Below are 115343 nucleotides of genomic sequence, written 5' to 3'. Positions count from 1 at the left end.
CGATCGAGCTCGATGTCTTTGATGCGCCGTATGAAGGCCTTTACCTCGCAGAGGTGGAGTTTCCGGACGAAGCATCCGCAAACGCCTTTGTTCCTCCGGTATGGTTTGGAAAGGATGTAACCTATTCTTCCGATTATCACAACAGTACGCTCAGTAAAGGAAAAAAACTATAAATTACCAGAAAAAATCCCGGTGCCTTTTCCACGGCTGCCGGGATTTTTCCGCTCGTTTGTTTTTTTACTCTTTTTTGTGCTTGCTTTTTGCTTGTTTTGGTTTGTTTTTTTGTGCATACATTCTTTATTTTGCTGCTTTCACATTAGCGTCATTCTGTCAAAGCGGCGGTGCTGCTCCTTCTAATCCACTCCCTTTGATTTCCGGATGCAGGCTCGTGTTGCATCAATAACAGCACTTCTCAGTTTCTCCCGCTCCAGTACGGCAACCGCTTCGATGGTGGTTCCGCCTGGCGAGCAGACCATGTCTTTTAATTCTCCCGGATGCATTCCTGTCTCGAGAAGCATTTTGGCGCTTCCAAGGACAGACTGTGCAGCAAATTCATATGCCTGTTTTCTCGGCATTCCTTCGGCTACGGCCGCATCTGCAAGAGCCTCCAGGAAAAGAAATACGTACGCCGGCGAGCTTCCGCTGACACCTGTGACGGTATCCATCAGATACTCCGGAACAACTTCTGCGCGGCCAAAGCTTTTCAGGAGGGTTAAAACGAGCTGCAGCTCTTCCTCCGTCACGAGATCATTGGCACAGACGCCGGTCATTCCTTCTCCGACGAGTGCTGGTGTGTTTGGCATGGTGCGAATTAACTTTGTTGGTTTTCCGATTTCTGTACCCAGCCATTGTAAAGACTTACCGGGAAGAATCGATACGATAATCTTCTCGGGTGAGATGAAGTTTTTGACGAGGTTTATTATATTTTTTATTTGGTTTGGCTTTACTGCCAGGAATACAAGATCGGATCCGGCTACGACCGCTTCGTTCTCCGTAGTCGCCTGGACTCCAAACTGGTTGGTCAAGCGTTCCACACTTTTCTCCGTGCGGACCGATACCAGAATGTCATCTGCAGATACAACTCCTTTTTGAATCATTCCGCCAATCATGGCACTCGCCATGTTGCCGCCGCCGATAAAACCTACTTTCATGTCTGTTCGCCTCCGTATGCCTGTGTTGTAAAAAATATATGCGACATCCATAGTATGCAACAAAATTTACTTTTTTGCAATACTTTTTCTCTATTTTTCTTCTTTTCTTTTGCAATTTTCTTTATTTTTTTCGAATGAAATGTCGCTGTTTGTCGACGAATGTCGAAAAGTGTCTTTTTCTGTCTTTTTTCGCTTTTCTATTCCGCCGGAATCAGCCTTTGGCGGCGGCCTCTTCGGCGTATTTTGTTGTCACGAGTGTCTTGTACGGTGCCTTTTTCTCCAGCTCTCCCGCCTGCTCCAGAATCTCCTGCAGAAGATCAAAACTTTCTTCCTCAAAGATCAGATTTTCTTTCCACGTATCCTGCTCATAGTAGCGGCGCACGATCGCGGTGATGGTTTCCAGCTCGGTTTCTGCAAACTGCGGCGCAATCACTTCTGCAATCTCCTCCGGTGTGTGCGTCTGCACGAAGTCCATTCCCTTCTGCAGTGCCTTCGTGAATTTTTCTACGGTTGCGCCGTGCGTTTTCAGATAACTCTGTTTGACGCTGTACGACGTATACGGCACATACCCGGATTCCGTTCCGACCGATGCCACGACATAGCCGTCGCCCTTCTGCTCGAGCAGTGTCGCGGACGGTTCAAATTCAATCGTATAATCCCCCTGCCCGCCGGAGAACGCGGCAGCTGTGGAACCAAAATCGATGCTCTGGTTAATGTTTACGTCTTTTTTATCAATCCCTTTCTGCGCCAGAACATACTCAAAGACCATTTCCGGCATACCGCCTTTTCTTCCCCCTAATACCTCTTTGTTTTTCAATTTCTCCCAGGTAAACGAATTGTCTTTCTCTCTTCCCACAACAAAGTTTCCCGCCCGCTGCGTCAGCTGCGCGAAGTTCACAACCGGGTCTGCGGTTCCCTCGAGGTACGCGTAGACGGTTGCCTCCGCCCCCATAAACCCGATATCCGCCTCGCCGGAAATCATCGCCGTCAGCACTTTATCTGCACCAAATCCTGTTATCAGCGTCAGATCAATGCCCTCGTCCGCAAAATACCCCTCCTCAATTGCCACGTACTGCGGGGCGTAAAAAATGGAGTGGGCAACCTCATTTAATGTCACCTGCTCCACTTTTTCTTTTGTCTCATCTTTTGCCCCGCATCCCGCCAGCGTCACTGCCGCCATTGCCAGTACAAGCGCACCTGTCAGCCATTTTCCTTTCATCAACAGATTCTCCTGTTTTTTCATTCTAACCTTAGAATATGATTTCCCGGTAAAAATGCGCGCAAAAAACAAAGGAGAAATGTTCGAATTTCGTTTCTCCTTCGTTTCTTATTTCTTCTCTTGTTTTTCTTTTGCCTTCTGTTCTTCTTTCGTCCGGATTTTGTCTTCGTACATTTTCAGATCTGCCTCGTGCAGCAGGTCGGAGGCGGAACGACCTTCCGCAGGAGCTTTGCAAAGTTCAGGATCATGATGTCGCCCATCTCGTGGCCCAGCGTATCGTTGACCTTTTTCAGATCGTCTGTCACCATCCAGTTATTCTGCTCCGCGGTCCAATAGCTTCCGTCAACACATTTAGGCTTCCTTTTCCGAAATTTTCTATTTTGAAAAACAAATTGAGGATCTCCGCAAAATTTGTTATAGTAAGGGTAATTCAAATAGTTACAAAGGAGGCTATTATGATAATAAAATCAGTTGCTGTTCTGGGCGCCGGAGCGGTTGGGTCTTATGTAATCTGGGGGCTTTCGGAGAAAAAGGACATCCGGCTTGGCGTTATCGCGTCCGGGGAACGGGCGAAGCGTCTGAAAAACAAAGGATGCAAAATTAACGATACGGTTTATCACCCGGAGGTATGGACACCGGAAGAGGCACACGGCGTGGATTTTCTGATCGTCTCGCTCAAATACGGCGCACTGCCGGGGGCTCTTGACAATATTACTGCCGTTACCGGCGAGAATACTGTGATCATGAGTCTGATGAACGGCGTGGACAGTGAGGAGATCATCGCGGAAAAAGTCGGTGCGGAGCATCTGCTTCATGCTGTTATCAAAGTAGCTTCTCATAAAGAGAATGACGGCTACGTTTTCAACCCTGAGGCGACGCTCGGCATCATTTTCGGCGAAGTTTCGGCGCCGTACGACAGTGAGCGTGTGCAGGCTGTTCTGGATCTGTTCTCCGGCACAGGGCTGCATTACCGGGCAACCGATTGTATTTTAGAGGAACTATGGAGCAAATTCCGGCTGAATGTCTGCAATAACCTGCCGCAGGCTATTCTCGGTGCCGGGGTCGGCTGCTACCGCGACAGTGTACATATGAAGGCGATCAGCGACGGACTCCGCGCAGAACTGATGGCGATTGCGGAGGCAAAGGGAATTAATATCAGCAAGGCGGATGTCTCCTCGGGACGCGGAAGTGCGGTTCCGCCGACGGCGCGCTACTCGACGCTCCAGGATCTCGATGCGGGACGCCATACGGAAATTGATATGTTCTCGGGTGCGCTGATCCGCATGGGAAAAGAGCTTGGAATTCCAACGCCTTACAATGAATTTACGTACCATATGATCAAAGCACTGGAAGAGAAAAACGACGGACGGTTTGACTACAGCGGAAGCGAAGAACCGCTCTGGGCGAAATAGATACGATAGGAGAATCTCACGATGAAAGAAATCAAATGGGCTGTACTCGGATGCGGTGTGATTGCAAATGAAATGGCGGTCGCACTGCAGAAAAACGGAAAGAATATTTACGCAGTCGGCAACCGGACCCATGAGAAGGCGGCTGCTTTTGCGGAGAAATATGGAATTGGAAAAGTTTACGATGATTTCCATGAGATGTTTACCGATCCGGAGGTCGATGTCATTTATATCACGACGCCGCACAACACGCATCTTGGCTTTATGAAAGAGGCGATTGCCAATGGAAAACACATTCTCGTTGAGAAATCGATTACGCTGAACAGCGACGAGCTCGACGAGGCCATAGCGCTTGCAAAAGAAAAAGGTGTCATCATCGGAGAGGCAATGACGATTTACCATATGCCGATCTACAAAGAGCTGAAAAAACTTCTCGACTCCGGCAGTCTCGGCAGAGTCAATCTGATCACGATGAACTTCGGCAGTTTCAAAGAGTACAACATGAAGAACCGCTTCTTCAACCGGAATCTCGCAGGCGGCGCGATGCTTGATATCGGCGTATACGCACTCTCCTTCATCCGCTGGTTCTTCGACTCTAAGCCGGATCAGCTCCTTTCCCAGGTAAAGCCCGCTCCGACCGGTGTGGACGAGCAGGCCGGCCTCCTTCTCACCAATCAGGAAGGACAGATGGCAAGTGTGATGCTCTCTCTCCACTCCAAACAGCCGAAACGCGGCATGGTTTCCTGTGAGAACGGATTTATCGAGATCATGGAGTACCCGCGTGCCTGGGAAGCAAAAATCACAGACGCTTCCACCGGCGAATCCGAAATCATCAAAGCCGGTGACAACGCCGATGCACTCGCCTATGAGCTCGCCGACATGGAACGCGCCATCAATGGAGATGCATCTGCCATGCACCTCGACTACACGAAGGACGTCATGGATCTGATGACCTCCTTCCGCAGAACCTGGGGCTATACGTACCCGGAGGAAGAAAAATAAGATTCGCACATCAAAAGCCCCTGCCCGGCACACATCAGATGCCGGGCAGGGGCACTTCTTTTCACCTGCAATACTCTGCAATTTTCTTTTTCAGTAATTCCGCATCAATCGGCTTTGCGATATGTACGTCCACGAGGATCAGGTCGAAGGTGTATTCCGGGCTGTCCTGGTAGAGTTCAAGCTTCTTTGTTCTTCCATCGTTTCACCCGTCTTCCACGCATATTTTATACTTCATTTTACGCTGATATTATTTTCTCTGTCAACCCAAATAACATTACATTTCCAATATTTTGCATGTCTTTTTTATTTTTCTGAAATTTTTTTAAATCTTCCGTTTTTCTCTTGCACAATTGTTTTTATGCGTATATAATTGTCTGCAGAAAGCAAAGGGGAGCTCGCGTGCGAAGCGGGCTGAGAGTAGGATGCATCTCCTAGACCCTGAACCTGATTTGGGTAATGCCAACGTAGGGAGATACGATATGCACATTTTCTGCAGATATACCTCCACGTATATCTGCTTTTTTAATCTCTATGAACACATCATCAACAGGTTCTTCCAGTACCACAAGGGAATTTGCTTCTGCAAAAATACTCACACAGGAGGAACAAAAAATTATGTTAGGCACTTGTCTTGACAATGTCAGAAAAACAACCCCTCTCGTACACAACATCACAAATTACGTTACAGTAAACGATGTCGCCAATATTCTGCTGGCATGCGGCGCAAGCCCGATCATGTCCGATGAACCGGAGGATGTCGAGGATATCACCTCCATCTGCGGCGGTCTGAACATCAACATCGGAACGCTGCACAGAACGAGCATCGACGGCATGTACCGTGCCGGTGCAAAAGCAGCTTCGCTCGGTCACAAAATCCTGCTCGATCCAGTCGGCGCAGGCGCAAGCCACTTACGTACTTCGACCGCAGTCGGACTGATGGAAAAAATCCCGTTCACCGTCATCCGCGGAAATATTTCCGAAATCAAAACACTGGCACTCGGAAGTGGAACGACAAAGGGTGTTGATGCAGACGTTGCCGATAAAGTAACAGACGAAAACCTCGACAGCGCCGTTGCTTTTGCAAAAAACTTTGCGAAAGACCACAACTGTGTTGTCGCCATCACAGGAGCGATCGACCTCGTTGCCGATGCTGACACCTGCTACGTGATCCGCAACGGACGCGCCGAGATGGGAAGCATCACCGGAACAGGCTGCCAGCTCTCCGGCATGATGACCGCTTACCTCGTTGCCAACCCGGACGAGCCGTTAAAAGCCGCTGCTGCCGCTGTCTGCGCGATGGGACTTGCCGGCGAGATCGGCTGGAGCCATATGAAACCGGAAGACGGCAACTCCACCTACCGGAACCGCATCATCGACGCCATCTACCACATGGACGGCGAGACGCTGGAGAAAGGTGCAAAGTATGAAGTGCGATAAAAAAGGCCTGCTTTTATATGCTGTGACAGACCGCAGCTGGCTGAACGGCGAGACACTGTACAGCCAGGTGGAAAAGGCTCTGCAGGGCGGCGCAACGTTTATCCAGCTCCGCGAAAAAAATCTTGACCAGGATCACTTTATGGAAGAGGCACTGGAACTGAAAAAACTCTGTGCCGCATACCATGTTCCTTTCGTCATCAACGATAACGTGGAAATCGCAGCTAAGATGGATGCGGACGGCGTTCATGTCGGCCAGAGCGATATGGAGGCCGGCGATGTCCGTGCTAAGCTTGGCCCGGACAAGATCATCGGCGTTTCGGCGCAGACCGTGGAACAGGCCATTCTCGCCGAGCAGCGCGGGGCAGATTACCTCGGCGTCGGCGCGGTCTTCCACACCGGTTCCAAGGCGGATGCGGAGGATGTCAGCCACGAAACGCTGACTGCTATCTGCAATGCCGTTAAAATCCCTGTCATCGCCATCGGCGGCATCACACGCGATAACGTGACGGAGCTTTCCGGCAGCGGCATCTGCGGCATCGCCGTCATCAGTGCCATTTTTGCACAGAAAGACATTGTTTCCGCAACGAAGGATCTGAAAGAACAGACTCTGCGCATGCTGGAAAACAAATAATTTTACGTAACCATTCATCCTCACACCAGGCGGCAGACTGGGGGCACCACTTTCTTTGTCGCCTGTCCAAAAAGAAAAGTAATGCAAAGGAGTAATTCTCATGGACGCGAAAAACATGAAAACAGCATTAACAATCGCGGGAAGTGATTCCAGCGGAGGCGCCGGCATTCAGGCAGACATCAAAACCATGATCACAAACGGAGTTTACGCCATGTCGGCAATTACCGCACTCACCGCCCAGAACACCACCGGAGTTTCCGGTATTTTCGATGTAACACCGGAGTTTCTGGCCGCACAGCTTGACGCCGTCTTTACGGACATCTTCCCGGACGCCGTCAAAATCGGTATGGTATCCTCCCCGGCACTGATCGAAGTCATCTCCGAACGGCTTCGCTTCTACCAGGCCAAACACATCGTTGTGGACCCGGTCCTCGTCGCTACAAGCGGTTCCGCGCTCGCTTCGGGCGGCGTGCCTGACCTGATGAAAAAACTGCTCTTTCCTCTGGCCGAAGTCATCACACCGAATATTCCAGAGGGAGAAGTTCTCTCCGGCATCAAAATCCAGTCGGAAAGCGATATGGAACGCGCCGCAAAAGAGATCGGGGATTCCTGCGGCTGTGCCGTTCTATTAAAGGGCGGCCACAGTATCAATGATGCCAACGATCTTTTATATCACAACGGCACATTTACCTGGTTCACCGGAAAACGCATCGACAATCCGAACACACACGGCACCGGCTGTACACTCTCCAGCGCCATCGCATCGGGGCTCGCAAAGGGGCTTTCCCTTCCGGATGCCATTTCCGCCGCAAAAGAGTATATTTCGGGCGCACTCGCGAGCATGATGGATCTCGGCCACGGCTCGGGACCGCTGAACCACGCTTACCGGATCTGATTTTGAAAATAAAGGAGAACAACAGATGGAACGCAATTACGCAACACAGATGGACGCCGCACGCCGCGGCATTGTAACACCGGAGCTGAAAAAAGTCGCAGAAAAAGAGTATATGGCCGTGGAAGACCTGATGCCGCTCGTTGCCAGCGGAAAGGTTGCCATTCCGGCCAATAAACTGCACACCTGCATCGATCCGGAGGGCATCGGCTCGATGCTGCGCACGAAAATCAATGTAAATCTCGGTGTTTCGAAAGACTGTAAAGATTACGATGTGGAGATGCAGAAGGTACTCTCCGCGGTCAATATGGGCGCAGAAGCCATCATGGACCTGTCGAGCCACGGCAATACGCAGCCGTTCCGGCGGAAACTGACCTCCGAATGTCCGGCCATGATCGGCACCGTGCCGGTATATGACAGTGTGATCCATTACCAGAGAGACCTGGATACGCTGACCGCCAAAGATTTTATTGACGTCATCCGCCTCCATGCCGAGGACGGTGTCGATTTCGTCACCCTGCACTGCGGCATCACCAGAAAAACCATCGATCAGATCCGCAAACACAAACGGAAAATGAATATTGTTTCCCGCGGCGGCTCCCTCGTGTTCGCCTGGATGTGCATGACCGGCGAGGAGAATCCGTTCTACGAGTATTACGATGAGATTCTCGATATCTGCCGTGAATACGATGTGACCATTTCTCTCGGCGACGCCTGCCGTCCTGGCTGCCTTGCCGACGCAACGGATGTCTGCCAGATTGAGGAGCTGGTGCGCCTCGGCGAACTCACCAAACGTGCCTGGGAAAAAGACGTTCAGGTTATGGTTGAGGGACCGGGCCACGTTCCGATGGATCAGATTGCGGCCAACATGAAAGTACAGCAGACCATCTGCATGGGCGCTCCGTTCTATGTCCTCGGCCCTCTTGTGACCGATATTGCACCGGGCTACGACCACATCACCGCTGCCATCGGAGGCGCGATTGCCGCTATGAACGGCGCTGCTTTCCTCTGCTACGTAACGCCGGCAGAGCATCTGGCTCTTCCGAACCTGGATGATGTAAAACAGGGCATCATCGCAAGCAAAATCGCCGCACACGCTGCCGACATCGCCAAAGGTGTTCCGCATGCGCGTGATATTGACGACAAGATGGGCGATGCCCGCCGCGTGCTCGACTGGGAAGCACAGTGGGACTGCGCACTGGACCCGGAGACTGCAAAAGCCATCCGTGCTGACCGCTCGCCGGAACAGGAAGATACCTGCTCGATGTGCGGTAAATTCTGTGCCGTGCGAAGCATGAACAAAGCTTTAAACGGCGAACACATCGACATTCTTTAACATCAGTACATACCTTACGCGAAAAGGAACGGTTTTCATTACGAAGCCGTTCCTTTTCTGCATTTCCAAAATCTTTTTCTATTTCGCCCATCCTTCGGCGTAACGGACTGCTTTGTGCCATCCGTTCATCTTCTCATCGCGCTCCTCTTTCGAGAGCTCCGGCTCAAACGTACGGTCAATGGCTCCGTTCTGTTTTACTGTCTCCTGATCCGGCCAGTAGCCGACGGCGAGTCCCGCAAGATAAGCTGCTCCCATCGCGGTCGTCTCGATGCAGCATGGCCGCTCCACCGGCGCCTGGCTGATGTCCGCCTGGCACTGCATCAGGAAATTGTTGGCGCTTGCTCCGCCGTCCACACGCAGTGCAGAGAGCTTCATGCCGGAATCTGCCTCCATCGCTTTTAAGACATCATCCACCTGATACGTGATCGACTCCAGTGTTGCGCGGATCACATGGTATTTGTTGACGCCGCGGGTCAGGCCGAGAATGGTTCCTCTCGCATACTGATCCCAGTACGGTGCGCCAAGGCCGGTAAACGCCGGCACGACGTAGCAGCCGTTCGTGTCGTTCACCTTCTGCGCCATGTACTCGGAATCCGCCGAGGACTCGATCAGCTTCATCTCATCGCGCAGCCACTGGATTGCGGCTCCGCCGACGAAAATGGATCCCTCGAGCGCATACGTAATCTTGTCCCCGATGCCCCATGCAATCGTGGTAACAAGACCGTGTGTCGAAGAAACCGGCTTTTCTCCCGTGTTCATCAGCAGGAAGCAGCCTGTTCCGTATGTATTTTTCGCTTCGCCCGGCGCATAGCAGGTCTGGCCGAACAGCGCCGCCTGCTGGTCTCCCGCTGCTCCCGCAATCGGAATCGGGCCGCCGAAATATGTGGATGCCGTCTCCCCGTAGACACAGCTCGACGGGCGGACTTCCGGCAGCATACAGAGCGGAATGTTCAGCTCTTTTAAGATATCCTCATCCCATTTCAGGGTATGGATATTGAACAGCATTGTACGGGACGCGTTGGTGTAATCGGTGACATGTACCTTTCCCTTTGTCATCTTCCAGATCAGCCACGTCTCCACCGTTCCGAAATAGAGATCGCCTCGCTCCGCCCGCTCGCGCACGCCCGGAACTTCATCTAGAATCCATTTCAGCTTCGTGGCTGAAAAATACGCATCGATCACAAGACCTGTTTTCTCCCGGAAACGGTCAACCAGTCCGCGCTCCATCAGGGAATCGCAGTATTCCGATGTTCTGCGGCACTGCCATACAATTGCATTGTAGACCGGCTCTCCCGTCTTTTTGTCCCAGACGATCGTCGTCTCTCTCTGGTTTGTGATGCCGATTGCCGCAATATCCTCGTAGGACGCGCCCGCTTTCTGCATTGCCTCCACGGCTACACCGAGCATCGTGGACCAGATTTCATTGGCATCGTGCTCCACCCAGCCCGGTTTCGGGAAACGCTGGGTAAACTCCTTCTGCGCAAGGCTTACGATCTGTCCTTTCTGATCAAACAGAATACAGCGGTTGCTCGTTGTGCCGGCATCAAGTGCCATGATGTATTTTCCCACGTTTAAAAATCCTCCTGTCTCACATTTCAAGAAGAGAGCCTGACAGAATCCACTGCCACGCTCTCTTCCTTTTCTTTGTATGTATCGTATCACAGAATTCTTTTTCTGTAAATCAAATCGTGTTTTTCTGCAGCAATTTATGCCGTAATGATCTCCAGCAACGCACCGCGCAGATCATTTGAAAGTTCCATGCTCTGCAGCTCTGCAGCCAGAATTGCTACCTTTCCGTCTGCTTTGTGAAGAAGATTTGCGATCTGCTCTTTGGTGATGTAGCTGATTTCGGCGTGCAGCAGCAGATCCATCGCACGTGTCATGACATCGTTCTTTGCAATCTCCGTATCTTCCGGCAGACAGATTGTCACAGTATCCTGCGGTTTTACATCTGTTACCGCGATCGTAAGAAGTCCGTCTTTCTCTTTGACTTCTGCATCCGCTTCCACGCCGTTTACAAAGACCTTCGCCTCTTTTGCCGTACTTCCGCCGAATTCTACGCAGTACATTCTGCTTTCCGGAACGAGGCTCTGATTGCCCTCAACCGGTGCAATCGTAAATTTCCGCGCACCCCAGTCGAGCGTCATCGATGTTTTTGCACAGTCATCCTTCTCATATGCCATGGTAGTATTGTCATCCTCGTACAGGGCAAATGTATTGTCCGCGCCCGCATAAACGCGTACCGTCAGCTCATCCGGGTTGGATTCTACATCCAGCGCACTGATCTTCTCTGTCATCGGGATAATCGCACCTGCTTTCGCAAGAACCGGGATCTCCTCGAGCGTACGGTACAGATCCATACTTCTGCCACCCTCGTAAATCATTCCGTTGAAGAAATCAAACCACGTACCTTCCGGCAGCCACACCTTTGTTTTTGCACGCTTCAGCTCCGGAATGCATTTCGTTGTCACCGGTGTTACCATCAGCTCGCTTCCGAAGAAGTACTGATTCGGTGCCTGATTTTTGCCCCAGAAAACCGTCTCCGGGTAATCATAATACATCGGAACAACGATCGGTGTGTCTTCTTTCCATGCACGGTAGTTCATCGTGTACAGATACGGTACGAGTTTATGACGCAGACGAAGGAAATCATCCATTGTGCTGCGCACTTCCATACTGAAGTTCCAAGGCTCTTTTCCACTGAAGGCACTGTTAGAACTGTGCAGACGGTTGATCGGAGAAAAGACTCCGTACTGATACCATCTTGCTTCAAGCTCATCGTCACGGTAGCCGAGCATATGGCCGCCGATATCATGACTCCACCATCCGTAGCCGATGTTGGAGGCTGTGCTGGTAAAGTATGGCTGGAAATCCAGGGATTCCCAGGTGATATGGGTGTCTCCGGAAAATCCGACCGGATAGCGGTGGGAGCCCGGTCCTGCATAGCGGGAGAAGGTCATCGGACGTTTTCCGTCTCTTCCACTGTCAAGAAAATGATAGTGATTCAGCATCCACAGCGGATCAAGACCCTCGATCTTGGTACTTTGTCCCTGCTGCCAGTCAATCCACCAGAAATCGACGCCCTCTTTTTCCATCGGATGATGAACTTTGTCGAAATATACATCAACAAATTTCGGATCCGCAATGTCAAAATTGACCGGCTCTTCTTTTTTTGCATCCACTCCCATAGCCTCTGCTACTTCCGGATAGCAGTCCTCATACGCACGAATTCCGTCTGCCGGATGGACGTTCAGTGTTGTCTTCATGCCGCGTGCATGGAGTTTTCCAAGAAAACGCTCCGGATCCGGGAAGAGTTTTTTATTCCAGCTATAGCCGGTCCAGCCGCTGCCGTATTTTGGATCCACATCGTCTACACGGTGCCAGTCCATATCGATAACAGCAACCGAGAATGGAACGTTCTCTTTGTCGAAGTCTTCCATCAGTTTCATATAAGATGCTTCACTGTAACGCCAGTAACGGCTCCACCAGTTTCCAAGTGCAAATCTCGGAAGCATCGGAGTTTTGCCGCAAAGGTGGTAGAAATCCTTTAATGCCAGGCGGAAATTCCAGCCATAGCCGAAGAAGTACAGATCCTGCACTCCTTTCTTTCTCGGGGTCACCCAACCGTCCTCTGTCATCAGAAGCGACTTCGAATCATCCAGAACAGCGGAACCAAACCAGGACATGATACCAGGTTCCAGTTCGCATGCTCCGTTGACCTGATCAAGCGTACGGGCCGTTCCTCCAAGATCCTGTGTCGGATCTCCGTAATGCCATGCCGGTACAGAACTGATGCCGACTGCCGTTGTTTTGCAGGAAAGTCCGTTTGCAGAGAATGCCTTTTTGTTGTAATTCAGCTGCAGATACTTTGTGCGTAGCTCCAGCTCATCGCCTGTGTCTTTGACGGAAAATTCCACTGCTGGAAAATCACGGTTTACGACCGTCTGGGATGCTGCATCGATAAATTCACCGTCCTCACTGTATTCCAGCCGAAGAAGATGCTCCGTCAGCACCGTGATACGATATTTATCGCCCTTTACTACATTCTTCGGATCTGCAAGCGGATGTGTCTCCATTTTCAGATATGATTTCATGTTTTGTTTTCCCCTTTCTTACTCTTACCGGTTTTTGCCGTATTTTGAGAACGGGAACCTGTGGCAAAAATCCGTTCTGCCACAGGTTCCTCTGCATTTTTTATTTGGTTTCCAGAACAACTGCCTCATACGCACGCAGTTTTCGTGTCCCTGCTGCCGCGCCGTCCTGCGGATAGTTGCTGATCAGTACCTCTGCTCCTGCAAAGGTTTCCGGAACCGTGTACTCCTGCTCCTCTTTTGTAAAATTGCACATCACGAGGAGTTTCTGATCGCCTAAGGTTCTGGTATATACATACAGTGCCTCGTCCTCCGGATCGAGCAGCTCGTACGTTCCGTAAACCATGATATCCTTCTCTTTCCGGAGATGAATCAGTTTCTTGTAATAATTGTATACAGAATCCGGATCCGCCATCTCATTTTTTGCATTGACGGTCTCGTAATCCGGTCCGACTTTGATCCACGGGGTTCCTGTGGTAAATCCTGCCGAAGCGGTATCATCCCACTGCATCGGAGTTCTTGCATTGTCTCTTCCGCGCAGGTTCAGGTAGCGCATCATATCGTCCGGCGCTACTTTTCCGGCTCCGGTCAGCTCGTGAAACGCGTTGATGCTCTCAATATCGCGGAATTCGGACAGATCGTGGAACGGAACGTTCTTCATGCCGAGCTCATCGCCCTGGTATACGTACGGGGTACCCTGCATCATATGAAGGCAGGTTGCCAGCATTTTGGCACTGACTACGCGATATTCCGGTGAATCATCGCCGAAACGGGACAGGCAGCGCGGCTGGTCGTGGTTTCCAAGGAAGAGGCTGTTCCATGCCTTGCCCTCAAGCTCCGTCTGCCATGCTGTCATGACGCGTTTGAAATCTTTGAGCGGTACGCGTTTGTCCGTCCATTTGCCGTATTTTCCGCTTGCCAGCTCAACCAGCTCGAACTGGAATACCATGCTGAGCTCTTTGCCGTCTGCGGATGCATATTTTTCTGCCTCCTCGATCGTGACACCGGCACACTCACCGACCGTCATCAGATCATATTTGGAAAGGACTTCCTTGTTCATCTCCTGCAGATACTCATGAACATGCGGTCCGTTTACGCAGCCGGAGTCACCGTAGAGTCCGCCTTCCGGAATCTTTCCATCCGGCAGTCCTTCCGGTTTGGAGATCATGCTGATGACATCCATACGGAAGCCGTCGATGCCTTTCTCGCACCACCAGTTCATCATATCGAAAACTTCTTTTCTTACGGTCGGGTTTTCCCAGTTCAGGTCAGGCTGCTTCGTGGAAAACAGATGCAGGTAATACATCTCGGTCTGCGGATCGTATTTCCATGCGGAGCCGGAGAAGCAGCTTCCCCAGTTGTTTGGCTCTTTTCCCTCTTTTGCATCACGCCAGATGTAATAGTCGCGGTACGGGTTTTCTTTCGATTTGCGGCTCTCCACGAACCATTTGTGTTCGTCTGAGGTATGATTGACAACAAGGTCCATGACCAGCTTGATGCCTCTTTTATGCATCTCCGAAAGCATGCGGTCAAAATCCTCCATTGTTCCGAACTCCTGCATGATTGCCCGGTAATCGCTGATATCGTATCCATTGTCATCGTTTGGTGACTGGTACACCGGTGACAGCCAGATAACATCCACGCCAAGATCCTTCAGATAATCCAGACGGGATGTGATACCATTTAAATCGCCGATACCGTCTCCGTTGCTGTCCATGAAGCTGCGCGGATAAATCTGATACACTACGGCTTCTTTCCACCATTTTTTGTCCATTTTTTTACCTCCTTTATTTCATCCCCAGAACGTGTCTGGTTCTTTGATTCTGTCGTTTTCAAACACAGTTTACCATACCTCACGGTGATTTTTCAATAGTTTTGCGCAAAACCAGCAGTTTTTACAAGAGTTTTTCTGCAAATTTGGTAACTATTTACTTCATCAGATCTCTTACCGACTCCCGTTCCACCAGTGTTGTCGGCAATGGCGGAATATCTTTTTGTACCGGCTCATCCTGGATCAGGTGCATCAGGACTTCTACGGCACGGCGTGCTTTTCCATCCACCATCTGATGTACGGTAGTCAGCTTCGGACGCGCAAGTGTCGCATAGGTAACATCATCAAAGCCCGCAATTGAAATTTCCTCCGGAACCTTTATTCCCCTGTTCTGCAGAAAGTTGGATGCTTCAAGTGCATAGTAATCCGATGAAAAAAAGAGCGCTGTCTGTTTTTTGAAGAGCGGAAGCATCTCCTCATATGCCTTCTCCCTCTGCTCCGGATCCCATGGTATCACAATATGGCGACTCTCGAAGTCCTCAATTCCCGCCTCCTCCATCGCCTGACGCACACCGAGCCACCGATAGTGGTCAACACCGAGATCGCAGTCAGATAGAAAGAGAAATTTTTTATGCCCCTTTCCAATCAGGTACTGGCTCATCTGGTACGCACCGCCGCGGTCATCCATCGTAATGGAGCGGACGCCAAGTTCCGGCGGGAGATACTGATCAATGGTTACCAGTGGTTTCCCGAGACGTTCCGAAAGCTCTGCTATCTCCTTTTCACTCAGGGCCATCGCAATCATGCCGTCAAAATTCCAGCCGAGCGCCTGCTGCATAAGATCGTCCTTCTCATGGCGCGCAACCAGCATCATATAGTAGCCGTGTTCCCGGATCTGATACTCCAGGTTTCCAAGCATTGCCGACACAAAGGGATCCTCAAAGGAAGAAGCATTTCCTTTCTTCATGAAACCAAGCGCCACACCAATGAGACCGGAGCTGTTGTTCGCCAGTATACGCGCGCTGATACTCGGCACGTACTCCATCTCCTTTAAAATCCGGTTGATTTTCTCGACCGTTGCCTTCGAGACGCGCCCTGTCTTTCCGTGTATTACATTCGAAACCGTCGTCGGGCTGACCCCTGCGCGGTCTGCTATATCTTTGATTCTAATCATCGGTTCTCTGCCTTTCCTTTTTCTTCACAATTTTCTGAATTCTGTTATGTTTATTTTACCAAGACGGCAAAATGTTTACAACTACTTTGCATCGGCAAACACTACAAAATTATTACATTTTCTTAAACGATATGTAAGAAAATCTCCATCCCTCCTTCATTTACTTTCCGCCGGTTCCGTGGTAAGATAGGATGACAGAAAAAGTTCACCTTTTTTCTGTAAGAAAGGACCTACACATCATATGCGGCTTGCATTTACAAATTTTTCGATAAAATCTCCCACTGGCAAGAAATCCGGCCGTTTTTTTCTTGCCCTTTTTCTGGGTATTTTTCTCTTCCTCGCTCATCCCATACTCTGTCAGGCTGGTTTTGCCTCCAGTACGCCGTTTACCGGTGCCTCCTGGGAACTGGTCGGGGAATATCCGATTCTCGGCAGCAACGGCGCGGTGCAGTCCGTCTGTGCGACGGAAGATTATATCATCTGCATCGAAAATTTTAATGATCTGACGACAGAGCCGGACGTAGTCTCTGCCTACTATAAAAATGATACAGACGCAGACGGAAATCCCGTTACGCAGTATTCCCTCGCGCATCAGGTAAGGGACGCAGACTTTGCTCACGCAAACGGTATGGCATACAATCCCGTCACACATGAAATCCTCGTGAGCGGCTACAGCAGCCCGGATGCTTCCAATTACGGATGTATCTTCCGCCTCGACCCGGATACTCTCGAGCAGAAAGAGCGGATCCAGCTCTCGACAAGCTACAATATTCTCGGTATTGATTATCTTCCCTCCACCGGCGGCTATCTGATCCAGACCGATGCGGACGGCGGCTACGGCTTTAAACTCCTCGATGCCTCACTTCAGGTGGTGGATGACTGGGGCACGTATCCCTTCGATTTTTACATGGAAAACTTTCAGGATCTCTGTGTTTCCGGCGATCTCTTTTTTCTTTTTCCGCTGACGATGCATCTCGGAATCGGAAACTTTATCCAGACATACTCGCTCTCGCAGAAAACACTGCTTGCGGACGACACGGTTGATTTTGGCTTTTCCGACGATATCACCATCAATGAACCAGAGGGCCTCTGTGAGACAAATCCTGGGGAATTTATTGCGATTGTAAACGTAACAAAGGCAGATGGTGGACGGTACGTGCAGTTCTACCGCACCCGGGTGCCGTATCTGTTCACGGTTTCCACTTCCGCGGCGGAGCATGGCTCGGTGTCCGAGGGCGGGGAAGTTTCCCGCGGAGAGGAAAAAACCGTTTCCTACACGGCAGACGAAGGCTTCCGGCTCGCGAAGCTCTCGGTGGACGGCTTGTATCTGCCGGTGACGGAATATCCGGACAGCTACACATTTTCCGATATCCAGAAGGATCATACCCTTGCCGTAACGTTTGAACCGGTTCCGACGGCGACACCGACGCCGACTGCCACTGCGACGCCGACCGAAACACCGGCCATAACCCAGACACCGGAACCGGCCGTTTCCAAAGCACCGGCATCATCCACGGTTTCCTTCTCATCTGTGGCTTCCCATTTCGCAGCGTTCTGGAAAGGCACTGTGCATGCCGCTTCCTGGTTCCGCCATCTTGCCTCGGCCGGTGCATCCCTTTTTGCCCGTATCCGGAAGGCAGATCCTGTTTTTCTGGCGATGCCGTTTGTCCTTCTCGTTCTGATTCTGCTCTTTGTCCTCCGCCTGCGGTATGTCCGCCGCATCCGGCGGGAGCGGTCGCGGAAAGCGCTGGAACACAGAAGAAGAACGTACGAAGAACTGGTCAGAGAATTTACGGAAGATCCGAAGGACGAAGAGGTTTCCATCGATGAGCTGCTGCTTACAATTGACGAACTGCAGAAGGAAGAACAGAAAAACACTTAAATGAAACGTATTCACCAGATCAGGAATTGATCTTCTCGGCACAAAAAAAGTATCCCGTTCCTTTTGGGGAAGCGGGATACTTTTTTATTTACACGGGCAACGAGCTAAAGTCCGTGCTTGTTTTTACTCTTCGTAATCGAGTGCCGCACGCTCCGTTGTGTACGGACGTACATAGGTGTCTGCTACTTTTACGTGCTCTGGATGTTTTGCATATACAGCTACATCCTCTGCTTTTTCCAGGGTTGTGACAAGTGCCATATCATGGGTGGAAGATGCAAGCGGTGCTTCTACAAAGTCAACCGTCAACAATCCCGGCACTTTGCCGACCAGGCTTTTCAGGTTCTCTGCCATCGCTTTTTTCAGCTCCGGTTTCTTTGCATCCTCTACTTCCGGTTTGAATTTCCACATAACAATATGATGTACCATTGTATTTTTCTCCTTTGCTTTTGTTTTATTGCCAATTCACACAGTTTCTGTGCAAATACCAGCCTTTTGTTACGGCTCTTCGCCTGCAATCCGCAGAATATCCTCAATCTCTTCCACGGACATGTCAAGATACGCGGAAAGCTCTGCCACACTGAAATCCATGTCATCGCCGTCGGAGAGTTCCTCGATGGCGTCTTTTAAGCGGTTTACTTTATTGACTACAGTATTGTCCTTGTGTTTCTGAACTCTGTGTTCTTCCATGAAATCGCTGATCGTCTCACGCACAGCCGCATCAATCGCCTGCTCCGCCGTCTCAGCTTTTACAACGGACTCCAGCGCTACTAAAAGTCCGACATTTCCCTCCTGCACCAGATCCATCAGGAAGAAATCGCGGGTGTGCATTTCTTTTGCGGTCTCAATAACTTTCGGAAGCCAGAGCTGCACGAGCATGCTCTTTGCAAGGGAATCGCCCTCTGCCGCTTTCCGGTAAAGCTCTGCCGTTTCTTCCTCCGACGGTGTTTCTGTCTCCGGCAGTTCGTCAAGATACTGCTGTAAGGCACGCAGCTCCTCCTCGGAAAACTCCGGTTTTTTCTTTTCTTTTTCGGTCTCCTCCGGCACGACGCCCGGCTCATAATCTGCCACATCGACCTGCTCCATCGTCAGATATTCGCAGACAAAGGTGACTTTCTGCTCATCCAGTGCAAAGTCTTCAAAAAAGTCTCTGACTTCTTTCATCGTTACTTTATTTTCATGGTCTCTGGCGTATGACAGCAATTCGGAGAGCTTCTCCTGGAACTTTTTCTGTTCGTCCTGCATCTTTTTTACCCTCTCTTTCTTCCGTTTCACGATTCCATTTCTTCGTACATTTTTTTCAATTTGTCCATTGCTTTTTCTGCTTTGAAAAGCTACTATAAAAGCAAACGAAAAACCACATTCAAGTGGAAAGGAGAATCCTTATGAAACAATTTTTTCAGGATGTGAAAAACAGTTTCCTGCTTTCAGCCGCTGTCTCTATTATACTAGGTATCGTGCTGATCGTCTACCCCGTAAAAACGAGTTTGCTGATCTGTTATATCGCCGGAGCACTGCTCCTGTTTGGCGGCGTTGTTGCGTTGATCCGCTACATTGCAAGCCGCGGCGAGCCGTTTTTCTTCCGCTACGATCTGTTCGTTGCCCTGGTACTGATTCTGTTCGGCTGCTTCGTTATCTTTGAAAGTGACCTTGTAATCGCATTCATCCCGGTTGTCATCGGTATCATCCTTCTGGCAAACGGACTGCTCAGCATTCAGAAGGCGTTCAACCTCAAAAAAACAGGGCTGGAAAAATGGTGGCTTGAGTTCCTGCTGGCTCTTTTAACCAGCGTTCTCGGCATCATCATCTGTACCAATCCGTTTGATGCCGTTGCAACCACAAACATTTTCATCGGTATCTGCCTTGTCTACAGCGGCATTTCCGATCTTGTCACCACCTACTACATGGGCCGCGCAAAACGCCGGATCAAAAACGTCATCCAGACCGAGATCAACCAGCAGAAAATCCTGCACGATGACAATGTGATTGATGTGGATGAGGACGAGCTTCACTAAAAAACAGCTTCTTCCATAAAAATCTTCTTTCATACGAAAAACCGGAACCCGGCACCGCTTTCAAACAGCGGCTCCCGGGTTCCGGTTTTTCTCTGTATTTCTTTTTTTATTTATTCCTCGTGTTTGCTCAGTACTTCCATGCCTTCTCTTAACTTCAGGCGGATCTTTCCAAGCTCCAGACCATTTGCGCCGAAGTACAGCTTCAGGTAGTGGTTCGGGCCGAAGAAGAAACCAAGGTCTCTCGTCTCTTTGATCCACTCACCTTTTGTTCCGCGGATGCTGATCACAGTTTTTACGATATTGTCGATGTACACGGTTACCGGCAGCTGTGCGAGGTCTTCCAGATCGGATTTCATCTCGATTTCGATATCGTACGTTCCCATCTTGTCATCCAGAATCGTAACACCGCATACTTCACTGTTTCCTTTTTTCGTGTTCCATGCGGATGCGTCGATCACAACATCTCCCGTTGCCGGATCTGCCTCGTATGTTACAAGATCTGCTGCAACGAAATCGTTGTCGCCTATCTGCTCCTGTGCTTCTTTCTCTTCCTCGCTGATGCGGTCCAGGAACCGTAAGATGCTTGGAGTTCCAAGGATGAAATGCAGAACATTCATCACATTTCTCTGCAGGTCGCCTCTTGTGATCTCGCCGTTTTCCAGTGCCTCTTTCACATCGTCCTGTCCCATATCGGAGCAGTCGGTGCATACCATGAAGACATCGTTTCCGGCAGATACCATCGGTGCATGGGTTGTTCTGGTTGCTTCATATCCCTCACGGTTCGACATTGCCCACCAGTCAGTCATAACGAAGCCGTCATAGTTCCACTCGCCGCGCAGAATCGTGGTCAGAAGATCGTAATTTCCTGCAGTCCAGATGCCGTTGACCGGTCCGTAAGTGCTCATGATGGATCTTGCGCCGCCTTCTTTGACTGCGATTTCATATCCCTTCAGATAGATTTCACGCAGGGCACGCTCGGAAACAACGGCGTCCACATGATGTCGGTTGGACTCCTGGTTATTTGCACAGAAGTGTTTGATGGTTCCGGTTACATCGGATTTTTCCATACCAAGAATCTGTACGGCACTGATCCATCCGGTCAGGTACGGATCCTCGGAGATATACTCAAAGTTACGGCCGTTCAGCGGGTTTCTGTGAATATTCATACCAGGTCCGAGCAAGGCATCGACACGGTTCTGTCTCATCTCGCGTCCTGCCATCTCGTACAGATCTTCTACCAGCGGAAGGTCAAACGTACAGCCAAGCAGGGTTCCGTTCGGCATGGAGAAGGCTCTCGTTCCGCAGTCAAAGCGGAGTCCGGACGGGCCGTCGGTACAGCAGGCTGCCGGAATACCGAATTCCTGCAGTTCCGGTGTCAGGCCGCCGAATGCTGCTGCGGTTCCCGGAGTAACCTTCGGGCTGCACATGCCCTCGCCGCGGAAGATGCAGATCAGATCTTCATCGGAAAGCTGTGCCACGAACTCTTCCATCGTTACTTTCTTATCCAGGACATCACCGAGCTTGTAGCCTTTGTCACCGGTATAGGTGATCGGCTCCATGCGGTTTTCTTTCATGCGCTCGATCGGATCTACGGTGCGCAGAGGAGCTGCCTCATATCCCGGTTTTAACGTTCCGTCTTCGCCCGGAACAGCTTTCATGCGCTCAAATGCTTCTACCGGAGCCATAGCCTCGGTCAGGATCTCAACCACTTTGAACGGCTGCTCGTATGCACCGGCAAAGGCTGCGCTTCTGACATCGCTTCCGACGTAGAACTCATAACTGCCCTCTTCGAGTACGTAGCAGGATTTGTGGCCGGTTGCACCGCTGTCATCGTAGGATGCAAAGCTCTCTTTGGTCACATCGATCGTCAGCGTCTCTTTTGCGCCTGGTGCAAGAACACCGGTCTTTGCAAAACCGACGAGTGCGCGGGATGGTTTTCCAAGAACACCCTGCGGAGCTTTTACATAAACCTGAACAACCTCTTTACCATCCGTTTTGCCGGTATTTTCAACGGTTGCCGTCACGGTTACATTGTCAACATCTTTCTCTTCTGCCTCTGCGGTCACGGCAAATGTCGTATAGGAAAGACCAAAACCGAACGGATACAATACTTTCTCTTTTGCAAAGGTCTCAAAGTAGCGGTATCCGACGTAGATATCCTCTTTGTACTCATTGCGGGTCAGATCGCCGAAGCAGCTTTGGGACGGATAGTCCTCGATATTCTCTGCAATCGTGTCGGTCAGCTTACCGCACGGATTGACTCTTCCCATCAGTACATCGGCAACACCGTTTCCGCCTTCCTGACCACCCTGCCATACATAGAGAACAGCTGCCGGATTGCACTCTTTCACCCATTTCATGTCGATAATGTTTCCGACGTTCAGCACAACGATTGTTCTTGCAAACGCTTTGCTGACTTTTTCTACCATCTCTTTTTCAGTATCGGTTAAGAGATAGCTGCCTGCCTCATTTTTGTTGTCCTGATCCTCACCTGCGGTACGGCCTACAACAACGATGGCTGCATCGGCGCCTTTTGCACTCTCCACGATCTCGTCGGTCAGCTCCATCTCTTTTTGGGACCACGGCACCTTGCCCCAGCCCTGTCCTTCGTCGTACGGATTTTTCTCGATCCATTTTTCGTATGTTCCAAGAAGATTCTCGTCGAGTGTAATGTCTTTTTCTTCTTTTAAGGCATCCAGAATACCGACAACGTATTTCGTATTGACAAGACCGCCGGAGCCAAGTCCGCTCTTATAATAGTGGAATGCAATTCTTCCGAAAACAGCCACTTTGTCTCCTTTTCGAAGCGGGAGTGCCTCATTTTCGTTTTTCAGAAGTACACAGCCTTCTGCCGCTGCCTGACGGGCCAGTGCTGCATATTTGTTGAAATCCAGTGGTGTAAATTTTCCCATTTTGTTCCCCTTTCTCCTGTATCCTTTCTGATCCGACAAGTGCCGGGACACCTGATACTTCCGGGTCCCGGCACCTGTTCTGGTCTCTTGTCTTTTATTATCTCGTATTCCTGGCTTTTTTTCCAGTTCTTTTCTTATCTTTTTTTCGTCTGATATTGACCTTTTTGTTCCTGTCTTATCCGATCAGTCCCTGGACAATTAATACCAGAAGCAGCAACGGCAGAATATAAGAAAGATAAACCCGTACCCAGTCCGGCACTTTCAGGCCCCCGCCCTTATTTGCCTCTGCCTGGTAGTTTTTGAAGCCCCAGCCCCATTTTGAAGTACAGAACAGAAGGTAAATCAGAGAGCCGACCGGCAGCAGAAGGTTGCTGACGATAAAGTCCTCAAGATCAAGAACGGTGCTTCCTGCGCCGAGCGGCTGGAATCCGGACCACACATTGTAGCCGAGTGCACACGGCAGGGATCCTAAGATCACCAGAATGCAGTTGATGATGGCTGACTGTTTTCTGGAAACGCCGAAAATCTCAGAAAAACAGCACATGATATTCTCAAATACAGCGATGATGGTAGACAGCGCCGCAAAGAACAGGAACAGGAAGAAGAAGCTTCCGAAAATCCGTCCGCCCTTCATCGAGGTGAAAATGTGCGGCAGCGTCATAAAGATCAGCTTCGGGCCGCTGTCCGGCTGTACGTTGTAGGAGAAGCACGCCGGGAAAATGATGAGGCCTGCGGTAATCGCTACAAACGTATCGAGCGCTGCAATGCTGACTGCCTCGCCGAGCAGGGATTTTCCGCCGTTTAAGTAGCTGCCGAAAATCAGCATCGCGCCGATACCAAGGCTCAGCGTAAAAAATGCCTGGCTCATCGCGTTTGTGATAATGTGGAACAGTCCCACCTGTTCTATCTGCTGCATATCCGGCACCAGATAGAATTTCAGTCCCTCTTTGGCACCCGGCATCGTAAAGCTGTAAACCGCAAGGAAAATCATGATGACCATCAACACGATCATCATCACCTTTGTAACACGCTCCACGCCGTTCTGCAGACCCACCGAACAGATCAGAAAGCCTGCAATTGTAATAATCAGCATGGTAATGACAAGAATCGACGGAGATGAAAGCATCTCGTTGAATTTTCCGGTTACGGCGTCGCCTGTCAGGCCGCTGAATTTTCCGATTAAAAAGCTGTAGAAATAGTACAGCATCCAGCCTGCAACGACGGTGTAGAACATCATCAGCAGATAGTTTCCGATGAGGGCAACGTATCCGTGGATATGCCACTTCTGCCCTTTCTTTTCCAGTTCCCCATACGCGCGCACGGTACTCTTTTTGCTTCCTCTTCCGATGGCAAGCTCCATCGACAGAATCGGAACTCCCATGATGGCAAGGAACAGCAGGTAAAACAGCACGAAAATGCCGCCTCCGTTGTTTCCTACCATATACGGAAATTTCCATACATTTCCGATGCCGATGGCACATCCTGCCGAAAGCAGAAGAAAGCCAAGGCGCGATTGGAATGTTTCTCGTTCCATTTATTTTTGTTCCTCCCTTTTTTCTTCCATACTCCCGGAATTTCTCCGCAAGTACATCTTCGTACAAAACCAAGACTTCAGACAGCACCGTTCTGCCGTTCTTTCCGGTATGCCGACGGCGAGATTCCCATATGGTGACGGAATACTTTTCCAAAATAGTTTCCACTGGAAAATCCGGTTTCTGCTGCAATCTCTTCCACACTCTTTCCGGTATTCAAGAGCAGCGTCATCGCTTTGCGAATTCTCGCTTCCTGAAGATACTGCATGGGAGAAACGCCTGTTTCCTCCCGGAAGCATCTCGTAAAATGGGCAAAGGAAACCCGGCTCTGTTCTGCCAGCTGTTCAATCCCCTGCACAGATGCGCAGTCGGTATCCATCTGCCGTATCGCTTCCCGAACAAAAAAATGTGTCTGCTTCCGCTCCGGACGCTGTACCTCCCGCAGAAGAGAACAAAAAAACTGATACAAAAACACACCGCATTCATACGGTTCCGACCGGTAACCGTTTTTCAGTTTTCGATGCATCTGCAGTGCAGTCCGAATTGGCTCGCTATCTGCATCCGCATAAAAAACATCTCCTGTTTTTTCAAACAGTCGTTCTGCCGCATAGGACACTGCACTTCCACGAAAATGAAAATACAGAAAAATCCATGGTTCTTCGGATTCCGGATGCAGATAATATCTGCTATTCTCCGGAATCTGACACAAAAATCCTCTCCCGGGACGCATTTCATACGTTTTTCCGTTTTTTTCAAACCATCCTGTTCCCGAAAGCGTATACTGCATCAGCCATCCGGAATATGTTCCGCGGTCTGTATTATGAAATGCATACGGTTCCTTCCATCTCTTTTCCACCCCGCCGTCCAGCAGCAAAAACGGAGCGTTCGGCCAGTGATCCAGATCCAGGATTCCATATACTCCGATCAGATCTTCCATCAAAAAATTACCTCTTTTATCCGGTTTGTCTTCTTGTTTTGCACTATGTCCTTTATTATACTTTTCTTATCAGAAAAAAACAAGCATTGCTTTAGAAAGGAGTTTTTTCTTATGCATCTGACAAACAAAAATACATGTGCACCAACCCCACCGATGGGCTGGAACAGCTACGATTACTATGATACAACCGTGGACGAGGCTGCGGTAAAGGCAAATGCCGACTATATGGCAAAGCACTTAAAAGCATATGGCTGGGAGTATATTGTAGTGGATATCCAGTGGTATGCAAAAAAGGCCGGTTCCATGCGCGACCGGTATCAGTATATTCCATTCTCTGAACTGGAAATGGACGAATACTCCCGTCTGCTGCCGGATCCCGAACGTTTTCCATCTTCTGCAGACGGTTCCGGCTTTAAACCACTTGCCGACTATGTACACAGTCTGGGGCTGAAATTCGGAATTCACATCATGCGCGGTATTCCGCGAATCGCTGCACATCATCACGGAAAGATCAAGAACAGTTCTCTTGGTGCTGAACACGTTGCCGATCCTACGGTCATCTGCGGCTGGAATCCGGATATGTACGGTGTACGCGATCTTCCGGAAGGACAGCTTTACTATGATTCCCTGCTGGAGCTCTACGCTTCCTGGGGTGTTGATTACATTAAATGCGATGATATCTGTAATACCAACATGCACAAAAATCCGTTTGCAGCTGCGCATGAGATCGAGATGCTCTCGAATGCCATCCAAAAATGCGGACGGCCGATCGTCCTCTCTCTGTCTCCGGGACCTGCGCTCATAGAGAAAGCATGGTTCTATGAAAAGCACGCGAATCTCTGGCGCATCACCGATGATTTCTGGGACAACTGGGCACAGTTAAAGGATATGTTCCAGCGTTGCGAGCTCTGGCAGAGCCACGTCTCTGCCGGCTGTTATCCGGACTGTGATATGCTGCCGCTTGGCGAACTCGGAAAAGGTTTTGCTACAGAACATCATACGTATTTTACCCCGGATGAGCAGAAAACGATGATGACACTCTGGTGTCTCTTCGGCTCTCCACTGATGCTCGGTGCCGAAATGACGCTTCTCGATGACGATACACTGGCACTTCTTACGAACACGGATATTCTCGCGATGCTGCCTCCGTCCGTTCGTCCGCATCAGATCACGCGTACAGACAATGAAGCTGTGTGGTATGCAAAGGATGACACAACCGGAACAACCTACGTTGCACTTTTTAATCTTTCGGATGCACCGCAGACGGTTTCTTCCACACTTGCCGATGCAGACTGCCCACTGGAGTCTGTTGCGGCGAAAGAACTCTGGAGCGGTAAAGCACTTTCTTTAAACGGCGGTTTTTCTGCTTCTCTTGCTCCGCACGCCTGCAGCGTATGCCGTTTTGAAACACGATAAAACGATCATTTCTTAAAACAAGCAGCAAATCATGTCCTGCCCGGGACCAAAACAATGGTTTTTCCTCCGGGCAGGGCATTTTTATGCTCTATTCATACCGCGCAATCTCTTTCCGCAGCCGCTTCATAATCCGTTTTTCCAGCCGCGAGATATACGACTGGGAAATCCCGAGAAGATCCGCGACTTCTTTCTGCGTTTTCTCCCGCCCCTCTGGCATATTGATGCCAAACCGGAGTTTCACGATCACCCGCTCCCGCTCAGAGAGCTTGCTGATTGCGCTTCCCAGCACGCGATGTTCCGCCTCCTGCTCGAGCCCCTGATAGATCACATCCTCCTCCGTTCCGAGGATATCCGACAAAAGAAGCTCATTTCCATCCCAGTCTACATTGAGCGGCTCATCGATCGAGACCTCCATCCGTGTCTTGTTATTTCTCCGCAGATACATCAGAATCTCGTTCTCAATGCACCGGGACGCGTACGTGGCAAGCTTGATCTTTTTTTCCGGATTGAACGTGTTAATTGCCTTGATGAGGCCGATGGTTCCAATCGAAATCAGATCCTCCACACCAACTCCTGTATTATCAAATTTCTGTGCAATGTAGACGACGAGACGCAGGTTGTGTTCGATCAGCTCGCTCCTTGCCGTCTCGTTTTCCGGATCGGAAAGCCCCGCAATCGCATCGGCCTCCTCCTGTCCTTCCAAAGGCGCCGGGAGAACATCTGTGCCCCCGATATAAAAAATTTCCCCTGTCTGACGAAATACAGCCGGCACGGACCGCGGCAGCATACGAAGCCGGAATCCGTTTGGCAGTGCAGCCTGCAGCATACTTCATTCCTCCTGTCCTTCCATGAGATCTGGATGCAAAATTATTTCATAGCCCCTGGGAGATGAACTATTTTCTCCGCCAAGCGCAATCAGCGGTCCGCTTATGTGCCTGGCTGTATGTTCTGTCACAAGAATCATTTCCGAGATCCGGATCACCGGCAGAAAGCCCCGGCCTTCCAGTCCGCGAAACGGTATGTAACGGGGCTGCAGCGCAAGAAGCCGTTCCGGCTCCGGCACCGTCTCGTGCCTTGCAAGCGCCGCAATCCCTGTCCGCATTTCGTCCGGGAACAATTCGAGTATCACAGTGTACGGTACGACCGAGACCGGCTTTTTGGTTGTGGCATCCCGCAAAGTATTGCCCGTGTCGTACAGTCCTTTTACTTTTTTCCATTTCCCATTCTGCACAAGCTGTACCGTAACCTGCCTGGCGTGTTCCAGGAGCATCTCCTTTCGGATCTTCAGCAGGAGGAGTGTTCCCGCATATGCGGCACTCCCGGAAAGAAGAAAAAGAAAAATTCCCCTTCCCGGCATCAGCTCCCGGAACAGGCGGTATGCACTGCCGATCAGAAAACCGGACAGTATATAGCCTGCCATTCCCACCACAAGATCCCGTACTGTCGTGATTCTGCAGCCAGATTTCACCATCCCTGTTGTAATTCCGATTCCGACCAGGGCGAGCAGCGCACCCGGCAGATACCGTGCAAACACGGCATACAGCACCGCATAACCGGCGCCGAGCGCGGCTGCCGCAAAACTCCTTCTTCGCGTGGCAGATCGTTTCAGAAGAAAGGAGGAAAGGCGCAGAATAGTATAATTCAGCAGAAGATTCTCTGCAAAGAGAAGATCCAGAAAGATCTCATAGTGCAAAAAAACACCCCCTGCGCCTTTTGCATGGTCTGAATTTCTAACAGACCCTATTATAGACGGAAGGGGGTGAATTTTTTGTCGTTTTCGGAAGAATGACCTTCTTTTTTGATCAACAAACTTCGACACGCCGCAACATTTTCGGTCTGCGGCGTGTCGAGGTAAATTCGTTATTTGCTTATTATTCTTTGCTTATCTGCGGTTTCTTAAGAAATCCGGGATCTGGATGTCCTTTTTCGGAACATTGCTTGTCATGGTCTGCTGAGCCTGTACCTGCGGCTGCACCTGAACCTGTGGCTGCGGCTGTACCGGAGCGGAAGCTTTCGGAGCAGTGTGTACCGGAGCGGCTGCCTGTGCAGAGAAGCTGCTGCTGGAAAATGCGCTCTTTCTTGCATCTGCCGGCTCTTTGCGGGATACGCTTGCCTGTTTCGCCGTTGCATCGTTGAGACCTGTTGCGATAACGGTGATCTTCGCTGTATCGGTAACAGAATCATCATACATAGCACCGAAGATGATGTTTGCATCCTCTCCAGCCAGATTCTGTACGTAACTTGCAGCATCGTTTGCATCCATAAGGGAGATATCTCCGGAAATGTTGATGATAACGTGGCTTGCACCCTCGATGGTGGTCTCAAGCAGCGGACTGGAAACAGCCTGCTGTACAGCCTCGAGCGCTTTGTCGTCGCCCTTTGCCTCGCCGATACCGATGTGGGCGATACCCTTGTCGGTCATAACGGTCTGAACATCTGCGAAGTCGAGGTTGATGAGTGCCGGCAGGTTGATCAGGTCTGTGATGCCCTGTACGGCCTGCTGCAGAACCTCGTCTGCTTTCTTTAATGCCTCCGGCATGGTTGTCCGGCGGTCTACGATTTCAAGAAGTTTGTCGTTCGGGATCACGATCAGGGTATCTACGTTTTCCTCGAGTTTTTCGATTCCCATCAGCGCATTGCTCATACGGGTTCTTGCCTCGAATTTGAACGGTTTTGTTACAACGCCGACAGTCAGAATGCCCATTTCTTTTGCAACGCCTGCTACAACCGGTGCTGCACCTGTTCCGGTTCCGCCGCCCATACCGCAGGTGACGAATACCATATCAGCGCCTTCCATGATCTGTTTGAGCTCTTCGATGCTCTCCTCGGCTGCTTTCTCTCCAACCTCAGGTTTTGCTCCTGCGCCCAGTCCCTTGGTCAGCTTCTCGCCGATCTGGAGAATGGTAGGTGCCTTACAGAGGGTCAGCGCCTGTTTATCGGTGTTGATTCCAACGAATTCAACGCCGCCGATGGATTCCTCCACCATTCTATTTACAGCATTATTTCCTGCACCACCTACACCGATTACGATAATCTTTGCAGATGATTCTGCCTCATTTGTCATGATCTCTAACAATTTCAACTTCCTCCTTTTGATTATGAACTGCTGTCTATCTCAAAATAGTCTGATATTCTGATGGTCATACATAAAGATATAATATAATTTCTTCGGAAAATAATCAACTGTTTTTTTCGTATTTCATAAAAAATTCAGGATTATTGCGTTTTTTTGACGGCTTTCCTTTCCTCTTATACATCTTTCGAGAAGACAAAGCTGCTGTCGCCGTCCTTGTAATCCTCCATATGGAGTTCTCCGGAAAGACCGGAAAGGCTCGGCAGGATTGCTGCTACGCGCGTCATCTTTTCTTCTAACGCCGTATCGGTTCCAAGCAGAATCCGCACGGTATCATAGTAATGCAGAATAATTTCGCTGTTCTCATTAAATTCCACACTGTCCGGCGTGATATTGTATTTCTCCGTCATTCTCGTAAGTGCGAGCATGGTGCGGAAAACTGCCGGTTTTTCAACCGGGAGCTGCTTGTTCACGGTCACATAGTCAAACGTAAGTCCTGTTACAAGCGGAACATCGGAAAGGGTCGGCTGAAAGTCTGTCGTTGTCACACGTGCACTTTTAATCGTATCCGCCGAGAGCGCACCGTCGGACGTACTGCTTTCGGATGCTGTGCCATCGGATGATACGCTTTCGGATGCAAGCGACTCACTCGTAAGAGATCCATCCGCACTCGTTCCATCGGAGGCGGTTCCGTCGGAAGGCTCACCCTCCGCAGGTGTTTCCTGCTCCTCGTCCACGCACTCCAGCACGATGCCGTTCTTGTCAAAATAGACCTTCTGGCCTTCGTACTCGACATAACCGACCACTTTTTTCTCATTTACCTGGATGCAGATGGTGTCATAGCTTACAAACGTAAACTCCACGGAGTTCATAAAAGGAATATCGCTCATATCAACCTTCGAATGAAACGTCGTAAGAAGCACCGTGTTTTTCATCCACTTGTCGTCCGCGACCATCTCTTTGATTTCATCTTTTGTATACCGGGTGTTCCCCGCCACCTGGATATTGCGGATTTTGAACACATTAAAAAACAAGGCACCTGCAAGGCCGACGCCAAGCACCACCCCGGTCAGAATCCGTATTTTTCTGTTTTTCTTCTTTTTTCTGTTTTTTTTCTGTCTCATATTTCTTTTTCTACGATAATCTTGGCTCCGAGTTCCCGGAGCGTTTCTGGAAACCGTTCATACCCCCGCTCAATCAGTTCTGTCTGCCGGATTGTGGAAAATCCTTCTGCGGCAAGCGCCGCCGATACGAGTGCCGCGCCGCCCCGAAGATCCTGGGAAACAACTTCTGCACCGTGCAGACGGCTTTTTTCGGCCGTCAGCCATTTTCCGCAGATCTGCAGCGTACCGCCCATTTTCTGCAGCTCCTCTGCCGTCCGGAGGCGGTCCTCAAATACATTTTCACAGATACAGCTCTTTCCTTCCAGCGTCATCGCTGCCGCCAGATACAGCGACTGCAGATCCGTCGGAAAACCGGGATATTCCTCTGTCTCCACGTACGGAACAGCATGCTGCACGTTTTTGCTGTCTGCTACCAGTGTACCACTCTTCCTTGTATATTGTCCACCTATTTTCTGATAGAGGGACAGAACCGCCCCCATTTCGTCCAGCGGCGCGCCGGAAAGCGTCAGGTGCCCCCGCGTCGCCGCGCCCATCAGAAGATACGTCCCTGCCGCGATCCGGTCACCCGGAACACGATACCGGCAGCCGGACAGCAGTCTCTTTCCCCGCCTTCCGTAAACGGTAATCTGCTCCGTCCCCTCGCCGGTAATCTCCGCTCCCATGGCCTTAAGAAACCGGCAGAGATGAACCACTTCCGGCTCCCGCGCACAGTGCTCCAGCTTTGTTGCACCTTCCGCTCCGACAGCAAAAAGAACCGCATTTTCCGTCGCCCCGACGCTCTTTTTCGGAAAGCAGAGCACGGCTCCTTTCGGATGATCTGCCTTTGCCCGAATGGTGCCGTCCTCCTCGAAGACCTCGGCTCCCAGAAGCTCCATTGCCCTCTGATGCAGGTCCGTCGGCCGCTTTCCGATCCGGCAGCCGCCGGCCCCTGCAAGGTATGCCTCCCCTGTCCTTGCAAGAAGACTTCCCAGAAACAAAAGAGAGGCGCGCAGTCTCTTCGAAAGCGCTCCCTCCACACGGCTTTTTTCGATCTTTTCACAGTTCAGGTGGAGCGCATTCCTCTCCCACCAGACTGTTCCGCCAAGGCTTCTTACAATCTCCGCCATATCCTCCACATCGGAAATCTTCGGGCAGCCTTCCAGCACGACCTCCTCTTTTGTCAGAACCGCCGCCGCGATCATGGGAAGAACGGCATTTTTGGAACCCTGGACTGTTACCGTTCCGCAAAGCCGCCTTCCGCCGAGAATCTGATATACTCCCACCTGTTCTCTCCCATCCGGCCTCTCTTTTTACGGTATGCATTACACTCCCGTTTTGTTCCCGTTCTGCAGCGCTTTTCCGCCTTTTTAATCGGTGTCCCTCGAGACCGACAGGGCAAGCCCCATCTCGCCGAGCAGAAACAACACGGAGGTGCCGCCGTAACTGATAAAAGGCAGCGTAATGCCGGTATTCGGAATCGTATTTGTCACAACCGCGATGTTCAGAATCACCTGAAGCGCAATATGCCCCATAATTCCGCCCGCAATCAGTGCTCCGCCAAGATCCCGCGCATGGATCGAAATAACCATCAAGCGCCAGATCAGCACCGCAAACACGGCGATCACCAGGCAGGCGCCGAACAGTCCGCCCTCCTCACAGATAATCGAAAAGATCATATCATTCTGCGCTTCCGGCACAAAGCCAAGCTTCTGCAGGCCTTTTCCAAGCCCGCAGCCAAAGATTCTCCCGCTGCCGATCGCATAGAGTCCCTGAATGGTCTGGAACCCCTTCTCGTACGCCTCCGGGTTGCGCCAGATGGCAAGGCGTTCGAGGCGGTAGCTCTCCATCATCAGAAAAACGGCAATAAACCCGATGCCGGCGCCTCCGATTCCGAGAAACGGCAGGTAGCCCGGATGTGAAATAAAAATCAGAAATGCACAGATTCCGAGCAAAATAATCGCCGTACTTAAGTTATTGCTTCCGACAAGCGCTGCAATCGGCAGGGTGCACAGCACCGCCTTTGTCATAAACCAGAGACTGTCGGACCGGCCTTTCGTGTGCTCCATCACCCAGGGCAGGAAGAGAATCACCGCCATCTTGGCAAATTCCGAGGGCTGGAACGATAAGGGGCCAAGCTTTAACCACCGCTTCGAGCCGTTGTACTCACTTCCGAAAAAGAGCACCGCCGTCGAGAGCGCAAGGGAAGCCGCATAAAACCACGGTGCCAGTGCAAACAGCCGCCGGTAATCTATTTTTGCAACCGCATACATACCGATCACACCGAGCGCACTTGCAAAGAGCTGCTTCTTGAAATAATAAGCCGGGTCATGGAATCTGACCCGGCCGTTATACGCGCTGGCGCTGTACAGAATCACAAGGCCAAGGCCAAGCAGAATCCATACCGTCACCAGCAGCGTCCCATCTATTTTTTTCTCTTTTTCCTTCCGCATCCGCGCCACACCCGCCGTTCGCTCTTTTTCAGCTTATGCGGGATAGTTTCCTGATATGACGTTTTTACAGTGCTCTTACGTACTCCTTAAACAGCTCACCGCGCTGCTCATAGCTCTTAAACTGATCCCAGCTTGCGCAGGCCGGGGAAAGAAGAACCGCATCCCCTGCATTTGCCTTGTCGTGGCAGATCTGTACGGCTTCTTTTAAGTTGTCTGCCATGATAATGTCGTTGAATCCGACGTTTCTTGCCGCTTTTGCGATCTTCTCTTTCGTATCTCCGATCAAAACCAGGAAACGTACCTTTCCATCGAATGCCTGAATCCACTCTTCGTAGGTGGACTGCTTGTCGTAGCCGCCGCCGATCAGCAGAGTCGGGCGGTTCATCGCCTGGATGCCTTTGATGGCCGCATCCGGATTCGTTCCCTTGGAATCGTTGTAATATGCCACGCCGTCCTTCTCGCAGACATACTCGATGCGGTGCTCTACCCCTGCAAACTCCTGAATGACTTTGCGGACAGTTTCCATCGGCACGCCTGCATGAAGTGCCATCGCAGAAGCAACCATGACGTTTTCAAAATTATGTAGGCCGAGCAGTTTTAAGTCGTCGGTTCTGGTCAGAAGCTCCGTCTCGCCGTTCTTTGCAATGCGGATTTCGCCGTCCTGATAATAGATGCCGTCCTTTAACGCACGCAGACTCGAGAAGTACATCACCTGTACTTTCTTCTCTGCCATCAGTTTCTCGCCGAACGGGCGCAGGATTTCGTCCTCATAATTCAGCACACAGAGATCATCCATCGTCTGATTTTCGGTGATACACTCTTTCACGCGGATATACTCTTCCATCGTGTGATGGCGGTTCAGATGATCCTCGGTAATGTTTGTGATCGCACTTGCCGCCGGATGGAACTCTTTGATGGTTTCCAGCTGGAAGCTGCTGATCTCGGCAACCGTTACGGTATCATCTGTCGTGTCGAGTGCCGCGGATGTGTACGGGGTTCCGATGTTTCCGACCACTTTTACTTCCGGCTGATATGCTTTCATGATCTCGCCGAGCAGCGATGTTGTGGTGGTCTTTCCGTTAGTACCGGTAATCGCAAGCACTTTTCCGCGGCTTACCTGATACGCCAGCTCCACTTCACCGATGACCGGGATCTCTTTTTCTTTCATTTTAAGGACAACCGGCAGATCCGTCGGAACGCCCGGGCTTAAAACGACAAGATCAAGGCTGTCGAGCATCTCCTCCGGGAGCTCGCCTAAGACAACTTCCACGCTGTCACGGCTCTCTAATTTTTTTAAGATTTCTTCTTTTTCGAGTTTGTCATTTCCATCGTAAAGAACGACAGAAGCACCTTTCTTGTGCAGCAGCTCCTCCGCTGCAATTCCACTCTTTCCGGTTCCGAAAACCAGTACTTTTTTTCCTGCGAAAATCATGTTTGATTACCTCCATATTTTAAAGCCCCATCAATGCGATCAGGCATAGTATCGCTGTGATTGTAGCAAACACCGTCACAATCTGTGTCTCCGACCAGCCCATCAGCTCGAAATGGTGATGGATCGGCGTCATCTTGAAGATCCGTTTTCCCTTCGTCAGTTTGAAGAATGACACCTGCAGGATCACAGAGAGAATCTCCATCATATAAATGAATCCCACAAGCGGCAGAAATAAGGGGAGACGTAAGAAACACGCCATTCCCGAGACGAAACCGCCGAGTGCCAGACTTCCGGTATCGCCCATAAAGACGCGGGCAGGAAATACATTGAATACCAGAAACCCCAGCAGACTCCCGATAACCGCAAGCGGGGACGGGGAAACACCGTTTCCGAGGCCGATCGATGCCACGGAAAAGAAAACAGCATTTAAAATCGTCACACTCGCCGCCAGTCCGTCAAGGCCGTCGGTAAAGTTGACACCGTTGACCGTTCCAAGAATCACAAAGGCGAGAAACGGAATCGTAAAAATCCCTGCGTCCAGCTCTTTGCCTGGAAGGAACGGAATGCGCATCCGGAGGGAAATTCCGGAAAAACGCGCCAAATACCACAGAAAGACTGCTGTAATCACTGCCTGCAGTGCCATTTTCTGCTTCGGGTACAGCCCGTCGCTGCGGTGCAGCACGACTTTCAGATAGTCATCGAGAAAGCCGATCAGGCCAAAACCAAGCGTCAGAAACAGCACCGGAACCACTTCCGCTCCCTCTTTCCGGAAAAGGAGGGAAACTGCGGTAAACGCCGCCAGAAACATCACGCCGCCCATCGTCGGGGTTCCCGCTTTTTTCTGGTGGCTCGGCACACCCTCTTCCCGCTCCTTCTGCCCCGCTTTGACTTTTCGCAGAAACGGGATCAGAACCGGCCCCAGCGCCAGGCTGATGCCAAAGGAAAGAAGAACCGGCAGGATCATTTCTCTTTTCATAGACGCACCTCTTCCTTTTTGTACGGATTGTGTACGGAACAGGCATGTCAAAATATTTTCTCCAGCCTATTCAGTATATAGCTTTTTGTTCTGTTTCGCAACCTTCTTTTATAATCCAAGTTACGGTTCGCTCAGCAGTGAAACACTTGCTGTTTCGCTGCGTAAGAAAGTGATTCAGGTGTGAGCAGCCCTCCTTTTGCGAAGCAAAACTTTAAATGAGGGCTGCGAAGGACACAATTCTCAGGTTTCCTAAGAATTGTGTCCAATACCGAGATACGGAAGTACATTGGAAAAGATATCGCGGATCACCGGCGCGCAGATCGTTCCGCCGTAGTAGACGCCCTGCGGATTGCGGATAATGCAAAGCCCCAGCACCGTCGGATGCTCCGCCGGGGTGAAGCCGAGGAATGAGGAAATATAGCGGTTGGCGCTCCGCGGAAGTGTCTGCGAGGTTGCCGTCTTTCCGCCGATGGAATATCCCTCGAGGTACGCATTCTTTCCAGACCCTTCTGAAACGACGCTTTCCAGAATTTCGCGCACCGTCCTGGAAGTTTCTTCCGAAAGAACCCCTTCTTTTTCCGGAAAATTCAGATGCTTTACAACATTTCCTTCTTCATCGAGCACATCCGTTGCGACATGCGGTGTCACCATTTTTCCACCGTTGACGAGCGCAGAGACCGTCGCCGCCAGGCGGATCGGCGTGATCTGGAAGGACTGGCCGAATGCCATCGTCGCAAGCTCAACCTCTCCGATGTTTTCCTCCTTGTGCATAATCGTCGATGCCTCGCCCGGCAGATCGATCCCCGTCTTTTCCATCAGACCGAAATTCCGGAAGTAATCACAGAACTTTTCCACACCGAGCCGCAGCCCCACTTCAATGAACACCGGGTTGCACGAGTTCTGCGCGCCCTGCACGAAGTTTTCGGCTCCGTGTCCCGTCCGCTTGTGGCAGTGGATCCGGCGGTCCTCCACGATTTTGTAGCCGGGACAGAAAAACGAATCGTTCGGCGACACAACGCCCTCCGAAAGTCCCGCCGACATCGTGATGATCTTAAAGGTAGATCCCGGCTCGTACGTATCGTTGATGCAGGCATTCCGCCACATCTGGTTCAGCAGATCCTGAATTTCTTTTTCCGAAAGTCCCGTTGTATCCTGCTGCAGCGTGAACGGATCGTTGAGGTCGAACTCCGGCACATTGACACAGGCATAGATTTCTCCGTTCTGCGGATTCATAAGAAGAATCGAGACGCTGTCCGCCTGTTTTTCTGCCATCGCCTTTTCCGCTGCCTGCTGGCAGTACGCCTGGATATTGACATCCAGGCTGACCTTTAAGTCCCTTCCCGCCACCGGCTCCTGGCGGCTCTCCCCGATGCCGTTCTGCTCAATCCCGCGCGCATCCGTTGTCGTCAGGATTTTTCCGTTGATTCCTTTTAAAATTTCCTCATATTCCACCTCCAGTCCGATGATGCCCTGATTATCGCCTCCGGTGAAGCCGATAACGCGCGACGCCAGCTTCCCTTTGGGGTAATACCGCTTGAAATCCTCATCCACTTTTACCCCCGCGTATCCGTACGACCGGATGGTATCACCCGTCTCCTTGTCCACATTCGTCTTGACACGCTCGATTGAAGACCGCTTCTCCACGCGTTTCCGCGCCGTCTCCTCCGAAATTCCAAGCTCTTTTACCAGCATCGCAATCACCGCCTCCGGCTCCTCGATCTGGCTGTGGATCACGGAAATCGTACAGACCGTGCGGTTTGCCGCGAGAACTTCCCCGTTTGCATCAAGAATCCGGCCGCGCGCCGCCTTGATCCCGCGCTCCCGCTCGTGCAGATCATCCGCCTTCTCGGAATAATAGACGGACCGGAACACACACAGATACACCAGCCGCCCGGCAAGTCCGACCATCATTCCCATGCAGAGTACCCACAGAAGAACCGTCTTTTTCCGGTGATACGTTTTGTTTTTACGCATAGAATACCCCATAGCCGAATCCATTATGATAACACTATATGGAAACTGCTATGGGGTTATGTCTTTTGTTTTTTATGTTTTTTTACTCTTCATTGATGAGATCCAGCTCGGCGTTTGTCAGACCGCCGTTCTCGATATTGCTGTTTTCAGCACTGTTTTCCGTATCGTCTTCCTGTACCGGTGCCGCTACGTTTGGATCATCCGTTCCGGTCTCGGAGCCTTCGCCCGTCACACCGTCCGTATCATCCGGGAATACGTTCAAATACGGCAGCAGTTCTGTGTAGATCTCTTTTACGATCTCCTGTGCCAGCACACTGTTCGCCTGATTTTCTACATCCGGCTCGTCCACAATCGCGTAAACAACAGCTTTCGGGTTTTCTACCGGTGCAAATCCGATAAAGGAAACGAGATATTTTCCATTGCCTCGCGGATACTTCTGTGCAGTACCTGTTTTTCCTCCCATCGTGTAACCGGCAACCTTTGCACTCTGGCCGCTTCCATCAGTCACGACTCCCTGGAGGAAACTTCTCATTTTATCGCTGATTTCCGCGGAAACCGTCTGACGCACCAGATTCGGCTCATTGCTCTCAACAACAGCTCCTGTGCTGTCCGTGATCGTCTTCATCACATGCGGCTGGTAATAATTGCCTCCGTTGATCAGAGAGGAAAACGCAGCTGCCTGCTGTACCATCGTCACGGTATAGCCCTGTCCGAATGTACTCGTTGCAAGCTCGGTCGGTCCCATGGTATCCTCCGTGTGAACCAGGCCGTACGCCTCACCCGGCAGGTCAATTCCTGTCAGACTGCCGAAACCGAAAATATCCTGATAGCGGAGAAATTCCGCTGCTCCCATCTTCTGTCCGATCTGCATCATACCAGCGTTGCAGGAGTTTTTCAGTACATCGGCCGGTGTCTGTACGCCATGTGTTCCCGGATAAGCTCCGCAGCGGATCATCTGCCCTGCAATCGTCTCAAACCCCTCACAGTCAAACAGGGTATCATCATCGATTACATCGAGGGAATATGCCGCCGCCACGTTCATCGGTTTTGCCGTGGAACCTGGCTCGTATGCATCGGAAATACAGTAGTTTTTCCAGATGGCACTCAAAGCCTCCATTGTCTCGTTATCGTTCATCGCATCAATTTCTTCCTGCGAATAGAACGGTGTCAGATCTCTTGGATTGTTCAGGTCATACCAGTCGGAAGAATCCATACCAAGAATCTCTCCATTGTTCGGATCCATCACGACAACGCCGATATTCTTTGCTGCTTTTGTCTGACGGTTCGTCTCAGTGTCCGATTCGTCCGCGCCGTTCTGGACATGAATCCGCTCATTGTAATTCTCGATCGCCGTGCGGATGATCTTCTGAATATTTACATCAATCGTCGTAACCACGTTTTTGCCCGGCTGCGCCTCGATGATCGTCTGTTCCATATCCGCATCTTCGTTGTAATAGCCGAACTGGCGGCCATTCACGCCATTTAAGATACTGGAATAATACCCTTCGATTCCCCAGTCTGCCGTGTCTCCTGAATACGTAAAGCCGATCAGATCGCAGGCAAGTGAATTTAACGGATACGTTCTGTGGTAGGATTCCTCGAACCAGACGCCGCGGATGTTGGCACGGTATGCTTTTTCCGCCTGCTCATTCTCATCGAGCTCCTTGTTCTTTTTGTCCGCGTACTCGTCCACATAGGCCTCAAACGCTTTTTTCGCGTCCATCGAGACCTCTCTGGCGAGAACCTGGTACTGGCTTTCTTTTGTCGTTTCGCCGGTCAGACGATCCCGGATATCCGTCTCGTCGAGTCCGAAGTATTCAACCAGTGCTGCTACGGTCGGATCGACGTACGGATGGGTATCGTTCTTTTCTTCATCTTTTACCGTCGTATTGGCAAGTTTACAGTCGAGAATAACGTTGTAAACCTTCTCACTCGTTGCCAGAATCGTTCCGTTCCGGTCGGTGATACTTCCCCGCTGGAATGGAATTGTCCTGCTGTCGTAGGACTGCTGCGTCTGGCTTAAAACCTGTCTTTCGTATTTTTCTCCCTTTGTGGCATTCACATACGTAATGTCAATCGCTAAAGCAACAAAAACCAGCATCACTCCCAAAAAGAGTGCTACCAGTTTTCTGCTCATACGCCCACTTGTCTTCCGTCTCCGGAATGCCCCGCTTCGTTTTTTATTTTTTTTCTGTTTACTCACGTTTTCACCTATTTCGCATCCGGAACATCCTGATACTGTCTCACATAGCTGTTTTCTGAATCATCGAAATAAATTACCTGGGACTCATCTGCATATTTCATGCCGAGCCGGTTCTGTGCTGCTTCTTTGACTGCCTCAAGATCTTCGGAGGCAACCGTTGTATTGTAATAGGCGTCATTGTCCGCCTTCAGATCGCTCAATTCTTTTTCTTTGCTGGTAATGTCTTCCGCCTGCGTGGTAACCACGGTCTGCAACTTGACATACGCAACACACGCCGCGATACACAGTGTGCAGACAATGGCAAGAAAAACAGCGTAGCCCGCGCTGATCTGTGTCGCCCGTGCCCGGTTTCTTCTTGTCTGGCTGCTCACACCCGATTTCAGAGGCCGTGCTTCTTTTGGTGCTTCCTGCGGCTGTGCTGCAAGACGCCGTACCGCACTTCCGTCCTCAAACGTATCTGGCGTATAACGTTTCGTTCTATCTGTCGAATTTACCCTTCCATCTGCCCGTCTGGCCATAACTTCTCTGTCTCCTTCGTGCCGAGCCGTCACACTTTTCGTTCAAAGACGCGCAGTTTTGCGCTCTTGGAACGGGGATTTGTTTCCATTTCCTCTTCTCCCGGCAAGATCGGTTTCCGAGTTACTACGGTTCCCTTGGACTTCTTTCCGCATACACAGACCGGAAATTCCGGCGGACACGTACATGGATGCTCGTTTTTTCTGAAAATGTTTTTTACGATACGGTCTTCCAGAGAATGAAAGGTGATGACACAAAGTCTTCCACCGTCATTTAAGAGATCAATCATGCCGTCCAGTGACTCCGACAGAACGGTAAGTTCCTGGTTCACTTCGATACGGATTGCCTGAAAGGTTCTCTTGGCCGGATGGCCGCCCGTCGCCCTTATTTTTGCCGGAATCGAGCGCTTGATGATTTCGATTAACTCCCCAGTTGTTCGAATCGGCGCCTGCTGCCGGCTTACGCATATATTGTGTGCAATTTTTCTTGCAAAACGCTCTTCTCCATATTCATGGAGAATACGCGAAAGATTCTCTTCACTGTAATCGTTCACGACTTCGTACGCGGAAAGAGCATTTCTCTGATCCATCCGCATGTCCAGCGGAACATCCTCACGGTATGTGAATCCACGCTCTGCATTATCCAGCTGATAGGATGAAACTCCAAGATCCAGCAGGATTCCGTCTACCCCGGTGACTCCGATTTCGGCAAGACGCGGAACCATATCGCAATAATTGCTGCGGATAATCGTGACCTGGTTCTGAAATGGTTCCAGGCGTTTACCCGCAGCAGCTATCGCAGCTTCGTCCTGATCTATGCCTATTAATCTCCCCGTGGCAGATAAGCGCTCACATATATGACTGGAATGTCCAGCGCCTCCCAACGTCCCGTCCACGTAGATTCCGTCCGGTTTTATCTTAAGGTTTTCAATGGTTTCATTCAGTAATACTGATGTATGCGAAAATTCCATGGTCATCTCCTGTATCCCAACGAAACAGATCAGATCACAATGCCCATCTCTTCCATTGATTCGGCGATGGCATCCATATCATCATAATTGCTGTTTTCGTTCCATTTTTCCTTGCTCCAGATTTCAATCCGGTTGATATTTCCGGTAAGGACTACATCTTTTTCCAGACCAGCAAATTCCCGCAGCGTTGCCGGTACGAGAATCCTCCCCTGCTTGTCCAGTTCACATGACGTAGCACCTGCTACAAAGAAACGGGAAAAAGTTCTGGCGTTTTTGTTTGTAAGTGGTAAGGCTCTCAGCTTCTCTTCAAAGGCAGCCCATTCGTCGTTTGGGTAAATGGAAAGGCATCCGTCCAATCCCTTCGTCAGTACAAACTCTTCTCCCAGCTGTTCTCTGAACTTGGACGGTATGATCAATCTTCCCTTCGCGTCAATCGTATGACTGTACTCTCCCATGAACATAATGAAAACCCTCTTATCACCTGAAATGGCGGTCTCCCCACGCACCACTTCATGTATCGCGCCGCAGCCAGACTGCCACATCCGCTCCACAACGCACCACTTTTCACCACTTTCTACCACTTATATTTTTATTCTATATCAACTCAGGGAAAATAGCAAGGTCTTTTTTCTATTTCATTTTTAAGATTTTCCCCAAAATGCAACATTTTTATGCGCATTTTCCGCCTTTTTTATACCAATTTTGTATCAAAAAAGAGAAAACCTTTTTTGCCGGTTTTCCCCTTTTCTGTATTTTTATTCTGTTTTTTTCACTGGTTTTATCCTTAAGAATGGGCTGTCTCCCCACCGGATGATAATTTTTTTCGTTTCCATACCACCAAGATGGTACATCCCACCACAAGGCACCCCGAAAGGAGCTGGGAAACCGGAAGTCCCACCACCGGAAGCAGAAGCTGGTCGGTGCGGAGTCCCTCGATCCAGATTCTTCCAAGGCCATATCCTATCAGATACATCAGGAACACTTCGCCGTTAAATTTTTTTCTTTTCCGAAACCAGAAAAGAAAAAGCAGGACACCCACATTCCATAAACTTTCATATAAAAAGGTGGGATGCACCTGAATATACTCGACGCCGTTTACCGTCACCACATGATCCCACATTTTCTGTGTGATTTCATTGGCACGGACCGCGGAAACCGGAAGCTGCATCGCAAACAGGTTGTTAGTGTAGTCACCGAATGCCTCACGGTTAAAGAAGTTTCCCCACCGTCCCATAATCTGACCGAACACGATGCTCATGCTCGCGGTATCCATCAGAAGGCTGAAGTTCTGTTTCTTCTTTCTGCTGTAAATCACCACCGCAATGCAGGCACCGATGATGCCGCCGTAGATGGCAAGTCCGCCTTGGCGGATGTTGAAAATACTCAAAAGATCATCCTTATAATAGTCCCAGGCAAATATAACGTAGTAAATCCGCGCCCCGAGAATACCGGCTGCGATGCCGATCATCGCAAGATCGAGGTACTGCTCCGGGTTCTGCCCTGTCCGCTTTGCCTCTCTTTGGGCAATCCAGATCGCAATCATCATACCGGTTACGATCACGATGCCGTAATAGGCGATGGAAAATCCGAAAATACTGATGTTTTTTCCCACATGGTCGAGATAGATCCCGAGATTGGGAAAATTAATTTCCATATCCATAACTTATATTCTCTCTTATTATTACTTATCAAACGTTGAAACGGAACAGGATGACATCGCCGTCGCGGACAATGTAATCTTTTCCTTCCATACGCACAAGGCCTTTCTCTCTTGCTCCTGCGTAGGAACCGCAGTCGAGCAGATCCTGATAATTGACAACCTCGGCTTTGATGAATCCGCGCTCGAAATCGGTGTGGATTTTTCCGGCTGCCTGCGGTGCTTTTGTTCCGACTTTGATGGTCCATGCACGGGTCTCATCCTCTCCTGCTGTAAGGAAGCTCATGAGGCCGAGCAGACGGTAGCTTGCTGCGATCAGTTTTTCCAGGCCGGACTCGGTAAGACCAAGATCCTCGAGGAACATTTTTTTCTCATCCTCTTCGAGTTCGGAGATTTCTGCCTCGATCTCGGCGCAGATGACGAATACTTCGCTGTTGTGCTCTTTTGCATATTCGCGGACGGACTGTACATAGGAGTTGTTTGCGCCATCGTCAGCGAGATCATCCTCTGCTACGTTTGCTGCGTAGATGACCGGTTTGCTGGTCAGCAGGTTGTACTCTGCGATCCATTTCTCCTCGTCCTCGTTCTGCAGCTCCATCAGGATGGCATCTTTTCCGTCCTCGAGCAGTTTTTTCAGACGCTCCTGGAATTCGAGCTCTTTTGCTGCCTCTTTGTCCATTCTTGCAGATTTTGCAGTTTTGGAAATACGGCGCTCGAGTACCTCAAGGTCGGCGAAGATCAGCTCAAGGTCGATGGTCTCGATATCACGGAGCGGATCAATGCTGCCATCTACGTGGATAACGTTTGGATCCTCGAAGCATCTGACAACGTGAACGATAGCATCTACCTCACGGATATTGGCAAGGAACTGGTTTCCAAGTCCCTCTCCTTTGGATGCACCTTTTACAAGACCTGCGATGTCAACGAACTCGATGACAGCCGGTGTTACTTTCTTGGACTGATAGAAATCTCCGAGCTGCTGCAGACGCTTGTCCGGAACCGGCACGATGCCGACATTCGGGTCAATGGTACAGAACGGATAGTTTGCGCTCTCTGCTCCTGCTTTGGTCAGGGAATTGAAAAGTGTACTTTTTCCGACGTTCGGAAGGCCCACGATACCTAATTTCATAGTAATCTATATCTCCTTTGTTTTTATTTTTCGCTTCTTTTTCTGTTCGGGTTCTTTTTATGCACAAAAAGAGCCCAATGCAACTATAAATTATAGCACACGGGCTCTTTGATTTCAATGGATTTTAATCTCTTGACTGTACCATCAGAAGAATGCCGCCCTCGTACGATACATGCGCGGTCTCCTCGACGATCTCATTGCTCACGCACAGACCACCCGAACTATTCGGCAGATAGTGATGGTCGAGCGGGTAGGCGAAGCCCTCCAGGGTGATGGATGCGACTTCCTTTTCCAGCGGGAAGAACGAAACGTACTTTCCGAACTGCTCTTCTTTCCGGATTTCAAACGAAGTTTCCACCGGAATCGTAATCAGATTGCGGCTGTCCACGATGTAAGCCGGAATTTTCTTCTCCCATGCCGTTTTCAGGTTCTGCACAATACTTAAGAAATGGTCAAGTCTTCCTCCTGTTGCTCCGAGGATCGTGATTTCACTGCTTCCCAGAACAATCGCCTGCTGAAATGCGATGTCCGTGTCCGTATTGTCCTTCATGGGATTAAATTCCCGGATCGGTGCGACATGGTTCTCCTTGTAATAATTTAAAATCTCCGGAGATAAACTGTCAAAATCTCCCAGAATATACGTCGGCATAATCTGGTAATGGTAGCAGAACTCCAGTCCCCGGTCTGCTGCCAGGATAATATCAAACTGCTGTTTCTGAAGATATGGGAAGGCAAAATCCGGTTCGATCATCCCTCCCGAAATAATACATGTTCTCACGTTTCCCTGCCTCTTTTTTCTGTCTTTTTGTATCTTATTCTGCCTTTTTGCTGTATGAAGAAATTTTTTCCTGCAGCTCGCGCACGTTCTGCTCGATGTTGCTGCCAAATACAGCAGAGCCTGCCACGATGATGTTGGCACCTGCCGCAAGGACTTCATCGATGGTCGCGCGGTTGATGCCGCCATCGACCTGAATGTGCACATGCTCCAGTCCCTTTTCATCCAGCATTCTGCGGAGCGTACGGATTCTCTCCGTCGACTCCGGGATATACTTCTGGCCGCCGAAGCCAGGATAAACGCTCATAATCAGAATCATTTCTACCTGATCCATCACGTCCGTAACCGCAGAAAGCGGCGTATCCGGATTTACGGCAACTCCGGCATCTGCGCCTGTTTCATGAATCTTTTTCACGGTTTCTGCCAGATCGCGGCATGCCTCCGCGTGAACCGTGATCATATCCGCCCCGCAGCTTTGAAATTCTTCTACGTACCGCTCCGGGTCCTTTACCATCATATGAACATCAAAATACAGACTGCTTTCTTTTCGGATCGACTTTACCACCGGCATTCCAAACGAAATGGATGGTACAAACATTCCATCCATAATATCGATATGAAGCCACCGGCACTCTGCTTTCTCTACCCTTTGGATCTGTTCTCCGAGACGGTTGAAGTCTGCGGATAAAATAGAAGGTGCCAACTGATATACTCGGCTCATGCTAGTATCTCCTCTTTTCCTGTTCTTTCAGTTCTTCATAGAACATGGTATAGTTTTCAAATCTTTCTTTGCTGATATTTCCCTGTTCCAGTGCCTCTTTGACGGCACAGCCCGGCTCTTTTCCGTGGATGCAGCCGAGGAAACGGCATTTTCCTTCGTACGGATGAAATTCCGGGAAAAAGTTTTTCAGCTCCTCTTTTTCCATATCGGTTGTATAAAGCGAGCTGAACCCCGGCGTATCGCACAGATACGTCTCATGGTCGATCGGGATCATCTGGGAATGGCGCGTCGTGTGTTTTCCTTTTTTCAGCTTTTTGCTGATCTCTCCGGTCTCCATCTGGATTTCTTTCTGCATCCGGTTTGTGATCGAAGATTTTCCGACGCCGGACGGACCGGCTACCACCGTTGTTTTCCCTTTCAGGTATGCTTCCACTTCCTGCATGCCCTGCTCTTTCGCTGCACTCACCGTAAAGACACGGTAACCGCAGTTCTCATAGACGCTTCGCAGATGGTCTGTGTAATCTTCCCCCGCAAGATCTCTTTTATTGAAACAGATTGCCGTCGGAACGTTCTGCTGTTCCATCATCACAAGAAAACGGTCCAGAAGCGTCAGGTTCGGGGTCGGATTTTCCAGCGCAAAAATCACAAGCGCCTGATCGATATTGGCCACTGCCGGACGGATCAGTTCATTCTTTCGCGGCAGAATCCGGGTCATATTTCCTGTTTTTTCCGCTTCATCCAGAATCTCGATTTCCACAAGATCTCCGACGAGCGGTTTCTGGCCTTCCTTTCGGAAAATTCCTTTTGCTTTGCACTCATAAATGCCGGATTCTTCTACGTCTACGTAGTAGAATCCGGCAATTCCTTTCATAATCTTTCCTGTCATACTCACCCTTCACTCAACGGAACCGATGGGTACTGTGCAATTGCCTGATAACTTCCGCTCGAATCCATCTCATAGAAGACGATTCTTCCGGTAGAAGAAGCAGACGATGAAGCACTCCAGTTGGTGTTGACAGAATACGGCCAGCTCGTAATGGCCTGTCCGTCCATGATGGTGATGGAGGTCTCGTTTCCGTTTCCATCATCCTGGATCAGCTCAATTTTTGCAATACCACCCTGATACTGATCCGGCGCACTTAAGGTCTGGCTGCAGGACCAGGTAACATCCGTAGCGGTATTTGCGCCCGGCTCGGCCGGTGTCGGGGTCGGTGTATTTTCATCCGGCGTTGTTGGCTGTGCACTTGGGCTGTTGACATAAATCGTAACGTCCGAACCTTTCTTCACTTTGGTTCCGATTGCCGGGTCAACCTCCATGACTTCACCCTCGGCCACCTTGCTGCTGGTTCCTGTTTTTACAATAATATTGAAATCGCTCAGGATTGATTTTGCAGTTTCCTCATCCAGACCGATAACATCACGGATTGCAATCTCTTCCGCATCCTGTGATCCCTTGCTGACAACGAGGGTAACGGTGGATTCCGGTGCAACCTGGCTTCCTTCGGCCGGATCAACGGAAATTACATATCCTTCGGCAACCGTATCGCTGAAATCCTCCGTGGTAGAAACCTGAAGTCCAAGCTGGGTCAGAGCAGCGCTTGCAGCGTCTTTCTGTGTTCCCACAATACCGGTCGGAATCGTTACGGTTTCTTTTCCGGAGCTTACATAATACGTAATCGTTGCATTTTTATCAACTTTCGTTCCCGGTGTCAGATCCTGACGGCAGATCTTTCCTGCCTCAATGACATCCGATGCCTCGGTTCCGCCATTGACTACGCCAAGCTTCAGGCTGTTTGCCAGTGTGGCTGCATCTGCCTCTGTTTTGTTTCTCAGATCCGGAACGGTTACTTTTTCCTCTTCTTTGCTGCTGGAAGAAACAACTTCCGTGCTGCTCGATGATGATGCAGAACCAGAAGAAGCTGCGGTCGGTCCTTTTCCGCCGACAATGCCGGCTGCCTGTGCGATGAAGTAGATCAGCATGCAGATGATGATGGCTGCAATCGCAAAACCGCCGATCGTAATGATCTTCTCAAGTTTGTTTCCGGCTTTGTCATCGTCATCCTCATCGTCGTAATAGGAATCGTCGTCATCCTCATCGTAGGAATCGCGGTCATCCTCGTCTTCGTCCTCATCCTCTTCTTCTTCGTCCTCGTAGCTGTAATCTTCGTTCTCGTCCTCATCCTCGATCTTGCTGTAGCGCTTGCGGGCCGGCTCCTCTGCCGTCTGCGCATTTGCTTTTGCTGCTGCGCCGGAACGGATCTGGCTTAATTCCTCTGCGGATACCATAACGGTCTCGGCGTGGGAGCTTAACGGAGTTACTTTTACGAAGTTGCCCTGCGGCTCCATCAGCGAATGCTTCAGGTCATCGATCAGCTCCGCCATGTTGTTGTAACGGCGGTCCGGGCTCTTCTGGGTACATTTTAAGATGATCTGCTCCAGTGCGAACGGAAGGTTCGGGGTATATTTGGATGGAGATTCAATCTCCTCCTGTAGATGCTTGATTGCGATGGCAACGGTGGTGTCGCCGTCAAACGGCACTCTTCCGGTTACCATCTCGTACATGGTGATACCAAGGGAATAGATATCACTCTTATAGTCCGAATATCCGCCGCGCACCTGCTCCGGAGAGCTGTAATGTACGCTTCCCATAACGTTCGAACTGATCGTATTGGAAGAAGTTGCCTTTGCAATACCAAAGTCGGAAAGTTTTACTTTTCCGTCTGTGGAAATGATGATGTTCTGCGGTTTGACATCGCGGTGTACAATATTGCGGTTGTGTGCTGCTTCAAGACCAAGGGAAACCTGAATGGCGATGCTGGTCGCCTCTTTTACGCTCAGTTTTCCTTTGCGGTCAATGTAATCCTTCAGAGTAATTCCCTCGACAAGCTCCATGACGATATAGTAAACGCCGCGGTCCTCCCCGACATCGTACACGTTTACAATATTCGGATGGGACAGTCCTGCTGCGGCCTGTGCCTCCGTGCGGAACTTGCGGATAAAGGTTTTATCCTCCCGGAATTCCGGTTTTAAAACCTTGACGGCCACCATGCGGTTCAGCTTGTGGTCTTTTGCTTTGTAGACATCAGCCATACCGCCGGAACCGATCCGGCTTATGATCTCATATCGTTCTCCTAAAATAACGCCCTCTTTTAACATTCTTTCACCTCGTTTGTAAATGGTTCAACGACAATGACTGCGATATTGTCTCTGCCGCCATTTGCATTTGCTTTATCAATTAAACGTTTCGCCTTGTCCTCACCGTCTTCTCGGCAGATGAGTTCGAAAATCTCCTCATCCGTTACCATGTTGGAAAGGCCGTCCGAGCACATCACCAATTGATTGCCCTCTTCAAGCTGAATGTCAAAGAAATCAATCTTTACGGTATCCTGTGTGCCTACTGCTCTGGTAATAATGTTTTTGTCCGGGTGATTCCGCGCCTGCTCGGGAGTGAGTTCTCCAAGGCGCACCATCTCTGCGATCAGGGAATGGTCCTGCGTCACCTGGTCAAACGTGCCATCTGCTGCCAGATACAGCCTGCTGTCTCCTACGTTTGCAACGTAGGCATAGTTGCCGACAACCGTAGCTACTACCATCGTCGTACCCATGCCTTCCATGGATATATCTCGTTTTGCCTGCTCAAAAATCTGGCTGTTTGCTGCTTCAATTCCATGCCGAATGATCCGCACCGGGTTGAAATTCGTATCCCTTTTTACAGATTCCACCAGTACAGAAACACCGTAACGCGAAGCAAAATCGCCCGCGTTATGGCCTCCCATGCCGTCTGCAACGACAAAGAGGTTCGGAAGGTTTCCGACCGGAGAGGCGGAGGCAAACACAAAATCCTGGTTCATCGTCCGTTTCTGTCCGATATCGGTTGCAGAAAATACCTTCATGCTTTTTTCTCCTGTATTGACAGCCGCTTTTTACGGCTGTTCGTTTGATTTATCGATAAAACTTTTTCTTAACTGTCCACAGGCTCCGTCAATATCGGCGCCCATTTCCCTTCTAATAGTAACATTAATTCCGTATTTTTCAAGTTTATTTTTGAAATTCTCTACGACTTTTTTCGTTGATTTCACGTAATCGCGCTCTTTGATCGGGTTGACCGGGATCAGATTTACATGACAGTTGATATCCGAAATCCGCGCGGAAAGCTCTTTTGCATCGGCTTCGCTGTCATTTTTCCCGCCAACGAGAGAGTACTCAAATGTAATCCGACGGCCTGTTTTTGCAAAGTAATTGCGGCATGCATCGAGAATTTCATCAATGGAATATTTATTGGCAATCGGCATCAGCTCGCGGCGCTTTTCATCGTTCGGCGCATGAAGGGAAAGTGCCAGGGTGATCTGGAGTCCCTCATCTGCCAATTTGTACATATTCGGCACGATTCCGCAGGTGGAAACGGTGATGTTTCTCTGGCTGATGTTGAGTCCTTCCTGGCTCGAAAGCAGCCGCACGAAGCGCACCAGATTGTCGTAGTTGTCCATCGGCTCACCCGTTCCCATGACAACCAGATTGGAGACCCGCTCCCCGGTGTCCTCCCAAATCCGGTAAATCTGGTCGAGCATCTCCGACGGAGTCAGGCACCGCACGAGTCCGCCGATTGTGGACGCGCAGAAGCGGCAGCCCATCCGGCAGCCGACCTGGGATGAGATGCAGACGGAATTTCCGTGGTGGTACTTCATCCAGACGCTCTCGATCACGTTGCCGTCGCTAAGGCGGAACAGGTATTTTCTCGTTCCGTCGATTTTGGACTCCTGCACCTGCACTTTTTCGAGACAGGTAAGCGGATACTGTTCCTTTAATTTTTCCCGGAAGGCAAGCGAGAGATTCGTCATCTCATCGTAGCTGCCCGCCAGACGATGATGCATCCAGTCGTATAACTGTTTGGCACGGAACGGCTTTTCTCCCATCTGCTGGCAGGCGTCCTTTAATTCGTCTAAGGTCATTGATTTAATATCCATCTGTTACGCCCGTCCTTCCTCTGTTTTCCGGAATTTTGCAAGGAAAAATCCGTCTGTCTTGTGTACCCCCGGGATCAGCTGCAGCTGTCCTTTGGCCGTTTCTCCGCTTTTCAGCTCATCCGGCAGCAGTTCATCCAGACTGACTGCTTCAAACGGGAACTGTTCCAGAAACCATGCGGCATTCTCGCTGTTTTCTTTTCTGTTGACGGTACATGTGCTGTACAGCAGTGTGCCGCCCGGCTTTACGTACGATGCGGCATTTGCAAGGATTGCCCGCTGAATCCGTACCAGCTCCTCTTCTTTTTCTTTTGAAGCGTAATATTTGATATCCGGCTTTCTGCCGATGACGCCGTATCCGGTGCACGGCAGGTCCGCAATCACAACGTCCGCTTTTCCGATCCATTCCGCATCGAGCTGTTCCGCATCTTTTACCTTCGGCACGACGCAGGAAACACCTGCTCTCTGCACATTTTCCCGGATCAGATCGACCTTGTATTCAGTGAGATCACGCGCTTCCACGCATCCCTGATTTCTCATTTTATCTGCTGCATGGAGGCTCTTTCCGCCCGGTGCCGCGCAGAGATCCAGCACCTGGTCACCCGGCTTTGGATCCGCCAGATGCGCCGCCATCATGGAGCTCACATCCTGAATCTGGAACCGGCCTTCCTGGAAGGCATTCAGTGATGCGATCGTCTCAAAGTTTTTCAGATAGAACGCCTCGCCAAGATACGGCGCTTTTTCCAGCTCTGCCCCCTGGCTTTCCAGGCTTTTCTTCGTCTCCTCGATCGTATTGTTCCAGCGGTTGATACGGATCGTCACCTGTTTTTCTTTCAGGAAATCCGCCATCATCGTTTCTGCCGTTTCTTTTCCGTACTGGGATACGAACTCCTCAACCAGAAATTCCGGCATGGAGTATTTCACGGAAAGATACTGCGTAGTATTGTTCTCCTTCGGCATCGGCAGATGATCTTTTTCCCGCACGATCGTGCGCAGAACGCCGTTGACAAAGCCCTTTAAGTTGTAAAAATGCTTCTTTTCCGCCAGTTTCACCGCCTCATTGACGACTGCCGAATCCGGTACTGCGTCAAGAAAACGGATCTGGTACACCGACATCCGTAAGATCGCACGAATCACCGGCTTGCATTTGTTGATCTTGATTTTGGAATACTGATTGATGATGTAGTCATTCTGGATGCCGTATTCCACGGTTCCCTCGCAGACCCGCTTGATAAACGCACGGTCCTGCCGCGGCAGGAACTGGTATTTATCGAGGGCGTCCCTTACAGCAAGATGGCAGGGCGTTTTCTCCCTGTCCATCTCAAGCAGAATGTTCATAATCAGCTCTCTTGTATTGATTGTATCAGTCATCATTTCTCCTAAATGCTCCGGATAAAATCAGCAGCCGGAGCAGCTGCAGCAGAGAACCGATCACCGCTGCCACGTATGTCATGGCTGCAGCCCAGAGTACTTTCTTGACTCCGTCGTGTTCCGTCTCTGTCACCATACCGCCCTCACTGAGCATTTTTAATGCTCTTCTCGACGCATCGAACTCGACCGGAAGTGTTACCACCTGGAATGCCAGTGCCAGCACAAACAGCCAGATCCCGGCTTTCACAAGCATCGGAAGGCTGAAAATCAGTCCGATCAGGAACAGCGGCCAGAAAAGCTGGGATCCAAGGTTCGCTGCCGGAACAATGGCGCTTCTTACTTTCAGCGGCACGTAATCCGTATTGTGCTGTACGGCATGGCCGCACTCATGCGCTGCGACGCCGATCGCTGCGACCGAGGTTGAATCGTAAACCGCATCCGATAAATTCACGGTTTTTGTCCGCGGATCATAGTGGTCGGTCAGTTTACCAGATACGTGGCGGACGGTCACATCGTAGATGCCGTCCTGATGCAGAATGCGCATCGCCGCCTCGCGTCCCGTCATGCCGCTGTACGAGCGGACGGTCTGATATTTGCTGAAAATCGTGTTCATGCGGGCGGATACCGCCATGGAAATCAGTGCGGCAAGAATCACCAGCAGATACGTACTGTCATAAAAAAGTCCCATATCGTTTTTCTCCTTTTTTCTCAGGCACAGCAGCCATCACACCGCTGTGCCGTTCCCCGCCTCAACTTCAGGTTGCTTTTTCTCTTTTATTCGCCAAGTCTGGTACCCGGCTCGATCGCATAGCCGCGCAGGAAATCGGCGGCTTTCATCCGTTTCTTTCCTTCGAGCTGCAGCTCCTCGATCACCAGAATGCCGTCTCCCGTCTTTACATGGAGGCCTGTCTCATCTGCCACCCAGACTTTTCCGGCACTTTTCGTCGGATTCTGTCCCGGAATTTTCGAGAACAGATCGCCGCCGAACATTGCAATGACTTTGGCATCCCAGATTTTCAGGTTCTTTCCGTTTACTTTTGTAAAAGCACTCGGCCACGGGCTCATCGCACGGATCTGACGTTCGATCTCAACGGCACTCTTCGTCCAGTCGATCTTTCCGTCTTCTTTTTTGATCATCCGCGCATACTCTGTGGTGCTTATCTCCGGCTGTTTTTCCGGTGTCACTTCGCCTTTTTCAAGTTTTGGAAGTGTCTCCACCAGAAGTTTTGCTCCGGCTGCGGCGAGCTTGTCAAAGAGACTGCCGCCGGTCTCATCTGCTGCAAGCGGAACTTCCACTTTCGTCAGCATATCGCCTGTGTCGAGGCCTTCATCCATCTTCATAATGGTTACGCCGCTCACTTCATCGCCGTTCATGACAGCCCACTGGATCGGCGCTGCTCCGCGGTAAGCCGGAAGCAGGGATGCATGAACGTTGATGCATCCGTATTTCGGCATATCCAAAATCTCTTTTGGAATAATCTGGCCGAATGCAACGACAACGATCACATCCGGCTCCATTTTCCGGATTTCCTCGATCGCCTCTGCATCCCGCACGCGGCGCGGCTGATAGACCGGAAGGCCGTGTTTTTCGGCTGCCTCTTTCACCGGTGTCGGCATCATCTGTTTTCCGCGGCCCTTCGGTTTGTCCGGCTGGGTCACAACGCCTGTGATCTCATAACCGGCCTCCACGAGTGCCTCAAGTGTTCCCACGGAGAAATCCGGGGTTCCCATAAATACCACTTTCATCTGAAGTCATCTCCTTTATTTTAAGACTTACTCTTCGTCCTCGTACTCCTCATACTCATCGTACGTGTTGTCCCAGAGTTCGCCTTCTACTTTTTCTGTATACATATGTCCGTCGAGGTGATCACACTCGTGGCAGATGCAGCGGGCAAGAAGTTCTGTTCCCTCCAGTTCAAACGGCTGCATGTCGCGGTCCAGTGCTCTTACCTTTACGTAATTCGGACGGGTTACTGTACCGGATTTTCCCGGAAGGCTTAAGCATCCTTCTGCTCCTGTCTGGCTTCCAGAAGTCTCCAGGATTTCCGGATTGATCAGAAGATGTGGGGTTCCATCCACATCCATGACTACGATTCTCTTTAAGATGCCGACCTGCGGTGCGGCAAGGCCGACACCGTTTGCCTCATACATGGTGTCAAACATGTCGTCGATCAGCTCGCTGATTCTTGGTGTCATCTTCTCCACCGGTCTGCATTTTTTCGTTAATACGCGGTCGCCTACGACTCTGATTTCTCTGATTGCCATAATTCTTTTCCTTTCTTTTGCTCTTCTATTATAAATAATCTATGTGTAAACAGTATGAAAAAACTAATACTTTCTGCTGAAGTCAAACTGTAAATAAACGGTACGGAAGCCTTTGTTAATCTCGATATACCGCTCCAGTTTTTCCCGCAGCCCTGCCAGCACCTCTTCCTGCGGCGCGCGTACATACACGGCCATGCGGTACAGGTCATTGATTTTCGACACTGCCTCACTTGCCGGGCCGATGATCTGGACTTCGCGGTTTCCCCGGATGCGGATGAGATATCTGCGAATGTATTCCATCGCCTGCGTCAGATGCGCTTCATCCTCCCCGGCTCCGTGGATCGCCAGAAGCTCCGCCGCCGGGGGATATCCCATCAGACGGCGGTAGTCCATTTCTTTCTCGTAAAATGTCCCGTAATCCTGCTCTGCCGCCGTCTGAATGCTGTAATGTTCGGGATGGTACGTCTGAATGACTGCCATTCCCGGCTTTTCGCCTCTTCCGGCGCGGCCGACTGCCTGCGTCAGCAGCTGGAACGTACGCTCCCCGGCACGGTAATCGACTGCATTCAGGGAGAGATCCGCCGCCAGCGCTCCCACCAGCGTGACATTCGGGAAATCGTGGCCTTTTACGATCATCTGGGTTCCAATCAGGATATCGGCCTCCCCCGCCGCAAATGAGGACAGGATTTCTTCATAACTGTTTTTCGTTTTTGTCGTGTCGCCGTCCATCCTAAGAACGCGTGCCTTTGGAAACAGCTTTTTCACGTTCTGCTCAATCTGCTGCGTACCGGCGCGGAAGCCGCCGATATACGGGGAACCGCACGACGGGCACGCATGTACCTGCGGTGTTTCATAACCGCAGTAATGGCAGACGAGCTTTCCGTTATTGTGTGCTGTCAGTGATACATCGCAGTGCGGGCACTTCATCACATGGCCGCATGCACGGCATGAGACGAAGCCCGCATAGCCTCTGCGGTTCAGAAACAGTACAACCTGTTCCTTTTTTTCAAGCCGTTTTTCGATCTCTTCCCGCAGTTTTCCGGACAGAATCGAACGATTTCCCATCTGTAATTCTTCCCGCATATCCGCGATCCATACGGACGGAAGTGCTGCATTTCCGTACCGCGCATCCATCCGGAACAGCGCGTACGCTCCCGTCTCGCAGGCGTAAGAAGCATCCACCGACGGCGTTGCCGAACCCATCACCACATGGGCATGCTCCAGCCCGGCGCGGCGCACGGCGGTCTCCCTTGCATGGTAGCGCGGCGTCACTTCACTTTTATAGGAGGTTTCATGCTCCTCATCGATTACGATCAGCCCCAGATCCGGAAACGGTGCAAAGAGTGCGGAACGCGGACCGATCATAATACTGACCTCCCCGCGCCGCGCGCGCTCCATCTGGTCGGCGCGCTCGGACGGTGTCATCCGCGAGTTGACCACCGTGACCCTTGTTCCAAACCGTGCGCAGAACCGCTCCACGTTCTGATACGTCAGCGCAATCTCCGGGATCAGCACGATCACCTGTTTTCCTTCCTTCAGCACTCGCTCCATCAGCTCCATATAGACGAGCGTTTTGCCGCTTCCCGTCACACCGCGGATCAGGCAGGGGCGGTTCTGCCCTTCCCATTCCTTTCGAATGCCGTCCACCACGGCCTGCTGCTGTTCGTTTGGTTTTCCCGCAGTTGTTCTTCCTGCCGCATCAGATACCGGATTTCTCCAGGTGCTCGTACGGCGGATTTCCAACACGCCCTGCTCTTCCATCACGTGCAGCGTATCTGCCGTGATTTTCAGTTCCTTGCTCACAACCGGCCCTGGAAGAACCGGATGGGCCAGCAGCGCGTTTAAGAGACGGATTCTCGCTTTATAATTTTTCTTTCTGTAGTTTTCCAGCAGCTCCTCACATCTCGCAGGATCTGCAAGAAGCGCAATTTCGCGGGTTTCTTTCCCGCGCGCCTTTACTTTGACCGGAAGCACCGTCTTTAACGCCTGGATCATCGTTGATCCGTACGTATGACGCATCCACGCGGCGAGCGCGATGAGCTTCGTCTCTACAGTCGCCGCATCCTTTTGTACCGCAAGGATGGCCTTCATCCGGTCCTGCGGATATTTCGGCTCGTTTCCGACGGAAAGCACATAGCCGGTGATCGTGCGGTTTCCGTTTCCAAACGGAATCTGTACCGCCGTTCCCGGACTGATCTCCCCTGTCAGTTCCGGCGGAACCTTGTACTGAAAGGTCCGGTCCAGTTTTTCATTTGTGATGTCTACGATTACATCAGCGTAAACGCTGCTCATACATTCCCCTTACTTTCTTCCAGTATTTCCCGGATCAGCACGCGCTCATCCATCTCGTACCGTTTCCCCTTCCGGATCTGATACGTTTCGTGGCCTTTTCCCGCGAGCACCACGAGATCGCCCGGCTGCCGGTTTTCGATCACATACCGGATCGCCTCCTTACGGTCTGCAATCTCAACGAAAGCGCCTTCTGTTTTCCCGATTCCCGTCCGGATATCGTCCAGAATCGCCTGTGGTTCCTCATCCCGCGGATTGTCCGAGGTGATGACGGTCAGATCCGCCAGACGCCCCGACACCTCTCCCATCTGGAATCTCCGGTCCCGCGCGCGGTTTCCGCCGCAGCCGAAGAGACAGATCAGGCGCTTCGGATGGTACTTCCGCAGTGTCTTTAACAGGCTTTCGAGACTCATCGCATTGTGTGCGTAGTCAATGAGAAGCGTCATTTCCGGATACACCGGAACTGCCTCACACCGCCCACGGACGCGGACTGCGGAAAGTGCCTCCTGCATCGCCTTTTCCGGGATTCCCATCTGCGCGCAGACCGCAATGGCGGCAAGCGAGTTGGAAACGGAAAACAGACCCGGCAGATCTACCCGTACCGGAAAATCCGCTGCGCCCTGCACCCGGTATGAGACACCGAGCACGCCGGGCGCCTGATCGAGTGCTGCATCTGCTGCCATAAAATCAGCTTTTTCCCTGCATCCGAATGTCACCAGACGGCAGGTGCTCTGCCTTATGATCTCCGGAAACCTTTTGTCATCCCGGTTTACAATTCCGGTTCTGCAGGTGCGAAGCAGCTTCTTTTTGCAGGACAGATATTCTGCAAACGATGCATGCTCCCCGGCGCCGATGTGGTCGTTTCCAATGTTGGTGAACACACCGTAATCAAACGTAATTCCATCACACCGGTGCTGTTTTTCCGCCTGCGAGGAAACCTCCATTACAACATGGGTGCAGCCCTCCCGCATCATTTCAGAAAACAGCTTCTGCAGCACAACCGGCTCCGGCGTTGTATTTTCTGACGGAATGCTTTTTTCCCCGATCCTCGTCTCGATCGTTCCGATGAGTCCTGCGTGGATCCCTGCTTTTCGCAGGATTTCGTAAATCATATATGCAGTCGTCGTCTTTCCCTTCGTGCCGGTCACTCCGATTGTCACAAGGTGCTGCGCCGGATCGTCCTCCCAGGCACAGGAAAGCTGTGCGAGTGCTTCTCTGCTGTCCTTTACTACGAGTACGGTTACCTTTTCCGGAATCCCTTCCAGTTCCCGCTCCGCAACCAGGACAGCAGCGCCCCTCTCGACTGCTTCTTCTGCATATACGTGCCCGTCCATCCTGTTTCCGCGGATGCAGACAAACACGTTCTGCGGCTGTACTTTTCTGCTGTCGCATGTGATTCCTGTAACTTCCGCATCCAGACTGCCCTGCTGGAGCTGATATGCGATCCGTTTTTGTAACGTGCGCATGTTTTTCATGCCGGGACCTCCCTTTCACGTTTCAAATCCCTACGACTCAGATACTTTTATAGAATACCATAGTCCGAAAAACATTTCAATGTGCGCAATGTCGGTTTCTTCTTGATTTTTGCCCCCATAAACTTTATAATAGTTCTATATTGATGCCTGGTTTTTTCGTATCAAAATCTATGAACTGCAAAGAGAGGTATCTTCCAATGAAAAGAAAAAAAATAGTTGTTGCACTAGGACACAAAGCTCTTGGAACGACGCTGCCGGAACAGAAAGCAGCCGTAAAACGTTCCGCAAAAGTAATCGCAGATCTCGTTGCTGCCGGTGCTGATGTTGTCATCACCCACAGCAATGCGCCGCAGGTCGGCATGATCCACATGGCGATGAATGAATTCGGCAAAATGCACACCGACTACAGCGCAGCCCCGATGTCTGTCTGCTCCGCTATGAGCGAAGGCTACATCGGCTACGACCTGCAGAACGCCATCCGTGCTGAGCTTCTCCGCAGAGGAATCTTCAAAACCACATCCACGATTCTTACACAGGTTGAAGTAGATCCGTACGACGATGCCTTCAACAATCCGGTCAAACTGATCGGCCGTACGCTTACCAAAGAGGAGGCTGACGCAGAGGAAGAAAAAGGAAACTACGTAACGAAAACCGAGGACGGCTACCGCCGAATCGTTGCTGCTCCGAAGCCGCAGGATATCGTAGAGATCGACTCCATCCGTCTTCTTCTCGATGCCGGACAGGTTGTCATCGCAGCAGGCGGCGGCGGAATCCCGGTTCTCCCACAGAATGAAGAGTTAAAGGGTGCATCCGCAGTCATCGAAAAAGACCTCACCAGCGGCCTGATGGCAGAAATGCTGAACGCAGACATGCTGATGATCCTGACCAGCGTGGAAAACGTTTCCATCAACTACGGTACCCCGGACGAAAAACCGCTGGAGCACATCACCGTTGCTGACGCGAAGAAATACATCGCAGAAGGCCAGTTCGGAGAAAACTCCATGCTGCCGAAGATGGAAGCAGCTGTTTCTTTCCTCGAGAAAGGCATCGGCCGTACCGCAGTCATCACTTCCATTGATTCCGCACTCGCCGGATTCCAGGGAAAAACAGGTACGATTATTGAGTAATACAAAGTATACAAAAAAGGATTCCCGCGAGTGGGAATCCTTTTTTTCTACTCTTTTTCCGGACTAAAAAGCCAGATTAGAAAGTAAATTTATCTGCAAAGTAAGCATCGAGATCCTCAATTTTAATTCTCTCCTGCTCCATGGTGTCACGGTCACGGACGGTAACAGCACCATCGGTCTCGGAATCGAAGTCGTAGGTGATGCAGTACGGAGTACCGATCTCATCCTGACGGCGATACCGTTTTCCGATATTTCCACGGTCATCAAACTCGCAGTTGTATTTCTTGGACAGCTCTGCAAAGACTTTCTCAGCGCCCTCATTCAGCTTCTTGGAAAGCGGAAGCACACCGATTTTTACCGGTGCCAGTGCCGGATGGAAATGCATCACGGTACGAACATCATTCTTCTCTGCGTCGAGAACTTCCTCGTCATAAGCGCTGCACAGGAATGCCAGAACGACACGGTCAGCACCAAGAGACGGCTCGATAACATACGGGATGTATTTCTCGTTCTTCTCTGGATCGAAATAGGTCATATCCTGTCCGGATACATTCTGATGCTGGGTCAGGTCGTAATCGGTACGGTCTGCGATTCCCCACAGCTCGCCCCATCCGAACGGGAACAGGAACTCGATATCGGTTGTTCCCTTGCTGTAGAAGCACAGCTCTTCCGGAGAATGGTCTCTTGCACGCATCTCTTCGTCTTTCATGCCGAGGCTCTTCAGCCAGTTGATGCAGAAGCCTCTCCAGTACTGGAACCAGTCAAGATCGGTGCCAGGCTCGCAGAAGAACTCCAACTCCATCTGCTCGAACTCACGGGTACGGAAGGTGAAGTTACCCGGTGTAATCTCGTTACGGAAAGATTTACCGATCTGGCCGATTCCGAACGGAATTTTCTTTCTGGAAGTACGCTGTACGTTTTTGAAGTTTACGAAGATACCCTGTGCAGTCTCCGGACGAAGATATACGGTGTTCTTCGCATCCTCTGTAACACCCTGGAAGGTTTTGAACATCAGGTTGAACTGACGGATATCGGTAAAGTTGTGTTTTCCGCAGGACGGACACGGAATCTGATGCTCTTCAATAAAGTTTTTCATCTCTTCCTGAGACCATGCATCTACGCTGCCGCCTTCGATTTCGATGCCTTTTTCCTCACAGAAATCCTCGATCAGTTTATCTGCACGGAAACGCTCATGGCATTCCTTACAGTCCATCAGAGGATCGGAAAATCCGCCGAGATGACCGGAAGCTACCCATGTCTGCGGGTTCATCAGGATCGCACAGTCAACGCCTACGTTGTGCGGGCTCTCCATGACGAATTTCTGCCACCATGCTTTTTTCACGTTGTTTTTCAGTTCAACACCGAGCGGGCCGTAATCCCAGGTATTTGCCAGGCCGCCGTAGATTTCGGAACCCGGATATACAAAACCTCTGGATTTTGCTACTGCCACAATTTTGTCCATTGTCTTTTCCATAGTTAGTTACTCCTCTATTTTATTTGTTTACTTACCATAAACAACAATAACAGGACTGGCAAGAAGAACGTCCTGCTCATATTCCTGCTCTGTTTCTTCTGTCTTAGTCTGCTCTGATGATGACGCAGAAGCACTCTCTGTGGACTTTGTGGTCCACTCGCCGGCCGTATCCACCGTGTTTTTTCCTTTGATCACGGCTGTACCGGAAACGCAGAGCACCGGATCTTCCGTTACGATTTCCAGCGGCTCCTCGCAGACAATCACGCGTACATGCTTAACGCCTTTGACCGCATCTTCGACTGAAACCTCATTGCCTTTAGAATCGACAAAGGAAGCGGAAAAATCATATCCCGCTTCTTCTGCCTCATCCAGCGTGCCTGCGAAAAATTCTGCTCCGTGATAATCCGCGTAGGACTGGTAATCTCCGTATTCCATCCGGATCTCCACCTTGTCCTCTTTGATCTGGCATTTTTCCAGCTTCACGGAATCCGCATCGCCGCGCTCCTCTGTGAATTTTTTGATGTCATCCTCCACAAAGACCTTCAGTTCGTCTTCCGTGTAATCATCGTCTTTGCTGTAATCTTCCACAATGGCTTCTGTCACAACACCATTTTTGCTCACATAGACAGATGTCGTTGTCACATCTTTTAACTTCTCACAGCCCGACAGCAGCACGGAAGCCGCTGTCAGAACTGCGAGAAGCTGTCCTGCTTTTTTCATAAAAATCCTCTAAAAACCGCCTGAATTATTTGTTGCGGTAAATGATATCGTCTCTTCCCGGCCCGTTGGAGATCATGGTGATCGGGAATCCGATTTCTTTCTCTACAAACTCGATGTAGTTTCTGCAGTTTTCCGGCAGTTCCTCATATTTCTTGATGCCGCGGATATCGCATTTCCAGCCCGGAAGCGTTTTCAGCACCGGTTTTGCTTTCTCAAGAATGCTGGTGTTCGGGAAATCGTGGATTTCTTTTCCGTCTACTTCGTATGCTGTGCAGACCGGAATCTCATCCAGATAGCCAAGTACGTCAAGTACGGTGAACGCTACATCGGTGGTACCCTGCATTCTGCAGCCGTAACGGGAAGCAACACAGTCGAACCATCCCATACGTCTCGGGCGGCCTGTGGTTGCACCGAACTCTCCGCCGTCTCCGCCGCGTCTTCTGAGCTCATCTGCCTCATCGCCGAAGATCTCGGAAACGAAAGCACCTGCTCCTACTGCGCTGGAGTAAGCTTTGCATACGGTTACGATTTTCTTGATTTCATATGGCGGAACACCTGCTCCTACTGCGCCGTAGCCGGCCAGTGTGGAAGAAGAAGTTACCATCGGGTAAATTCCGTGATCCGGGTCTTTTAAGGAACCAAGCTGACCCTCAAGCAGGATCTCCTTGCCTTCCTGAATCGCGTTCCACAGGAATGCGGAAGTATCACATACGTATGGCTCAACCATTTTTTTGTATTCCATCAGCTCTGCATAGATCTCATCCGGATTTAACTGCGGTTTGTGATACAGATGCTCGAGCAGAATGTTCTTGGTTTCGCATACGGATTTCAGTTTCTCTTTCAGGTGCTCATCGTCGAACAACTCGTTTACCTGGAAACCGATTTTTGCATATTTATCTGAGTAGAACGGAGCGATACCGGATTTGGTGGAACCAAAGGATTTTCCGCCCAGACGCTCTTCCTCATACTGATCGAACAGGATGTGGTACGGCATTACCATCTGTGCACGGTCGGAAATTTTGATCTTCGGTGCCGGCACTCCCTTCGAAACGATCTCATTTAACTCTTTGATCAGAACCGGAATATTGAGTGCAACACCGTTTCCGATTACGCTTGTTGTGTGGCTGTAAAATACGCCGGATGGAAGGGTATGAAGTGCAAACTTTCCATAGTTGTTTACAATGGTATGGCCTGCATTCGCACCACCCTGGAAACGGACAATAATGTCTGCCTCTTTTGCGAGCATATCGGTAATCTTACCTTTTCCCTCGTCTCCCCAGTTTGCTCCTACTACTGCCTTAATCATGTGACATCCTCCTAATTCAACGTATACTTGCGGCCTCTTTGTTTCGGCCGTTCATGCATAGTATACCATGTTTTCTTCATAAGTAAAACTTATTATTACTTATAAAATTTGTTTTTTTATTATTTCTGTTTATCAAACGCATCAGACGTTGATTTCCGCAGTCATGCCAAGTGCCTCTTTGTTTGCCTCAAGCACCGGATTAACTACGTTCTTCAGGAATGCGTCAACCTGTACGGATGCGCGGCCTGTGTATTTGGACGGATCCATCGTCTTTTCCAGCTCTTCTTTGGTCAGATGGAACATCTCATCCGCTGCGATCAGATCCAGAAGATCGTTGTCGCGGCCTTCCTCTTTGACATGTTTTCCGGCGATCATGGACAGCTCGCGGATTCTCTCATGCAGCTCCTGACGGTCGCCGCCTGCTTTTACCGCATCCATCATGATATTCTCAGTTGCCATAAACGGAAGCTCTGCCATCATGTGTTTTAAGATAACCTTTGGATAAACCACAAGTCCGTCTACGACGTTCATGCACAGATCCAGGATACCGTCGATGGCAAGGAAGCCTTCCGGAATGGAAAGTCTCTTGTTTGCAGAGTCATCGAGGGTTCTCTCAAACCACTGTACAGAAGAGGTGATGGCCGGATTTAATGCATCGGTGATCACATAACGGGACAGGGATGCGATACGCTCGCTTCTCATCGGATTTCTCTTGTATGCCATGGCGGAAGATCCGATCTGTCCTTTCTCGAACGGCTCCTCAACTTCTTTTAAGTGCTGCAGAAGACGGATGTCGTTGGAGAATTTTGTTGCGCTTGCCGCAATGCCTGCCAGAACGTTTAATACTCTCGTATCGACTTTTCTGGAATACGTCTGTCCGGAAACAGGATAGCAGTTCTTGAAGCCCATTTTTTCAGCGATCATAGGATCAATCTTGTCGATCGTCTCCTGATCTCCGTCAAACAGCTCTAAAAAGCTTGCCTGGGTTCCTGTCGTTCCTTTGGATCCGAGCAGTTTTAAGGTGCTCTGTACGTACTCGAGATCTTCAAGGTCCATTAAGAACTCCTGCATCCACAGGGTTGCACGTTTTCCGACGGTGGTCGGCTGTGCCGGCTGGAAGTGGGTGAAGGCAAGGGTCGGCTGGTCTTTGTAGGTATCCGCAAATTTTGCCAGCTCAGCGATAACGTTCACCAGTTTTTTCTTCACCAGCTTTAAGGCTTCGTTCATGACAATGATATCGGTATTGTCGCCTACGTAGCAGCTGGTTGCTCCCAGATGGATGATTCCTTTTGCTTTCGGACACTGTACGCCGTAGGCATACACATGGGACATTACGTCATGACGGCAGACTTTCTCTCTTTCTTTTGCCACATCGTAGTTGATGTTCTCGGCATTTGCTTTCAGTTCTTCGATCTGCTCATCTGTAATAGAAAGTCCCAGTTCTTTTTCTGTCTCAGCCAGCGCAATCCATAACTTTCTCCAGGTACGGAATTTCATATCCGGGGAGAAGATGTACTGCATCTCCTTGCTTGCATAACGTTCGGAAAGAGGGCTTACATATCTGTCAGTTCCGCTCATAGACACGATTCTCCTTTTCTTGTCAAAATGTGTATTCGGTTTCTCTTTTATCCCCGCTCTTTTTCATCCCCAAAAACAGAACGGGGCGTATAAAGAGCGTGTTTGAAATACGTTTCAACCACGCTCTAGTATAACGCATGTTGTTTTTTTAGGCAAGTGCAACGTCGTTACTTCTCACGAAATTTTCCCAAAAAGCCCTGCATTCTGGCATTTTCGGAATCGAAGACTTCGTCCGGCGTTCCTTCCACGGCGATCACGCCCTGGTCCATAAAGATGATGCGGTTGGAAATCTCCCGGGCAAAATTCATCTCGTGGGTAACGATCACCATCGTCATGTTCATCTCCGCAAGAGATTTGATGACCTTTAAAACTTCGCCTGTCAGCTCCGGATCGAGTGCCGATGTCGGCTCATCGAAAAAGAGCACCTTCGGTTTCAGCATCAGCGCGCGCGCAATCGCAACTCTCTGACACTGGCCACCGGAAAGCTGACACGGATACGCCTTTTCCTTTCCGGTCAGACCCATTTTTCCAAGCAGCTCTTCCGCCTGTGCTTCCACCTCCGCGCGGTTTCGCTTCTGTACATGGATCGGCGCATCGCAGAGATTTTTCATAACATTATAATGAGGAAACAGATGGAAACTCTGGAATACCATTCCAAAATTCTCCTGTATTTTCCGTAGTACGGCAGGCTTCGCATAGACGGATTTTCCGTTTTCCATTGTAACTGCCTGCTTGCCAAGGTACGCCAGATCACCGCCGTCCATCGTTTCAAGCATTGCCGCGCACCGCAGCAGTGTCGATTTTCCCGATCCCGACGGGCCGATGATCGAGAGCACCTCGCCCTCTTCTACTTTGAGGGAAATATCTTTTAACACTTCGAGATCCCCAAAGCTCTTTCTTACATGGTTCATTTCCAGATAAATCATATCGTTTTCCGCTCTCTTCTATAGTTAATGATAATAAGAAAATTTCTTTTCCAAAAGTTCCATCACCCACGCCACGACAAAATTGAAGATGTAGTAGAAAATACCGGCGGCGACGAACGGAACCATCGTGGTCTTGGCCGCCGCGATCTGTTTTGCGATCGTGAACATTTCCACATAGGAAATGGAAAAGGCCAGCGACGTATCCTTGACCAGCGTAATCACCTCATTGGTGATCGCCGGCAGAATCCGTTTCACAACCTGCGGCAGAATAATGCGGACAAACGTCTGTCCCTTCGAATAACCAAGAAGCTTTGCTGCCTCGTACTGTCCACGATCCATCGAAACGATGCCGGAGCGGTAGATTTCTGCAAAATAGGCGCCGTAGTTTAAGGCAAATCCGGTGATAATCGCCGGAAAGCGCCATTTTCCTATGTTCATACCGAACAGATAGAACGGTCCGAAGTAAACCACCATGAGCTGCAGCATCAGAGGCGTGCCGCGCATCAGGGAGATATAGAGCCGGAAAATTCCGCTCACAATCCGGTTTTTCGACATACGCCCGAAGGCGATCAGCAGACCGAGCGGCAGAGAAAATACGAGCGTCAGGACAAATATCGAGATCGTTCCCGCCATTCCGGTACTAAGCTGTGATAGAATTATGGACAACTTCATGCTGCTTTACTCTCCTTTTTTCTCCAGACACACCATGTCTGCGATTCCGTATTTTTCTGCGAGCTTGTCGAATGTTCCGTCGGCCAGAACCTGCTGCAGGCCTTCGTTTACTTTATCGCAGAGCTCGGTATTTCCTTTTTTGAATCCGATCGCATATTTCTCAGAGTTCAGGTGCTCGTCGAGGATTTTGTATCCTTCTCCGCGGCTTTCCAGCTGATATTTGGCAACGCCGATATCCATGGCAACCGCATCGATGGAACCTGCCTGAAGCTCTACAAACGCATTGTTGTAATCCGGGAACTGCTGCAGAGCGGCGAAAGTATCGGCGAGTTCTTTCTGACCGCCTTCTTCCTCACTCTGTAAAAGATCGAGTGCTGCGGATGCTGCCTGCACACCGACCGTCTTTCCTGCCAGATCGGACAGGCTGTTGATGCCGGAATTCTCAGATACGACCATCACCTGGCTGTTGTCCACGTACGGATCGGACCAGGTGTAATCGTCCTCTCTGCCGTTCATGGTAAAGCCGTTCCAGATGCAGTCAATCGCACCAGAATTCAGCTCGGTATCTTTCGCATCCCAGTTGATCGGGGTTTTTACCAGCTTCCAGCCGTAAATCTCGCAGACTGCCTCGGCGAGCTCCAGGTCAAATCCGGTGTAATCGCCGGTCTCATCGTCCATGTAGCCGTACGGCGGGTATTCTGCATCGAAGCCCACGGTAAAGGTTGTCATTCCGTCTGCGGAAGAGGATGCTGCTCCTGCTGATGAGGCAGATGTTTTTGCTGTGTCTGCGGAGCCGCAGCCAGCCAGCAGGGCAGATACACAAAAGGCTGCTGTCAAAATGCTAACCATTTTCTTTTTCATAATAATCTTCTCCTTTTCTACGTGATCATGTTATCACTGTACTACGCTAAACTAATTGGTATCCTACCATACTCCGGCACCGCCTGTCAACCCGCACCGGTTAAATAATCCAGAAAACCTGTTCCAACACAAAAAAAGTCTCCGAAACGGTCAGCAGATTCTGCTTTTTTCCGTCTTCGGAGACTTTGATTTTTCTATTTTGGATAACTATTTATAAACCCTTGTTACACGGCTGCTGATATCGCAGAGCATCTCGTAATCGAAACGTGCCGCCGGGTTGGCGATCTCTTCGATCGTGATGGTCTCATCCCCGTCGGTTCCGACAAGCGTTACAACGTCCTCCACCTGCACATCCGGGATGTCGGTCACGTCCACCATCATCTGATCCATACAGATTCTTCCGATGATCGGTGCTTTTTTCCCGTGGATCAGCACACAGCCCTGGTTCGAGAGAGCTCTCGGATAGCCGTCTGCATAGCCGGCTGAAACAGTTGCGATCCGTGTCATCGGTTTCTCGGTCACATACGTGGCACCGTAGCTGACGCCGATGCCCGGGCCGACTTCCTTCACATGGATGACATGGCTCTTCCATGAAAGCGCCGGGATCAGATCGAGGCGCTCTTTTTTTACCTCCTCGGATGGGTAAATGCCGTAGGTGATGATACCGGAACGCACCATCTCAAAGCGGTGATCGTCAAATTCCATGATTCCGGCGGAGTTGCAGATATGGCGAAGCGGAATCGTCACGCCGCGCTCTGCTAAAAGTGCCGTCATCTTATCATATTTTTCCATCTGCATCGAACAGTACGTCTTGTCTTCCTGATCGGCGCAGGAGAAATGCGTAAACATACCTTCCAGCTCGATGTGCGGAAGATCCGCGATTTTTGCCGCCTCATCCGCATCGTGCTCCGTCACCTGGAAGCCGATCCGCGTCATGCCGGTATCGACCGCAAGGTGTGCTTTTGCTTTCCGGTTCTGGCGTGCTGCCTCTTTTTCGAGGGCAAGTGCCTGTGCGTAGCTGTCGATCGTCTGAGTGATGTCGTATTCCACAAGGTCGCCGTACTGGGACGGGGACACGTAGCCGAGAATCAGGATCGGCGCGGAAATGCCGTTTTCTCTGAGCTCGACAGCCTCCTCGATGGTTGCGGTTGCAAAATAATCAACCTGGTTTTCCAGATAGGATGCTACTGGAACGGCACCGTGGCCGTAGGCGTTCGCTTTTACAACGCCAAGGAGTTTCACGCCCTCCGGTAGTCTTTTTTTCACTTCTCTGATGTTATGCCCGATCGCTTCGAGTGAAATCTCTGCATAACAGCGTAAGTATCTGTTCACTTTTTTCCTTCTTTCTTTCCGTACTTTTTCTGAAACGCCAAAACGTGCCTGAAAACTCTTTCGGATTATTTTCAGACACGCTCTCGTATCAGATTCCGGCTGTGCCGGTTTTTATTTGTCCGGTCTGCGGATGGCGGAATAGATATTTTTTACATTTTTCAGCACTACATGCGTTCTTGTCGCATCAACGCCCGGAAGGCTCATCACCTGGCGGTGGATTTCTTCGAGTTCGTCGGATGAGTGACAGGAAATGCGGATAATCAAATCAAAATCTCCAGTCTGATAATAGCAGGATACGATGTACTCCAGTTTCTGGATCGCATCTGCAAAACTGTCAAAGAACTTCGGATGCTCCAGGCTGACTTCCATCAGCGCGGTCATCTCATTTCCCGTTTTCTTTTCGTCTACAATAATGGTGTATTCTTTAATCACTCCGGTTTCTTCCATTTTACGGATTCTCTCGATGACTGCAGAAACCGATAAATGAATCTCTTTGCTGATATTGGAAGCCGTCTCGCGGGCATTTTTCTGCAATATCTTCAGAATCTTATAATCAATGGCATCCATGTATTTTTCCTCCCATAAGAATTGACAGGGCCTCTCTTTCCAGATCTTAGCGTAAAATTTCCCTGTCATTACCTTTCTATTATATCAAATTTTTCAGATAAGTCCAGTTTTTCCCAAAATATTTTATAGAAAGATTAGAATGCTTCTTTAAATTGCACAGATGCTCCTTTTTTCCTATTCTCCGAAGGTTTCCGCAATATCCTGCATCAGAATGCCGATCCCGAGGTGCTGCGGGCACTGCTTTTCACAGCGATAACAGTTGATGCAGTCATCGGCACGTTTGTCCTGACGCTCATACTCTGCACGAACCGCTTCGACGCCTTCCGTCGCTGTCCGGTTGTAAAGCGCAAACAAACCCGGGATGTTGATTTTTACCATGCACGGCATACAGCTCTGACAACCGGTGCAGCAAACCAGAAGTTCTGTTCCATTTTCCTGCATAGGGAAATTCCCCCTTTTTTGCTTTTCCGTTTTTCTATTATAGTACATTTCCCGTTCTGGAACAAGGCTGATCTTTGCGGACATTTTCACGCCCCTTTCACCCTGAATTTTCTCCTTTTTCAGTGTTTTGAAAATTTTTTAATTTTTTTCAAAAAAGGGGTTGACTTTTTCTCATCTTTCCTGTAGAATACGTTTTGTCAGTGAGGCACGGCAGTCAACAAGACAGAGAAAAAAAATCAGTGCCCATCATCTGCGGGTGTAGTTCAATGGTAGAACACCAGCCTTCCAAGCTGGATACGTGGGTTCGATTCCCATCACCCGCTTCATCCAAAAGGATGTATATGCGCGAGTGGCTCAGGGGTGGAGTACAACCTTGCCAAGGTTGGGGTCGCGGGTTCGAATCCCGTCTCGCGCTCTTTTTATTACCGAAATTTCTTCACAGGAATTTCGGTTTTTTGTTTTATCAAAAACTTTTTTTACCAAGGAAAGGAGTTCTTATGATTCAGGATATCGCTCCGCATAAATATTATGTAGATTACCACCCTTCCACACCGAACGATACCGATCTCGTTTTCATCTACGGTCATCACACAATTCTGTGCAATTTTGAAGATCCGCAGATCCGCTATCCTTCGATTGCAGAAATTGCACCTGTTTTCCCGGAAATCCGGGAAAAAGCAAAATTTCTGTTCCGTATCGACGAAACCAATTACTATGAACTGCGCCGCCCGCAGCTTTCGGAATTTGATATCTGGAAATATGAAAACACACTGATTCTGCGCCGCGCCGTTCCGGGATGGCTCGGATTCGCCGGCATCACCGGCTACCAGATCCACACCTGGTACACAGACCACACCTACTGCGGCCGCTGCGGAACCAAGATGCACGCGCCCGGAAATGAACGTGCGATGCAGTGCCCGTCCTGCGGCGCACTCTCCTATCCGGTGATCTGCCCAAGCGTCATTGTCGCCATCACTGATGGCGACCGCCTGCTGCTCACGAAGTATGCGCCATCCCACAGCAGCCACCGTTCCTATGCCCTCGTCGCAGGTTATACAGAAGTCGGCGAGACACTGGAACAGACGGTGCACCGCGAGGTTATGGAGGAAGTCGGATTGAAAGTCAAAAATCTGAGATACTATAAGAGTCAGCCATGGTCCTTCAGCGGTTCGCTGCTTGCCGGCTTCTATTGCGATGTAGACGGCGATCCATCCATCACCCTCGACCGCGACGAGCTCTCCACTGCCGAATGGTTTGACCGCGGTTCCCTGCCCGAAACGCCAAATCTCATCAGCCTGACCGGCGAAATGATCGAATGTTTCCGCCAGGGAAAAGAACCCAGATAGTTTTGTGACTTAGTCACAGAACTTCCCGTTCTGCTGTGATATTCTACAGTCACAACAGAAAAACAGTTACCGGGAATTACCCGTACAATAAAAAGGAGGACTTCTATTATGTCATTAATTCATGTTACATCCAAAAACTTCGAAAAAGCTCTGCAGGCAGCACCTGGCGTTGCCGTTGTTGATTTCTTTGCTACCTGGTGCGGACCGTGCAAAATGCTCGCCCCGGTCATCGAAGAGGCAGCTGAGGATATGCCGGAGATCCAGTTCTACAAAGTAGACGTTGACGAAGCACCGGAGCTGGCAAGATCCTTTAAAGTCATGAGCGTTCCGTCCCTCGCTTTCTTCAAAAACGGCGAGCTCGTAAAGAAAAACGTCGGCGCCGTTTCCTATGAGGAGCTAGAAGAACTGATTAACTCTGTAAAATAAACAGCGTAATATTGGAAATGCAAGAAAAAACGTATCGGCACAAAAACCGATACGTTTTTTCTTGCATTTCTTTCTGTTCTTTTCTATCATGGAAGAAACGGCTGCTGCCGTAGTTTACAAAAGAACGTTCTTCTTCCGAAAGGAGTTTTATTTATGTCATCTTTTCTGGAATCCTGTTTTCAGGAGCATTATCCATTTTATTCAAAGCTTACCGCCGATGAACAGCAGACACTCGTGCTCTCTTCCGTCCTGACGACGTATCAGCGCGGCGATTTTCTCTACAGCTGTGACGATGACTGTCTCGGCGTTCTGCTTGTCCTCTCCGGCAAGCTCCGCATCTTTATCCAGTCCGGCGAGCAGCGGGAAATTACCCTGTTTACCACCGGTCCCGGCGAAGTCTGCACGCTGTCTGCCTCCTGTGCGATGCAGGAAATCAGCTTTGATATTCTGATTGAGGCCGAGGAGGAGACGAAAGTTCTCATCACTCCGGCCAGCACGTTCCGCAGACTGTTGAATCAGAATATTTACGTTGAAAACTACATTTACCGGGAAACAACGGAGCATTTTTCCGAAGTCATGTGGGCGATGGGCCAGCTTCTCTTTACGCGGCTTGACCAGCGCCTTGCCGGATATCTCGAGGATGAACGCATCCGCACCGGTTCCCCGGTGCTCTCCACCACGCACGAGCAGATCGCGCGGAACCTCGGCAGTGCCAGAGAGGTCGTTTCCCGCACCTTAAAGTCGTTCGAGAAAGACGGCATCGTCGCACTCTCCCGCGGCACGGTCACGATTCTCGATGTCAAAAAGCTCCGCGGCATCTGCCGGATGCGCCGATAGTTCTTCTACGCGCGCAGACATTTTCCCACAGGCTCTGCCCTGCCGCTCGAGAAAATATTTTTCAAAAGCGTTCTAACGGCACTCCATCTTAATTTCAATCTCATTTCCTTCCACGGCCACCTTCGCATAACTTCCGACGATCAGCGGCATCGCCGGATGAAGGTGTCCGATGTCGAGATCCATCACGATCGGCACGTTGTATTTTCCAAGCAGATCCGTCACGGCGCGGTACTGGTCGAGTTCCCCGAATTTCTGTCCGAACTGCAGCGGGCGGCCAATCAGAAAGCCTTTCACATATTGGAACCAGCCGGCGTGCTCCATCTGCCAGATTGCGCGGCGGATCGCAAAGACGTTCAGATCGCACGCTTCCAGAAACCAGACAAAACCGTCCTCTTTATATTTTTCCACAAAATCAACCGTTCCGTCGTACTTCGTTCCAAGAATATTGACGAGACAGTCGAGACAGCCGCCGATGAGTCGTCCCTCAAATGCACTGTCCGCATCCGGGAAGCGGCGCAGAACGCGCGGTTCTGTAATCTGGTACGGCAGATACGGATTTTCCTCGCTTCTGCCCTTCGCATCGTCTCTTTCCCATCCCTCATAGCCGCGGACGGTACGCACTTCTCCCGTCAGTACGCCAAACGCATCCGCTACGGATTTATGCCACGGCTCCATGCCGAAATCACTCGCACACGGACCGTAAACAGCCGCCGTATCGCAGATGGTCGGCAGAAGATACGTAAAATGCGTATTGTCAGAATAGCCGAGATACCATTTCTCCGGTGCCTTTCTGATCTTTTCAAAATCCACGTAATCGAGATCCTCGCACATCAGCTCTCCGCCGCCGCAGGAAATCAGACAGTCATTCTTCTCACTGACATAATATTCCGTCAGCTCTTTTCCGCACTCCTCCGGTGCCGCGCTGATTCCGATGCCGTGCTCTGCATAGCAGTTTGGCCCAAGATCCAGCTGATATCCCATCTCTTTCCATTTTTTCTGTGCATTTGCAAACGCGGACTTGTATGGCTCTGTCGTACATCCAAACGATGGTGCCACAAAGCCGATCGTTCCGCCCTTTTTCAGATTTTCCGGAAACCTCATGTCGCATCCTCCTTTATCCTAATTCTTCTGCCTCCAGATTCTTATACTGCGTCAGCTCATCCCCGAAGATCAGCTCTCCGTCGTTCTGCGCAAAGTACAGCTCCTCTTCTTTTTCCAGTTTTGCCTTTCCGTTCGTCCCCTCGGTAATCTCCGCGCAGAGACGGTCCACCTCCGTTTTCGGAACGAGAACGCGGATTTTCACCTGATCGGTGTACTCGGATTCCAGAATCGGAATCCCCCGCTGGCCGAGCAGATACTGGATTTTACCGATGCCGTTGTAATCCGTCTCAATCAACAGCCGCACGCCGCAGATCTCGTCAATCAGAACACTGTTTGCCAGCCCCTCCTGCACCGCCTGCGAGTACGCGCGCACCAGGCCGCCCGTTCCCAGCAGCGTACCGCCGAAATACCGCGTCACCACAACAAGCACATTGCGGAGGCCTGCTCCCTGTACCACATCGAGCATCGGCCGCCCTGCCGTGCCGGAAGGCTCCCCGTCATCGCTGCAGCGCACCGTCTCCTGATTTTCTCCAATAATATACACAAAACAGTTATGCCGCGCATCCCAGTATTTTTTCCGCAGAGCTTCCAGGCAGGAAAGTGCCTCCTCCTCAGATTCCACCAGACGCACCGTTGCAATAAAACGTGATTTCTTCTCCACGATTTCCCCGGTTCCACCCCGGTAAACCGTCCGAAACTGATCGATCATATGTCCTTACTCCTTCATCCAAATATGTACCTATCTTACCATATCATTTCTGAAAAATCAGCATTCTTTTCAGAAATACTTTTATTCCAGCCCTTTGTTTGGTATAATAAAAATAAGTATACCCTGCTTTTTGCAGGGCAGGAACACCATTGATTACTGAACTAAATCAGTTTTGCATGAACATGACATAAGGAGGATTTTCTATATGCACTTTGGAAAAAGTCATCTGGAAGACAAACGTGAAGATCTGCGGTCCCATTACGGAAAGATTGAAAAGACGGCCGGCGTGACGGCGCTGCGCATCGCGTTCTGTCTTCTTCTTGTCGTTCTCGTCTGCGGTGCCGGGCTTGTGATCGGCGCTGTCCGCGGCGTGATTGACAGTGCCCCTGATATCTCGGAGGCAAATATCATGCCGCTCGGCAACGCGTCGTTTATCTACGATGCTGACGGCAACCAGGTACAGAAGCTGACCGGGGCTCAGGGAAACCGTGTCTCGATTTCGATTGAGGAGATTCCGCTCGATATGCAGCACGCGATCGTCGCGGTTGAGGATGCCCGTTTTTATGAGCACAACGGCATCGATCCGAGCGGTATCATCCGTGCTTTCGTTGTCGGCGTCAGCCACGGCTTTCATTTTACCGAGGGTGCCAGCACGATCACACAGCAGCTCTTAAAAAACAATGTTTTCACTGACTGGATGGAAGAGACGCGGATGCAGAGCTTCAAGCGGAAGATCCAGGAACAGTACCTGGCGCTGAAGCTGGAAAAAACACTGACTGCAGAGGGTGAAAACGCCAAAGACGTTATTCTGGAAAATTATCTGAATACGATCAACTTAGGTTCCGGCTGCTACGGTGTCCAGACGGCAGCGCAGACGTATTTCGGAAAGGATGCAAAAGATCTGACGCTCTCTGAATGCGCCGTTCTTGCCGCAATTCCAAAGGCGCCGACGGCATATAATCCGAAAAACCACCCGGAGAAAAACCAGCAGCGCCGCGACAAGATCCTGAACAACATGAAAGAGCAGGGCTACATCACCGAAGAAGAATACACCATTGCCATGAACGACAATGTTTACGACCGCATCGCCATGCACACGCAGTCCCAGGCGGAGAGCGCGCCGTACTCCTACTTTATTGATGAAGTCATCACCAACCTGATCAACGATCTGATGGTACAGAAAGGCTACACCGAAGTGCAGGCAAAGAACGTTGTCTACAGCGGCGGCCTCAAAATCTATACCACACAGGATTCCTACATGCAGTCGATTCTCGATACGGAATTCCAGAATCCGGAGAACTTCCCGGCGAACACGCAGATCGGTCTCGACTGGGCGCTCACCGTAGAGCAGGCAGACGGCGAGGTACAGAACTACAGCAAAGAGATGCTGCAGCTCTACTTCCGCAACAGCGATCCGAGTTTCGATCTGCTCTTTGACTCCCAGGAGGAGGCACAGAGCTATATCGACCAGTACAAAGCCGCTATCATGCAGGAAGGCGATACGATTGTTGCCGAGCGCAGCAGCTTCACCCCGCAGCCGCAGGCGTGCATGACCGTTATGGATCAGCGCACCGGTTACGTGAAAGCCATCGTCGGCGGACGCGGCGAAAAAACAGCAAGTCTTACCTTCAACCGCGCAACCGATAATTATTCCCAGCCGGGTTCCACGTTCAAGATTCTTTCCGCGTACGGACCGGCGCTCGACCTTGGAAAGATTACACTCGCTACGGTAATTAAGGATGAGCCGTTCAACTACAGTGACGGCACACCGCTGCAGAACTCGGATCTTACCTACCATGGTGATGTTACCGTCCGCCAGGCGATCATCAATTCCATCAATATCCCGGCCGTCAAGGTACTGACCGAGCTTACGCCGAAGGTCGGCTTTGATTATCTGAAGAAGCTTGGTTTTTCCAAACTCTCCGAGGAATACGATGTGATCCAGCCGCTGGCTCTCGGCGGTATCACCTACGGTGTCAGTGATCTCGAACTGACGGCAGCCTACGCGGCAATCGCAGACGGCGGCCAGTACCGCAAGCCGGTGTTCTACACAAAGGTTACCGACAGCAAGGGAAATGTTTTAATTGACAACACAGAAAACAAGGCAACGCAGGTCTTCAAGGCAAGCACTGCCTCCCTCCTCACCAATGTCATGGAGGATGTTCTGGAAAAAGGTACCGGTGTTGCCGCCCGCCTCGACAATATGCACGCAGCCGGAAAAACCGGTACGACGAATGAGGCCAAGGATCTCGTCTTTGCAGGCTTTACACCATATTATACCGCTGCCATCTGGGCAACGTATGATACACACGCGGAGTTTCCGGAGAGCGACCGTGAATTCCACAAACGTCTCTGGGCAAAGGTCATGAATGAAATCCACGAAGGCCTTGCCGATATGGATTTCGAAACTTCCGCAACAGTACAGGAGGCAACGATCTGTACGAAGACCGGCCTGCTCGCCCGCTCAAGCTGCCCGTCCATCACCGAATACTTTGCGGTATCCGATCTGCCGACCGAGCGTTGCAAGGGCCACTACACCGCGCCGGCCTCAACACCGACGCCGACCAGAACCCCTTCTGCAGCATCAACTCCGCAGGCAACCCCGACACCGACGGAGGCACCGCAGGAAACTCCGGCTCCGCCCGAAACACCTGCCGATCCGCCTTCTAATACACCGGAGACTCCTGACACACCAGAGACTCCTGACACACCGGAGACGCCTGATGCACCGTCAGAACCGGATACCCCGGCGGAGATATCGGAAGTACAGCCGCAGTCCGAAGAGAGCGGCTCTTCCGAATAACTTTTTCAGTCAAGTCTATGCACAAAAAACCGGCCCTCTGGCATATGCCAGCAGGACCGGTTTTTCTATACTTCTTTTTCCATCTGAATCAATTAGTCAATCAGCATTTTTGCTGCGCCGTAGATACCAGCATCGTTTCCAAGGGAAGCGAGTACGATCGGGGTATCTTTGCATGCGATGAATGCTGCTTCACGGTAGTATTTAGCTACGCCGTCGATCAGGATCTGGCCTGCTTTGGATACACCGCCGCCGACTACGATAACTTCCGGGTCAACAACGCATGCGAATACTGCAAGTGCTCTTCCGAGGTACTCGGAGAACTCCTGAACGATTGCTTCTGCTGCTGCATCGCCTTCTTTTAATGCATCAAAGACAGCTTTTGCACTGATGGACTCTCCTCTTTCTCTTAAAGAAGACGGAGTATCATGGGATGCCAGATATTTCTTTGCCAGACGAACGATACCGGTTGCAGATGTCATCTGCTCGAGGCATCCGTGGTTTCCGCAGTTGCAGACCGCTTCTTCTTCCGGCTCAACACATGCATGACCAACCTCGCCGCCTGCGCCGTGAGCACCTGCTACGATCTTGCCGTCCACGATGATTCCGCCGCCGACACCGGTTCCAAGGGTAACCATAACCAGGTTCTTGCTTCCCTTTCCGCCGCCTGCCCACATCTCACCGAGAGCTGCTGCGTTTGCGTCGTTTGCTGCTTTTACTGCCATTCCGCCGAGTTCGTCGGAAAGCTCTTTTACGATATTTTTATATCCCCAGTTCAGGTTGACTGCGATGGAAAGCTCACCTTTGTCATTAACCGGGCCAGGTACGTCAATGCCGACACCGGCAACATCATCTGCCGCGATACCCTTCTCAGCCATTTTTGCTTTTACGCTTTTTGCGATATCCGGCAGAATTTCGCTTCCGCCGTTTTCGGTGCGGGTCGGGATTTCCCATTTTTCCAACAGAGTTCCGTCTGTCTGGAACAGTCCGCATTTCACTGAAGTACCCCCAACATCGATTCCAAATACATAGTTTGCCATTTTCTTACTTCTCCTCTCTTTTTTTCACTAAGTTAGCCTGTACACGGCGGTACAGCTCCTGTGCGGCATTGTAGCCCATCTTCTTCTGTCTGTGGTTGACAGCAGCGGTTTCTACGATGATCGCCAGGTTACGGCCCGGACGGATCGGAAGGGAATGGCAGACAACCTTGTTTCCAAGGAACTCAATATACTCTTCTTCCAGGCCCAGACGGTCGTATTCTTTCTCTTTGTCCCACTCCTCGAGCTTGATGACAAGATCGATGGACTGGGTATCTTTTACGCTCTCGACACCAAACAGTGTCTTGACGTCGATGATACCGATACCGCGCAGCTCGATAAAGTGACGCGTGATATCCGGTGCCGTTCCGACCAGCGTAATGTCGCTGACACGGCTGATTTCAACCACATCATCACTGACGAGACGATGGCCTCGTTTGATCAGCTCCAGTGCAGCCTCGCTCTTTCCGATTCCGCTCTCGCCCATGATCAGAACGCCCTCGCCGAATACATCGACCAGCACGCCGTGGATGGAGATCATCGGGGCAAGCTGGACATTCAGCCAGCGGATGATTTCAGCCATGAAAACGGAAGTCGATTTGTCTACCGCAAAGGCCGGTACCTGATAACGATTGCACAGCTCCAGAATTTCCGGTCCCGGAATCATCTTCGTGGTGAAAATGACACATGGGATCTTGCGGCTTACAAACTCTTCAAACGCGCGAACGCGCTCGCTCTCTTCAAGATGCTGCAGATACGTGAACTCTACATAACCGATGATCTGCACACGCTCATTGGCAAAATGCTCATAGTAACCGGTCAGCTGCAGTGCAGGACGGTTGATATCCGGTGTGGCAATGACAAGATCTGTCATATCAACCTCTGGTGTCAGGTTGCGGAGATCCATTTCCTCCACCATTTTGGTCATTTCAATTTCTTTCATTTTCCTGTCCTCCGACTTCATTCGACGTCTTTTTAAATCCGTCTCTTCTATGATTTTAGCACAATAAAGCATCACGGGCAACCTAGAAATTTAACTATTTTGACGAATCCTCATTTTCCTCCTGTGCAGGTGCGTGAAAGAATGTGTAAACCTGCTCCGCCGCCTTTTTATTCATGCCCGGAAGTCCGGAAAGTTCTTCCACGGTTGCCGCCTTGATATCATCAATTCCCTGAAAGTGGCGCATCAGTTCTTTCCTTCTTGTCGGCCCGATGCCCGGGATGTCGTCGAGAATCGAGTGGACCTGGCCCTTGCTCCGCAGCAGGCGGTGGTATTCGATTGCAAAGCGGTGCGCCTCGTCCTGCACGCGTGTGATCAGTTTGAAGCCCTCGCTGTTCCGGTCGATCGGGATTTCCACGTTTCGGAAATACAGACCCCTCGTGCGGTGCTTGTCGTCCTTTACCATACCGCAGACCGGAATCGCAAGATCCATTTCTTCAAGCACCTCAAGCGCAATGTTAACCTGGCCGCGTCCGCCGTCCATCATGATCAGGTCCGGCAGCCGCTCGAAACCGCTGTCCTCCTGGATGCCGCGCAGAAAACGGCGGCTTAAGACCTCTTTCATACTGGCGTAATCGTTCGGTCCCTCGACGGATTTGATCTTGAATTTTCGGTAATCGGCGCGCTTTGGCTTTCCTTTCTCGTAGACGATCATCGAGCCGACCGACTGGAAACCGCTGATATTGGAGATATCGTACGCCTCGATGCGGTCGATCGACGGCAGGTTCAGCCATCTGGCGATCTCTTTTACGGCACCGACCGTCCGACCCTCTTCCCGCTTGATCCGCTCGCGGTCCTGGTCGAGAACGATCTGTGCGTTCCGCTCTGCCAGTTCCACCATTTTTTCCTTGCTGCCCTTTTTCGGCACGCGGATGCGGACCTTCTGGCCCCGTTTGCTGCTTAAATACTCTTCCATCAGCTCCTGCTCGGCAATCTCCTCGGAAATCATGATTTCCCGCGGGATGAACGGCGTGCCGGAATAGAACTGTTTCATAAATGTGAGCAGCACCTCGCTTTTCTGCTCCTCCTCGCCGATCCGCAGATAATAATGCTCCCGCCCGATCAGCTTTCCGTTCCGGATAAAGAAGACCTGCGCCACCGCATCCTCTTTGTCCATCGCAAGCGCAATGACATCCTTGTCCTCGCCGTCACTGTTCGTAATCTTCTGCCGCTCGCCGATCCTGCGCACGCTGTCGATCAGATCACGGTACTCCGCCGCCTGCTCGAACCGCATCTCCTCAGCCGCCTCCGTCATTTTTCCAGTCAGCTCTTTGATCATGTCATTGTAATTTCCATTCAGAAAACTGATCGCCTTTTTGATCTGCTCGCCGTACTCTTCTTTGGAAATGTATCCCTGGCACGGTGCCTTACACTGGTGGATGTGATAGTAAAGACACGGGCGGTCCTTGCCGATCTCCTTTGGCAGGCTCTTATTGCAGGAACGGATATCGTACAGCTTCCGCAACAGTTCGATCGTATCTTTCACAGCTCCGGCGCTCGTGTACGGGCCGAAATATTTCGCCTTGTCCTTCTTCATCTGATGGGAAAACAGAATGCGTGGAAAATCCTCGTTCACGGTCACCTTAATGTACGGGTACGCCTTGTCATCTTTCAGCATCGTATTGTATTTCGGACGGTGCTCTTTGATAAGGTTGCACTCCAGCACGAGCGCCTCCAGTTCGGAATCCGTCACAATATACTCAAAACGGGCGATATGCGTGACCATCCGCTCAATCTTCGGCCCTTTGTTGCGGCTCGTCTGGAAATACTGGCGGACACGGTTTTTCAGCGAAATCGCCTTTCCTACGTAGATAATTGTATCGTCCGCGTCGTGCATCAGATAGACGCCGGGTTTCCCCGGCAGTTTTTTCAGTTCTTCCTGGATATCAAACGCCATATGACCCTCCTCTTTTTGGGACTGTAATGTTGAAAATGCCCAGCGTGCAGAGATCGTTTTCTCTGCTCCCGCCGGGCCTTTTTGCTTTCTTTTTATATTTCTGGATTTTCAACCGCTTCTTCCGCGTTTCCATTCCGTTTTGCAATCACCTGATGAAAAATCTCCATAAATTCTTTTCCGGTGATCGTCTCTTTCTGGATCAGGTAAGCTGCGATTTCATCCATCGCATCGCGGTTAGCTGCCAGAAGTTCTTTTGCCTGCTCATACGACTCTTTCAAGATCTTCATGACCTCGTGGTCGATTTCGGTTGCTGTGGCATCGCCGCAGTTTAAGACCATTCTTCCGTCGAGGTACTGATTCTGCTGGGTCGCAAGACCGATCAGACCGAATTTCTCCGACATACCGTACTGCGTGATCATCGCGCGGACAATCTTCGTCGCTTTCTCGATATCATTCGAAGCTCCCGTTGTCACATTGCCGAATACGATCTCCTCTGCCGCTCTTCCACCGAGGCACTCGACGATCATCGCCTCGAGTTCGCTCTTCGTGTTGAGGTATTTCTCCTCCTCCGGCACCTGCATGACGTAGCCGAGCGCACCCATCGTACGCGGCACAATCGTGATTTTCTGTACCGGCTCGGAATCCTTCTGCAGTGCAGTAACAAGTGCGTGGCCTACCTCGTGGTAGGAAACGATCTTTCGCTCTTCCTGGCTTAAGATGCGGTCCTTCTTCTCTTTTCCGACGAGGACAACCTCGACTGCCTCGAGAAGATCCTTCTGGGAAACGGCTTTTCTTCCGTTCTTGACCGCAAGAATCGCTGCCTCGTTGATCATATTTGCAAGATCAGAACCAACGGCTCCCGATGTCGCAAGTGCGATGCCGTCGAGATCAACCGTCTCATCGAGCGATACGTTCTTGGCGTGTACTTTCAGGATTTCCACACGGCCTTTCAGGTCCGGTCTTTCTACGATAATCCGGCGGTCAAAACGGCCTGGACGCAGCAGCGCCGGGTCAAGAACCTCCGGGCGGTTTGTGGCCGCAAGGATCAGAATACCCTTGGAGCTGTCGAATCCGTCCATCTCGGCGAGGAGCTGGTTTAACGTCTGCTCCCGCTCGTCGTTGCTGTTGTAGCTGTTGTCACGGCTCTTTCCGATCGCATCGATCTCATCGATAAAGATGATGCACGGTGCGTTTTTCTTTGCTTCCTCAAACAGGTCACGCACACGCGATGCACCGACACCGACGAACATCTCGACAAATTCCGAAGCGGACATCGAGAAAAACGGTACGTGCGCCTCACCGGCTACGGCTTTGGCAAGCAGTGTTTTTCCGGTTCCAGGAGGGCCTACAAGAAGCGCTCCTTTCGGAAGTTTTGCACCGATTGTCGTGTATTTTCCAGGGTTATGCAGGAAATCCACAACCTCCTGGAGCGATTCTTTTGCCTCGTCCTGTCCCGCAACATCGCGGAATGTCACGCCGGTTTCTTTCTGTACGTAGGCCTTTGCTCTGCTCTTTCCTACGCCCATGACTCCGCCGCCTTTGTTCATGCTGCGCATCACCCATACCATGACAGCGACAAGCATCACAACCGGCAGAATGACGGTCAGCAATGTGTAAATGATCGTTCCGGTAGAATCCGGCGGATCTTTGTGGTACGTAATGCCTTTCTCCTGTAACAGATCGACCAGCTCCTGCTCATCTCCCATCATCGTTACCTGATAGGTGATTCCCTCCGATTTCTGGTCTTTCGGCGTTACGGTCAGTGTTCCCGATTTCAAGACAACTTCCTGCACTCCATCGTTGTTTACCATGTCCAGGAATTTGCTATAGTCAAGATCCTCGGAAGTAATTCCCCCAAGGGCATTGTTCAGAAGTCCCATCACCATCAGGCTGACGAGGAGGCAGATCAGGATAATGAGTATCGTCTGTCTGTTTTTCGGTCCTCCCCCGGAGCCTTTTTCTGGTTCCCGGTTCTGATTTTTTCTATCGTCCATGCTTTTCCTCCTTGTATGTCAAACCGCCCCTCTTTTTTTACGGACACTTTAACTCTTACATTATATCGGATTCCCTCTTAATTAGCAAGCCGGACTTTGTGAAAAAAGACTGAATTTATCTATACAAAAACGGCCCGCCGACACTCTTTCAAGTATCGGCGGACCGCCAGATAACACTCACATTACATTAGTCGTTATATCCGTTCGGATTCTTCTGCTGCCAGTTCCAGGAATCGGCACACATCTCCTCGATGCCGTACTCAGCCTCCCAGCCAAGCTCCTCTTTTGCTTTGTCGCATTTGGAGTAGCAGGTTGCGATATCACCGTCACGGCGCGGTTTGATTTCGTATTTCAGCGGATGGCCGCATGCTTTCTCAAATGCGTGGATCACATCGAGTACGCTGTAGCCTTTGCCGGTTCCGAGGTTGTAAATGGAAACGCCCTCGTTGTCAGCCAGTTTCTGGATGGCTTTTACATGGCCGCGTGCCAGGTCAACAACATGGATGTAATCGCGGACACCAGTTCCGTCCGGAGTATCGTAGTCATCACCGAAAACGCCGATGCACTCGAGTTTTCCGATGGCAACCTGTGCGACATACGGAAGCAGGTTGTTCGGGATGCCCTTCGGATCCTCTCCGATAAGGCCGCTCTTATGCGCTCCGATCGGGTTGAAGTAACGAAGCAGGATAACATTCCATTCCGGATCTGCGGTGTGGATGTCGGTCAGAACCTGCTCGAGCATACTTTTTGTCCAGCCGTATGGGTTGGTCGGGGTTCCCTTCGGGCACTCCTCGGTGATCGGAATCTGTGCCGGATTGCCGTATACGGTTGCAGAAGAACTGAAGATGATGTTCTTTACGCCATGGTTTCTCATCTCATCGCAGAGAATCAGGGTTCCGGTCATGTTGTTGTGATAATATTCAATCGGTTTATGTACGGACTCGCCGACTGCTTTTAAGCCTGCGAAATGGATGACAGCGTCAATTTTCTCGTTGTCGAAAATTTTCTTTACGCCTTCGCGGTCCAGCATATCGGTTTTGTAGAAGGTTACTTTCTTTCCGGTAATCTGTTCTACACGCTCGATGGCTTTCTCGCTTGCATTGTAAAGGTTGTCCATGACAACAACGTCATAGCCTGCGTTCAGCAGTTCCACACAGGTGTGGCTTCCAATATAGCCTGCACCGCCAGTAACTAAGATTTTCATTTTGGTATCCTCCATGTTTTCCTTCGCTGCTGCTTTTTTGCCGCAGCGGGTTAATTGAAGCATTTAGTTTATTCTACAACGTTTCCATGAATTTTGCAAATGCACTTCTGCCTTCCTCGGTGCACTTGTAAACGCCGGCATCCTCGAGTACGCCGACAAAGACTTTTCCGACTTCCTCTTTCAGGATATCCATCACATTTTCGCTGTTCAGCTCCGGATGGCGCGGCAGGAATTCGTCTACCCAGTCGGCATGTTTCTCCAGCTCTGCGACAGCGCGGACATCTTTTCCCTCTACAAGGCATTTGGAAAGCTCTTCCAGCTCATCTTTTAAGCGCGCCGGCAGAATCGCAAGTCCCATAACCTCAATAAGGCCGATGTTCTCTTTTTTGATGTGATGATACTGTGCATGCGGATGGTAAACACCGAGCGGGCATTCGTCCGTCGTGATGTTGTTGCGCAGTGCCAGATCGAGTTCGAACGTATCGCCCACTTTTCTTGCGATCGGTGTGATCGTGTTGTGCGGCTCTCCGTCAGTCTCGGCGAATACAAACGCATCCTCATCCGTGTAACCTCTCCAGCAGTTCAGGATATGCTCTGCCAGATCGATCAGCCGTTTCTCATCTTTGTGGCGGATCCGGATGACGGACAGCGGCCATTTGACGATGCCGGTTTCCACATCCTCGTATCCTTTGATGGTAAAATGGCGCTCGATCGGCGCTTTCGCCATTGCGAAGGTATAGTGACCGCCCTGATAATGATCGTGGCTTAAAATGGAGCCTCCCACGATCGGCAGATCCGCATTAGAACCGATGAAGTAGTGCGGAAACAGCTTGATAAAGTCAAACAGCTTCACAAAGGTCGCGCGCTCGATCTTCATCGGGTTATGCTGGAAATTGAACACGATGCAGTGCTCATTGTAATACACATATGGCGAGTACTGGAATCCCCACTCCGTCTGATTGATCGTCAGCGGAATGATGCGGTGGTTCTGGCGCGCCGGGTGGTTGACGCGTCCCGCATAGCCCACATTCTCCTTGCAGAGCAGGCATTTCGGATAACCGCTCTGTTTTGCCAGTTTTGCAGCCGCGATCGCCTTCGGGTCCTTCTCCGGTTTGGAGAGGTTGATCGAGATATCGATATCGCCGTAGGCACTCGGTACGCTCCAGCGGATATCCTTTGCGATGCGGTATCTGCGGATGTAGTTGGAATCCTGGCTCAGTTTGTAGAAGTAATCGGTTGCCTCCTGCGGGCTCTTCGCATAGAGTTCCTCAAACTTCTTTACCACCTCTCCCGGGCGCGGCATCAGGCAGTCCATCAGTTTCGTATCGAACAGATCGCGGTAAACGACGCTGTTGTGTTCGAGAAGACCGCGCTTAGCTGCATCATCAAGCAGTTCATTTAAAGTCTCTTCCAGATCCGGGGTCTCCGGAATCTGCTCCGGCTCTTCGTAATCGGAAATCTGCATGACTTCCAGAATCCGGTTTGTCGCATAGATTTTATCCAGTCCCGAAACAAGACCGGCATTTTCTCCATATTTTACCAGTTTTGCAATACTCTCGTTAATCACTGTAGCTTCCTCCCTGCTGCCGATCCAGCTTTTTTATTTCTTATTTTAATACGCCTGCGCCGTCTCCGATGTCTACGACATAGAAGTCTGCGGCATAGCCGATTTTTTCTTTGTAAGCTGCGCCTACTTTTGCGATGAAGTTGTCAATATCTTCTGTTTTTACGATGCTGACGGTGCATCCGCCGAAGCCTGCGCCTGTCATACGGGATCCGATGACACCCGGGCAGTTCCATGCTTCTTCCACAAGAGTATCCAGCTCGATGCCGGTTACCTCATAGTCATCACGCAGGGAAACGTGGGATGCGTTCATCAGCTCGCCGAATTTTGCGATGTCGTTTGCCTTTAAAGCTGCAACGGCCTGAACGGTTCTCTGGTTCTCGTAAACAGCATGTTTTGCACGTTTCTGGCGGACCGGATCTTTGATGGCATCTTTCACTGCCTCAAACTCTTCCTCGGTCAGCTCGCCAAGGCTCTTGATGTCTTTGACTTTCTGAATCTCAGCCAGAGCAGTCTCGCACTCGCTGCGGCGCTCGTTGTATTTGGAGTCGCCAAGGCCGCGTTTCTTGTTGCTGCAGGAGATGACAATTCTTGCGCCTTCCAGTTTAACCGGTGCGTACTCATATTTCAGATCGCTGGTGTCAAGAAAGATCGCACAGTCCTTTTTGCCCATGGCGATGGCGAACTGATCCATGATACCGCAGTTGACGCCGTTGTAGTTGTTCTCGGAGAACTGACCGTACAGAGCGATGTCGATCATGGAGATGGTGTCGTAGCCGAACATGTCACGCAGCATTACGCCGGTTACGGTCTCAACGGATGCGGAAGAGGAAAGGCCGGAGCCGTTCGGAATGTTTCCGTAGAGCACGATATCGAAGCCCTGCTCTACCGGGAAGCCCTTCTGGCAAAATGCCCACATCATTCCCTTCGGATATGCGGTCCAGTTGCCTTCTTTTCCCATCAGGAATTCATCGAGAGAAGATTCTACCACGCCGAGTTTTTCAAAGTTCATAGAGTAAAAACGAAGCTTTCTGTCGTCACGTTTTCTTGCTGCCATGTAGGTTCCGATGGTCAGTGCGCATGGAAATACGTGGCCTCCGTTGTAATCGGTGTGCTCACCGATCAGGTTCACACGTCCAGGTGCGAAGTAGGTGCGGATGTCGCCCTCTCCCCCTAACAGTTTTGCAAAACAATCCAGTACCTGCTGTTTCATTTTGTTGTCTCCTTTTCTTTTTGGTGTGTTGTTTTCATGGTTTCGTTTTGTGTGTTGTGTGTGTATTGTGTGTTTGTGTGTTTTTTCTTATCTTCTTAAGTATCATTATAGTGAGCCGTACGCCCATCTGCAACAACAATATTGGGGCAAACGATAATTATATTGAGGTGATCTTCGATTTTTTCTTGTTTTTTTTCCCTTTTTGCCGCATACTTTACTTATCGTATGATTTTTAATGGATTTTATGGATTGGAGGTACGTTTCATGCAGATCCGCATGGATAAAGAAAACCGTGAGCTGAAGGCCCACGGCAGCTATGAATTTCCTGTCAACATCAGTTACGAACAGCTCTCCCGCTACGAGCGCGGCTCCTTTTCCTGGCACTGGCACCCGGAAATTGAGCTGACGTTTGTCCTCTCGGGACAGATCGGATATCAGGTCAACGGCAAATCGTATGTCTTAAAAGAAGGGGACGGCATTTTCTGCAACACGAATGCGCTTCACAGCGGCCACATGATCGACGGGATGGACTGCGTCTATATTTCAACCACGTTCGCCCCGCGCTTTCTCTATGGTTTTTCAAACAGTGTGATCCAGACGCGCTACGTCGAACCGGTGCTGACGGATATGCAGCTCGCCTCCATCGTCTTTTCGCCGGAGATCGACTGGCAGAACCAGGTACTTGCCTGTATGCACCGCATCTACGACCTCTCGCTTTCACAGCCGTCCGCGTTTGAGATGGAAATCCAGGAGCTTCTGCTGTCGATCTGGATTGAGATTTACCGCCACGCATCGTTTTCCGGTGAATCCCAGAACACGGCGGCAGCGCGTGATGTTGAGCGGCTCCGCATTCTGCTCGACTACATCCACCGCCATTATATGGAGCATCTGACGCTCGAGGATCTCGCCGCACAGATCCACATCTGCCGCAGTGAATGCTGCCGTTTTTTCAAGAAATGCATGAACGAATCCCTGTTTGACTATCTTCTCGATTACCGTATTGAAAAAAGCCTGCCGCTCCTTCTCGAGCGCCAGGCCAGTATCACTTCCGTAGCGGAACAGACCGGATTTTCCAGTCCTGCCTATTTTTCTAAAATTTTCCGGCAGCAGATGGGCTGCTCACCGAGCGAATACCGGAACCGCGCGGATCACACGTAACGTTCAGCGCTGCACCGAGATTTCATTTCCTGCTGCCCGGCTTTTGATCCGCTCTCACAATCCACCCTCTCCCAAAACGAATGGATTACCTCCGGGAGGCTGCTGCGCTGCACAATCCGGCAGTCCTCCCATTCTCTTGGGAACAGCTCGCGGTACTCCCGGTTTCGGAACCGCTCGTCGAGCAACAGAATCACACCCGTGTCCTCCGTCGTACGGATCACGCGCCCTGCCGCCTGCAATACTTTATTCATGCCGGGATAGCGGTACGCGTAGTCGAAACCGTTCTCTCCGCTGCGGTCAAAATATTGCTTTAAAAGTTCTCTCTCCGGCCCCACCTGCGGGATTCCGGCTCCCACAACGGCCGCGCCGATCAGCTTTTCCCCGTCCAGATCAATTCCCTCCGAGAAAATGCCTCCCATGATACAGAATCCCACCAGCGTTTTCTCGTTGTCTTTCGCAAACGCTTCCAGAAACGCTTCTCTCTCCTGCTCCCGCATCGCCGACTCCTGGATCAGGCAGGTCACGTTTTCATCTGCATACAGTTCCTCATAGACCGCATAGACATCCTGCATCAGGCGGTATGACGGGAAGAACGCCATATAGTTGCCCTTCCGGCTCTGGATCATCTCGTTCAGATAGGCGGCGATCTTCTCAAACTCTGCGCGGTTTCTCCGCTGATACTTCGTGCTGACCTCGCTTCCGATCGCCAGACACCGCTTCGTGGGATCAAACGGGGACTCCACGTAAATCGCGTAATCGTCCGTATTCGTGCTGAACATCTTCTTATAATACTGCACCGGCAGCAGCGTCGCGGAAAAGAAGACGGCCGACCGCCCCTGGTTGATACACTGCTGCAGATTCTCCGCCGGGTTGACGCAGAACAGGCGCAGTGCAAAATCGCCGTTATCGAGATAACTCGTGTAGATCAGATAATTTTCATCCACTAAATTGTAAATCTCGGAAAAATTTCGCAAGTTAAAGTAAAATTCCAGAACCTGCTTCCGGATTTCGCTTGTCTTATGCGCTTCCAGCCAGCCCGCCAGTTCTTCCAGCAGCTGATTGACCATCATAAGAAACGTCGATACGCTTTCCAGCTCCGTGCAGGAATCGCACTCTCTTTTGTAGACGAGCATCTGGTGATTGCAGCGATTCAGCGCCTTCTCGAGCTTTTTGCCCGGTGCATACGGGCGGAGGAGCTGGCGGACCTTTAAAATCTCCTCTTTGACGAGCGTGGCACTGAACATATCGCGGCCCCGCTCGACCAGGTTGTGCGCCTCGTCGATCAGAAAGATGTAGTCACCCTTCGTTCCTTCTGCGAAAAAGCGTTTTAATTTCGAGGTCGGATCAAACGCATAGTTGTAATCGCAGATCACGCCGTCCACCCACGAAGCCACATCAAACTGGAACTCGTGCGGGCAGACGTTCCATTTTTCCGCCTGGCGCAGGACTTCCTCTCTTGTGTAGGAATCGCATTCCGTCAGCATCTCGTACACCGCCGCGTTGATCCGGTCAAAATGACCTTTCGCGCGCGGGCAGTGGATCGGATCGCATTCGGGCTCATCGAGGATGCACATTTTTTCTTTTGCGGTCAGCGTGATTGCTTTGAACTGCAGTCCCTTCTCTTTTAGAATGGAGACCGCCTCCTCTGCCACGGTACGGGTGATGGTTTTCGCAGTCAGATAAAAAAGACGGTCGCCGCAGCCCTCTCCGATCGCGCGGATGGCCGGAAAGACCGTGGACATTGTTTTTCCGATGCCGGTCGGCGCCTGGACGAAGAGTTCTTTTTTCCGCAGAATGGTACGGTAGACGCCGCTCACCAGTTCCCGCTGGCCTTTCCGGTACGGGAAGGGGAATTCGAGGTGCTGCATTGAGGCATCTCGCGCTTTCTGCCACTGGTACTGGAATTCCGCCCAGATAAACCAGGCGTCGAGTAGCTCATCGAACCACTGCTCCAGTTCCGGGAGCTTGTACGTCTGCAGAAAATGGCGGATGCGCCAGTTAGAGTGCTCCGGCTTTACCTCTTCTTTGGTGAGCGGGCGCAGAAGGCCTTCCTCCTCGGAGGAGAGCAGGGTGTACGTCATCAGCACGCCCATCTCCTCTTTGCGGTTCTGAAGGCCGTAGATGTAAGCGTAGCACTTCGCCTGTGCCAGATGTACCGGAACCGGCTCTTCCATCGTTTCGAGGTCACGGTACGTTCCCTTGATCTCCTCGATCACGGTCGTGGTTCCGTCCTCGTACATGCCGTCTGCTCTTCCCTCGACGCGCAGGATGAAATGCTCATATTCTTTTTCGTGAACCAGCGGAACCTCCGCACGGTAATCGGCGCCCCGTTTTTTCTGAATCTGCTGATGCACCCGCGTTCCCGCCTGCATGGCATCCCGCTCGCCAAAACCGCCCGACGAGTTGTCCAGATCCCCGCTGCGCAGAATAAACTCCACCAGATTCCGCACGGAAATCCGGATCTCTTTCTTCTTCTCTTCCACTAGCCCGCTCCTTTTCTAACCAGACTATTCAGAGCCCCATCTCGATTCCGCTGCGCTGCATCTCGATGTGGCTTCTCGCCATATGAAATTCCAGAAAAGAACGCTCATTCATGCAAGCATGATTCGTGTCCTTTTCTGGAATTTCGCATGGCTCTGAATAGTTATCATTATACAGAAAAAAGGAGACTGCCGCAACAGTCTCCTTTTTTCTCTCTGAAGTTATGTGTCTCGTGTGATTAGTTTTTCTTCAGAAAGTCCCCTGCGCAAATTCTGTCTCTACTCTCGCTGGCGGCGCAGGCTGAATTTTTTTCGTTTCCCTTAATAAAATTTATGCTACAGCAAATTTCTGCAGGGTTTTATTGAATGCCGGACTGTCACCATAGCAGTGTACGGTGAGATCACGGTTCAGATCCATGCTGAGGATGCCAAGAATGGATTTTGCATCAATAATAACGCGGTTGTAAAAAATGTCAATATCAAAATCACATTTGGAAGCTGCTTTTACAAACTCCTCTACTTCCTCAGTTCCATTGAGTCTTACTACGCAGTGTGACATACGATTCACCTCTTTCTTAATCAATAGCTGTTTGTTTTCCTATCGTTGAGGTAGATTATGCACTTTTTCTCTTTAAATGTCAATATTGAATTTATTTCCTTGTTTTTGCCATATTATGCATGTTTTTTATGCAAGTTTTTCTCATTAACCCTTCATATTTGTCGCTTTTTGTCTCATTTGCGCAGTCATGTGTAACCGGTTACACAAAATCCGTTTAAAATAAAATAGTTTTTGCCAAAAGAAACGTAAAAATCTTGTCAAAAAAACCCGCTTTTCCTTGTAAAATCAAGGAAAAACGAGTTTTTCATGCCATTACTTGCTTCTATATTTAATGATTAGATGTTGATCTTTGCAATATCGGTGTTATCCACTTCTGCAAATCTTCCTTCGTCCACCAGCTCGGCAAACTCCGGATGAATCGGCATTTTGCCGAGAACCGGCACGCCGATCTCGGCTGCGATCTCGTCGATGTGGCTTTCGCCGAAAATGGACAGCTTTTTGCCGCAGTCCGGACATACGAGGTAGCTGTAGTTCTCTACGATACCGAGCACCGGAACGCTCATCATCTGTGCCATCTTGTAGGCTTTCATGACGATCATGCGCACCAGATCCTGCGGGGAAGATACGATCACTACGCCGTCTACCGGAAGAGACTGGAAAACGGTCAGCGGAACATCACCGGTTCCTGGCGGCATATCGACGAAGAGATAGTCCAGGTCGCCCCAGATGACGTCGGTCCAGAACTGTTTTACGGTTCCTGCGATGACAGGTCCTCTCCAGATGACCGGCTCTTCCTCGCCCGGAAGCAGGAGGTTGATGGACATTACCTTTACGCCGTTTGCTGCAACTGCCGGGTAAACGCCCTTGTCATCTACGTTTGCAGGTCCTTTCAGGCCATACATTTTCGGGATGGACGGTCCTGTGATATCGGCATCGAGGATACCAACCTTGTAGCCCTCTTTTGCTTTCTGGTTTGCCAGAGATGCGGTTACCATGGATTTACCAACACCGCCCTTGCCGCTGACAACGCCAATGACATGTTTGATCGAAGAATCGGCATTCAGATCAATATGAAAATCCGGTTTGCCCTGTCCTGCTTTGCTTGGACATCCTTCGCAGCTTTCTTTGGAACAGCTCGAATTGCTGCATTCTTTTGCCATGTTTCTTTCCTCTTTTCTTGTTTTTCTTGCTTATTTGACAAAGCGGTCGATCGCCTTATTCAGCTCCTGAATCGCTTTTGTGTCCCCATGCTCGACTGCATCGACGATGCAATGTTCAATGTGATCCTCCAGGATAATTTTTCCTGTATTGTTAATGGCCGCCTTCACGGCAGACAGCTGGATCAGAACCTCAGTGCAGTCCCGGCCTTCCTCTACCATCCGCTTGATCGACTCCATGTGTCCGATCGCGCGGGAGAGGCGGTTTAAGACTGCTTTTGTATTTGTATGATGGTGCCCGTGGGCGTGATCGTGGGAATGCTCGATCACGGTGCCGTCTTCCAGCACATGCACATGCGTGTGTTTTTCTTCACTCATCGTTTTTTTCTCCGCTTTTCTGGTATTTTCTGCGCGATTCAGATTTCTGTAAACGTAAACCGCTGGCGGATGCCGGAGGTCTCAATGTCAAAGACCAGAGATCCGTCCGCTTCCACCGTTTTTTCATATTTTAAGTTTTTGTCCGGAAATTTCTGACGGATATACGCCTCCGGGTCATCCGTCTCAATCTCGTCGAAAAAGACGTCCCGCATCTGATTATTGGCACACTCATTAAAAATCTCCCAGACGGTCTCGTACTCTTTTTTCATCCTGTCACTCTCCGTTTCGTAAGACTTCTCCGCACTGGCTCCACTCGCCAAGCAGCCGCTCCACAGACCATGCGGCGTTCGCGGGACTCGTCGACGGAAGACGAACCGCTTCCCGTCCCAGCTGCTTCTCCTGGTACTTCCGGTAATACTTCCACGCGGTCGCCCCGTTGCAGTAAATCTGCCGGATATCGGCGCATTCCAGAATGTCCTGCAGCGGATTCGGCACAACATCGCGGATGCTCGCATCGCTCGAGCCTGTGATGACGCAGGACGCGATCACATCCCAGACAGCGATATGATTCCGGAGCAGAAACGCCTTCTTCTCCTCCACGGTCTGCGGCACCTCTTCCCCGCACACGGCTGCCGTCACTTTCCAGAAACGGTTCTGCGGATGGCCGTAAAAAAATCCGGTCTCCCTGGATTTTACGGACGGAAAACTGCCGAGAATCAGAATCCGGGAATCGGCGCGGTAAACCGGCGGAATCGGATGCACCGCCGGGTGCTCATTTTTGTTCTCGTCAGGTCGGCTCATCTTCATCAAACTCCACTACCGTATAGAATCCTCTCGGTGTCTCTTTTACTTCTTTTACGATTCCCTTCCGGGACTGCAGCCTCTCATACGCTTGATAATTCCTGCTCATGGCCACTGCCGGGGTAATCGTATAATAATAGGAGGTAGGCAGTGCGCTTTCTGTCACGTTGACTTCCTGGCCTTCCTCGAGAAGTCCCTGTCGCTCCATTTTAAATTCCATCTGCCGCATATTCCTCATCCTCCTTTTTGCAGCGGGCAAAAGATACGCCCATGGGGTATTTTATCACACTTTTCCGAAAAAGAACAGGGGTTTTCGACAGAAAAAGGGCGGTACCGCCCTCTTCCTGCTTATTTTTTATTCTTCAGAAAGTGCTACTCTCTCTTTGATGATACATGTGCGAAAAAAAGAAAGAATCCGGCCGCCCAGAGACCGGATTCTTTCTTCTTATATAAATATAAAACGCATTTCTTTTTAGTGATGGAACAGACGGATTCCTGTAAATGCCATCGCCATGTTGTACTTGTTGCAGCACTCGATGACAGCGTCATCACGAACCGATCCGCCCGGCTCTGCGATGTACTGGACGCCGCTCTTGTGTGCGCGCTCGATGTTGTCGCTGAACGGGAAGAAGGCATCGGAACCTAAGGTTACGCCCTTCATCTGGTCGAGCCATGCACGTTTCTCTTCTCTTGTGAAGACTTCCGGTTTTACTTTGAAGATCTTCTCCCATGCGCCGTCTGCGAGAACATCCATGTACTCCTCGCCGATGTAAACGTCGATCGCATTGTCACGGTCTGCGCGGCGGATGCCGTCTACGAACTGCAGATCCAGCACCTTCGGGCACTGACGCAGGAACCAGTTGTCGGCTTTCTGTCCGGCAAGACGGGTGCAGTGCACACGGGACTGCTGGCCTGCGCCGACACCGATGGCCTGACCGTCTTTGACGAAGCATACGGAGTTGGACTGGGTATATTTTAAGGTAATCAGTGCAATCTTCAGATCGCGTTTTGCTGCTTCCGGAATCTCTTTGTTCTCGGTTACCACGTTGGAGAGCAGCTCATCGTCGATCGGCAGCTCCTGGCGGCCCTGCTCAAAGGTAATGCCGAAGACCTGTTTGTGCTCGAGCGGAGCCGGACGGTAATTCTCGTCGATTTTGATGACGCAGTAGTTACCTTTTTTCTTTGCTTTCAAGATTTCCAGTGCTTCATCGGTAAATCCCGGAGCGATGACACCGTCAGAAACCTCACGTTTGATCAGAGATGCGGTGTCTTTGTCGCAGACATCAGAAAGTGCGATAAAGTCGCCGAAAGAAGACATACGGTCTGCGCCTCTGGCTCTTGCATAAGCGCATGCTAACGGAGAAAGCTCTCCCATATCGTCTACCCAGTAAATTTTACGCAGGGTCTCGTCCAGCGGAAGACCTACGGCTGCACCTGCCGGGGAAACGTGCTTGAAGGAAGTTGCTGCCGGAAGACCGGTGGCTGCTTTCAGCTCACGTACCAGCTGCCAGCCATTGAAGGCATCCAGAAAATTGATATAGCCCGGACGGCCGCTTAATACTTCGATCGGAAGATCTCTGTCATCATCCATGTAAATTCTGGAAGGTTTCTGGTTCGGGTTGCATCCGTATTTTAACGCTAATTCTTTCATGATTTTCTCCTTTCGCAAAACACTCGATTTCTTATTTATTTTTATTCACGATTCTTGTCTCATACTTGCCGGTTGCAATGTCGATATAGCGTGTGAAGAGGGACACCTTGTTGTCCTCGTTTAAGCTGCTCCAGAGCAGTTCGGTGAAAGCATCGATGTCATCCGGAATCTCGACCAGTTTTGGCTCACCCTCAAAGCTTGGCAGCGGATTGCCGTCGTGCATGTAGGTGTGGATGAAATGGCCTTCCCCTGCTACACAGTTATCATAGGAGAAGGTGTAGCGGTTGCACTGGGAAGGATCGCCGTTATTGCTCTTTAAGATCGACATCTGGTAGCCGTACGTTCCGTTCTCTACGTGCATCACACCGGAAATACGAGGAGTGTAGTTCGGTGCATCCGGCTCAAACTCTCTGCTTCTAAGGGATACCTCAAACGTTTTTCCCTGCTCCAGTCCTTCGTATACGGTATCGGTCTGGTCTCCGTTTGTTACGATCGTATCATTTCCCAGAACGCGTACCGGTGCGTAGATGATCAGGCTCGGCTCTTCCAGCTTCGACGGATCAAACGCCTGTGTGCGGATTCCCTCACCCTCCTCAACAAAGACACGGTTGCGGCTGTTCTGGCTTCTGCCCATAATAAAGTATCCGGCAACGGCTTTTGTGCCGTCTTTGGATCTGCCGATCACAATTCCTCTTCCTGGATATGCATTTCCTTTTAATTCCTGTTCCAGTGATACTTTTTTCATCTTCTGATCTCCTTTTCAAGGTGGCTGGAATGGGATTTTCTGTTTTTGGATAAAAAAACAGACCCACTCCCCCAAGCATTCTTCTGCCCAGACGGTCGGCCTCTTCTCACGCTATACTCCCTGTGGTCATTTCCACTTCCGTCAGTCGTATAACTGCCTTTACCTTAACATGGAAAATCCCGCCTGTCAAGGGACACGGCGGGATTTTCTTAAAATAAAATTTTCAGAATGCACGAAGACAGCTCCGGTGGATTCTGCAAATGTGCGGGTGAACGTCAACTTAGAACCCCTCTCTGTGACGCTCTTTTCGCAGTTCATAGCGGCGTTTTCCGCCCTCCCACTCGGCCTCCTGCTCCGGGGATTCCAGAATCAGGCCCGGGACGGGAAGTGCGCGGCCGTTCTCGTCGATGGCCACCATCACCACGTAGGCACGGTTGATCATTTTCCGAATGCCGGTCGCAAGCTCTTCCACGTACGTGTCGACGCGCACCTCCATTGAGGTGCGTCCGACATACGTCACTCTTCCGACCAGTACGACGGTGTCGTTCAGAAAAGCAGGATGCTTGAAGTTCAGATTGTCGATGCACGCGGTGGTGATTTCGTGGCCGCAGTGGCGGCGTCCCACCAGACCGGCAAGCTCATCGATCCACGCGACCAGCTGGCCGCCGAACAGACGGCCATAGCCGTTGATATGGCGGTGCATCAGAAGATACGACTGCTCTGTCTCAGAATCTTTTACGCGTTTCTCTGCCATTTCTTCCATTTTACCAATACGCTCCTTTTCACATCCTGTTTTTTGTATCTTTATACGTTCGCAAGCGCCTGATCAAGGTCTGCAATGATATCGTTCACATCCTCAATGCCGACTGACAGACGGATCAGATCCGGCAGAACACCGGCTTCGATGAGCTGCTGATCGTTCAGCTGGCGATGGGTATGGCTTGCCGGGTGCAGAACGCAGCTTCTTGCATCGGCAACGTGTGTTACAATTGCTACCATTTTCAGGCCGTTCGTGAAGCGCATCGCGCCGTCTCTTCCGCCCTTTGGTCCGAAGCAGAGAACGCCGCAGGTTCCGTTCGGCATGTATTTTTCTGCCAGCGCATGGTATTTGCTGTCTGCAAGGCCTGCGTACTCAACCCATGCTACCTTCGGGTGGTTTTTCAGGAACTCTGCCACTTTCTCGGCATTTCTGCAGTGACGCTCCACGCGCAGGTGCAGGGTCTCCAGACCGACATTCGTCAGGAATGCATTCTGCGGGGACTGGCACGCTCCCATATCACGCATCAGCTGTGCGGTTGCTTTTGTGATATACGCTTTTTTACCGAATTTCTGCGTATAAATCACGCCGTGGTACGATTCGTCCGGTGTAGTAAGGCCCGGGAATTTGTCTGCATGCGCATCCCAGTCGAAGTTTCCGGAATCGACAATCGCTCCGCCGAGCGCCATTGCATGGCCGTCCATGTATTTTGTGGTGGAATGGGTGACAATATCTACACCGAACTCGAACGGACGGCAGTTGATCGGGGTTGCAAAGGTGTTGTCGCAGATCATCGGAACGCCGTGCTCATGTGCAAGTTTAACAAACTTGTCAATGTCAAGTACAACACCTGCCGGGTTGGAAATCGTCTCGGCAAAGACAGCTTTGGTGTTCGGCTGGAATGCTTTTTCCAGCTCCTCTGCCGGCGCATCCTGGTCCACGAGAGTAGTCTCGATGCCGAATCGTTTTAAGGTAACGGCGAGCAGGTTGGAGGTTCCTCCGTAAACCTTTGCCGCGCAGACAACGTGGTCGCCTGCCTCACAGATGTTGGTAACAGCAAGCATCGTTGCCGCCTGGCCGGAAGATGTGAGCATGGCTGCCACGCCGCCCTCCAGATCGCAGATTTTCTGTGCTACGACGTCGTTCGTCGGGTTCTGCAGACGGGAATAGAAATATCCCTCCTCCTCCAGATCGAACAGTTTTCCCATTTCCTCGCTGGTTGCATATTTGAATGTTGTGCTCTGGTAAATCGGAAGTACACGCGGCTCACCGTTTTTCGGCTGCCATCCTCCCTGTACACAGATTGTGTCCTGGCTGTATCCCATAATTTTTCTCCCTTCTGTAAGTGAAACCGGTCCACCGGGCCGATTTCTGCTGTGCTCAGCGCCATAATAATACCCCCACCCGGGATGCCCGGGCGAGGGTATCACTTTTTCCTATTATAACTCTGTTTGTTCTTTCCTGCAACTATATGCGCACAGATTTAGGAGAGATATTCATCCACATATTTCTGGATATTGGAAGCATTCACAATCTTCTGCGCCTGGCCGTCCTCCACAACGAGAAGAGTCGGTGCCTGCATGATGCCGTACTGTGCGGCAAGATCCGGGTGACGCTCTGCGTCGATCACCTCATACTGCTCCTCGGCGAGCATTTCTTTTGCCATTTTGCAGTTCGGGCAGGTGCTTGTCGTGAACAGGTACATGCCGTCTTCCTCGATTTTATCTGCTGCTGCAGCGGCTTTCGGCTCTTCTTTTCCAGCGGCCTGCTCTGCCAGTTTCTCTGCTGCACCGTACGATTTCATTTTCTGCTCCGGCGATTTGGAGTGGATGATATCATATACAGTTCTGTTCTTGTACTCCTGGCGTTTTCCGTCGTTCCAGTTCTTGACCGGACGGTAATATCCCGTGATACGGCTGTAAACCTCTGCCTCTTTTCCGCAGATCGGACATGTAAAGTGCTCGCCGGCGAGATAGCCGTCGTTCGCACAGACAGAATACGTCGGGGACAGCGTGTAGTACGGCAGTTTGTAGTTCTCTGCAATCTTCCGCACAAGGGAAGCTGCTGCTTTCCAGTCCGGCAGTTTTTCGCCAAGGAACGCATGGAAGACAGTTCCCGAGGTGTACAGCGTCTGCAGATCATCCTGAATATCAAGCGCAGAGAAAATATCCTCGGTATAGTCCACCGGCAGATGGGAGCTGTTGGTGTAGTACGGGGTATCTCCCTCATGGCCTGCGGTCTTGATATCCGGCCATTTTGCACGGTCGTGTTTTGCCAGACGGTATGCGGTCGACTCCGCCGGAGTTGCCTCAAGGTTGTACAGATCGCCGTACTCCTCCTGGTAATCAGAAAGACGCTCTCTCATATGGTTCAGAACTTCTTTCGTAAACTGCTGTGTCTTCGGATCCTCCAGACCCTTTCCGAGCCATGCGGCATTTAAGCCGGCCTCGTTCATACCGATCAGACCGATGGTTGAGAAGTGGTTCTCAAACGTTCCAAGGTACCGTTTCGTATATGGATACAGTCCCTCGTCCAGGAGGCGGGTAATGACCTCACGTTTCGTCTTTAACGAACGTGCGGCAATATCCATCATATGATCGAGACGGCGGTAGAACTCTTTCTCATCTTTGGACTGATATGCGATACGCGGCATATTGATGGTGACAACGCCGACCGATCCGGTGCTCTCGCCGGAACCGAAGAATCCGCCAGTTTTCTTTCGAAGCTCACGCAGATCCAGGCGGAGACGGCAGCACATGGAGCGCACGTCGCTTGGTTTCATATCGCTGTTGATGTAGTTGGAGAAGTACGGGGTACCGTATTTTGCAGTCATTTCGAACAGCAGACGGTTATTCTCCGTATCGGACCAGTCAAAATCGGATGTGATGGAGTAGGTCGGGATCGGGTACTGGAAGCCTCTTCCGTTGGCATCTCCCTCGATCATCGTCTCGATGAACGCTTTGTTGACCATATCCATCTCTTTTTTACAGTCTTTGTACTTGAAGTCCATCTCCTTGCCGCCGACGATCGCCGGAAGCTCCGCGAGGTCATCCGGTACGGTCCAGTCGAGTGTGATGTTGGAGAACGGTGCCTGGCTTCCCCAGCGGCTCGGTGTGTTGACGCCGTAGATAAACGCCTCGATGCACTTCTTCACTTCGCCGTAGCTTAAGTTGTCCACTTTGACGAACGGCGCCAGATACGTATCAAATGAAGAAAATGCCTGCGCACCTGCCCACTCGTTCTGCATAATGCCGAGGAAGTTGACCATCTGGTTGCACAGAACCGAAAGATGTCTTGCCGGAGAAGAAGTAATCTTTCCGTTGATGCCGCCAAGTCCTTCTTTGATGAGCTGTTTTAACGACCATCCTGCACAGTAGCCGGTCAGCATCGACAGGTCGTGGATGTGAATATCCGCGTTGCGGTGTGCCTCGGCGATCTCGTCATCATAAATCTCTGATAACCAGTAGTTGGCTGTGATCGCGCCGGAATTGCTTAAGATCAGACCGCCGACAGAATACGTTACGGTCGAATTCTCTTTGACACGCCAGTCCTCTACTTTTACGTAGCTGTCCACGATCTCTTTGTAGTCTACGATCGTCGATTTCATGTTGCGGATTTTTTCCCTCTGCTTGCGGTACAGAATGTAAGCTTTTGCCACTTCTGCGTAGCCGCACTGGATCAGCACGTTCTCCACGCTGTCCTGAATTGCCTCCACTGAAATTTTTCCGTCTTTGATCTTGGACTGAAAGTCCGCTGTTACGCGCAGTGCCAGCATCTGAAGCATGTCATCGCTGAACTGCATATCTTTTGCGCCGAATGCTTTTCCAATCGCATCGGTAATCTTTTTCATCTGGAACTCTGCAATCGTTCCGTCTCTCTTTTCTACCTGAAACATGGAATCCCTCCTGTTAATTCAACCGTTTCTGCAAGGCCTTTTTAAGGTTCCACTCTTTGCAGTGTCTGAACCATATGATAGCAGAGCATGTTTCTCCCGTCAATAGTAAAAAGTACCATATCTAGTGTGAAATTTTCTAACATCACTAGATATGGTACTTTTACTTGTATTCTGTCCCTTCCATTTTTCGGCGCTGTACGGCGCTTAAAGGGATGTACTGCCGTTTTTAAGCCCGCTTGCCATACCTCTATACCCTCGGATAGATATCCTTCGGTACATAGGCTTTTACGCGGATGCCTTCCGGCAGATATTCTTCTTCGAGCAGAATTCCGTATCCGCGGATCAGTGAAATCGTTCCCGCCTTATCGTACGGATAGAGGCGCTCGATATAGATTTTTCCCTCCATCATCCACGAGGAGAGTAAATTTTTGAGGTCTTCGAGTCCCTGTCCTGTTTTGGCAGAGACCGCAAGGCTCGCGTCTGCCCGGAAATCTTTTACAACCATCGGGGCGAGAAGCTTATCCTGCTTGTTCAGCAGGGTGACGATCTTTTTGTCCTCAACTTTCAGTTCCCGCAGCGTATCGTACACGACCTGCATCTGCAGCTCCATCTGCGGATTTGACGTATCCACAACGTGGAGAATATAGTCGGCATACCGTGCTTCCTCCAGCGTACTGCGGAATGCATCGATCAGATGATGTGGCAGCTTATTGATAAATCCAACCGTATCGGTCAGCAGGATTTCCTGTCCATCCGGAAGGGTCAGTGACCGCGTCGTCGTATCCAGCGTGGAAAACAGCATTGCATCTGCCAGAATTTCCGATCCTGTCAGTGCATTTAAAAGACTGCTCTTTCCCGCTGACGTATAGCCTACGAGCGCCGCTACCGGGATTTTGGAACGTTTTCTGCCTTCACGAAGGAGCTCTCTGTGCTGGCGTACTTCCTCAAGCTCACGTTTTAACTGCGTAATACGCGTGCGGATCAGGCGCCGGTCGGTTTCCAGCTTTTTCTCTCCCGGTCCTCTCGTACCGATTCCGCCGCCGAGACGGGAAAGCGATGTGCCAAGGCCGGAAAGTCGGGACGCACGGTACTTTAACTGGGCCAGCTCAACCTGGATTTTACCCTCGCTGCTCACGGCGCGCGCCGCAAAGATATCCAGGATCAAAAGCGTACGGTCCATGATCTTGCATTCCAGTGCTTCCTCCAGCCCTTTTAACTGGATCGAGGAGAGCTCATCGTCGCAGATGATGCCCGTCGCATCGCAGGCGCGCACCAGAATTTTCAACTCCTCTAATTTTCCTTTTCCGATGTACGTTCCCGGATGAATGGCCTCTCGCACCTGCACCAGGCGGCCCTCCACCTTCGCACCGGCGGTGCTGGCCAGTTCCGCCAGCTCGTCGAGCGATTCTTCTGCGTTTGCGCCGCCGTTTTCCTGTACGCCGACCAGAATCACGCGCTCCTGTTCTTCTCTTAAATCAAACAATTCAACTTCCTCCGTCTGTTATCGGTTCTGGAGAAACGTATTTTCCCGCTGCGCCGCGGTGTTTTCCGGGTATGCTGCCAGAAAATCCGCCATCAGCGACTTCGCGGTATCAAAATCCGCCCGTTTTTCATAGGATACAATCTGGTTGAACAGCAGATTTTCCCGGTCGGAATCCTCTGCCGTTTTGAGTCCTTCCTCGATATACGAGAGTGCACTGTCCGTGTCGTTTTCCGCAAGTGCGCAGAGCGCCAGCCCGTTGTTTGCTGCCGCCGCAAAGCCATCTGTCGAAAGATACGAAGAAAACAGTGCTTTCGCCTCGTCGTTCTGACCATTGGAAAGGTAAACCTCGCCGAGCATTTCCATCGCCGCGCTGCTGCCGTCCTTCATTGCCTTCGAGAACGCTTTGACCGCCTCGTCCTGCTCCTCCAGATAGTAGTATGCGCAGCCGATGTTATAATAATCCTCGGTCGTTTTCGGCTCAATCTTCACTGCCGCTTCGAGGTAACGGTCTCCGTCCGCCTTCATGCTGCTCTCCTGATACAGCTCGTAAATGTCAAGGCAGAGCTGATAGCTCTCCTTCGTCTCCACTGCCGCATCAAAATCCACCTTCGCCTGCTCGTAATTCTTCTGCAGGAAGTACGCGCGTCCCCTAAGGAACAGCGCATCGGCATCGGCCTTTTCTTCCTGAATATTGGTGCAGATCTCAATGGCTCCATCCAGATCTCCGGCCTGTACGCAGGTTTCCGCCTCGTAATACATGACATCGCGCGAAAACTCCGCGTCTTTGTGCTTCATGCTCGAAAGACTGCTCTTGAAAGCCTCTTTTGCCTTGTCATACTCCTGGCTTTTCAGATAAGCGATGCCGAGCGACCGGTAGCTCTCCGCCAGTCGGTCGCCTGCCTTTACGGCTCCCTCCAGCATCGCAATCGACGTTACGTAGTCCTTCTGTTCGAGCGCCTCGATGCCCTTTTTATAAAGCTTTGAATTTTTATTTTCACAGCCGCCAAGCACCATTGCCGCCGCCAGAAAAAAGATTACCAGTCTTTTTTTCATTCTGTCACAAGTCCTTCTTTATGCATCACAGAAACAACCTGGTCTACGTATTTTGCACACGTTGCGTCGTCCGGTGCTTCCACCATGACACGGATCACCGGCTCGGTGCCGCTCTCTCTTACGAGGATGCGTCCGTCATCGCCCAGGGCCTCTGCTACGTCTTCTACTGCTTTCTGTACTGCCGGGTTGGCCTTTGCAGCTGCTTTGTTTGCCACGCGGACATTCTTTAAGAGCTGCGGGTAAATCACTACCTCGGCTGTCAGGGTGCTGAGCGGGAGTTTCTTATCTATCAGCACTTCCATCACCATCAGGGAGGTCAGGATTCCGTCACCGGTCGTCGCGTGCTTGCTGAAAATGATGTGGCCGGACTGCTCTCCGCCGAGAGAATAGCCGTTTGCCATCATGTTCTCGCACACGTATTTGTCGCCGACTGCCGTCTTCTCATACCGGATACCGGCGCGGTCACACGCTTTGTAAAGACCGAGGTTTGACATGATCGTGGTCACGATCGTATCTCCGTTTAACTGGCCTTTTTCTTTTAAGTATTTACCGCAGACATACATGATCAGGTCTCCGTCTACCACATTTCCCAGCTCATCGACAGCGATGCAGCGGTCTGCGTCTCCGTCGTAGGCAAATCCGACATCGAGGTGTTTCTCTCTTACATATTTCTGAAGCTCTTCGATGTGGGTGGAACCACAGCCGCAGTTGATGTTTGTTCCGTCCGGCTCGTTGTGGATCACATATGTCTTGGCGCCGATGGCATCAAACACGCTCTTGGCTACGGAAGAGGCACTTCCGTTGGAGCAGTCGAGTCCGACTCTCATGTTTTTAAAGGATTTTGTCGGAATCGAGATCAGGTGTCCAATGTAGCGGTTCCTTCCGGCTGCAAAATCCACGGTACGTCCGATGTCTTCTCTCGTTGCGAACGGGATCTTCGGTGTTCCGTCGTCGATGTAGGCTTCGATCTGCGCTTCGATGTCGGCTTCCAGTTTCTGTCCCAGGCCATTGATGACTTTGATTCCGTTGTCATAGAACGGGTTGTGGCTGGCGGAGATCATAATTCCGCAGTCAAAGTTTTCGGTACGGACAACATAGGAAACGCTCGGGGTGGTCGTTACATGCAGCAGATAAGCGTCTGCTCCCGATGCGGTCAGTCCTGCTACCAGCGAATATTCGAACATGTAGCTGGAGCGTCTGGTGTCTTTTCCAATGACGATCTGTGCTTTGTGGTCTTTTCCGAAATACCATCCGAGGAATCTTCCCACTTTATATGCATGCTCAACCGTCAGATCAATGTTTGCTTCTCCGCGAAATCCATCTGTTCCAAAATATTTACCCATGGTATGCTCCTTTCCCCTTTCGGGCAGAAAGCGTGTCTGAAATTTTTTGCAATCATTCAAACACGCTTTTTCTGGTTATTCACTCAAATAACAAAATATCGTAATTAGTCGTACAGCTTCTCGCTGTATACGCCGTCCGCAATCAGTTTGCGGAATGCTTCTGTTACGGAAGCTTTGTCTTCCTGATACGTTACGCCGAACCACTCTGCGTCGGTCGGAAGAACTTTTACTTCTGCTTTTCCTGCGTGCAGCAGCTCGTCGATGTAGATCGGAAGGAGGTACTCGCCTTTTACATCTCCCTCTTTCTGTGCAGAAAGGAATTCAACAAAGCCTTTCTCCAGAAGATCAATGAACTCCGGCTGCAGTCCCCACATGTTCATGGAAACAAGGGAGTTTTTGTCGATCGGATCAACCGTTCCGTCTTCTTTTTCAACGCCTGCGCCCTCTGCGGTCTTTACGATGTTTTTCGTCTCGTTGACACCAGTCAGATTTCCGTTTTCATCAACGACGCAGACACCTCTTGTAACACCGCCGTTGTCACTTAAGGTGTTTCCAAGCACGAATCCTGCCATGGAGATCGGCATAACTTCATCCACATCATGCTCCTGTACAAGGTAGTCGTGCAGTTTTACGAACGGATCTTTTCCGTAATAGTCATCAGCATTGATAACAGCAAACGGCTCTTTTACAAGACCTTTGCAGGCAAGAACGGCCTGGCCGGTTCCCCACGGTTTGGTACGGCCTTCCGGTTTTGCAAAGCCTGCCGGCAGATCATCGAGCTCCTGGAATGCATATTCCACCTCTGTGATTTTGCTGATGCGGTTGCCGATGACTTCCTTGAAATCTTTCTCCAGATCCTTGCGGATGATGAAGACTACTTTGTTGAAGCCGGCTTCCAGTGCATCGTGGATGGAATAATCCATGATGATCTCCCCGTTTGGTCCTACTGGCTCAAGCTGTTTGATTCCCTTTCCAAATCTGCTGCCGATTCCGGCTGCCATGATCACAAGTGCTGTTTTCTTCATAGCGTTTTCCCTTTCTCTTTTCCCCTTTTTTCTCTTGTTTATTCTATCAACAATCGATCCTGTAGACCAATCGTGATTCGCAGCGTTTATTATTATGCTTCTTCCTGCATGCTGCTCAGCTTTGCGGCCTGATCGGCTGCAATCAGACTGTCGATGATTTCATCCAGATCGCCGTTCATGATGGCGTCCAGTTTGTATAAGGTCAGTTTGATTCTGTGATCCGTCACACGTCCCTGCGGGAAGTTGTACGTACGGATCTTCTCGGAGCGGTCTCCCGTTCCGACCTGGCTCTTTCGAAGCTCGGCCATCTCATCGTGCTGTTTCTGCTGCTCTAAGTCGTACAGACGGGCACGCAGAATCTTCAGTGCCTTGTCCTTATTCTTTAACTGTGATTTCTCATCCTGGCAGGAAATGACGATGCCGCTCGGGAAGTGGGTCAGACGGACTGCTGAGTCGGTCGTATTGACACACTGGCCGCCGTTTCCGGAAGCACGGAATACATCGAATTTGTAATCTTTCGGGTCGATCTGTACTTCGACGTCGTCCACCTCCGGCATGATCGCTACGGTCATGGTTGAGGTATGGATTCTTCCGCCGGACTCGGTTTCCGGCACACGCTGTACGCGGTGCGTGCCGCTCTCGTACTTCATCCGGGAGTACGCGCCTGCTCCGTTGATCAGAAGTGTTGCGTCTTTAAAGCCGCCGATTCCGTTTTCATCGGCGCTGGTCAGCTCTGTTTTCCAGCCGCGGCTCTCTGCGTATTTGATGTACATACGGCAGATTTCTGCGGTAAAGAGTGCCGCCTCGTCTCCGCCGGCACCTGCGCGGAACTCTACGATAACGTTCTTGTCATCGTTCGGGTCTTTCGGCAGAAGCAGGACTTTGAGCTCCTGCTCCAGCTCCTCTACGCGTTTTTTCGCATCGGAGAGTTCTTCTTTCAGCATTTCGCGCATCTCTTCGTCGGATTCCTCCTCGAGAAGCATCAGGCTCTCTTCGATGGTCTGTTTCTGTGTTTTATAGTCCTTATATGCGTCTGCGATCGGCTGGAGTTCTGCCTGCTCCTTCATCAGCTTCTGGAACTTCGCCGCATCGGCAGCGACGTCCGGCTCGCTTAACTGATTCAGTACCTCCTCGAGACGCATGAGGATATCATCAAGTTTATCAAACATAAAATGACTGCTCCTTTTTACTGTTTTCGTCTGTTTATGATGTCATTATGGTGTCAAAATTAAAATTCATTTCTGTCAGGGTTTTTTGTGCCAGATACCGGCCACCACGCGGTCCAGGCCTGCCAGATCTTTCAGAACCTGTACATCGGCAAAGCCGTGGGTTTCCATCAGCTCCCGCACTTCATCTCCCTGATCGTATCCAATTTCAAAACAGAGCTTTCCGCCCTCTTTTAAATAGCTTCCTGCCTGCTCTGTAATCTTCCGGTAAAAGACAAGACCGTCCGCACTGCCGTCGAGTGCCATCCGCGGCTCATGGTCGCGCACCTCCGGCATCAGGGTTTCAATCACATCCGTGCGGATATACGGCGGATTGCTTGCGATCACATCGAAGGTTCCCTCGATGTTTTCAAATAAGTTGCTCTTTACGAACGATGCCCGTCCGCCCGCCTGTGCGCCGTTCTTTTCCGCAACCTGTAAGGCTTTCTCGGAGAGATCCGCGCCGATTCCCGTGCAGTCCTCTCTCGTCACAAGAAGCGATATGAGGATGCATCCCGAACCGGTGCAGAGATCGAGGATCCGTGCATCTTTTGGAAGGCCGCGGAGCGCTTCCTCCACAAGAATCTCGGTGTCCTGCCGCGGAATCAGTACATGCTCATTCACAAAAAACGGAATTCCGTAGAACCACGCCTCTCCGGTCAGCTGCTGCAGCGGAATGTGTTCGCCGCGCTTTCTGACCAGCGCTTCGTACTGCTCCTGCTGTTCTTTTGGCATTTCATCTTCACTGTGTACAAAGTAGGTGCTGTGGCTGATCCCGCAGACATACTCCAGTAAAAGCCATGCGTCCTGCCGGGCTTCCTCCACCCCCTGCTTTTGTAAGTACAGAATAGCGGATTCCAGTGCAGATTTCAAGTTTTTTCTATCGTGCACACTCATCGGTCACGGCTCCTCATGTTCTTTCTTTTCGGTTTTGGCCGGGTACGTATAACCAAAGTTTTCGTTCAGGTACGCTCTCCAGTCAAACACAGCCTCCACAGCGGCGATCGCAACCTCTGCCATCTCGGCATCCGGCTCGCGCGTCGTCAGGTGCTGCAGCATCAGGCCCGGTTTACTGATCAGGTTGACCAGTTTATTGTCACTTTTTCCCGCCAGGCGGATAATTTCATACGAAACGCCCGCGATCACCGGAATGAGAAGCAGGCGGATCACGATTTTCAGCACCGGGGAATCGACCCGGATGAACATGAAAAAGATGATGCTGATGACGATGACGTACATCAGAAAGCTCGTTCCGCAGCGCTTGTGCTCCCGGGAACTCTTTAAGACGTTTTCCACGTTCAGTTCCAGACCGTGCTCAACACAGTTGATGCATTTATGCTCGGCGCCGTGGTACATGAACACGCGCTGAATGTCTTCCATACGGGAAATGGCTGCCAGATAGCCGAGGAACAGTGCCACACGCACAAAGGCCTCTGCCACCGCGGTCAGTGTCGTTCCGGCTCCCGCTTTGTGCAGCAGTTCGGACAGGAAGTACGGCACCATCAGAAAGAGAACGACGGCGATGACAACGGAAAATGTGACGGTTCCGTACATCATCAGCCTGTCTGTCTTTTCTTTTTTCGCTTTCTGCTGCTCCTCTTCCTCTTTCGTCGCCGGCTTTTTCTTTTCCTCCTCCTCGTCCTCATAGAACGAAGCGGAGTACATAAGGGAACTCATGCCGACGATCATCGAATCGGCAAAGCTGAAGACACCGCGCAGAATCGGAACTTTTAAGAGCTCCTTGTGCTTCGTCAGCGGCTTGTGCTGCTCTACTTTAACCTCAATCTCCCCGTCCGGCCGGCGTACTGCGACGGAATAGCGGTCCTTGTTCATCATCATGACGCCTTCCATCACGGCCTGGCCGCCAATATTGGATGATTTCATAATTTACGTTTACCTCCTCAAAGGGGATTTTCTGCATCCGTAACGCAAGAACGGGCTGAGATCTTCCAACCTCAGCCCGTTTTTCATCTTGCTTGATTCAATTCTTATTTCATGCCGTATTTCTTGTTGAACTTCTCGATACGTCCACGAGCTGCAGCAGCTTTCTGCTGGCCAGTGTAGAACGGATGGCATTTAGAACAGATCTCAACGTGGATCTCTTTCTTGGTAGAACCTGTTACGAAAGTATTTCCGCAGTTGCAGGTAACAGTTGCCTGATGGTATTCTGGATGGATTCCTTCTCTCATTTTATTCACCTCTTCTTAATATTGTTATCTTCTCAGATTTACTCTGATGATTTCGTATTTCAGGCTGACAAAATCTCATCAACCTTGCACAGCTTTCTCATTGTATCACACAATTTTGAAAATTGCAAGCCTTATACTATTTTTTGTTTCTTTAAAATTTGAATCAGTTCGCCGTTGTTTCTGGTACGGTCAAACATGTTCAGAATATTTTCCACGGCTTCCTCGGATTTCATGCCGTTTAATGCTTTCCGCATATTGTAAACGGCCTCCTGCTCATCTGGTGTCAGAAGCAGATCTTCTCTTCTTGTTCCCGATTTGGCTATGTCGATGGCCGGGAAGACGCGGCGTTCCTGCAGTTTCCGGTCGAGCACGAGTTCCATGTTTCCGGTGCCTTTGAATTCCTCGTAAACGACATCGTCCATCTTGCTTCCGGTGTCCACAAGCGCCGTTGCAAGAATCGTCAGGCTTCCGCCCTCGCGCATGTTTCTGGCCGCGCCGAAAAACCGTTTCGGCATGTAGAGTGCTGCCGGATCGAGACCGCCGGAAAGGGTACGGCCGCTCGGCGGAACGGTCAGGTTGTAAGCTCTGGCAAGACGTGTGATGCTGTCGATGAAGATCGTAACGTCTTTTTTACTCTCCACAAGACGTTTCGCGCGCTCAATGACCATCTCGGACACGCGTTTGTGGTGCTCCGGCTGCTCATCAAACGTGGAATAAATAACCTCCACATTGGAGCCCTGGATCGCTTCTTTGATGTCGGTGACCTCCTCCGGCCGCTCGTCGATCAGAAGGATGATTAGATACATCTCCGGGTTGTTCCGCAGGATGGATTTTGCCGCATCCTTCAAAAGCGTCGTTTTTCCGGCTTTCGGCGGGGAGACGATCATGCCTCGCTGGCCTTTTCCGATCGGACTTACAAGATCCACGATCCGCATCGCCATGCTTCCGCCCGGGCGCTCAAGGCGCAGCCGCTCATCCGGGAAGACCGGTGTCATATCTTCGAAATTGCCGCGGCGCATGATCTGGTCGAGCGGCAGATTGTTGACGCTCTTTAAGTATAAAAGGGCGCTGAATTTTTCGGTTGCGGACTTTACTCTCGTGTTTCCGCGGATGATATCTCCCGTTTTCAGTCCGAAACGGCGGATTTGGGACGGAGAAACGTAGACATCGCTGTCGCCCGGCATATAGTTGTCGGAGCGGATAAATCCAAATCCGTCCGGCATGACCTCGAGGATGCCGCAGGCCTCCTGGCCGCTGTCGAGCGTGCTGGTTTCCTGACGCGGTTCCTGTCTCGTCTCTGGTCTTGCTTCCTGACGCAGCGGCTCCTGTCTCATTTCCTGCCCTGCTTCCTGACGCGGCTCCTGTCTTTGCTCTTCCTCACGGTTATTCTGATTATAATTCCGTGGTTCCTGAAATCTACGCTCATTGAAACGCGGCGCTCTTGGACGGTACTCCTGGCGCTCTCCGTTTTCACTGCGCTCTTCCCGGCGGACATACCGCGGTCTCTGGTACGGGCGCGCGGTGCCGTTTTCCGAGTTTTCCCGATTCTGGCGCTCCATACCATCCTCCCGCTTTTCCTGCGGTTCCTGATTCTGATCCTGTACAGTTTCCGTCTTTTTTTCCTCTTTTAGAACCGCCGGCTCTTCCATGTTTTTCTGGTTTTCTTTCTGATCTTCTTCCAGCATCCGCTCAATCAGCGCTTCTTTCCGCAGGGTGGAAATCCCCTTCATGTTTCTGGATTTTGCCAGCGCTTTCAGCATGCTCAAAGGCAATGACTCATACTTTTCTCTTGTCATACCATTTTTCCTCTATCTATTCTCTATTTGATTTTCGGTTCTGTTTGGAGTTTTTAAGATATTTGATGCGCGAATATTTTTGCTGCAATTATTTAGAATCTGATTTTTGTCATTTTACTGCTGTGGATTTTTCTGCGGTTAGTGGGACTCGAACCCACACGCCGAAAGGCACAGGAACCTAAATCCTGCACGTCTGCCAATTCCGTCATAACCGCATATTATTTTTTCAAAAAAGAAAAACCCCATAGAAAACCTCCATGGGCGTTTTCTATGGGTTATTTAGTGAAGCATCGGGGATTCGAACCCCGGACAACTTGATTAAAAGTCAAGTGCTCTACCGACTGAGCTAATGCTCCGTATACTTTTGCATCCAACTGGGCTAGCTGGATTCGAACCAGCGAATGCAGCAGTCAAAGTGCTGTGCCTTACCGCTTGGCGATAGCCCAATGTTTCGCCTTGCTGGCAGGGTGGATAAAGGGATTCGAACCCTTGGCCTCCAGAGCCACAATCTGGCGCGCTAACCAACTGCGCTATACCCACCATAATTACGACTTACAGTCTTTTTCACTATTTAATTTTAGTGAAGCGTGCTTGGAGGGATTCGAACCCCCGACCCACGGCTTAGAAGGCCGTTGCTCTATCCAACTGAGCTACAAGCACACAGCTTCTACAAAATTGTAGCAGCAAGCGGGTGATGGGAATCGAACCCACGTATCCAGCTTGGAAGGCTGGTGTTCTACCATTGAACTACACCCGCACGACATCGGGGTGACAGGATTCGAACCTGCGACCTCCTGGTCCCAAACCAGGCGCTCTAGCCAAGCTGAGCCACACCCCGTAAACAAGGTTTCCCAATTTGCGTTTAACCCTTTCGCGCTCGACGCAAGATTTATTATATTACATTGTTTTCGGTTTGTCAACACTTTTTTTCATTTTTTTCAAAATGTTTTTTGTGTTGTTTTGTTCTCACCGGACAACAAAAAGATCTTATCATATCTTTTCTCATCTGTCAACACCTAAATTGTATTTTTTTGACAAACTTTTTAAGGATTAGTCAGAACCTGCTCCGGTACTACCCTGTTTTCTTTGGAATAGTCATGTTAGTTGCGATAATTCATTCGATTTTGGGCTGTTTTCCGCCCTTTTTCGACCCGTTTTTTAATCCAGATACTTGATTTCCACCGAAAGCTCATGCTCTTCGTTGATCGCCAGCATGGCATAGCTTGGTTTTCTTCCCATCTGACGCGGATACGTGAGGCTGCCCGGATTGACAATCCAGAGATTTCCACGCTTTTCTGCGACCGGCCGGTGCGTATGGCCGAACAGTACGATATCCACACCCCTGGAAAGTGCCTCCGCATAGATTCCCTCCAGGCCGAGCGATACGCCGTAGTTATGACCGTGTGTGATAAAGGCACGGTAATCATCAATGTTCACCTGAATCTCCGCCGGGAGGTCTGAAAACCAGTCATTATTTCCCATGACCATATAGCACGGGCCGTTTACCTTGGATTTGATCAGGTCATCCATCCCTTCCACGTCACCGCAGTGGATCATGCCGTCGAACTCCTCACGTTCCATGGCCTCCTCAAGGTTATACATCCGTCCATGGGTATCGCTCACTATCAGAAATTTCATACTCATTCTCTTCCCTCTTCTTATTTCAAATATGATGCAATCTGTTCTTTCATCGCCGCCAGTGCTTTTCCTCTGTGGCTGACTGCGTTTTTCTCTTCCGGAGAAAGTTCTGCGGTCGTGCGGCTCATATCCGGCAGATAGAAAATCGGGTCATAGCCAAAACCGTTCTCCCCGCGTTCCTCGTAACCGATTTTTCCCTCGATCGTTCCTTTGGTGGTACAGACTGTTCCATCCGGGAAGGCAGCTGCAATCACACAGACGAATCGTGCCGTTCTTTTTTCCACCGGCACGCCCTCCAGGCGGTCAACGAGGCTCTGATTTTTGATGCGGTAGGACGTATCCTCTCCCATATATCTTGCCGAATAGACACCAGGCTCGCCGTTTAAGGCATCTACTTCCAGACCGGAGTCATCCGCCAGCACGATCATGTCGCCGTCTGTGCATCCGGCAACGGTCTGTGCTTTGATTTTTGCATTCTCCTCAAAGGTTTTGCCGTTCTCATCGATCTCAACCGAAATGCCGGCTTCTTTCATCGAATAAATTTCCACCGGCAGATCCGCAAGGATTTCACGGATTTCTTTCATTTTGCCGGCGTTTCCTGTTGCAAATACAATTTTTTTCATAACCGTTTTCCTTCTTTCACGCTGAAATAACTTGCGATCATTATACCGTATGTGTGACGCAAACACAAGAACCCTGTCACAAAAAAAGACCCCCGTTTTTATCCGGGAGCCTTTTTTGTAATCACACATTATTTTGCTTTTTTCTGATTTGCCAGAGTCTTGAATCCATCGACAGCCAGGATCAGCGCCAGGATGACAAGCAGGCCTGCCAGCACGATACGTGCTACGCACCAGCCGATGCCAACGCCTGCGCCAAGGCCCTTGAAGTTTGCGATCAGGGTCTGTACAAGGGATGTGATGGTTACGATCAGCATGAATACCATCGGGAACAGGAACATTTTGTTGTTTTTGCCGACTTTTCCAAGCCAGGTGGCAACAGCAAGAAGTCCGATGGCTGCCAGCAGCTGGTTGGATGCACCGAACAGCGGCCAGATTTTGGAATAACCGGTCAGGCCAAGGCCGATGCCGAGTACTACGGTGATAACGGTTGATACAACCGGATTGGTCAGAACGGCTTTGTAGCCGGTTGCCTCTTTGTAAGTCTGTCCCGGCTCAAGCCAGAACTCCTGGAACATGTATCTTGCCAGACGGGTTGCGGTATCCAGAGAAGTCAGGCAGAATACCGATACAGTCAGAACCAGCAGAGAGTACAGTACGTGGGTCGATCCGCCAAGTCCCGGAATAGTTGCTACCATCTCAGAGATACCGGTTGCAAATACAGCGGTCGGAACAACGGTGGTTCCGTCTGCGTATCTGGACCAGATGTAGCCGACTGCACACAGAGATACGATTGCAAGTGCACACTCAATCAGCATACCGCCGTATGCGATCGGGCGGGCATTTTTCTCATTGTCAAGCTGTTTCGATGTAGTTCCTGAACCAACGAGTGAATGGAATCCGGAAATTGCTCCGCAGGCGATGGTTACGAACAGGGCCGGGAACATAAATCCAAGAGAACTTCCGGTCGGAGCCAGCGTATCTTTGAATCCGGTGAATGCCGGGATATCCAGGGATGCATGGCCCATCAGAGCACTTCCGATGACACCGGCAGCGGCTACGATCATCATGAAGTACAGAAGGAAGGAGCTTAAGTAGTCACGCGGCTGAAGCAGAATCCAGACCGGTGCAACAGAAGCTACGGTGATATAGATACCAACGATTACCATCCATGCTGTCTCAGAGAGATAGATCGGATGGAAGTTTAATCCAACAACAACGCAGACAACAATAGCTGCAACGCCTGCGATGGTGGAAACGCCAAGAGATACATTTCTTCTGTATACCATGAAACCGAACACAACGGCGAGTACGATGAACAGAATGGAAATCATAGCGGTTGTTGCATTTGCAGAACTTGCTGCCACATCGACAGCGCCGCTCTCGGTATAGGCTGCCTTGAAGGTATTGGCAACGATGGAACCGAAGGCTGCAACAACAAGAATCAGGGTCAGGTAAGCGAAGACGATAAAGAGTTTTTTCGCTTTACTTCCCATGGTGTCTGCGATAACCTCGCCGATGGACTGTCCTTTGTGGCGCAGGGATGCAAACAGTGCGCCGTAATCATGAACGCCTCCAAAGAAGATACCGCCGATGAGTACCCATAAAAGAACCGGAACCCATCCAAAGACAGCGGCCTGAATCGGTCCGTTGATCGGGCCTGCGCCTGCGATGGATGAGAAGTGATGTCCCATTAAGACAGGAGCTTTGGCAGGAACGTAGTCCACACCGTCCTCCTCGGTGAATGCAGGGGTTTTCCGTTTCGGATCAACGCCCCACTGCTCGGCAAGCCATTTTCCGTAGAATACGTATCCGGCGATCAGAATGCCGATTCCGACAACCAGTACAAGAATACTATTCATTTGTTTTTTCCTCCCTCTTTTTGGTAGAATAAATTTATAGATAACTAAGACCGGAACATCTTAGCATATCCCTTTACCAATTCCCAAGCCGCCCGGTTTCCAAACACTTTCTGTTCTGCCGTATCAAAGACGAGCAGCCGCACCTGACAATAGCCTCTCAAAGAAAACCGGTAATTTTTATAATACTTATATTTTCGGATTTTCTTCTTTACGCTGTCCGCAACCGGTTTGTCCGCAAAAAAAATACCGGTGACCAGCGTGTACATGTGGTCGGTATCCGGTACTTCCTTCCCCTCGCGAACCACCTTTGGCTCTATCCATTCTGTCAGGTCCGTCAGAAATGTTTCGACGTCCTGATCGTTCAGTTCTTCCACCGCTTTAAAATACGCATGCTCATGACAGCTGATCCTCCACAACTCTGCTTTCTTTGAGAGCACGTATTTTGCGCCGCTCTCGTGGTAGCTTGCACAGGCATCGTATGTATGGCCGTTTACTTCGGACGGCTTTACGATATCGTAGCTCCTCTCGTAGGAATGCAGCAGCCTGTCTCTGATCTCCTGTCCGTTCATGGTTTCCTCCGCTTGATGAAAAAATTTCGCATGAGGACAGTTTAGCACAGTAGTGCAGTGATTTCAAGGAAATATTAACCTTTTCTAAAATTTTTCTTTTAATTTTTGTTACCAAAGAGGAGCAACACCAAAAATCATTCGGCATTGCTCCTCCATTTGTATTATTTCTGTTCTTTTTCCCGGCGCGGCGGCTTCGGTCCCGCGTACTGGTAAAAGTAGGTTTTCAGCATTCCATTGTAAATTTTACGGTTTTTATCCGCCTTTTTGCCGAGATACCGCTCGGCATCCTCGTAGCTCGTGATCAGATACATCGACCAGGAATCGAGAGCGCGGTACCGCTCTCCTAATGCCTGATACAGGGCCGGAAGATCTTTTTTGTCCTCCAGGCGCTCACCGTACGGCGGGTTGGTAATCAGAAAACCGTATTTTTTCGGGTGCGACAGCTCGGCAACCGGACGCTGCTGGAAATGGATCAGGTGATCCACACCGGCCAGCTTTGCGTTCTCTCTGGCACTCTTGATGACATCTCCGTCGATATCAAAGCCCTGAATATCTGTCTCAATATCGTTCCGGATCCGGTAGCGTGCATCCTCCGCCGCATCCATCCAGCATTTTTTCGGCACGAGGTGCGTCCACTGCTCCGCAAGGAAAGAACGGTTGAGACCCGGTGCAATATCGGCCGCCATCATGGCCGCCTCGATCG

Annotated in this window: 100 protein-coding genes, 9 tRNA genes and 2 riboswitches (2 of these 111 only partly in view); of the genes, 18 read left to right on the top strand and 91 right to left on the bottom strand. The window is 50.7% G+C overall.

The window, feature by feature from the left end; all coding sequences use genetic code 11:
- On the top strand, positions 1 to 173 hold the end of the coding sequence (locus DWY63_RS09545) for a CYTH domain-containing protein (RefSeq protein WP_022461346.1). 283 nt of this gene lie to the left of the window's left edge; only the last 173 of its 456 coding nucleotides appear in the window; its start codon lies beyond the left edge, outside the window; the stop codon is at positions 171 to 173.
- A 180-nt stretch (positions 174 to 353) separates the two neighbouring features.
- Here DWY63_RS09545 and proC read toward each other — a convergent pair whose 3' ends face one another.
- The 3 genes from proC to DWY63_RS09530 form a co-directional block, all read right to left on the bottom strand.
- Complete coding sequence (proC, locus tag DWY63_RS09540) at positions 354 to 1151, bottom strand: pyrroline-5-carboxylate reductase (RefSeq protein ID WP_117760472.1); 798 nt, start codon at positions 1149 to 1151, stop codon at positions 354 to 356.
- Between the two features lie 211 nt (positions 1152 to 1362).
- Positions 1363 to 2370, bottom strand: a complete 1008-nt coding sequence (locus DWY63_RS09535; protein ID WP_117760473.1) for an ABC transporter substrate-binding protein — start codon at positions 2368 to 2370, stop codon at positions 1363 to 1365.
- A 176-nt stretch (positions 2371 to 2546) separates the two neighbouring features.
- Positions 2547 to 2678, bottom strand: a complete 132-nt coding sequence (locus tag DWY63_RS09530) for a diguanylate cyclase domain-containing protein (RefSeq protein WP_117801967.1) — start codon at positions 2676 to 2678, stop codon at positions 2547 to 2549.
- Positions 2679 to 2825: 147 nt separating this feature from the next.
- Here DWY63_RS09530 and DWY63_RS09525 point away from each other — a divergent pair, with 147 nt between their 5' ends.
- From DWY63_RS09525 to thiC, 6 genes are all read left to right on the top strand, one after another.
- Entirely contained in the window at positions 2826 to 3782 is a 957-nt protein-coding gene (locus DWY63_RS09525; RefSeq protein ID WP_117801966.1) for a ketopantoate reductase family protein, read from the top strand.
- Between the two features lie 21 nt (positions 3783 to 3803).
- The gene (locus tag DWY63_RS09520) at positions 3804 to 4781 is read left to right on the top strand and encodes a Gfo/Idh/MocA family protein (RefSeq protein ID WP_117801965.1); all 978 of its coding nucleotides are present in this window, start codon (positions 3804 to 3806) and stop codon (positions 4779 to 4781) included.
- 377 nt (positions 4782 to 5158) lie between these two features.
- Positions 5159 to 5270, top strand: a riboswitch (TPP riboswitch).
- A 126-nt stretch (positions 5271 to 5396) separates the two neighbouring features.
- Entirely contained in the window at positions 5397 to 6218 is an 822-nt protein-coding gene (gene thiM, locus DWY63_RS09515) for a hydroxyethylthiazole kinase (protein WP_022461341.1), read from the top strand.
- Entirely contained in the window at positions 6205 to 6849 is a 645-nt protein-coding gene (gene thiE, locus DWY63_RS09510) for a thiamine phosphate synthase (RefSeq protein ID WP_055226936.1), read from the top strand. Before thiM ends, thiE begins: the two co-directional genes overlap by 14 nt.
- Before the next feature lie 115 nt (positions 6850 to 6964).
- Positions 6965 to 7744, top strand: a complete 780-nt coding sequence (thiD, locus tag DWY63_RS09505) for a bifunctional hydroxymethylpyrimidine kinase/phosphomethylpyrimidine kinase (protein WP_055219891.1) — start codon at positions 6965 to 6967, stop codon at positions 7742 to 7744.
- Between the two features lie 25 nt (positions 7745 to 7769).
- Entirely contained in the window at positions 7770 to 9077 is a 1308-nt protein-coding gene (gene thiC / locus DWY63_RS09500) for a phosphomethylpyrimidine synthase ThiC (RefSeq protein WP_022461338.1), read from the top strand.
- Positions 9078 to 9155: 78 nt separating this feature from the next.
- Here the strand turns inward: thiC and glpK are convergent, their stop codons facing one another.
- The 4 genes from glpK to DWY63_RS09480 form a co-directional block, all read right to left on the bottom strand.
- Positions 9156 to 10646, bottom strand: a complete 1491-nt coding sequence (gene glpK / locus DWY63_RS09495; RefSeq protein ID WP_055219824.1) for a glycerol kinase GlpK — start codon at positions 10644 to 10646, stop codon at positions 9156 to 9158.
- A gap of 137 nt (positions 10647 to 10783) precedes the next feature.
- On the bottom strand, positions 10784 to 13171 hold the full coding sequence (locus tag DWY63_RS09490) for a glycoside hydrolase family 31 protein (protein WP_117801964.1): 2388 nt from the start codon (positions 13169 to 13171) through the stop codon (positions 10784 to 10786).
- 100 nt (positions 13172 to 13271) lie between these two features.
- Positions 13272 to 14942 carry a glycoside hydrolase family 13 protein gene (locus DWY63_RS09485; protein WP_117801963.1) on the bottom strand — a complete coding sequence of 557 codons (1671 nt, stop codon included), beginning with the start codon at positions 14940 to 14942 and terminating at the stop codon, positions 13272 to 13274.
- A gap of 154 nt (positions 14943 to 15096) precedes the next feature.
- Positions 15097 to 16113 carry a LacI family DNA-binding transcriptional regulator gene (locus DWY63_RS09480; protein ID WP_117801962.1) on the bottom strand — a complete coding sequence of 339 codons (1017 nt, stop codon included), beginning with the start codon at positions 16111 to 16113 and terminating at the stop codon, positions 15097 to 15099.
- Between the two features lie 241 nt (positions 16114 to 16354).
- On the opposite strand from DWY63_RS09480, the gene DWY63_RS09475 reads away from it, so the two are divergent.
- Entirely contained in the window at positions 16355 to 17995 is a 1641-nt protein-coding gene (locus DWY63_RS09475; RefSeq protein ID WP_117801961.1) for an InlB B-repeat-containing protein, read from the top strand.
- Positions 17996 to 18118: 123 nt separating this feature from the next.
- Here DWY63_RS09475 and DWY63_RS09470 read toward each other — a convergent pair whose 3' ends face one another.
- Positions 18119 to 18421 carry a Dabb family protein gene (locus tag DWY63_RS09470; RefSeq protein ID WP_022462610.1) on the bottom strand — a complete coding sequence of 101 codons (303 nt, stop codon included), beginning with the start codon at positions 18419 to 18421 and terminating at the stop codon, positions 18119 to 18121.
- 69 nt (positions 18422 to 18490) lie between these two features.
- Positions 18491 to 19237: an RNA polymerase sigma factor region1.1 domain-containing protein gene (locus DWY63_RS09465; RefSeq protein WP_147342020.1), complete on the bottom strand. Its 747-nt coding sequence runs from the start codon at positions 19235 to 19237 to the stop codon at positions 18491 to 18493.
- A gap of 140 nt (positions 19238 to 19377) precedes the next feature.
- On the opposite strand from DWY63_RS09465, the gene DWY63_RS09460 reads away from it, so the two are divergent.
- Positions 19378 to 20007 carry an HdeD family acid-resistance protein gene (locus tag DWY63_RS09460; RefSeq protein ID WP_022462612.1) on the top strand — a complete coding sequence of 210 codons (630 nt, stop codon included), beginning with the start codon at positions 19378 to 19380 and terminating at the stop codon, positions 20005 to 20007.
- Between the two features lie 110 nt (positions 20008 to 20117).
- Here DWY63_RS09460 and DWY63_RS09455 read toward each other — a convergent pair whose 3' ends face one another.
- From DWY63_RS09455 to DWY63_RS09445, 3 genes are all read right to left on the bottom strand, one after another.
- Positions 20118 to 22919 carry a glycoside hydrolase family 3 protein gene (locus DWY63_RS09455; protein ID WP_117801960.1) on the bottom strand — a complete coding sequence of 934 codons (2802 nt, stop codon included), beginning with the start codon at positions 22917 to 22919 and terminating at the stop codon, positions 20118 to 20120.
- Positions 22920 to 23094: 175 nt separating this feature from the next.
- The gene (locus DWY63_RS09450; RefSeq protein WP_055226948.1) at positions 23095 to 24453 is read right to left on the bottom strand and encodes a sodium-dependent transporter; all 1359 of its coding nucleotides are present in this window, start codon (positions 24451 to 24453) and stop codon (positions 23095 to 23097) included.
- Positions 24454 to 24530: 77 nt separating this feature from the next.
- Positions 24531 to 25388: an AraC family transcriptional regulator gene (locus DWY63_RS09445; RefSeq protein WP_117509636.1), complete on the bottom strand. Its 858-nt coding sequence runs from the start codon at positions 25386 to 25388 to the stop codon at positions 24531 to 24533.
- A gap of 111 nt (positions 25389 to 25499) precedes the next feature.
- Here DWY63_RS09445 and DWY63_RS09440 point away from each other — a divergent pair, with 111 nt between their 5' ends.
- Positions 25500 to 26804 carry a glycoside hydrolase family 27 protein gene (locus DWY63_RS09440; protein ID WP_117801959.1) on the top strand — a complete coding sequence of 435 codons (1305 nt, stop codon included), beginning with the start codon at positions 25500 to 25502 and terminating at the stop codon, positions 26802 to 26804.
- 88 nt (positions 26805 to 26892) lie between these two features.
- On the opposite strand, the gene sigE is transcribed toward DWY63_RS09440, so the two are convergent.
- The 27 genes from sigE to DWY63_RS09305 form a co-directional block, all read right to left on the bottom strand.
- Entirely contained in the window at positions 26893 to 27591 is a 699-nt protein-coding gene (gene sigE / locus DWY63_RS09435) for an RNA polymerase sporulation sigma factor SigE (protein ID WP_330415463.1), read from the bottom strand.
- A 42-nt stretch (positions 27592 to 27633) separates the two neighbouring features.
- Entirely contained in the window at positions 27634 to 28497 is an 864-nt protein-coding gene (locus tag DWY63_RS09430) for a sigma-E processing peptidase SpoIIGA (protein ID WP_158554986.1), read from the bottom strand.
- Between the two features lie 189 nt (positions 28498 to 28686).
- Positions 28687 to 29868, bottom strand: coding sequence for a cell division protein FtsZ (gene ftsZ / locus DWY63_RS09425; RefSeq protein WP_055219889.1), 1182 nt, complete (start codon positions 29866 to 29868; stop codon positions 28687 to 28689).
- A 185-nt stretch (positions 29869 to 30053) separates the two neighbouring features.
- A complete protein-coding gene (locus DWY63_RS09420) occupies positions 30054 to 31001 on the bottom strand; it encodes a cell division protein FtsQ/DivIB (RefSeq protein ID WP_117760483.1) in 948 nt (315 codons plus the stop codon).
- Positions 30998 to 32263, bottom strand: a complete 1266-nt coding sequence (gene murA, locus DWY63_RS09415; protein ID WP_117801957.1) for a UDP-N-acetylglucosamine 1-carboxyvinyltransferase — start codon at positions 32261 to 32263, stop codon at positions 30998 to 31000. The genes DWY63_RS09420 and murA overlap by 4 nt, the downstream gene beginning before the upstream one ends.
- Positions 32264 to 32347: 84 nt before the next feature.
- On the bottom strand, positions 32348 to 33430 hold the full coding sequence (locus tag DWY63_RS09410; protein ID WP_117509641.1) for an FtsW/RodA/SpoVE family cell cycle protein: 1083 nt from the start codon (positions 33428 to 33430) through the stop codon (positions 32348 to 32350).
- A 64-nt stretch (positions 33431 to 33494) separates the two neighbouring features.
- The gene (murD, locus tag DWY63_RS09405; RefSeq protein ID WP_055226952.1) at positions 33495 to 34862 is read right to left on the bottom strand and encodes a UDP-N-acetylmuramoyl-L-alanine--D-glutamate ligase; all 1368 of its coding nucleotides are present in this window, start codon (positions 34860 to 34862) and stop codon (positions 33495 to 33497) included.
- A gap of 19 nt (positions 34863 to 34881) precedes the next feature.
- Positions 34882 to 35838 carry a phospho-N-acetylmuramoyl-pentapeptide-transferase gene (mraY, locus tag DWY63_RS09400; RefSeq protein WP_055226954.1) on the bottom strand — a complete coding sequence of 319 codons (957 nt, stop codon included), beginning with the start codon at positions 35836 to 35838 and terminating at the stop codon, positions 34882 to 34884.
- Between the two features lie 249 nt (positions 35839 to 36087).
- The gene (locus DWY63_RS09395; RefSeq protein ID WP_117801956.1) at positions 36088 to 37812 is read right to left on the bottom strand and encodes a peptidoglycan D,D-transpeptidase FtsI family protein; all 1725 of its coding nucleotides are present in this window, start codon (positions 37810 to 37812) and stop codon (positions 36088 to 36090) included.
- Positions 37813 to 37894: 82 nt separating this feature from the next.
- The gene (locus DWY63_RS09390; RefSeq protein WP_055226958.1) at positions 37895 to 39949 is read right to left on the bottom strand and encodes a peptidoglycan D,D-transpeptidase FtsI family protein; all 2055 of its coding nucleotides are present in this window, start codon (positions 39947 to 39949) and stop codon (positions 37895 to 37897) included.
- A 74-nt stretch (positions 39950 to 40023) separates the two neighbouring features.
- On the bottom strand, positions 40024 to 40533 hold the full coding sequence (locus tag DWY63_RS09385) for a hypothetical protein (protein ID WP_022461068.1): 510 nt from the start codon (positions 40531 to 40533) through the stop codon (positions 40024 to 40026).
- A gap of 29 nt (positions 40534 to 40562) precedes the next feature.
- On the bottom strand, positions 40563 to 41501 hold the full coding sequence (rsmH, locus tag DWY63_RS09380) for a 16S rRNA (cytosine(1402)-N(4))-methyltransferase RsmH (protein WP_022461069.1): 939 nt from the start codon (positions 41499 to 41501) through the stop codon (positions 40563 to 40565).
- A 29-nt stretch (positions 41502 to 41530) separates the two neighbouring features.
- A complete protein-coding gene (mraZ, locus tag DWY63_RS09375) occupies positions 41531 to 41962 on the bottom strand; it encodes a division/cell wall cluster transcriptional repressor MraZ (RefSeq protein ID WP_022461070.1) in 432 nt (143 codons plus the stop codon).
- 323 nt (positions 41963 to 42285) lie between these two features.
- Positions 42286 to 43161: a prolipoprotein diacylglyceryl transferase gene (gene lgt / locus DWY63_RS09370; RefSeq protein ID WP_022461071.1), complete on the bottom strand. Its 876-nt coding sequence runs from the start codon at positions 43159 to 43161 to the stop codon at positions 42286 to 42288.
- A gap of 28 nt (positions 43162 to 43189) precedes the next feature.
- Entirely contained in the window at positions 43190 to 44287 is a 1098-nt protein-coding gene (gene ychF / locus DWY63_RS09365) for a redox-regulated ATPase YchF (RefSeq protein ID WP_022461456.1), read from the bottom strand.
- Between the two features lie 124 nt (positions 44288 to 44411).
- Complete coding sequence (locus DWY63_RS09360) at positions 44412 to 45065, bottom strand: thiamine diphosphokinase (RefSeq protein WP_147343065.1); 654 nt, start codon at positions 45063 to 45065, stop codon at positions 44412 to 44414.
- A 34-nt stretch (positions 45066 to 45099) separates the two neighbouring features.
- A complete protein-coding gene (gene rpe, locus DWY63_RS09355) occupies positions 45100 to 45783 on the bottom strand; it encodes a ribulose-phosphate 3-epimerase (protein WP_022463156.1) in 684 nt (227 codons plus the stop codon).
- 1 nt (position 45784) lies between these two features.
- Positions 45785 to 46669 carry a ribosome small subunit-dependent GTPase A gene (gene rsgA / locus DWY63_RS09350; protein ID WP_055219788.1) on the bottom strand — a complete coding sequence of 295 codons (885 nt, stop codon included), beginning with the start codon at positions 46667 to 46669 and terminating at the stop codon, positions 45785 to 45787.
- 2 nt (positions 46670 to 46671) lie between these two features.
- The gene (gene pknB, locus DWY63_RS09345) at positions 46672 to 48939 is read right to left on the bottom strand and encodes a Stk1 family PASTA domain-containing Ser/Thr kinase (RefSeq protein WP_117801954.1); all 2268 of its coding nucleotides are present in this window, start codon (positions 48937 to 48939) and stop codon (positions 46672 to 46674) included.
- Positions 48933 to 49676 (bottom strand): Stp1/IreP family PP2C-type Ser/Thr phosphatase, encoded by a 744-nt coding sequence (locus DWY63_RS09340; protein ID WP_022463152.1) that lies wholly within the window; start codon positions 49674 to 49676, stop codon positions 48933 to 48935. Before DWY63_RS09340 ends, pknB begins: the two co-directional genes overlap by 7 nt.
- 30 nt (positions 49677 to 49706) lie before the next feature.
- Positions 49707 to 50747 carry a 23S rRNA (adenine(2503)-C(2))-methyltransferase RlmN gene (gene rlmN, locus DWY63_RS09335; RefSeq protein ID WP_055226967.1) on the bottom strand — a complete coding sequence of 347 codons (1041 nt, stop codon included), beginning with the start codon at positions 50745 to 50747 and terminating at the stop codon, positions 49707 to 49709.
- 3 nt (positions 50748 to 50750) lie between these two features.
- On the bottom strand, positions 50751 to 52118 hold the full coding sequence (gene rsmB, locus DWY63_RS09330; protein WP_330415457.1) for a 16S rRNA (cytosine(967)-C(5))-methyltransferase RsmB: 1368 nt from the start codon (positions 52116 to 52118) through the stop codon (positions 50751 to 50753).
- A complete protein-coding gene (locus DWY63_RS09325; RefSeq protein WP_117801952.1) occupies positions 52108 to 52803 on the bottom strand; it encodes a zinc metallopeptidase in 696 nt (231 codons plus the stop codon). Before DWY63_RS09325 ends, rsmB begins: the two co-directional genes overlap by 11 nt.
- A gap of 86 nt (positions 52804 to 52889) precedes the next feature.
- Positions 52890 to 53861: a methionyl-tRNA formyltransferase gene (fmt, locus tag DWY63_RS09320; RefSeq protein WP_117801951.1), complete on the bottom strand. Its 972-nt coding sequence runs from the start codon at positions 53859 to 53861 to the stop codon at positions 52890 to 52892.
- 27 nt (positions 53862 to 53888) lie between these two features.
- Positions 53889 to 54380, bottom strand: coding sequence for a peptide deformylase (gene def / locus DWY63_RS09315; protein ID WP_055219778.1), 492 nt, complete (start codon positions 54378 to 54380; stop codon positions 53889 to 53891).
- 63 nt (positions 54381 to 54443) lie between these two features.
- Positions 54444 to 56672: a replication restart helicase PriA gene (gene priA, locus DWY63_RS09310; protein ID WP_117801950.1), complete on the bottom strand. Its 2229-nt coding sequence runs from the start codon at positions 56670 to 56672 to the stop codon at positions 54444 to 54446.
- Positions 56669 to 58144, bottom strand: coding sequence for a UDP-N-acetylmuramoyl-L-alanyl-D-glutamate--2,6-diaminopimelate ligase (locus DWY63_RS09305; protein WP_117801949.1), 1476 nt, complete (start codon positions 58142 to 58144; stop codon positions 56669 to 56671). The genes priA and DWY63_RS09305 overlap by 4 nt, the downstream gene beginning before the upstream one ends.
- Before the next feature lie 197 nt (positions 58145 to 58341).
- On the opposite strand from DWY63_RS09305, the gene arcC reads away from it, so the two are divergent.
- Complete coding sequence (arcC, locus tag DWY63_RS09300; RefSeq protein WP_022463144.1) at positions 58342 to 59271, top strand: carbamate kinase; 930 nt, start codon at positions 58342 to 58344, stop codon at positions 59269 to 59271.
- A gap of 76 nt (positions 59272 to 59347) precedes the next feature.
- Here the strand turns inward: arcC and DWY63_RS09295 are convergent, their stop codons facing one another.
- The 10 genes from DWY63_RS09295 to DWY63_RS09250 form a co-directional block, all read right to left on the bottom strand.
- Positions 59348 to 60745 carry a glycine--tRNA ligase gene (locus tag DWY63_RS09295; RefSeq protein ID WP_055265793.1) on the bottom strand — a complete coding sequence of 466 codons (1398 nt, stop codon included), beginning with the start codon at positions 60743 to 60745 and terminating at the stop codon, positions 59348 to 59350.
- A 27-nt stretch (positions 60746 to 60772) separates the two neighbouring features.
- Positions 60773 to 61465 (bottom strand): hypothetical protein, encoded by a 693-nt coding sequence (locus DWY63_RS09290; RefSeq protein WP_022463142.1) that lies wholly within the window; start codon positions 61463 to 61465, stop codon positions 60773 to 60775.
- A gap of 25 nt (positions 61466 to 61490) precedes the next feature.
- Positions 61491 to 62771 carry an adenylosuccinate synthase gene (locus DWY63_RS09285; protein WP_117801948.1) on the bottom strand — a complete coding sequence of 427 codons (1281 nt, stop codon included), beginning with the start codon at positions 62769 to 62771 and terminating at the stop codon, positions 61491 to 61493.
- A 141-nt stretch (positions 62772 to 62912) separates the two neighbouring features.
- Complete coding sequence (gene purB / locus DWY63_RS09280; RefSeq protein WP_022463140.1) at positions 62913 to 64349, bottom strand: adenylosuccinate lyase; 1437 nt, start codon at positions 64347 to 64349, stop codon at positions 62913 to 62915.
- A 167-nt stretch (positions 64350 to 64516) separates the two neighbouring features.
- Positions 64517 to 65275 carry an amino acid ABC transporter ATP-binding protein gene (locus DWY63_RS09275; protein ID WP_117801947.1) on the bottom strand — a complete coding sequence of 253 codons (759 nt, stop codon included), beginning with the start codon at positions 65273 to 65275 and terminating at the stop codon, positions 64517 to 64519.
- Positions 65276 to 65299: 24 nt separating this feature from the next.
- Positions 65300 to 65947: an amino acid ABC transporter permease gene (locus DWY63_RS09270; RefSeq protein ID WP_055226988.1), complete on the bottom strand. Its 648-nt coding sequence runs from the start codon at positions 65945 to 65947 to the stop codon at positions 65300 to 65302.
- Between the two features lie 6 nt (positions 65948 to 65953).
- Entirely contained in the window at positions 65954 to 66808 is an 855-nt protein-coding gene (locus DWY63_RS09265) for an amino acid ABC transporter substrate-binding protein (protein ID WP_117801946.1), read from the bottom strand.
- 207 nt (positions 66809 to 67015) lie between these two features.
- Positions 67016 to 68140, bottom strand: a complete 1125-nt coding sequence (gene alr / locus DWY63_RS09260) for an alanine racemase (protein WP_022463136.1) — start codon at positions 68138 to 68140, stop codon at positions 67016 to 67018.
- A 111-nt stretch (positions 68141 to 68251) separates the two neighbouring features.
- Complete coding sequence (locus DWY63_RS09255; protein ID WP_022463135.1) at positions 68252 to 68707, bottom strand: Lrp/AsnC family transcriptional regulator; 456 nt, start codon at positions 68705 to 68707, stop codon at positions 68252 to 68254.
- A gap of 174 nt (positions 68708 to 68881) precedes the next feature.
- Positions 68882 to 69148, bottom strand: a complete 267-nt coding sequence (locus tag DWY63_RS09250; RefSeq protein WP_158554987.1) for a 4Fe-4S dicluster domain-containing protein — start codon at positions 69146 to 69148, stop codon at positions 68882 to 68884.
- A gap of 252 nt (positions 69149 to 69400) precedes the next feature.
- Here DWY63_RS09250 and DWY63_RS09245 point away from each other — a divergent pair.
- The 5 genes from DWY63_RS09245 to DWY63_RS09225 all read left to right on the top strand — a co-directional run bounded on the left by DWY63_RS09245 (position 69401) and on the right by DWY63_RS09225 (position 71757).
- Positions 69401 to 69471 (top strand) — tRNA-Gly (locus tag DWY63_RS09245).
- Between the two features lie 20 nt (positions 69472 to 69491).
- Positions 69492 to 69563 (top strand) — tRNA-Gly (locus DWY63_RS09240).
- 82 nt (positions 69564 to 69645) lie between these two features.
- Complete coding sequence (gene nudC / locus DWY63_RS09235; protein ID WP_055226996.1) at positions 69646 to 70494, top strand: NAD(+) diphosphatase; 849 nt, start codon at positions 69646 to 69648, stop codon at positions 70492 to 70494.
- Positions 70495 to 70602: 108 nt separating this feature from the next.
- A complete protein-coding gene (trxA, locus tag DWY63_RS09230; protein ID WP_117801945.1) occupies positions 70603 to 70920 on the top strand; it encodes a thioredoxin in 318 nt (105 codons plus the stop codon).
- Between the two features lie 153 nt (positions 70921 to 71073).
- Positions 71074 to 71757, top strand: a complete 684-nt coding sequence (locus DWY63_RS09225) for a Crp/Fnr family transcriptional regulator (RefSeq protein ID WP_117509659.1) — start codon at positions 71074 to 71076, stop codon at positions 71755 to 71757.
- A 72-nt stretch (positions 71758 to 71829) separates the two neighbouring features.
- Here the strand turns inward: DWY63_RS09225 and DWY63_RS09220 are convergent, their stop codons facing one another.
- Positions 71830 to 72858 carry a S66 family peptidase gene (locus DWY63_RS09220; RefSeq protein WP_117801944.1) on the bottom strand — a complete coding sequence of 343 codons (1029 nt, stop codon included), beginning with the start codon at positions 72856 to 72858 and terminating at the stop codon, positions 71830 to 71832.
- Positions 72859 to 72871: 13 nt separating this feature from the next.
- Positions 72872 to 73567: a YigZ family protein gene (locus DWY63_RS09215; protein ID WP_117760495.1), complete on the bottom strand. Its 696-nt coding sequence runs from the start codon at positions 73565 to 73567 to the stop codon at positions 72872 to 72874.
- Between the two features lie 205 nt (positions 73568 to 73772).
- Between DWY63_RS09215 and DWY63_RS09210 the strand changes: the two genes are divergently transcribed.
- A complete protein-coding gene (locus DWY63_RS09210) occupies positions 73773 to 76370 on the top strand; it encodes a transglycosylase domain-containing protein (protein ID WP_117801943.1) in 2598 nt (865 codons plus the stop codon).
- A gap of 92 nt (positions 76371 to 76462) precedes the next feature.
- Here the strand turns inward: DWY63_RS09210 and DWY63_RS09205 are convergent, their stop codons facing one another.
- From DWY63_RS09205 to DWY63_RS09175, 7 genes are all read right to left on the bottom strand, one after another.
- On the bottom strand, positions 76463 to 77407 hold the full coding sequence (locus DWY63_RS09205) for an ROK family glucokinase (RefSeq protein WP_117509663.1): 945 nt from the start codon (positions 77405 to 77407) through the stop codon (positions 76463 to 76465).
- 4 nt (positions 77408 to 77411) lie between these two features.
- On the bottom strand, positions 77412 to 78347 hold the full coding sequence (gene hprK / locus DWY63_RS09200; RefSeq protein ID WP_022463126.1) for an HPr(Ser) kinase/phosphatase: 936 nt from the start codon (positions 78345 to 78347) through the stop codon (positions 77412 to 77414).
- A 94-nt stretch (positions 78348 to 78441) separates the two neighbouring features.
- On the bottom strand, positions 78442 to 80301 hold the full coding sequence (gene uvrC, locus DWY63_RS09195) for an excinuclease ABC subunit UvrC (protein WP_117509664.1): 1860 nt from the start codon (positions 80299 to 80301) through the stop codon (positions 78442 to 78444).
- A 92-nt stretch (positions 80302 to 80393) separates the two neighbouring features.
- Positions 80394 to 82295, bottom strand: coding sequence for an ATP-dependent zinc metalloprotease FtsH (gene ftsH, locus DWY63_RS09190; protein WP_055227005.1), 1902 nt, complete (start codon positions 82293 to 82295; stop codon positions 80394 to 80396).
- Positions 82296 to 82482: 187 nt separating this feature from the next.
- On the bottom strand, positions 82483 to 83499 hold the full coding sequence (gene galE / locus DWY63_RS09185; protein WP_022463123.1) for a UDP-glucose 4-epimerase GalE: 1017 nt from the start codon (positions 83497 to 83499) through the stop codon (positions 82483 to 82485).
- Between the two features lie 73 nt (positions 83500 to 83572).
- Complete coding sequence (galT, locus tag DWY63_RS09180; RefSeq protein WP_055219747.1) at positions 83573 to 85066, bottom strand: UDP-glucose--hexose-1-phosphate uridylyltransferase; 1494 nt, start codon at positions 85064 to 85066, stop codon at positions 83573 to 83575.
- Between the two features lie 40 nt (positions 85067 to 85106).
- Complete coding sequence (locus DWY63_RS09175) at positions 85107 to 86276, bottom strand: galactokinase (RefSeq protein ID WP_117801942.1); 1170 nt, start codon at positions 86274 to 86276, stop codon at positions 85107 to 85109.
- A 264-nt stretch (positions 86277 to 86540) separates the two neighbouring features.
- Here DWY63_RS09175 and DWY63_RS09170 point away from each other — a divergent pair, with 264 nt between their 5' ends.
- Entirely contained in the window at positions 86541 to 87434 is an 894-nt protein-coding gene (locus DWY63_RS09170; protein WP_055219743.1) for an AraC family transcriptional regulator, read from the top strand.
- On the opposite strand, the gene DWY63_RS09165 is transcribed toward DWY63_RS09170, so the two are convergent.
- The 33 genes from DWY63_RS09165 to DWY63_RS09005 all read right to left on the bottom strand — a co-directional run.
- A complete protein-coding gene (locus DWY63_RS09165) occupies positions 87425 to 89917 on the bottom strand; it encodes an ATP-dependent DNA helicase (protein ID WP_117801941.1) in 2493 nt (830 codons plus the stop codon). The genes DWY63_RS09170 and DWY63_RS09165 overlap by 10 nt on opposite strands.
- 328 nt (positions 89918 to 90245) lie before the next feature.
- Positions 90246 to 90473, bottom strand: coding sequence for an HPr family phosphocarrier protein (locus tag DWY63_RS09160; protein ID WP_022463118.1), 228 nt, complete (start codon positions 90471 to 90473; stop codon positions 90246 to 90248).
- A gap of 335 nt (positions 90474 to 90808) precedes the next feature.
- Positions 90809 to 91633, bottom strand: coding sequence for an Mrp/NBP35 family ATP-binding protein (locus DWY63_RS09155; protein ID WP_055219741.1), 825 nt, complete (start codon positions 91631 to 91633; stop codon positions 90809 to 90811).
- A gap of 30 nt (positions 91634 to 91663) precedes the next feature.
- A complete protein-coding gene (locus DWY63_RS09150) occupies positions 91664 to 92008 on the bottom strand; it encodes a metal-sensing transcriptional repressor (RefSeq protein WP_055219739.1) in 345 nt (114 codons plus the stop codon).
- A gap of 38 nt (positions 92009 to 92046) precedes the next feature.
- Entirely contained in the window at positions 92047 to 92277 is a 231-nt protein-coding gene (locus tag DWY63_RS09145; protein ID WP_022463115.1) for a hypothetical protein, read from the bottom strand.
- A gap of 4 nt (positions 92278 to 92281) precedes the next feature.
- Entirely contained in the window at positions 92282 to 92809 is a 528-nt protein-coding gene (locus DWY63_RS09140) for a DNA-deoxyinosine glycosylase (protein WP_117801940.1), read from the bottom strand.
- The gene (locus DWY63_RS09135) at positions 92796 to 93038 is read right to left on the bottom strand and encodes a hypothetical protein (RefSeq protein ID WP_022463113.1); all 243 of its coding nucleotides are present in this window, start codon (positions 93036 to 93038) and stop codon (positions 92796 to 92798) included. Before DWY63_RS09135 ends, DWY63_RS09140 begins: the two co-directional genes overlap by 14 nt.
- Before the next feature lie 243 nt (positions 93039 to 93281).
- Positions 93282 to 94460, bottom strand: a complete 1179-nt coding sequence (locus DWY63_RS09130) for a phosphoribosylaminoimidazolecarboxamide formyltransferase (protein WP_117760499.1) — start codon at positions 94458 to 94460, stop codon at positions 93282 to 93284.
- 31 nt (positions 94461 to 94491) lie between these two features.
- Positions 94492 to 95205 (bottom strand): IMP cyclohydrolase, encoded by a 714-nt coding sequence (locus tag DWY63_RS09125; protein WP_117801939.1) that lies wholly within the window; start codon positions 95203 to 95205, stop codon positions 94492 to 94494.
- Positions 95206 to 95283: 78 nt separating this feature from the next.
- Positions 95284 to 95364, bottom strand: a riboswitch (ZMP/ZTP riboswitch).
- Positions 95365 to 95485: 121 nt separating this feature from the next.
- On the bottom strand, positions 95486 to 95968 hold the full coding sequence (locus DWY63_RS09120) for an acyl-CoA thioesterase (protein ID WP_117801938.1): 483 nt from the start codon (positions 95966 to 95968) through the stop codon (positions 95486 to 95488).
- Positions 95969 to 96009: 41 nt separating this feature from the next.
- On the bottom strand, positions 96010 to 97287 hold the full coding sequence (locus tag DWY63_RS09115) for an O-acetylhomoserine aminocarboxypropyltransferase/cysteine synthase family protein (protein WP_022463108.1): 1278 nt from the start codon (positions 97285 to 97287) through the stop codon (positions 96010 to 96012).
- 158 nt (positions 97288 to 97445) lie between these two features.
- Entirely contained in the window at positions 97446 to 99857 is a 2412-nt protein-coding gene (locus DWY63_RS09110) for a ribonucleoside triphosphate reductase (RefSeq protein ID WP_055227013.1), read from the bottom strand.
- A gap of 247 nt (positions 99858 to 100104) precedes the next feature.
- A complete protein-coding gene (hflX, locus tag DWY63_RS09105) occupies positions 100105 to 101340 on the bottom strand; it encodes a GTPase HflX (protein WP_055227015.1) in 1236 nt (411 codons plus the stop codon).
- A gap of 18 nt (positions 101341 to 101358) precedes the next feature.
- Positions 101359 to 102393 (bottom strand): tetratricopeptide repeat protein, encoded by a 1035-nt coding sequence (locus DWY63_RS09100; RefSeq protein WP_055219726.1) that lies wholly within the window; start codon positions 102391 to 102393, stop codon positions 101359 to 101361.
- A complete protein-coding gene (gene glmM, locus DWY63_RS09095; protein WP_022462134.1) occupies positions 102390 to 103736 on the bottom strand; it encodes a phosphoglucosamine mutase in 1347 nt (448 codons plus the stop codon). Before glmM ends, DWY63_RS09100 begins: the two co-directional genes overlap by 4 nt.
- A 104-nt stretch (positions 103737 to 103840) precedes the next feature.
- On the bottom strand, positions 103841 to 104761 hold the full coding sequence (locus tag DWY63_RS09090) for a nucleotidyltransferase family protein (RefSeq protein WP_055219722.1): 921 nt from the start codon (positions 104759 to 104761) through the stop codon (positions 103841 to 103843).
- A gap of 92 nt (positions 104762 to 104853) precedes the next feature.
- On the bottom strand, positions 104854 to 105930 hold the full coding sequence (gene prfA, locus DWY63_RS09085) for a peptide chain release factor 1 (RefSeq protein ID WP_022462136.1): 1077 nt from the start codon (positions 105928 to 105930) through the stop codon (positions 104854 to 104856).
- 75 nt (positions 105931 to 106005) lie between these two features.
- Positions 106006 to 106863: a peptide chain release factor N(5)-glutamine methyltransferase gene (gene prmC, locus DWY63_RS09080; RefSeq protein WP_117801937.1), complete on the bottom strand. Its 858-nt coding sequence runs from the start codon at positions 106861 to 106863 to the stop codon at positions 106006 to 106008.
- A 3-nt stretch (positions 106864 to 106866) separates the two neighbouring features.
- Positions 106867 to 107850, bottom strand: a complete 984-nt coding sequence (locus DWY63_RS09075; protein ID WP_117801936.1) for a DUF1385 domain-containing protein — start codon at positions 107848 to 107850, stop codon at positions 106867 to 106869.
- Between the two features lie 104 nt (positions 107851 to 107954).
- The gene (gene rpmE / locus DWY63_RS09070) at positions 107955 to 108155 is read right to left on the bottom strand and encodes a 50S ribosomal protein L31 (protein ID WP_022462139.1); all 201 of its coding nucleotides are present in this window, start codon (positions 108153 to 108155) and stop codon (positions 107955 to 107957) included.
- 131 nt (positions 108156 to 108286) lie between these two features.
- Positions 108287 to 109951 carry a transcription termination factor Rho gene (rho, locus tag DWY63_RS09065; protein ID WP_117801935.1) on the bottom strand — a complete coding sequence of 555 codons (1665 nt, stop codon included), beginning with the start codon at positions 109949 to 109951 and terminating at the stop codon, positions 108287 to 108289.
- A 133-nt stretch (positions 109952 to 110084) separates the two neighbouring features.
- Positions 110085 to 110166, bottom strand: a tRNA-Leu gene (locus tag DWY63_RS09060).
- A 68-nt stretch (positions 110167 to 110234) separates the two neighbouring features.
- A tRNA-Lys gene (locus tag DWY63_RS09055) sits at positions 110235 to 110307 on the bottom strand.
- An 18-nt stretch (positions 110308 to 110325) separates the two neighbouring features.
- Positions 110326 to 110397, bottom strand: a tRNA-Gln gene (locus tag DWY63_RS09050).
- Between the two features lie 20 nt (positions 110398 to 110417).
- Positions 110418 to 110491, bottom strand: a tRNA-His gene (locus tag DWY63_RS09045).
- A gap of 46 nt (positions 110492 to 110537) precedes the next feature.
- Positions 110538 to 110611 (bottom strand) — tRNA-Arg (locus tag DWY63_RS09040).
- 26 nt (positions 110612 to 110637) lie between these two features.
- Positions 110638 to 110708: transfer RNA gene (locus DWY63_RS09035), tRNA-Gly, on the bottom strand.
- Between the two features lie 6 nt (positions 110709 to 110714).
- Positions 110715 to 110789 (bottom strand) — tRNA-Pro (locus DWY63_RS09030).
- A gap of 320 nt (positions 110790 to 111109) precedes the next feature.
- A complete protein-coding gene (locus DWY63_RS09025; RefSeq protein ID WP_330415456.1) occupies positions 111110 to 111595 on the bottom strand; it encodes a metallophosphoesterase family protein in 486 nt (161 codons plus the stop codon).
- A gap of 14 nt (positions 111596 to 111609) precedes the next feature.
- The gene (locus tag DWY63_RS09020; protein WP_117760504.1) at positions 111610 to 112212 is read right to left on the bottom strand and encodes an XTP/dITP diphosphatase; all 603 of its coding nucleotides are present in this window, start codon (positions 112210 to 112212) and stop codon (positions 111610 to 111612) included.
- 128 nt (positions 112213 to 112340) lie between these two features.
- A complete protein-coding gene (locus DWY63_RS09015) occupies positions 112341 to 114071 on the bottom strand; it encodes a carbon starvation CstA family protein (protein WP_117801934.1) in 1731 nt (576 codons plus the stop codon).
- 44 nt (positions 114072 to 114115) lie between these two features.
- A complete protein-coding gene (locus DWY63_RS09010; RefSeq protein WP_055219714.1) occupies positions 114116 to 114640 on the bottom strand; it encodes a hypothetical protein in 525 nt (174 codons plus the stop codon).
- A gap of 161 nt (positions 114641 to 114801) precedes the next feature.
- Positions 114802 to 115343, bottom strand: the final stretch of a protein-coding gene (locus DWY63_RS09005; RefSeq protein ID WP_117801933.1) for a THUMP domain-containing class I SAM-dependent RNA methyltransferase. Its footprint extends 616 nt past the window's final position; 542 of the gene's 1158 nt are visible here — the last part of the coding sequence; its start codon lies off the right edge, out of view — the gene reads right to left on this strand; its stop codon occupies positions 114802 to 114804.

Source organism: Blautia sp. AF26-2, from assembly GCF_003460955.1.
GTDB classification, from domain to species: Bacteria; Bacillota; Clostridia; order Lachnospirales; family Lachnospiraceae; genus Fusicatenibacter; species Fusicatenibacter saccharivorans.
The sequence above is the reverse complement of the archived record's forward strand: the minus strand, read 5'-3'. Positions and strand labels throughout refer to the sequence as shown.

Excerpts from the sequence above, each read along its gene's own strand:
- proC (WP_117760472.1), bottom strand. The coding sequence starts at position 1,151 with ATGAAAGTAGGTTTTATCGGCGGCGGCAACATGGCGAGTGCCATGATT.
- DWY63_RS09535 (WP_117760473.1), bottom strand. The coding sequence starts at position 2,370 with ATGAAAGGAAAATGGCTGACAGGTGCGCTTGTACTGGCAATGGCGGCA.
- DWY63_RS09530 (WP_117801967.1), bottom strand. The coding sequence starts at position 2,678 with ATGGTGACAGACGATCTGAAAAAGGTCAACGATACGCTGGGCCACGAG.
- DWY63_RS09525 (WP_117801966.1), top strand. The coding sequence starts at position 2,826 with ATGATAATAAAATCAGTTGCTGTTCTGGGCGCCGGAGCGGTTGGGTCT.
- DWY63_RS09520 (WP_117801965.1), top strand. The coding sequence starts at position 3,804 with ATGAAAGAAATCAAATGGGCTGTACTCGGATGCGGTGTGATTGCAAAT.
- thiM (WP_022461341.1), top strand. The coding sequence starts at position 5,397 with ATGTTAGGCACTTGTCTTGACAATGTCAGAAAAACAACCCCTCTCGTA.
- thiE (WP_055226936.1), top strand. The coding sequence starts at position 6,205 with ATGAAGTGCGATAAAAAAGGCCTGCTTTTATATGCTGTGACAGACCGC.
- thiD (WP_055219891.1), top strand. The coding sequence starts at position 6,965 with ATGAAAACAGCATTAACAATCGCGGGAAGTGATTCCAGCGGAGGCGCC.
- thiC (WP_022461338.1), top strand. The coding sequence starts at position 7,770 with ATGGAACGCAATTACGCAACACAGATGGACGCCGCACGCCGCGGCATT.
- DWY63_RS09490 (WP_117801964.1), bottom strand. The coding sequence starts at position 13,171 with ATGAAATCATATCTGAAAATGGAGACACATCCGCTTGCAGATCCGAAG.
- DWY63_RS09485 (WP_117801963.1), bottom strand. The coding sequence starts at position 14,942 with ATGGACAAAAAATGGTGGAAAGAAGCCGTAGTGTATCAGATTTATCCG.
- DWY63_RS09480 (WP_117801962.1), bottom strand. The coding sequence starts at position 16,113 with ATGATTAGAATCAAAGATATAGCAGACCGCGCAGGGGTCAGCCCGACG.
- DWY63_RS09475 (WP_117801961.1), top strand. The coding sequence starts at position 16,355 with ATGCGGCTTGCATTTACAAATTTTTCGATAAAATCTCCCACTGGCAAG.
- DWY63_RS09470 (WP_022462610.1), bottom strand. The coding sequence starts at position 18,421 with ATGGTACATCATATTGTTATGTGGAAATTCAAACCGGAAGTAGAGGAT.
- DWY63_RS09465 (WP_147342020.1), bottom strand. The coding sequence starts at position 19,237 with ATGCAGGACGAACAGAAAAAGTTCCAGGAGAAGCTCTCCGAATTGCTG.
- DWY63_RS09460 (WP_022462612.1), top strand. The coding sequence starts at position 19,378 with ATGAAACAATTTTTTCAGGATGTGAAAAACAGTTTCCTGCTTTCAGCC.
- DWY63_RS09455 (WP_117801960.1), bottom strand. The coding sequence starts at position 22,919 with ATGGGAAAATTTACACCACTGGATTTCAACAAATATGCAGCACTGGCC.
- DWY63_RS09450 (WP_055226948.1), bottom strand. The coding sequence starts at position 24,453 with ATGGAACGAGAAACATTCCAATCGCGCCTTGGCTTTCTTCTGCTTTCG.
- DWY63_RS09445 (WP_117509636.1), bottom strand. The coding sequence starts at position 25,388 with ATGGAAGATCTGATCGGAGTATATGGAATCCTGGATCTGGATCACTGG.
- DWY63_RS09440 (WP_117801959.1), top strand. The coding sequence starts at position 25,500 with ATGCATCTGACAAACAAAAATACATGTGCACCAACCCCACCGATGGGC.
- sigE (WP_330415463.1), bottom strand. The coding sequence starts at position 27,591 with ATGCTGCCGCGGTCCGTGCCGGCTGTATTTCGTCAGACAGGGGAAATT.
- ftsZ (WP_055219889.1), bottom strand. The coding sequence starts at position 29,868 with ATGACAAATGAGGCAGAATCATCTGCAAAGATTATCGTAATCGGTGTA.
- DWY63_RS09420 (WP_117760483.1), bottom strand. The coding sequence starts at position 31,001 with ATGAGACAGAAAAAAAACAGAAAAAAGAAGAAAAACAGAAAAATACGG.
- DWY63_RS09410 (WP_117509641.1), bottom strand. The coding sequence starts at position 33,430 with ATGCGGAAGGAAAAAGAGAAAAAAATAGATGGGACGCTGCTGGTGACG.
- murD (WP_055226952.1), bottom strand. The coding sequence starts at position 34,862 with ATGATTTTCGCAGGAAAAAAAGTACTGGTTTTCGGAACCGGAAAGAGT.
- mraY (WP_055226954.1), bottom strand. The coding sequence starts at position 35,838 with ATGAAAAGAGAAATGATCCTGCCGGTTCTTCTTTCCTTTGGCATCAGC.
- DWY63_RS09395 (WP_117801956.1), bottom strand. The coding sequence starts at position 37,812 with ATGCGTAAAAACAAAACGTATCACCGGAAAAAGACGGTTCTTCTGTGG.
- DWY63_RS09390 (WP_055226958.1), bottom strand. The coding sequence starts at position 39,949 with ATGAGCAGAAAACTGGTAGCACTCTTTTTGGGAGTGATGCTGGTTTTT.
- DWY63_RS09385 (WP_022461068.1), bottom strand. The coding sequence starts at position 40,533 with ATGGCCAGACGGGCAGATGGAAGGGTAAATTCGACAGATAGAACGAAA.
- rsmH (WP_022461069.1), bottom strand. The coding sequence starts at position 41,501 with ATGGAATTTTCGCATACATCAGTATTACTGAATGAAACCATTGAAAAC.
- mraZ (WP_022461070.1), bottom strand. The coding sequence starts at position 41,962 with ATGTTCATGGGAGAGTACAGTCATACGATTGACGCGAAGGGAAGATTG.
- lgt (WP_022461071.1), bottom strand. The coding sequence starts at position 43,161 with ATGGATATGGAAATTAATTTTCCCAATCTCGGGATCTATCTCGACCAT.
- ychF (WP_022461456.1), bottom strand. The coding sequence starts at position 44,287 with ATGAAATTAGGTATCGTGGGCCTTCCGAACGTCGGAAAAAGTACACTT.
- rpe (WP_022463156.1), bottom strand. The coding sequence starts at position 45,783 with ATGAGCCGAGTATATCAGTTGGCACCTTCTATTTTATCCGCAGACTTC.
- rsgA (WP_055219788.1), bottom strand. The coding sequence starts at position 46,669 with ATGACAGGAAAGATTATGAAAGGAATTGCCGGATTCTACTACGTAGAC.
- pknB (WP_117801954.1), bottom strand. The coding sequence starts at position 48,939 with ATGTTAAAAGAGGGCGTTATTTTAGGAGAACGATATGAGATCATAAGC.
- DWY63_RS09340 (WP_022463152.1), bottom strand. The coding sequence starts at position 49,676 with ATGAAGGTATTTTCTGCAACCGATATCGGACAGAAACGGACGATGAAC.
- rlmN (WP_055226967.1), bottom strand. The coding sequence starts at position 50,747 with ATGGATATTAAATCAATGACCTTAGACGAATTAAAGGACGCCTGCCAG.
- rsmB (WP_330415457.1), bottom strand. The coding sequence starts at position 52,118 with ATGATGACTGATACAATCAATACAAGAGAGCTGATTATGAACATTCTG.
- DWY63_RS09325 (WP_117801952.1), bottom strand. The coding sequence starts at position 52,803 with ATGGGACTTTTTTATGACAGTACGTATCTGCTGGTGATTCTTGCCGCA.
- fmt (WP_117801951.1), bottom strand. The coding sequence starts at position 53,861 with ATGAAAGTGGTATTTATGGGAACCCCGGATTTCTCCGTGGGAACACTT.
- def (WP_055219778.1), bottom strand. The coding sequence starts at position 54,380 with ATGGCAATCAGAGAAATCAGAGTCGTAGGCGACCGCGTATTAACGAAA.
- priA (WP_117801950.1), bottom strand. The coding sequence starts at position 56,672 with ATGAGCAGCGTTTACGCTGATGTAATCGTAGACATCACAAATGAAAAA.
- DWY63_RS09305 (WP_117801949.1), bottom strand. The coding sequence starts at position 58,144 with ATGAAAAACATGCGCACGTTACAAAAACGGATCGCATATCAGCTCCAG.
- arcC (WP_022463144.1), top strand. The coding sequence starts at position 58,342 with ATGAAAAGAAAAAAAATAGTTGTTGCACTAGGACACAAAGCTCTTGGA.
- DWY63_RS09295 (WP_055265793.1), bottom strand. The coding sequence starts at position 60,745 with ATGGAAAAGACAATGGACAAAATTGTGGCAGTAGCAAAATCCAGAGGT.
- DWY63_RS09290 (WP_022463142.1), bottom strand. The coding sequence starts at position 61,465 with ATGAAAAAAGCAGGACAGCTTCTCGCAGTTCTGACAGCGGCTTCCGTG.
- DWY63_RS09285 (WP_117801948.1), bottom strand. The coding sequence starts at position 62,771 with ATGATTAAGGCAGTAGTAGGAGCAAACTGGGGAGACGAGGGAAAAGGT.
- purB (WP_022463140.1), bottom strand. The coding sequence starts at position 64,349 with ATGAGCGGAACTGACAGATATGTAAGCCCTCTTTCCGAACGTTATGCA.
- DWY63_RS09275 (WP_117801947.1), bottom strand. The coding sequence starts at position 65,275 with ATGATTTATCTGGAAATGAACCATGTAAGAAAGAGCTTTGGGGATCTC.
- DWY63_RS09270 (WP_055226988.1), bottom strand. The coding sequence starts at position 65,947 with ATGAAGTTGTCCATAATTCTATCACAGCTTAGTACCGGAATGGCGGGA.
- DWY63_RS09265 (WP_117801946.1), bottom strand. The coding sequence starts at position 66,808 with ATGAAAAAGAAAATGGTTAGCATTTTGACAGCAGCCTTTTGTGTATCT.
- DWY63_RS09255 (WP_022463135.1), bottom strand. The coding sequence starts at position 68,707 with ATGGATGCCATTGATTATAAGATTCTGAAGATATTGCAGAAAAATGCC.
- DWY63_RS09250 (WP_158554987.1), bottom strand. The coding sequence starts at position 69,148 with ATGCAGGAAAATGGAACAGAACTTCTGGTTTGCTGCACCGGTTGTCAG.
- nudC (WP_055226996.1), top strand. The coding sequence starts at position 69,646 with ATGATTCAGGATATCGCTCCGCATAAATATTATGTAGATTACCACCCT.
- trxA (WP_117801945.1), top strand. The coding sequence starts at position 70,603 with ATGTCATTAATTCATGTTACATCCAAAAACTTCGAAAAAGCTCTGCAG.
- DWY63_RS09225 (WP_117509659.1), top strand. The coding sequence starts at position 71,074 with ATGTCATCTTTTCTGGAATCCTGTTTTCAGGAGCATTATCCATTTTAT.
- DWY63_RS09220 (WP_117801944.1), bottom strand. The coding sequence starts at position 72,858 with ATGAGGTTTCCGGAAAATCTGAAAAAGGGCGGAACGATCGGCTTTGTG.
- DWY63_RS09215 (WP_117760495.1), bottom strand. The coding sequence starts at position 73,567 with ATGATCGATCAGTTTCGGACGGTTTACCGGGGTGGAACCGGGGAAATC.
- DWY63_RS09210 (WP_117801943.1), top strand. The coding sequence starts at position 73,773 with ATGCACTTTGGAAAAAGTCATCTGGAAGACAAACGTGAAGATCTGCGG.
- DWY63_RS09205 (WP_117509663.1), bottom strand. The coding sequence starts at position 77,407 with ATGGCAAACTATGTATTTGGAATCGATGTTGGGGGTACTTCAGTGAAA.
- hprK (WP_022463126.1), bottom strand. The coding sequence starts at position 78,347 with ATGAAAGAAATTGAAATGACCAAAATGGTGGAGGAAATGGATCTCCGC.
- uvrC (WP_117509664.1), bottom strand. The coding sequence starts at position 80,301 with ATGGCGTTTGATATCCAGGAAGAACTGAAAAAACTGCCGGGGAAACCC.
- ftsH (WP_055227005.1), bottom strand. The coding sequence starts at position 82,295 with ATGGACGATAGAAAAAATCAGAACCGGGAACCAGAAAAAGGCTCCGGG.
- galE (WP_022463123.1), bottom strand. The coding sequence starts at position 83,499 with ATGAAAATCTTAGTTACTGGCGGTGCAGGCTATATTGGAAGCCACACC.
- DWY63_RS09175 (WP_117801942.1), bottom strand. The coding sequence starts at position 86,276 with ATGAAACAGCAGGTACTGGATTGTTTTGCAAAACTGTTAGGGGGAGAG.
- DWY63_RS09170 (WP_055219743.1), top strand. The coding sequence starts at position 86,541 with ATGCAGATCCGCATGGATAAAGAAAACCGTGAGCTGAAGGCCCACGGC.
- DWY63_RS09160 (WP_022463118.1), bottom strand. The coding sequence starts at position 90,473 with ATGTCACACTGCGTAGTAAGACTCAATGGAACTGAGGAAGTAGAGGAG.
- DWY63_RS09155 (WP_055219741.1), bottom strand. The coding sequence starts at position 91,633 with ATGGCAAAAGAATGCAGCAATTCGAGCTGTTCCAAAGAAAGCTGCGAA.
- DWY63_RS09150 (WP_055219739.1), bottom strand. The coding sequence starts at position 92,008 with ATGAGTGAAGAAAAACACACGCATGTGCATGTGCTGGAAGACGGCACC.
- DWY63_RS09145 (WP_022463115.1), bottom strand. The coding sequence starts at position 92,277 with ATGAAAAAAGAGTACGAGACCGTCTGGGAGATTTTTAATGAGTGTGCC.
- DWY63_RS09140 (WP_117801940.1), bottom strand. The coding sequence starts at position 92,809 with ATGAGCCGACCTGACGAGAACAAAAATGAGCACCCGGCGGTGCATCCG.
- DWY63_RS09135 (WP_022463113.1), bottom strand. The coding sequence starts at position 93,038 with ATGCGGCAGATGGAATTTAAAATGGAGCGACAGGGACTTCTCGAGGAA.
- DWY63_RS09130 (WP_117760499.1), bottom strand. The coding sequence starts at position 94,460 with ATGAAAGAATTAGCGTTAAAATACGGATGCAACCCGAACCAGAAACCT.
- DWY63_RS09125 (WP_117801939.1), bottom strand. The coding sequence starts at position 95,205 with ATGAAAAAAGTATCACTGGAACAGGAATTAAAAGGAAATGCATATCCA.
- DWY63_RS09120 (WP_117801938.1), bottom strand. The coding sequence starts at position 95,968 with ATGGAAGAAATGGCAGAGAAACGCGTAAAAGATTCTGAGACAGAGCAG.
- DWY63_RS09115 (WP_022463108.1), bottom strand. The coding sequence starts at position 97,287 with ATGGGATACAGCCAGGACACAATCTGTGTACAGGGAGGATGGCAGCCG.
- DWY63_RS09110 (WP_055227013.1), bottom strand. The coding sequence starts at position 99,857 with ATGTTTCAGGTAGAAAAGAGAGACGGAACGATTGCAGAGTTCCAGATG.
- DWY63_RS09100 (WP_055219726.1), bottom strand. The coding sequence starts at position 102,393 with ATGAAAAAAAGACTGGTAATCTTTTTTCTGGCGGCGGCAATGGTGCTT.
- glmM (WP_022462134.1), bottom strand. The coding sequence starts at position 103,736 with ATGGGTAAATATTTTGGAACAGATGGATTTCGCGGAGAAGCAAACATT.
- DWY63_RS09090 (WP_055219722.1), bottom strand. The coding sequence starts at position 104,761 with ATGAAGAAAACAGCACTTGTGATCATGGCAGCCGGAATCGGCAGCAGA.
- prfA (WP_022462136.1), bottom strand. The coding sequence starts at position 105,930 with ATGTTTGATAAACTTGATGATATCCTCATGCGTCTCGAGGAGGTACTG.
- prmC (WP_117801937.1), bottom strand. The coding sequence starts at position 106,863 with ATGAGTGTGCACGATAGAAAAAACTTGAAATCTGCACTGGAATCCGCT.
- DWY63_RS09075 (WP_117801936.1), bottom strand. The coding sequence starts at position 107,850 with ATGAAATCATCCAATATTGGCGGCCAGGCCGTGATGGAAGGCGTCATG.
- rpmE (WP_022462139.1), bottom strand. The coding sequence starts at position 108,155 with ATGAGAGAAGGAATCCATCCAGAATACCATCAGGCAACTGTTACCTGC.
- rho (WP_117801935.1), bottom strand. The coding sequence starts at position 109,951 with ATGACAAGAGAAAAGTATGAGTCATTGCCTTTGAGCATGCTGAAAGCG.
- DWY63_RS09025 (WP_330415456.1), bottom strand. The coding sequence starts at position 111,595 with ATGAGTATGAAATTTCTGATAGTGAGCGATACCCATGGACGGATGTAT.
- DWY63_RS09020 (WP_117760504.1), bottom strand. The coding sequence starts at position 112,212 with ATGAAAAAAATTGTATTTGCAACAGGAAACGCCGGCAAAATGAAAGAA.
- DWY63_RS09015 (WP_117801934.1), bottom strand. The coding sequence starts at position 114,071 with ATGAATAGTATTCTTGTACTGGTTGTCGGAATCGGCATTCTGATCGCC.
- DWY63_RS09010 (WP_055219714.1), bottom strand. The coding sequence starts at position 114,640 with ATGAACGGACAGGAGATCAGAGACAGGCTGCTGCATTCCTACGAGAGG.